Annotated in this window: 83 protein-coding genes, 3 tRNA genes, 6 rRNA genes and 2 pseudogenes (2 of these 94 cut by a window edge); 50 read left to right on the top strand and 44 right to left on the bottom strand. The window is 38.6% G+C overall.

Annotated elements, in window-relative coordinates:
- Positions 1 to 330, bottom strand: the beginning of a protein-coding gene (locus WJM97_RS10465) for a phosphoribosyltransferase family protein (protein ID WP_353932964.1). It extends 639 nt beyond the left edge of the window; 330 of the gene's 969 nt are visible here — the first part of the coding sequence; it begins with the start codon at positions 328 to 330; its stop codon lies off the left edge, out of view.
- A gap of 189 nt (positions 331 to 519) precedes the next feature.
- On the opposite strand from WJM97_RS10465, the gene leuS reads away from it, so the two are divergent.
- From leuS to WJM97_RS10440, 5 genes are all read left to right on the top strand, one after another.
- Positions 520 to 3099: a leucine--tRNA ligase gene (leuS, locus tag WJM97_RS10460; protein WP_353932963.1), complete on the top strand. Its 2580-nt coding sequence runs from the start codon at positions 520 to 522 to the stop codon at positions 3097 to 3099.
- Between the two features lie 297 nt (positions 3100 to 3396).
- Complete coding sequence (locus WJM97_RS10455; protein ID WP_353932962.1) at positions 3397 to 3867, top strand: hypothetical protein; 471 nt, start codon at positions 3397 to 3399, stop codon at positions 3865 to 3867.
- A complete protein-coding gene (locus WJM97_RS10450) occupies positions 3864 to 4625 on the top strand; it encodes a DUF1828 domain-containing protein (protein ID WP_353932961.1) in 762 nt (253 codons plus the stop codon). Before WJM97_RS10455 ends, WJM97_RS10450 begins: the two co-directional genes overlap by 4 nt.
- An 8-nt stretch (positions 4626 to 4633) precedes the next feature.
- Positions 4634 to 4936: a type II toxin-antitoxin system PrlF family antitoxin gene (locus WJM97_RS10445; protein WP_353932960.1), complete on the top strand. Its 303-nt coding sequence runs from the start codon at positions 4634 to 4636 to the stop codon at positions 4934 to 4936.
- A gap of 10 nt (positions 4937 to 4946) precedes the next feature.
- Positions 4947 to 5402 (top strand): type II toxin-antitoxin system YhaV family toxin, encoded by a 456-nt coding sequence (locus WJM97_RS10440; RefSeq protein ID WP_353932959.1) that lies wholly within the window; start codon positions 4947 to 4949, stop codon positions 5400 to 5402.
- 293 nt (positions 5403 to 5695) lie between these two features.
- Here the strand turns inward: WJM97_RS10440 and WJM97_RS10435 are convergent, their stop codons facing one another.
- The 3 genes from WJM97_RS10435 to WJM97_RS10425 form a co-directional block, all read right to left on the bottom strand.
- Entirely contained in the window at positions 5696 to 9583 is a 3888-nt protein-coding gene (locus tag WJM97_RS10435; protein ID WP_353932958.1) for a Calx-beta domain-containing protein, read from the bottom strand.
- A 434-nt stretch (positions 9584 to 10017) separates the two neighbouring features.
- Positions 10018 to 13443, bottom strand: a complete 3426-nt coding sequence (locus WJM97_RS10430) for a choice-of-anchor I family protein (RefSeq protein WP_353932957.1) — start codon at positions 13441 to 13443, stop codon at positions 10018 to 10020.
- A gap of 378 nt (positions 13444 to 13821) precedes the next feature.
- Positions 13822 to 14307 carry a hypothetical protein gene (locus WJM97_RS10425; RefSeq protein ID WP_353932956.1) on the bottom strand — a complete coding sequence of 162 codons (486 nt, stop codon included), beginning with the start codon at positions 14305 to 14307 and terminating at the stop codon, positions 13822 to 13824.
- A gap of 571 nt (positions 14308 to 14878) precedes the next feature.
- Between WJM97_RS10425 and WJM97_RS10420 the strand changes: the two genes are divergently transcribed.
- Entirely contained in the window at positions 14879 to 16006 is a 1128-nt protein-coding gene (locus WJM97_RS10420) for an alpha/beta hydrolase (RefSeq protein ID WP_353932955.1), read from the top strand.
- A gap of 74 nt (positions 16007 to 16080) precedes the next feature.
- On the opposite strand, the gene WJM97_RS10415 is transcribed toward WJM97_RS10420, so the two are convergent.
- Positions 16081 to 18732 carry a 5'-nucleotidase C-terminal domain-containing protein gene (locus tag WJM97_RS10415; protein ID WP_353932954.1) on the bottom strand — a complete coding sequence of 884 codons (2652 nt, stop codon included), beginning with the start codon at positions 18730 to 18732 and terminating at the stop codon, positions 16081 to 16083.
- A gap of 211 nt (positions 18733 to 18943) precedes the next feature.
- Positions 18944 to 21232, bottom strand: a complete 2289-nt coding sequence (locus tag WJM97_RS10410) for an alkaline phosphatase (protein WP_353932953.1) — start codon at positions 21230 to 21232, stop codon at positions 18944 to 18946.
- 162 nt (positions 21233 to 21394) lie between these two features.
- Between WJM97_RS10410 and WJM97_RS10405 the strand changes: the two are divergent.
- Positions 21395 to 21508: pseudogene (locus WJM97_RS10405) on the top strand (DUF1993 family protein); the annotation flags it as partial.
- A gap of 95 nt (positions 21509 to 21603) precedes the next feature.
- On the opposite strand, the gene WJM97_RS10400 reads toward WJM97_RS10405, so the two are convergent.
- Both WJM97_RS10400 and WJM97_RS10395 read right to left on the bottom strand, forming a co-directional pair.
- The gene (locus WJM97_RS10400) at positions 21604 to 24495 is read right to left on the bottom strand and encodes an esterase-like activity of phytase family protein (RefSeq protein ID WP_353932952.1); all 2892 of its coding nucleotides are present in this window, start codon (positions 24493 to 24495) and stop codon (positions 21604 to 21606) included.
- Between the two features lie 364 nt (positions 24496 to 24859).
- Entirely contained in the window at positions 24860 to 27034 is a 2175-nt protein-coding gene (locus WJM97_RS10395; protein WP_353932951.1) for an alkaline phosphatase PhoX, read from the bottom strand.
- A gap of 421 nt (positions 27035 to 27455) precedes the next feature.
- Between WJM97_RS10395 and WJM97_RS10390 the strand changes: the two genes are divergently transcribed.
- Positions 27456 to 28823, top strand: a complete 1368-nt coding sequence (locus tag WJM97_RS10390) for a CHAT domain-containing protein (protein ID WP_353932950.1) — start codon at positions 27456 to 27458, stop codon at positions 28821 to 28823.
- A gap of 197 nt (positions 28824 to 29020) precedes the next feature.
- Entirely contained in the window at positions 29021 to 29236 is a 216-nt protein-coding gene (locus tag WJM97_RS10385; protein WP_353932949.1) for a hypothetical protein, read from the top strand.
- Positions 29237 to 29307: 71 nt separating this feature from the next.
- Here the strand turns inward: WJM97_RS10385 and WJM97_RS10380 are convergent, their stop codons facing one another.
- Positions 29308 to 30804 (bottom strand): phenylacetate--CoA ligase family protein, encoded by a 1497-nt coding sequence (locus WJM97_RS10380; RefSeq protein ID WP_353932948.1) that lies wholly within the window; start codon positions 30802 to 30804, stop codon positions 29308 to 29310.
- Positions 30805 to 30935: 131 nt separating this feature from the next.
- Here WJM97_RS10380 and WJM97_RS10375 point away from each other — a divergent pair, with 131 nt between their 5' ends.
- The 3 genes from WJM97_RS10375 to WJM97_RS10365 all read left to right on the top strand — a co-directional run bounded on the left by WJM97_RS10375 (position 30936) and on the right by WJM97_RS10365 (position 36122).
- Positions 30936 to 32630: a serine/threonine-protein kinase gene (locus WJM97_RS10375; RefSeq protein ID WP_353932947.1), complete on the top strand. Its 1695-nt coding sequence runs from the start codon at positions 30936 to 30938 to the stop codon at positions 32628 to 32630.
- Positions 32631 to 32701: 71 nt separating this feature from the next.
- Positions 32702 to 34837: a protein kinase gene (locus WJM97_RS10370; RefSeq protein WP_353932946.1), complete on the top strand. Its 2136-nt coding sequence runs from the start codon at positions 32702 to 32704 to the stop codon at positions 34835 to 34837.
- Positions 34838 to 34895: 58 nt separating this feature from the next.
- Entirely contained in the window at positions 34896 to 36122 is a 1227-nt protein-coding gene (locus WJM97_RS10365) for a DUF4336 domain-containing protein (protein WP_353932945.1), read from the top strand.
- A gap of 60 nt (positions 36123 to 36182) precedes the next feature.
- Here WJM97_RS10365 and WJM97_RS10360 read toward each other — a convergent pair whose 3' ends face one another.
- On the bottom strand, positions 36183 to 36425 hold the full coding sequence (locus WJM97_RS10360; protein WP_353932944.1) for a hypothetical protein: 243 nt from the start codon (positions 36423 to 36425) through the stop codon (positions 36183 to 36185).
- Positions 36426 to 36437: 12 nt separating this feature from the next.
- Entirely contained in the window at positions 36438 to 39848 is a 3411-nt protein-coding gene (locus WJM97_RS10355; protein WP_353932943.1) for a hypothetical protein, read from the bottom strand.
- A 312-nt stretch (positions 39849 to 40160) separates the two neighbouring features.
- Between WJM97_RS10355 and WJM97_RS10350 the strand changes: the two genes are divergently transcribed.
- Positions 40161 to 40394 carry a hypothetical protein gene (locus WJM97_RS10350; RefSeq protein ID WP_353932942.1) on the top strand — a complete coding sequence of 78 codons (234 nt, stop codon included), beginning with the start codon at positions 40161 to 40163 and terminating at the stop codon, positions 40392 to 40394.
- Here the strand turns inward: WJM97_RS10350 and WJM97_RS10345 are convergent.
- The gene (locus WJM97_RS10345) at positions 40363 to 43959 is read right to left on the bottom strand and encodes a WD40 repeat domain-containing protein (protein WP_353932941.1); all 3597 of its coding nucleotides are present in this window, start codon (positions 43957 to 43959) and stop codon (positions 40363 to 40365) included. The genes WJM97_RS10350 and WJM97_RS10345 overlap by 32 nt on opposite strands.
- A gap of 479 nt (positions 43960 to 44438) precedes the next feature.
- On the opposite strand from WJM97_RS10345, the gene WJM97_RS10340 reads away from it, so the two are divergent.
- Positions 44439 to 47204 (top strand): hypothetical protein, encoded by a 2766-nt coding sequence (locus tag WJM97_RS10340; protein ID WP_353932940.1) that lies wholly within the window; start codon positions 44439 to 44441, stop codon positions 47202 to 47204.
- A 25-nt stretch (positions 47205 to 47229) separates the two neighbouring features.
- On the opposite strand, the gene WJM97_RS10335 is transcribed toward WJM97_RS10340, so the two are convergent.
- A complete protein-coding gene (locus WJM97_RS10335) occupies positions 47230 to 47382 on the bottom strand; it encodes a hypothetical protein (RefSeq protein ID WP_353932939.1) in 153 nt (50 codons plus the stop codon).
- Between the two features lie 28 nt (positions 47383 to 47410).
- Here WJM97_RS10335 and WJM97_RS10330 point away from each other — a divergent pair, with 28 nt between their 5' ends.
- Positions 47411 to 48331 (top strand): histone deacetylase, encoded by a 921-nt coding sequence (locus tag WJM97_RS10330; RefSeq protein WP_353932938.1) that lies wholly within the window; start codon positions 47411 to 47413, stop codon positions 48329 to 48331.
- A 55-nt stretch (positions 48332 to 48386) separates the two neighbouring features.
- On the opposite strand, the gene WJM97_RS10325 is transcribed toward WJM97_RS10330, so the two are convergent.
- The 4 genes from WJM97_RS10325 to glyQ all read right to left on the bottom strand — a co-directional run bounded on the left by WJM97_RS10325 (position 48387) and on the right by glyQ (position 52448).
- Positions 48387 to 48471, bottom strand: a tRNA-Ser gene (locus WJM97_RS10325).
- A gap of 94 nt (positions 48472 to 48565) precedes the next feature.
- Positions 48566 to 50923, bottom strand: coding sequence for a ComEC/Rec2 family competence protein (locus WJM97_RS10320; RefSeq protein ID WP_353932937.1), 2358 nt, complete (start codon positions 50921 to 50923; stop codon positions 48566 to 48568).
- 77 nt (positions 50924 to 51000) lie between these two features.
- Complete coding sequence (locus tag WJM97_RS10315; protein WP_353932936.1) at positions 51001 to 51486, bottom strand: DUF4079 domain-containing protein; 486 nt, start codon at positions 51484 to 51486, stop codon at positions 51001 to 51003.
- 71 nt (positions 51487 to 51557) lie between these two features.
- Positions 51558 to 52448 (bottom strand): glycine--tRNA ligase subunit alpha, encoded by an 891-nt coding sequence (gene glyQ / locus WJM97_RS10310; RefSeq protein WP_353932935.1) that lies wholly within the window; start codon positions 52446 to 52448, stop codon positions 51558 to 51560.
- A 305-nt stretch (positions 52449 to 52753) separates the two neighbouring features.
- On the opposite strand from glyQ, the gene WJM97_RS10305 reads away from it, so the two are divergent.
- From WJM97_RS10305 to WJM97_RS10275, 7 genes are all read left to right on the top strand, one after another.
- Positions 52754 to 54240, top strand: a 16S ribosomal RNA gene (locus WJM97_RS10305).
- A 122-nt stretch (positions 54241 to 54362) separates the two neighbouring features.
- Positions 54363 to 54436: transfer RNA gene (locus WJM97_RS10300), tRNA-Ile, on the top strand.
- A gap of 54 nt (positions 54437 to 54490) precedes the next feature.
- Positions 54491 to 54563, top strand: a tRNA-Ala gene (locus tag WJM97_RS10295).
- A 130-nt stretch (positions 54564 to 54693) separates the two neighbouring features.
- Positions 54694 to 57518: ribosomal RNA gene (locus WJM97_RS10290) — 23S ribosomal RNA — on the top strand.
- Between the two features lie 126 nt (positions 57519 to 57644).
- Positions 57645 to 57762: ribosomal RNA gene (rrf, locus tag WJM97_RS10285) — 5S ribosomal RNA — on the top strand.
- Between the two features lie 361 nt (positions 57763 to 58123).
- Positions 58124 to 59353 carry a sulfite exporter TauE/SafE family protein gene (locus tag WJM97_RS10280; RefSeq protein ID WP_353932934.1) on the top strand — a complete coding sequence of 410 codons (1230 nt, stop codon included), beginning with the start codon at positions 58124 to 58126 and terminating at the stop codon, positions 59351 to 59353.
- Positions 59354 to 59393: 40 nt separating this feature from the next.
- Positions 59394 to 59993, top strand: a complete 600-nt coding sequence (locus tag WJM97_RS10275; protein WP_353932933.1) for a hypothetical protein — start codon at positions 59394 to 59396, stop codon at positions 59991 to 59993.
- Between the two features lie 52 nt (positions 59994 to 60045).
- Here the strand turns inward: WJM97_RS10275 and galE are convergent, their stop codons facing one another.
- Positions 60046 to 61044 (bottom strand): UDP-glucose 4-epimerase GalE, encoded by a 999-nt coding sequence (gene galE, locus WJM97_RS10270; protein ID WP_353932932.1) that lies wholly within the window; start codon positions 61042 to 61044, stop codon positions 60046 to 60048.
- Between the two features lie 252 nt (positions 61045 to 61296).
- Between galE and WJM97_RS10265 the strand changes: the two genes are divergently transcribed.
- The 6 genes from WJM97_RS10265 to WJM97_RS10240 all read left to right on the top strand — a co-directional run bounded on the left by WJM97_RS10265 (position 61297) and on the right by WJM97_RS10240 (position 67873).
- Positions 61297 to 61926, top strand: a complete 630-nt coding sequence (locus WJM97_RS10265; protein WP_353932931.1) for a hypothetical protein — start codon at positions 61297 to 61299, stop codon at positions 61924 to 61926.
- Between the two features lie 198 nt (positions 61927 to 62124).
- The gene (locus WJM97_RS10260; protein ID WP_353932930.1) at positions 62125 to 63876 is read left to right on the top strand and encodes an ABC transporter ATP-binding protein; all 1752 of its coding nucleotides are present in this window, start codon (positions 62125 to 62127) and stop codon (positions 63874 to 63876) included.
- 423 nt (positions 63877 to 64299) lie between these two features.
- Entirely contained in the window at positions 64300 to 65547 is a 1248-nt protein-coding gene (locus WJM97_RS10255) for a DUF4912 domain-containing protein (protein WP_353932929.1), read from the top strand.
- A 151-nt stretch (positions 65548 to 65698) separates the two neighbouring features.
- Entirely contained in the window at positions 65699 to 66634 is a 936-nt protein-coding gene (locus WJM97_RS10250) for a phosphodiester glycosidase family protein (RefSeq protein ID WP_353932928.1), read from the top strand.
- Positions 66635 to 66711: 77 nt separating this feature from the next.
- The gene (locus WJM97_RS10245) at positions 66712 to 67275 is read left to right on the top strand and encodes a Uma2 family endonuclease (RefSeq protein WP_353932927.1); all 564 of its coding nucleotides are present in this window, start codon (positions 66712 to 66714) and stop codon (positions 67273 to 67275) included.
- 181 nt (positions 67276 to 67456) lie between these two features.
- Complete coding sequence (locus WJM97_RS10240) at positions 67457 to 67873, top strand: photosystem I reaction center subunit II PsaD (RefSeq protein ID WP_353932926.1); 417 nt, start codon at positions 67457 to 67459, stop codon at positions 67871 to 67873.
- 116 nt (positions 67874 to 67989) lie between these two features.
- Here the strand turns inward: WJM97_RS10240 and WJM97_RS10235 are convergent, their stop codons facing one another.
- On the bottom strand, positions 67990 to 68112 hold the full coding sequence (locus WJM97_RS10235) for a hypothetical protein (protein ID WP_353932925.1): 123 nt from the start codon (positions 68110 to 68112) through the stop codon (positions 67990 to 67992).
- A gap of 17 nt (positions 68113 to 68129) precedes the next feature.
- Between WJM97_RS10235 and trpE the strand changes: the two genes are divergently transcribed.
- Together trpE and WJM97_RS10225 are read left to right on the top strand one after the other, a co-directional pair.
- Entirely contained in the window at positions 68130 to 69641 is a 1512-nt protein-coding gene (gene trpE / locus WJM97_RS10230) for an anthranilate synthase component I (RefSeq protein ID WP_353932924.1), read from the top strand.
- Between the two features lie 39 nt (positions 69642 to 69680).
- Positions 69681 to 70550, top strand: coding sequence for an Rpn family recombination-promoting nuclease/putative transposase (locus WJM97_RS10225; RefSeq protein ID WP_353932923.1), 870 nt, complete (start codon positions 69681 to 69683; stop codon positions 70548 to 70550).
- 85 nt (positions 70551 to 70635) lie between these two features.
- Here the strand turns inward: WJM97_RS10225 and WJM97_RS10220 are convergent, their stop codons facing one another.
- The 7 genes from WJM97_RS10220 to WJM97_RS10190 all read right to left on the bottom strand — a co-directional run bounded on the left by WJM97_RS10220 (position 70636) and on the right by WJM97_RS10190 (position 75448).
- Positions 70636 to 70998, bottom strand: a complete 363-nt coding sequence (locus WJM97_RS10220) for a 2TM domain-containing protein (RefSeq protein WP_353932922.1) — start codon at positions 70996 to 70998, stop codon at positions 70636 to 70638.
- 273 nt (positions 70999 to 71271) lie between these two features.
- Positions 71272 to 72027, bottom strand: coding sequence for a hypothetical protein (locus WJM97_RS10215; RefSeq protein ID WP_353932921.1), 756 nt, complete (start codon positions 72025 to 72027; stop codon positions 71272 to 71274).
- Between the two features lie 123 nt (positions 72028 to 72150).
- Complete coding sequence (locus WJM97_RS10210; protein WP_353932920.1) at positions 72151 to 72618, bottom strand: DUF488 domain-containing protein; 468 nt, start codon at positions 72616 to 72618, stop codon at positions 72151 to 72153.
- Entirely contained in the window at positions 72611 to 73267 is a 657-nt protein-coding gene (locus WJM97_RS10205) for a DUF488 family protein (RefSeq protein ID WP_353932919.1), read from the bottom strand. The genes WJM97_RS10210 and WJM97_RS10205 overlap by 8 nt, the downstream gene beginning before the upstream one ends.
- A gap of 159 nt (positions 73268 to 73426) precedes the next feature.
- Positions 73427 to 74179 (bottom strand): TspO/MBR family protein, encoded by a 753-nt coding sequence (locus tag WJM97_RS10200; RefSeq protein ID WP_353932918.1) that lies wholly within the window; start codon positions 74177 to 74179, stop codon positions 73427 to 73429.
- A 77-nt stretch (positions 74180 to 74256) separates the two neighbouring features.
- The gene (locus WJM97_RS10195) at positions 74257 to 74691 is read right to left on the bottom strand and encodes a hypothetical protein (protein ID WP_353932917.1); all 435 of its coding nucleotides are present in this window, start codon (positions 74689 to 74691) and stop codon (positions 74257 to 74259) included.
- A gap of 37 nt (positions 74692 to 74728) precedes the next feature.
- Positions 74729 to 75448 (bottom strand): GDSL-type esterase/lipase family protein, encoded by a 720-nt coding sequence (locus WJM97_RS10190; RefSeq protein WP_353932916.1) that lies wholly within the window; start codon positions 75446 to 75448, stop codon positions 74729 to 74731.
- Between the two features lie 361 nt (positions 75449 to 75809).
- Between WJM97_RS10190 and WJM97_RS10185 the strand changes: the two genes are divergently transcribed.
- Positions 75810 to 76988, top strand: a complete 1179-nt coding sequence (locus WJM97_RS10185) for a glycoside hydrolase family 10 protein (protein ID WP_353932915.1) — start codon at positions 75810 to 75812, stop codon at positions 76986 to 76988.
- A gap of 60 nt (positions 76989 to 77048) precedes the next feature.
- On the opposite strand, the gene WJM97_RS10180 is transcribed toward WJM97_RS10185, so the two are convergent.
- The 3 genes from WJM97_RS10180 to nfi all read right to left on the bottom strand — a co-directional run bounded on the left by WJM97_RS10180 (position 77049) and on the right by nfi (position 80385).
- Positions 77049 to 79007, bottom strand: a complete 1959-nt coding sequence (locus WJM97_RS10180) for an FHA domain-containing protein (RefSeq protein WP_353932914.1) — start codon at positions 79005 to 79007, stop codon at positions 77049 to 77051.
- A gap of 44 nt (positions 79008 to 79051) precedes the next feature.
- Positions 79052 to 79588, bottom strand: coding sequence for an FHA domain-containing protein (locus tag WJM97_RS10175; protein WP_353932913.1), 537 nt, complete (start codon positions 79586 to 79588; stop codon positions 79052 to 79054).
- A 131-nt stretch (positions 79589 to 79719) separates the two neighbouring features.
- Entirely contained in the window at positions 79720 to 80385 is a 666-nt protein-coding gene (gene nfi, locus WJM97_RS10170) for a deoxyribonuclease V (protein WP_353932912.1), read from the bottom strand.
- Positions 80386 to 80567: 182 nt separating this feature from the next.
- On the opposite strand from nfi, the gene WJM97_RS10165 reads away from it, so the two are divergent.
- The 3 genes from WJM97_RS10165 to WJM97_RS10155 all read left to right on the top strand — a co-directional run bounded on the left by WJM97_RS10165 (position 80568) and on the right by WJM97_RS10155 (position 82282).
- Positions 80568 to 81410 carry a prohibitin family protein gene (locus WJM97_RS10165; protein ID WP_353932911.1) on the top strand — a complete coding sequence of 281 codons (843 nt, stop codon included), beginning with the start codon at positions 80568 to 80570 and terminating at the stop codon, positions 81408 to 81410.
- Positions 81411 to 81683: 273 nt separating this feature from the next.
- Positions 81684 to 81884, top strand: coding sequence for a hypothetical protein (locus WJM97_RS10160; RefSeq protein ID WP_353932910.1), 201 nt, complete (start codon positions 81684 to 81686; stop codon positions 81882 to 81884).
- Positions 81875 to 82282, top strand: a complete 408-nt coding sequence (locus WJM97_RS10155; RefSeq protein WP_353932909.1) for a type II toxin-antitoxin system VapC family toxin — start codon at positions 81875 to 81877, stop codon at positions 82280 to 82282. The genes WJM97_RS10160 and WJM97_RS10155 overlap by 10 nt, the downstream gene beginning before the upstream one ends.
- Positions 82283 to 82363: 81 nt before the next feature.
- On the opposite strand, the gene WJM97_RS10150 is transcribed toward WJM97_RS10155, so the two are convergent.
- The 7 genes from WJM97_RS10150 to WJM97_RS10120 all read right to left on the bottom strand — a co-directional run bounded on the left by WJM97_RS10150 (position 82364) and on the right by WJM97_RS10120 (position 86485).
- Positions 82364 to 82594, bottom strand: coding sequence for a type II toxin-antitoxin system HicB family antitoxin (locus WJM97_RS10150; RefSeq protein WP_353932908.1), 231 nt, complete (start codon positions 82592 to 82594; stop codon positions 82364 to 82366).
- Positions 82591 to 82830 (bottom strand): type II toxin-antitoxin system HicA family toxin, encoded by a 240-nt coding sequence (locus tag WJM97_RS10145; protein WP_353932907.1) that lies wholly within the window; start codon positions 82828 to 82830, stop codon positions 82591 to 82593. The genes WJM97_RS10150 and WJM97_RS10145 overlap by 4 nt, the downstream gene beginning before the upstream one ends.
- A gap of 57 nt (positions 82831 to 82887) precedes the next feature.
- On the bottom strand, positions 82888 to 83322 hold the full coding sequence (locus WJM97_RS10140) for a helix-turn-helix transcriptional regulator (protein ID WP_353932906.1): 435 nt from the start codon (positions 83320 to 83322) through the stop codon (positions 82888 to 82890).
- Positions 83323 to 83394: 72 nt separating this feature from the next.
- The gene (locus WJM97_RS10135) at positions 83395 to 83829 is read right to left on the bottom strand and encodes a hypothetical protein (RefSeq protein WP_353932905.1); all 435 of its coding nucleotides are present in this window, start codon (positions 83827 to 83829) and stop codon (positions 83395 to 83397) included.
- Between the two features lie 205 nt (positions 83830 to 84034).
- Positions 84035 to 84385, bottom strand: a complete 351-nt coding sequence (locus tag WJM97_RS10130; protein WP_190696683.1) for a DUF1257 domain-containing protein — start codon at positions 84383 to 84385, stop codon at positions 84035 to 84037.
- A gap of 141 nt (positions 84386 to 84526) precedes the next feature.
- A complete protein-coding gene (locus WJM97_RS10125; RefSeq protein WP_353932904.1) occupies positions 84527 to 86041 on the bottom strand; it encodes an AAA family ATPase in 1515 nt (504 codons plus the stop codon).
- A 96-nt stretch (positions 86042 to 86137) separates the two neighbouring features.
- Positions 86138 to 86485 (bottom strand): hypothetical protein, encoded by a 348-nt coding sequence (locus WJM97_RS10120; RefSeq protein ID WP_353932903.1) that lies wholly within the window; start codon positions 86483 to 86485, stop codon positions 86138 to 86140.
- A 282-nt stretch (positions 86486 to 86767) separates the two neighbouring features.
- Here WJM97_RS10120 and WJM97_RS10115 point away from each other — a divergent pair, with 282 nt between their 5' ends.
- The 4 genes from WJM97_RS10115 to WJM97_RS10100 all read left to right on the top strand — a co-directional run bounded on the left by WJM97_RS10115 (position 86768) and on the right by WJM97_RS10100 (position 92506).
- Positions 86768 to 87358: a hypothetical protein gene (locus tag WJM97_RS10115; RefSeq protein WP_353932902.1), complete on the top strand. Its 591-nt coding sequence runs from the start codon at positions 86768 to 86770 to the stop codon at positions 87356 to 87358.
- 32 nt (positions 87359 to 87390) lie between these two features.
- Positions 87391 to 88545 carry an NAD-dependent epimerase/dehydratase family protein gene (locus WJM97_RS10110; protein ID WP_353932901.1) on the top strand — a complete coding sequence of 385 codons (1155 nt, stop codon included), beginning with the start codon at positions 87391 to 87393 and terminating at the stop codon, positions 88543 to 88545.
- 179 nt (positions 88546 to 88724) lie between these two features.
- Complete coding sequence (locus WJM97_RS10105; RefSeq protein ID WP_353932900.1) at positions 88725 to 89843, top strand: glycosyltransferase family 1 protein; 1119 nt, start codon at positions 88725 to 88727, stop codon at positions 89841 to 89843.
- Between the two features lie 86 nt (positions 89844 to 89929).
- Positions 89930 to 92506 carry a GAF domain-containing protein gene (locus tag WJM97_RS10100; protein ID WP_353932899.1) on the top strand — a complete coding sequence of 859 codons (2577 nt, stop codon included), beginning with the start codon at positions 89930 to 89932 and terminating at the stop codon, positions 92504 to 92506.
- A gap of 57 nt (positions 92507 to 92563) precedes the next feature.
- Here WJM97_RS10100 and WJM97_RS10095 read toward each other — a convergent pair whose 3' ends face one another.
- A complete protein-coding gene (locus tag WJM97_RS10095; protein ID WP_353932898.1) occupies positions 92564 to 92836 on the bottom strand; it encodes a hypothetical protein in 273 nt (90 codons plus the stop codon).
- A 409-nt stretch (positions 92837 to 93245) separates the two neighbouring features.
- On the opposite strand from WJM97_RS10095, the gene WJM97_RS10090 reads away from it, so the two are divergent.
- Positions 93246 to 93563, top strand: coding sequence for a hypothetical protein (locus WJM97_RS10090; protein WP_353932897.1), 318 nt, complete (start codon positions 93246 to 93248; stop codon positions 93561 to 93563).
- Here the strand turns inward: WJM97_RS10090 and WJM97_RS10085 are convergent.
- Positions 93557 to 94657, bottom strand: a complete 1101-nt coding sequence (locus tag WJM97_RS10085; RefSeq protein ID WP_353932896.1) for an SRPBCC family protein — start codon at positions 94655 to 94657, stop codon at positions 93557 to 93559. The genes WJM97_RS10090 and WJM97_RS10085 overlap by 7 nt on opposite strands.
- Before the next feature lie 73 nt (positions 94658 to 94730).
- Positions 94731 to 95219, bottom strand: coding sequence for a GNAT family N-acetyltransferase (locus tag WJM97_RS10080; protein ID WP_353932895.1), 489 nt, complete (start codon positions 95217 to 95219; stop codon positions 94731 to 94733).
- 269 nt (positions 95220 to 95488) lie between these two features.
- On the opposite strand from WJM97_RS10080, the gene purC reads away from it, so the two are divergent.
- From purC to WJM97_RS10045, 7 genes are all read left to right on the top strand, one after another.
- Complete coding sequence (purC, locus tag WJM97_RS10075) at positions 95489 to 96220, top strand: phosphoribosylaminoimidazolesuccinocarboxamide synthase (RefSeq protein WP_353933143.1); 732 nt, start codon at positions 95489 to 95491, stop codon at positions 96218 to 96220.
- 199 nt (positions 96221 to 96419) lie between these two features.
- The gene (locus WJM97_RS10070; protein WP_353932894.1) at positions 96420 to 98774 is read left to right on the top strand and encodes a BamA/TamA family outer membrane protein; all 2355 of its coding nucleotides are present in this window, start codon (positions 96420 to 96422) and stop codon (positions 98772 to 98774) included.
- Between the two features lie 145 nt (positions 98775 to 98919).
- Positions 98920 to 99765, top strand: a complete 846-nt coding sequence (lpxC, locus tag WJM97_RS10065) for a UDP-3-O-acyl-N-acetylglucosamine deacetylase (RefSeq protein ID WP_353932893.1) — start codon at positions 98920 to 98922, stop codon at positions 99763 to 99765.
- 85 nt (positions 99766 to 99850) lie between these two features.
- Positions 99851 to 100366, top strand: a complete 516-nt coding sequence (fabZ, locus tag WJM97_RS10060; RefSeq protein ID WP_353932892.1) for a 3-hydroxyacyl-ACP dehydratase FabZ — start codon at positions 99851 to 99853, stop codon at positions 100364 to 100366.
- Positions 100367 to 100558: 192 nt separating this feature from the next.
- Positions 100559 to 101374, top strand: coding sequence for an acyl-ACP--UDP-N-acetylglucosamine O-acyltransferase (gene lpxA / locus WJM97_RS10055; protein ID WP_353932891.1), 816 nt, complete (start codon positions 100559 to 100561; stop codon positions 101372 to 101374).
- A gap of 134 nt (positions 101375 to 101508) precedes the next feature.
- Positions 101509 to 102669, top strand: coding sequence for a lipid-A-disaccharide synthase (gene lpxB / locus WJM97_RS10050; protein ID WP_353933142.1), 1161 nt, complete (start codon positions 101509 to 101511; stop codon positions 102667 to 102669).
- An 83-nt stretch (positions 102670 to 102752) separates the two neighbouring features.
- Positions 102753 to 104060, top strand: coding sequence for a DNA cytosine methyltransferase (locus WJM97_RS10045; RefSeq protein WP_353932890.1), 1308 nt, complete (start codon positions 102753 to 102755; stop codon positions 104058 to 104060).
- A 126-nt stretch (positions 104061 to 104186) separates the two neighbouring features.
- Here the strand turns inward: WJM97_RS10045 and rrf (WJM97_RS10040) are convergent.
- The 3 genes from rrf (WJM97_RS10040) to WJM97_RS10030 all read right to left on the bottom strand — a co-directional run bounded on the left by rrf (WJM97_RS10040) (position 104187) and on the right by WJM97_RS10030 (position 108976).
- A 5S ribosomal RNA gene (gene rrf / locus WJM97_RS10040) occupies positions 104187 to 104304 on the bottom strand.
- Between the two features lie 119 nt (positions 104305 to 104423).
- Positions 104424 to 107248, bottom strand: a 23S ribosomal RNA gene (locus tag WJM97_RS10035).
- Positions 107249 to 107489: 241 nt separating this feature from the next.
- A 16S ribosomal RNA gene (locus tag WJM97_RS10030) occupies positions 107490 to 108976 on the bottom strand.
- A gap of 580 nt (positions 108977 to 109556) precedes the next feature.
- Here WJM97_RS10030 and WJM97_RS10025 point away from each other — a divergent pair.
- From WJM97_RS10025 to WJM97_RS10015, 3 genes and pseudogenes are all read left to right on the top strand, one after another.
- On the top strand, positions 109557 to 109880 hold the full coding sequence (locus WJM97_RS10025) for a phasin family protein (RefSeq protein WP_353932889.1): 324 nt from the start codon (positions 109557 to 109559) through the stop codon (positions 109878 to 109880).
- 83 nt (positions 109881 to 109963) lie between these two features.
- Positions 109964 to 110491, top strand: coding sequence for an FKBP-type peptidyl-prolyl cis-trans isomerase (locus tag WJM97_RS10020; RefSeq protein ID WP_353932888.1), 528 nt, complete (start codon positions 109964 to 109966; stop codon positions 110489 to 110491).
- 224 nt (positions 110492 to 110715) lie between these two features.
- Positions 110716 to 110837: pseudogene (locus WJM97_RS10015) on the top strand (IS4 family transposase); the annotation flags it as partial.
- Between the two features lie 56 nt (positions 110838 to 110893).
- Here the strand turns inward: WJM97_RS10015 and recF are convergent.
- Positions 110894 to 112009, bottom strand: coding sequence for a DNA replication/repair protein RecF (recF, locus tag WJM97_RS10010; protein ID WP_353932887.1), 1116 nt, complete (start codon positions 112007 to 112009; stop codon positions 110894 to 110896).
- Positions 112010 to 112208: 199 nt separating this feature from the next.
- On the bottom strand, positions 112209 to 115067 hold the full coding sequence (locus WJM97_RS10005; protein WP_353932886.1) for a cation-translocating P-type ATPase: 2859 nt from the start codon (positions 115065 to 115067) through the stop codon (positions 112209 to 112211).
- A 224-nt stretch (positions 115068 to 115291) separates the two neighbouring features.
- On the opposite strand from WJM97_RS10005, the gene WJM97_RS10000 reads away from it, so the two are divergent.
- On the top strand, positions 115292 to 115343 hold the beginning of the coding sequence (locus WJM97_RS10000) for a transglutaminase domain-containing protein (protein WP_353933141.1). It continues 1619 nt past the right edge of the window; only the first 52 of its 1671 coding nucleotides appear in the window; its start codon is at positions 115292 to 115294; the stop codon falls past the right edge of the window.

Raw genomic sequence — 115343 nt, 5'->3', positions numbered from 1 at the left:
GTCTTTAAAACGTTCAAGACAGAAAACAGCATCAGAAAAGCTAGGATATAACTTGATTAATTGTTTGGCTAAGTCACGAATACCTGAAGATGGATCAGCAGATGTATGAGGTGGAACAGTAGCAATAGCAATCTTTTCATTATTTAAAAAAAGTTTAAATTTTTGAAGAAAAAAATTAATTGCATAATGTTTTCTATTTTTCAGTTCCAAGATGGTATGACTGTATTCATTAAAATGTTCATTGTCTTCATAACAGTCTTCATAGTAATTATATTGGGGATGATAAAAGCCTAAATAAAACAAATCTGGTAGCTTATTAAAAATTGTCATAGGCAACTACAATTAATTAATAAAGTTCATGTATTTATCTGCGTTTATCTGCGTTTATCTGCGTTCAATAGACTAAGTAAGGTTTTGAGTTTTGATGATATGGGGGCGATCGCCAAACTAAATGACCTCAGCATACTCTAGATTATGCCACAATAGCGAAACTAGGCAAAACATTAGGAGTTTTTAGTTGTGGAGTCCACCCAAAGAACATCATACAACCCAGCCGCAATCGAAGAGAAATGGCAACAAACATGGTTAGAATTAGGCTTAGATAAAACACCTCAAGACAAAAACAAACCTAAATTCTACGCGCTTTCCATGTTTCCCTACCCATCCGGTAGCTTGCACATGGGTCACGTCCGCAACTACACCATTACAGACGTAATCGCCCGCTTTAAAAAAATGCAAGGGTATAGAGTATTACATCCAATGGGTTGGGATGCCTTTGGATTACCCGCAGAAAACGCCGCCATTGATCGGGGTGTACCTCCTGCCCAATGGACATATAAAAATATAGACCAGATGAAACAGCAATTAAAACGTCTGGGTTTATCCTTAGATTGGGATGCAGAATTAGCTACCTGTTCCCCTGATTATTATAAGTGGACACAGTGGATTTTTCTACAATTTTTAGAAGCGGGTCTAGCTTATCAAAAAGAAGCGGCTGTAAATTGGGACCCCATTGATCAAACCGTACTAGCTAACGAACAGGTAGACAGTGAAGGACGTTCGTGGCGTAGTGGAGCAATAGTAGAACGTAAATTATTGCGGCAGTGGTTTTTAAAGATTACCGATTATGCCGAAGAATTATTAAATGATTTGGATAAATTACCCGGTTGGCCAGAACGAGTTAAAGTAATGCAAGCTAACTGGATAGGTAAATCCACTGGTGCATATTTAGAATTTCCCATAGTCGGTTTAGATGAAAAAATCGCCGTTTATACCACCCGTCCCGACACCGTTTATGGCGTGAGCTACGTTGTATTAGCCCCAGAACACCCTTTAACTCAAGTTGTCACCACTTCAGACCAAAAAGCGGCTGTAGAGGCTTTTATCAAAGAAGTTACCAACCAAAGCGAATTAGAAAGAACCGCAGAAGACAAACCAAAACGGGGTATACCCACCGGGGGGAAAGCTATCAACCCCTTCACCGGGGAAGAAGTACCCATTTGGATTGCAGATTATGTACTTTATGAATATGGTACAGGTGCGGTGATGGGTGTACCTGCTCATGATGTGCGAGATTTCAAATTTGCAAAGGAACAGAATTTAGCGGTTAAAGTTGTCATTGTTCCCGAAATTGGCGCAGATGAAAATATCAAATCTGCCTATACAGAACCGGGAATTTTAGTTAATTCTGGTGAGTTTAATGGCATAAATTCAGTAGATGGGAAAAAGGCAATTACTGAATATGCAGAAAAACAAGGTTTTGGTAAAGAAAGGGTACAATATCGCTTGCGAGATTGGCTAATTTCTCGTCAACGTTATTGGGGCGCACCTATCCCTGTAATTCATTGTCCTGAATGTGGAATTGTACCCGTACCAGAAAAAGATTTACCTGTACAATTGCCAGAAGAAATTGAATTAAGTGGACGTGGTGGTTCACCTTTAGGACAATTAGAAAGTTGGGTAAATGTTCCTTGTCCAAGTTGCGGTACTCCAGCAAAAAGAGAAACCGACACAATGGACACTTTTATTGATTCTTCTTGGTATTTCTTGCGGTTTACTGATGCCACAAATGCAGAGAAAATTTTTGATTGTGGTAGGGTAAATGATTGGATGCCGGTTGATCAATATGTGGGCGGTATTGAACACGCGATTTTACATTTGTTGTATTCTCGTTTCTTTACCAAGGTGTTAAGAGATAGAGGTTTGTTGAATTTTGATGAACCATTTCAAAAGTTATTAACGCAGGGAATGGTACAGGGGTTAACATACATGAATCCGAAAAAAAGCGGTAAGGATAAATGGATTCCTTCAAATTTAGTTGATGCAAATAATCCTGTTGATCCGCAAACTGGAGAACCTTTAGAAAAGGTTTATGCTACCATGTCTAAATCAAAAGGAAATGGTGTAGCACCGGAAGATGTGATTAATAAATATGGCATTGATACGGCGCGGATGTTCATTTTGTTTAAAGCACCTCCAGAGAAAGATTTGGAATGGGATGAAGCTGATGTTGAGGGGCAATTTAGATTTTTAAATCGGGTTTGGCGTTTGGTTACTGATTACGCTGCGGCGGGAGTTTGTAAGCAAAAAGCTGATTTGGAGAAGTTAAGTAAAGAGGAAAAGGATGTTAGGAGAGCGATTCATTTAGCGATTCAAGCAATTACGGAAGATGTGCAGGAAGAATATCAATTTAATACTGCTATTTCGGAGTTGATGAAGTTAAGTAATGCGTTGACTGATGCTAAGTGTAATAATTCGCCAATTTATGCGGAAGGTATTCAAACTTTGGTGATTATGTTAGCGCCTTTTGCGCCCCATATTGCTGATGAATTATGGCATTTGTTGGGGAATAAGGGGACGGTACATACACAAGTTTGGCCGAGTTTTGATCCTGCGGCTTTGATAGCTGATGAGATTACTTTGGTAATTCAAATTATGGGTAAAACTCGCGGTTCTATTCAAGTTCCTTCGCAGTTAGATAAGGTTGAGTTGGAGAAGTATGCGCGGGAGTCTGAGGTGGCGAAGCGTTATATTGAAGGGAAGGAAGTTAAGAAGGTAATTGTTGTTCCTGGTAAGTTGGTGAATTTCGTTTTGGGTTAGGTTTTCTCACGCAGAGACGCAGAGAGTTTTTTGGGGTGGGTTGGCGAAAGTTTAACCCACCTTTTATTTTTTTGTTGAATGTTAATTTGCATAAATTGCTTATGCTTTTGCTGCAAAATATAAAAAAATGATTGTATAGTATAAGACAAGGGGCAATAGGGAATAAGCAAGAGTAAAACTCTTGTTATTTTTAGGTTTTAAGGACTAATCATGTCCTAATGATCCTGGCTACAGCTATACTATCGCTTCTAAGTATGATATTTTTATCTATTATGCAAAAAACAGATTTGTTACGTAATGTTAAGTCAGGAAAAGTTTGAAAAACTTATATTAGACCCTAATAAATCTGTTGAGGGTGATATTATATGGGATAAAAATAAAAGAAACCCCCCTGCTTTTGAATTTCGCGTTAAAATCGTATCAGATGAATGTTATCCACTTATCATTAAGGGTTGGTATAACTCTTTTGCCAATAAGCTTAGTTACGCAATTATTCATCTTGATTTTGGTAAGAGAATATACGGGTTAGATTTGGGTGAAGACCATGAGAATCCTGATCGTGTAAAAATAGGGAGAAAGCATAAGCATCGTTGGGTTAATGACTATTTTAATGATAGATTTATTGGAGATAGAAAAGCTTACGTTCCAGATGATATTACTGCTTTAGCCAATGATCCAATAGGAGTGTGGGAGCAGTTTTGTTTGGAATCGAAAATAACACATAATGGGACCATGCAAAAACCACAAGTATTAGCATTAGATTTATGACACTCAATATTTGTGAAAAAATTAATCAATCCATTGGAGGGTTATTTGCTTGCTCACCCGTGAATGAATTTATCCAAATATCTACTCCTTTTATTCTTCCTGATGGTAGTGTGATAGATTTATTTTTAAAAGAGAAAGAAGAATCCTACGTATTAACAGATTTAGGTGAAACTTTTGGCTGGCTTTATTTACAAACTGCTGCTTATAGTCTATCAAGAAACCAAGAAATAATTATTAAAGATATAGTTATTACTCATGGAGTTGAGCAATTTAATGGGATGCTAATTACTCGTTTAAAAAAAGATGATAATTTAGCCGATGCAGTTCTTCGTTTATCTCAAGCAATAATTAGAATTGCTGATACTAATAGTAAATTAAAAGTACCAACTTTTGAGCCTATTACCGAAGAAGTAACAGAGTTTTTAAATAAGAAGAATTTAACCGTTGAAAGAGACAAAAAATTTATAGGAATGTCTGGAACTACTAGAACTGTAGATTTTTGCGTCCATCGTCCTCATGGAATTACTTTAATTAATACACTTAGTACCCCTCTTCGCCGAACGGCGAGTATAAGAGTAGATAAAGTTTTTACTACTTGGTCTGAGATTAGTTATTTAAAGGACAGTAAATATAACTTTATTTCATTAGTTGACGATAGTATAAATTTGTGGACTAAAAATAATATCACTTTGTTAAATCGCGTATCTGATGTAATAAAGTGGTCCAATAGAGATGATCTTCAAAAGTTTCTTGAATAAAAAGAATCATGAAACTGAGAGTTCGCAAAAATATACTCGCTTCTCGAACTGCGGTAAAACGTTCCCCCAAGTACATAGTTGTTTATCACAAAAAAGGAGAAACACTAGGAATGAATAGAATATTATCACCAACTATGACAAAGCATTATTTTGTTAAGGCGTTCTTAGATTTCCTTAATAGAGATATCAAGAAAAATCCCAGCAATATTGAACCACTTACAGAAGATATGTATCGTCGTGCATCTATGCTTACAGAAGGAATGGAAACTAATCTGGATGAAGAATTACCAGAGGATTTCATGTTTGTATGAATGTTAATGGGTGGACATTAAAAATTCATCCTGCCGTGAAAAATATCAAAGATTAATTATTCAGGTTGAGGAACTTAAACAAAAAGATCCTGAAGGATATCAGCAACATCCAGCTACAAAGTTTCTCAACAACATTAATGAGCTTATTTTTAGGAGAATACCTGAAGATCCTAGCGCACCAGAATTTAGGCAAGGTAAAACATTAGGAATAGATAAAAAGCATTGGTTTCGAGCTAAATTTAATAGAAGATTTCGCTTATTCTTTCGTTATAGCAGTACGGAAAAAGTAATTATTTATGCTTGGATAAATGATGAAAATTCGCTTAGGAAAGAGGGAGCAAAAACAGATCCATACAACATCTTTACTAAAATGCTTGCAAGTGGTAATTCTCCAGATAGTTGGGATGAACTTTTAAAGGCTTCAGATGATCTAGAATCTGTTTCAGAAGATTTTGATAATGGCTGATTTATAGCTTGAATTAGGAATATTTTTTATGGTTTGTAAGTTTGGTTAAATGAAATGCAACCCAACACATTTATTATTATTGGTTGATGTTGGGTTTCCTTACGTAAAACCAACCTACATAATTAATCACAAACCCACCATAAAAATCAAAATATTATAGTCGGCTGAAGCCGACTTTTGTTATGAGACTGGGAATTAATTCCCTGGCGGTTATGAAACTGAGAATTAATTCCCTGGCGGATTATTATTTCTTGATGTTGGGTTTCCTTACGTCAACCCAACCTACGAATCAATTACACAATCTCAGTGAATGTAAACTTAGTAATCACATCATTAAAATCTCTATCACCACCACCAGGTAAATCTTCAAAACCAAAGATGTTATCACCTAACATTCTAATGTGATCTGCACCATCAGAATTTAATCCCAGGAATGGGAAATAAACTCTCGGATCATTGTTGGTATTGCTATCAGTTAACTGAGATAAACTACCATTGATAATAATCATGGGAGCGATAATTGAACCACCTTCAATGATGGCACTGTCTCTAAATTCACCTTGGTTATCAACAGCAAATCTGATGAGTTCACCATCTATATCTGTGACCAACCTAGAGTTAATTACTTCTTGGATGTAAGTAGTTCGATTTGCAGATGTTGCTTCTAAAGTTCCTAATGAACCTGTGAAATCATTTACTCTGTAGAAGTAAACTTCGTTGTTAAATGCAGCTTCCCGGAATACAGAAAAATCTGCTCTGAATCTTGTACCTTCATATCCACTGAAATCAATACATTCCCCTTGGTTAGTTCCTTGGTATTGGGTAATTTCAGTGATAAATTGTTCTTCTTGGGTTAACTCAACTACTGACTCGAATCTAATTACTAAAGAATTGAATTCTGTAGTTGTGCTACTTTCTCTCCAGGAAATTCTGAAGCCACTCTCTTCTTCAATGACTTGGGTAAAAGATTCCGCAAAGATAATGCTGCTACTGGAAATACTACCAGCCCGGAAATCATCAATTGTACCGTTATTGACTAAGAAGAATTCTAAGTGTTGACCAGAATTAAATCCTAGTAATCTTGTCAGACTTTCAGTTTCAATTTCAGTTCTGAATCTATTGGGAAGATTTGTCAGCGCCGAGAAAATTCCTCTACCTTGGAATCTGGCACGTTCTAAAGCTAATTCACTATAACCAGCTTCTCCACGTCTTACACCATTAATTCTACCTTCTTCGTCATCAACTAAAAATACTCCCAATTCATTCACTACACTAGAGCTACTAGAGATAAGAGTGGCTCTGAGTGCAACAAATTCAGCTATTCCTTTGATGGTGAAGACGTTGTTATTGAAACTAAATGGTACGTCATCATCATTGATTGTTCCTTGGGTTGTACCGTTGGTAGAACTAATAGTTGCACCGTTGGTAGCACTGTTTAAGCTGACGGTGAATTTTTCATCTTGTTCTACAAAGAAATCTTCTCTGGATGCAACGGTAAAGGTTTTCTCGGTTTCTCCCTCTGCAAATGTGAGGGTTTCGGTTTTGGGTATGAAGTCGTTTTCACTAGCTGTATCTCCATCTTCTATGGATGTGGATACTTCCACTTCTTGTGCGGTGGTTGTGTCTCCTGTACGGGTGACTGTGAAAACTAGGTTATTTCCTTCTGTTGCTGTTGCTGATGCGATCGCAAATACTGACTCTATTTCTACATCATCATTAATGATAGTACCCTGAACTGTACTTTGAGTCTCATCAATAATTGCTCCACCAGTAGCTTCAGTTAAACTCACAGTAAAGGTTTCATCACCTTCAAATAAAGCATCTTCGGTAGTTTGTACAGTAAAGAGTTTGCTGGTTTCTCCCTCTGCAAATGTGAGGGTTTCAGAAATTGTAGTAAAGTCACCTTCAGTCGCTGTATCTCCATCTTCAATAGATGTGGAAACCGTTACTGTTTGGTGAGATTGAGCATCTCCGGTTCTGGTGACAGTAAAGACAATATCTTCACCTTCTAATGCTTCGGCAGCAGCAATGCTAAAGATGGGCGCTGGATCATCGTTGTTGATTGTACCCTGAACTGTACTTTGAGTCTCATCAATAATTGCTCCACCAGTAGCTTCAGTTAAACTCACAGTAAAGGTTTCATCACCTTCAAAGATGTTATCTTCTGTTGTTTCTACAGTAAAGGTTTTTTCGGTTTCTCCCTCTGCAAAGGTGAGAATTTCTGTTTTGGATGTAAAGTCATCCTCATTAGCTGTATCCCCATCTGCTATGGATGTGGAAACCGTTACTGTTTGAGCAGTCAAGTTATCTCTGGAACGAGTAACTGTAAAAATAATGTCGTTTCCTTCTTCTGCTTCTGCTGCGGCAATACTAAATACAGCAGGTGTATCATCATCAGTGATAGTTCCTTGAGATGTACCATTCGTGTCACTAATAATTGCTCCACCAGTAGCTTCAGTTAAACTGACAGTAAAGGTCTCATTGTCTTCTACGACAGCATCTTGAATAGTTTGGACAGTGAAGATTTGGGTGGTTTCTCCCTCTGCAAATGTGAGGGTTTCAGAAATTGTAGTAAAGTCACCTTCAGTCGCTGTATCTCCATCTTCAATAGATGTGGAAACCGTTACTGTTTGGTGAGATTGAGCATCTCCGGTTCTGGTGACAGTAAAGACAATATCTTCACCTTCTAATGCTTCGGCAGCAGCAATGCTAAAGATGGGTGCTGGATCATCATTAATGATAGTACCCTGAACTGTACTTTGAGTCTCATCAATAATTGCTCCACCAGTAGCTTCAGTTAAACTCACAGTAAAGGTTTCATCACCTTCAAATAAAGCATCTTCGGTAGTTTGGACAGTGAAGATTTGGGTGGTTTCTCCCTCTGCAAATGTGAGGGTTTCAGAAATTGTAGTCAAGTCACCTTCAGTCGCTGTATCTCCATCTTCAATAGATGTGGAAACCGTTACTGTTTGGTGAGATTGAGCATCTCCGGTTCTGGTGACAGTAAAGACAATATCTTCACCTTCTAATGCTTCGGCAGCCGCAATGCTAAAGATGGGCGCTGGATCATCGTTGTTGATTGTACCCTGAACTGTACTTTGAGTCTCATCAATAATTGCTCCACCAGTAGCTTCAGTTAAACTGACAGTAAAGGTTTCATCACCTTCAAATAAAGCATCTTCAGTAGTTTGTACAGTAAAGAGTTTGCTGGTTTCTCCCTGTGCAAATGTTAAGGTTTGGGAAGTTGCAGTAAAGTCACCTTCAGTCGCTGTATCTCCATCTTCAATAGATGTGGAAACCGTTACAGTTTGTTCATTTAAAAAATCACCAGTGCGGGTAACGGTGAAGGTAATGGTATTTCCTTCTTCTGCTGATGCTTGAGTGATGGAGAAAACTGGAACAAGAAAATCAAAGTCTGCTGGTGTTAGGTCTGCTGCTGTGATACCTCTTAAAATACCAAATGTGACTTCAACTTCATCTATGAGAACTTTAACGAGTGTATCGTTACCATCTTGTTCTAGGATGATGTCTTCAAAAGTTTGCACTTGGGGAATACCTGCAATGACAACTTTGTCATCACCTTGGGTAAAATCATTAACAACTGCTGGTACATCAGGAATTTCACCATTGCCAAAATAAAAGCGGTCTAAACCAGCACCGCCTCTCATTTCCGTACCTTGTTTACCAGCGTATAAATAATCATCGCCATCATCGCCAAATAACTGATCGCTGGCTAAATATCCAACCAAGGTATCATCACCTTCTCCACCTCTGAGAGTGTTGTCTCCTGTGATGCTGGATGTGCGGAGGAAATCATGATCACTTCCCCCTCTGAGGACATTAAAGCTACCTTCTATGATATAAAGCTCATCATTTCCAGTAGCACCAATCAGAGTGTTATTATCACCTTCAACAGCAAACAGGCGATCGCTATCGTCCCCACCATTAAGGGTATTATTTCCACCAATCCCTACTGCATAGAGATCATCTTCACCAGCACCACCTAATAAACTATCGTTTTGGTTAGCGAACAGTTCATCATTACCAACACCACCATTAAGGGTGTTATTACCTAAACCACCACTAGCATCTAAGGTGTCATCACCCTCAAAGCCAAAAACATCCTCATTCTCTTGGATTACAAACAAGTCATCGTTATCAGGAGTACCATTAATAGTCATGATTGTGTTTTTACCTAAGTAAGTTTTTCAATAAGTACATATGATACATTAATCAGATATTTTTTTCACAGTTGTAAATGTCTGACAATATACACTCAGTCCAGATATGTGTTTTGTTATCAACGGAATTTGATACCAAAGCCAGCAAAAATCATCAAAATGCAATTTTTATTTTATTTATACACTGATAAGCTTCCCCCTTTCCTGTAAAGAGTATAAATAATATAAATCTCATATCTGAATTAATTAATAATTATTAAAAGTTTATCAAATTGTTAAGAAAATCACTACTTTCTCCGATCAAATGACAAATGATGTATTTGATAACATCACTTTTTATGAAAATTTAATTTTCTGAGGATGAGAAAAACAAAATAGAGAAAAAGAATACAGAATGGTTATTTTCTGTACCTTTTCCTCCAAAATGCAAATTTCTAAATGAAAGCGAAATCAGCAGCAGTTAAATTGCTGGTATCTACATTATTGAGAATGGCAATAATTTGACCACCAATTGCAATAGTATTACCACTGAAACTTAGACCATTAAAGTCGAAATTATCACCTTGACCACCAATACCCAAGACATCTGTACCCATTTCAAAGTCAACAATGGTGTTAGCTTCCATTGGTAAATCACCGTTGACGATCCAGAACTGATCCATACCTGCACCACCAGCAATGATATTATTTCCACCTTCTTGAACGTAGAAAATATCATCACCCTCACCACCTAAAGCGCGGCCTTCAGTACCCAGGTATAAGGTATCATTTCCTGTACCACCGGAAATGCGATAACCCATAGCATCGGTAGCGTCTATTTCATCGTTTCCACTACCACCAAAGGAGCGATCGCCATTTCCTACATCAATCATATCTTCACCACTACCAGTAAAGACACGGTTATCACCAGCAAGACTACCACCAAAAAGAACATCTACTTCATCGTTTCCAGCACCAGTAAACACAGTATCTTGAATACCGTCGAACTTGACAACTCCGTTGACTGAGACACCTGCAATTAAAGTATCTGCATTAGGAGTACCAAAAACTAATTCTGGTGGTTCATTTATTGCAGCAATGTTATAGGGTAATTCAATAATTCCCAACTGTTCAGGAATTGGTGTTTCTGAGAAGTTAATGGTAACTGAACCATCAGCATTATTATCACTACCAATAATGTTGAAGTCATTATCATTGAGAATTGCTAAAGTGTTAGGTGCAACTAAAGCCAAGCCTTCTAATTTTTCAACTCCTGTGTAACCAATTTCCGCTGCATTTACCAGTAAAGTTTTACTAACTGGGTTAATACCAGCGGCAGCTAATTCTGCCTCAGTTAACTGTTCAATGGTTTTATTTACTGTTACATTAAAATTAACAGAATTATGGATATTAGTAGCTGCTGCTAAATCAATTTCATAGATGAGTTTATTAGAAGTAATATCACTTCTATCATCTCTTTCGATCACAGCAAATTTACCATTACCTAAAGAAACTGCATCACCGATTTTATCAGTTCTAGCACTGCCACTACCTGTAATATCATCTAACAAATAGAGATATTCACCAGTTACCTGTCCAGAAACAACATCTAATTCTACAATTCTTAAATTGCGGGAATTTCTAGAAGTAGTATCTCCCGAATTATCAGGATTATCAATCGCACTTTGAATGAAAGCATAGAGCTTATTACCTTCTAAAGCTACAGCTTCAAAACCACGATTACCACGACGTTGAGCATAAACTTCTGGTAATACTTCAGTCCCAAAAGTTCCTGCTGCTTGACCATCTGCTGTAGCAGTTCCAATGGGGATAAATCTGTTAATTAAAACCCCATCATCGTTGAAGTGATAAATAGCTGGACGGTATTCATCCACCATCCAGTAATCACCATTTGGTGCTACAACAATTCCTTCTAAATCTGCACCAAAAGGATCATTAGCAACTGCATTTCCTAAAGCATCAATGCCAAATTCATCAGTGTAACCTGTTCCTGGATCTCCTGGTTGTAAATTAGGAAGTCCAGTTAAAGGTGTTGTTCCATCTGCACGGAATAGTTCTATTCTATCAGTAATGGTAATTTCACCACTGTTTTGATTGAGTTCAAACTTAACTATTTCTGGTTGAAAATCAGGTAAAGGAAATGGTCTACCCGCATCAGAATTATCACCATTTGGACCACGATCTGGATGGGTAACAAAAGTGAGATTTCCGTTTGCTGCAACTCCGGTAAAATACAATCCTGAAAACCCACCCAAAGAAAATTCTTGACCTGTTGCACTAACTCCTAAAGATGGTAAATTATCAAATTGATAAGTTGTTAATTTTGGTCGGGGATTGATTTCATATAAACTCACAGTTTCACTAAATTCATTAGCAACTGCTAACAAGGGTTTACTATTAGGACTATCAGCAGCAGCAATGAATTTTAAACCTTCAGGACTAACATCACCTTCCGTTCTAATGTACTGAATAAATTCCGGTGCTGTGGGATTACTGAGGTCATAAACTAATACTCCACCACCAGCACGTTCTAAACCGATAAATCCATAGGTGACACCATCAATAATACCGATTTCTACACTTTCTGGTTCTGCACCTTTATTGTCAGAACGAGCATCAAATTCATCAGTAGAACCATCATTAGCGTTGAATAAATCAGGTGTAAGTAAAGAGGTAATTTGGCCTATTTGATCACCACTATCATAAACAAATTGACCTTCTTCATCCCAAATGGTGAAAGAACGAGCGCCGTAAGCATAAAGCTGATCGAAATCTCCGTCTCCGTCTGTATCTCCCAGGGTATTAGTAACAGTTAAACGACCTAAATTTTCATTAGCTTGTAATTCCTCTGCATTGGGAAAAGCGGTAGGATCTAAAATTAAATCCCTAATTCTTGATTCTTCATTGAAAATATCACCTTCGCCGTCATTCGGAGCAGGTAAAATGTTATCATCGGTGGGACGGATGCGAGCATCTCCTTCATTGGCAGTGATATAATAAGTATTGCCATCAACTTGGAAAGACTCTATTCCATCGGGTTGATACATCCCGAAAATAGGCCAATTTTGGATATTGATAGTATCGTCTCTATCACTTGCATCTAGACCATTTCCTGCTAAACTATGGTTTTTAAAACCTAAAGGTAAAACATCGGTAATAGTTCCATTCGCAATATCTAGAACTGCAACAGCGTTATTTTCTTGGAGTGTGATAAAAGCAGTTTGATTATCAGGTGAAACTGCAATATATTCTGGTTCTAAATCTTGTGCAACACTAGCATTAGGTCCAAAAATTCTCACTCCATCCGCTCTTAATTCATCTAGCTGATCATTAAAAGCCGTGAAGTCAGCGGTGGTGACGTTACTATTATTTAAACTGGCAATTTCCCCAGAAACATCAATAATACTAACTGAACCTTCTGGATCAATTGTATAATCTTCGTTGGGTTCTCCTTCGTTAGCAACAAGTAATTTACTACCATCAGGAGTGAAGGTAATCATATCAGGTAAAGCACCTACTGTCACTTCTGCAAGTTGGGTGAGAGTAGCAGCATCAAAGAAAACTACTTTACCAGGATCTGTAATATCATTGGCAGAAATAGCAACAGCAACAATACTATTTTCTGTTCCTGTTCCTGGTCTAACAGCTACACTTTGAATTCCTCCACCAAAACTAGAAAGGTTAATTGGATCAACTGCGGTGGGATTATTGGGATTAGAAACATCAACAATTTGTAAAATAGGTTGATCGTTTAATTCTCCAGTTACAAATAAGCGGTTACTTTTGGGGTCAAAGTCAGAAATTTCTGCACCATTTAAGTTTACAGTGCCAATATTTTTAAGTTGAATGGGGTACGTCATTTGTATGTTTTTAGTTAGTGGTTAAATGGTAGTTACTAAAGAATCAAACTCTAGCTACCAATAAAAACTTATAGCAATTAATTTAAGAAATAATTAATAAATGATTAAAGAATGAAAAAATACAGGGTAGTGAGGTAACAAAATAAGCCATCAGCTTTCATGTATCTTAATTCTTCACACCTAAAATTTGGGAGAATTCCAAATTGACAAAAACAGAAAATCATAATCAGAAAACCTCTTTAGACTTCTTTCTTCATGATCTTCGCATCTTCGTGGTTCATTTATTTCATACCTGATATACTTTATAAGCTCAGATAAAAATAAACTTACACATTTGGAATGCTCCCTAAGATTGAAGCTAGTTTCTATTTTAGAATCCTAAGCTTTTTCCATTTGTGCTGTACTTTGGAAAGGTTGACCTTGCTGTTTGAAATCAGCGATGAAAGTTGGGTAAAGGTTAAAACTAACGCTTTTTTCTTCTGAACCTTCAAATTCAGGAAAACGGGGTTTAACTATCCACCAATAACTTTTTTGAGTAGAACTAATTCCTGGTGCAAGATCACCAAAACTAAAACAAGGTGTATCAGTACCAGAGTCTATGATATTACCATTGGCATCACATAAGTGAACATCAAACCCCATAGAATCATCATCAAGATCAATATAGACTTTTACATCTCGGAGGAAAATATTACCTGTATTTTTGACTCTGACATTACCAACAACCCAGCCGGTGTTTTTCATAACTACTGTGCGTGACCAAAAATCATGATCAATTTGTAAATCTATTTTTTTGTCAGATATACTAAAACAATCTCTTTTCCAGCTATTTCTGTAAGCTGCAATTCCACCTGATAATGTCATAATTTTATTTTCTCTTTATTTTCTCTTTGGTTTTGAAAAAGAGGAGATTCTTTAATCTACCTACAATAACACATACATTATTATCGAAACTTTCCGTAAATACTGGTAGTGTGACAAAAATCCATATTTTTGTACATAACTTAAAATTTAAACAATTCCCGCTGCAAACATCAATTATCTTCAATCTCACACTCTGGGACTTTGCGTGAGACAAAAAATTATTATGAATTGGTACAACAATCATATACCCACAGCCACCAAGATTAGGAGGTAAAAAAATATAATTATATAATTAGCACTGCTAAAACCCTACAAATAAAGATGATCTAATATCCTAATTATTTTGGCTACAGCTATACATTTACATCTGGGAAGAGTTATGGTATATTGTTTTTGATATTGAGTATATAATATTTAATTGACTAGAATTTGTTATGTATAACCGCTGATACAGTTCAATTACTAACGGAAATTATTATGGGTCATTAACTCATTTTCATCTTCCAAGTAAGGTATTGAACTAATTTTTGGCTGGTATGACAAATTAGATAAATACTACAGGATAAATAGCATGAACATGACAAAAAATCTTTTAGTTGTTTTCGGTGGAACAACACAATCAAACCCTCAAAAGATATTCACAGATGCAGAGTTGTCGAGCAATTCGGTAGATGTCTTGCAAATCAATCTCCTAACAATCAATAGTAATATTACTTTTACTACAAACAATAATGAACATCTAAATAAGAAATGGTTAGAAGCAGAGCCTAGTGGCTTGTTACGCAAATTGAAAGTAACAATAAAATTGAAAGACTTAGATGATAATGCTAATGATTTCCTTTCTAAATTAGATGAGATGGGAAAAGTAATTGAAAAAATCAACTGGAGTCATAGCAATTATACCGAAAATTCAGATGCTAGAGGAATGACGGTAGAAGCTTTCAATGATTTTTCACAAGCTTCTCAAGGATTAATTCTGAAATTTTTAATTTATCTCAAAAAAATTAACTATGAATATGAAAATGTATTCATTTTGGCGCACAGTCGAGGTTGTAGCTTGGCAATCAATGCCTTATCAAAATTTGATCAGGGTGATGAATTAGATAATGTATTGATATCAAAAATCAAGCGTGTTGTGTTGCTTGATCCAGTGGGAAAAAATGTTAATAATACTGATGAAACAATTATTCCTAAAAATGCAGAAACTATCAAATATCTCAGTGAAATAGGAAAAGAGATACACATTGTTGTCAAGTCAGAATCTACAAACTATGACTACGAAAGTTACGCAGATATTTTAGTTGGTACGAAACAAGGTGGACATATTGACTCTAATATTCACAACTCTCCTGACATGAGAAATGTTTATGTACATATTGCTCACATGGCACATGAGGGAATGTTGGCAGAAAAATTCCGACACTGTTTCTCACATTACAATAAAATAATAGATACAGGAGCGTGGAAAATAATTTATTCCAATGAAAAAGAAGTAGATATTAATTTAATGAAAGAATCCCCAGCTTTAAAAGCTTACATTAAAGGGGATAAATCTGCCAGCGAAATAGACCCAGAACCTGAGGATGTTTTTTACGAGTTCTTTAATCAATTTCAGATTAAATCAATAACTGGTAGCCTAAAAGATCGTCGCAGAGCTTTTGTACATTGCGTAGCCAAAAAAATTATCGCAATATCATAACAAAACTACTCTGCATCTGAAAAATTTACAGATCCCCGATCTCGTTAAGAAGTAGGGGATCTAGCTTTTTGATATTACACAAATGCAAAGTTAGCAGCAGTCAAACCACTGGTATCAACACCATTCAAGGTAGCGATAGTTGTTGCACCAATCATAATGTCATTACCAGTTAGGGTCAGGTCATCAAAACCAAAACTTTGATTTGCAATACCTAAGACATCAACACCCATTTCAAAATCAACAATGGTGTTAGCTATACTAGGTGCATTATCAGTTAAAATCCAGAACTGGTCAGCACCAGCACCACCAGCAAGGATATTATTTCCACCTTCTTGGACATAGAAAATATCATCACCGTCACCACCTAAAGCGCGACCATTTGCACCCAGGTAGAAGATATCATTTCCTGCACCACCGGAAAGACGATAACCGGTAGCGTCGGTAGCGTCTATTTCGTCATTTCCACTACCACCAAAGGTTCTATCTCCATTTCCGACAAAGATAATGTCCATACCGCTACCTGTGAAGACACGGTTATCACCAGCGCGACTACCACCAAAGGGAACATCTACTTGATCATTTCCAGCACCGGTGAAGACGATATCACTGATAGCATCAAAGTTATTTGTTCCACCAATTAACATATCTGCGTCGGGAGTTCCAAACACTAGTTCTCTAGGAACATCTAAAACTGTATCTTCCCGGAAGTTGAGGTTTTGGATTCTTGTATCTTCCTCTGGAGGTGTTTCCACAATATTGAAAGCTGTATTTCCACCTATAGGGAAGTTTGCAGCTAAGAATTCAGCTAGTGTATCTTGTTCCGAACCATCTGCTGCAAAGGTAGCACTACCAGTTCTAGTAGCATCACTAGGTTGAGTTACATCAACACGGTTTTCACCAAATGCTGGGAATGGGTAGTTGTCTCCACCACCTGCAAGGAAATCTAGGGTAACTAAGCGAATTTGACGATTTGCGTCTCCTACAACTTCCCCATTTTCCACAATTACATCTAGGATTTGGTCATTCTCAGGATCTATAATAGCCAAACTTTGAATGCGATCGCCAGCTTCTAGATCAGAGTCAAAACTAAATTTAATCCCACCTACTTGGGGAAATTGTCCAGGAGTCGCACCGTCACCGCTTGCTGCTACACCATGTTCTAAAATTTGTGCTAATTCTGCCGCAGTTACAGTCAACAAAGACAAACCGTTATTGAACCGCAAAGAATTAACAATGTCTAATTGGGAAATTTCCCCGGTTTGCTTCCCAGAAAAGGGGTTATCTTGGGTAGGAAGAAGCGTTCCATCTGTGTCTAATTCACCAATAGCAGCGCGAATACCACCACCATTTTTAATGGATACTTGCACAGTCGGATCAATAGTTTTAGCAAACGCCAAATTAGCATCCGCAGATAAATTACCTAAAGTCGTTTCTTGGGTTCTTACCTGTTCCCGACGACCTTCAATAAATACCTCAGTCTGACCAAAAACACTACCATCTTCTGCTGCAACCAAATCTTCTACAGCACTGGTTAACTGTTGAACCTGATTACCTTTTGTACCTTCAGCAAATGCTGCATCTGTACTACCCCATAAAGCAACTACTTCTTCCTCTGTGGTTGCAACTGGTCCATTCAAACCTAAATCTAAATCACTAACTTCATCTAGGGGATTACCATTAGCATCTACCAAAATACCATTAGCATCAAAATCTACTACCAATCTTCCCACATAGGAATATTCGCCATCAGTGCTAACAATGACTGCGGGATCTCCATCTGCGTTGGTAGTAACGATAGGATAGGTATTTGCGGGTGCATCTCCCGAACGTAAACTATCATCACCATTAGCCAAAATGGTATCAGAACCACCAGCTACAACTACATCTACACCACTTAACTTGGTAATGAGTTCTTGTTCTAGAGCAATTTGTTGCAGGTGGGAAACTACAATGATTTTATTAACGCCTTGGGTTTGCAATTGATTGATTACAGGCTGCAAAATGGCAGCTAAGGCATCCATATCATTTGCTTTTGTTCCCACTACTGTTGTTCCAGAGGGAGAGGAAATTCTTTCTAATAATTGGGTAGTAGCACCAACTACACCTATTTGTTCTCCACCTTCTTCAATTATTGTTGCTGGGGCAATTTTGGGGGTAGTTGTTCCCGCTAGGGATGCTGTGGGATTTGTTTGAAAAGCGGTATTGGGGAGAATATCGGCAGTAAATAGACTTGATAAATTGCTATCTGCGGAAAAATCTAAGTTAGCAGATAGGTAAGGAAACTGACTTCCTACCCATCTATCATCTGCTAAACCCGCACTTCTGAATTCTGGTTCAATAATGAGTTTTAAAGTTTCTGAACCAAGGTCAAACTCATGATTTCCAATAGCGGAAGCATCAAAGCCGATGATATTCATAATCGAGATATCCACCCGACCACCACCTTCTCTTAAACCACTGTAGCTATCATTGATGGTTTCATTAGGTAGACCGAAAAGTTCATTGTAGATATCGTTGAACAAACCGCTGTTACGAAAAGTTATATCCGCTGCGGCGTTAAAAAATGGCCCAGCTAGGTAGTTATCTCCAGCGGAGAGAGTTATGGAATTTTCAACAGAATCTTCTAAGTTATCAACAATTGCTGCAAAGTTAGGTGCAGCGGAAATTGCTTCTACCCCACCTTCTAGGTCGGAGGTATGAAGAATTTGTAGTCTAAAGTCTGTCATAGTTATATCTAAAACTCTTTTAGACCTAGAATTTAATAAATTGGTTAAGATAGAATAAAGAAAATACCAATAAATAGTTAAATTTAGTAAGGCATTAAAGGCAAATATCAAACGCAGATGGCCGCAGATAAACGCAGACTGTTTGTTATCTAGATCCCCGACTTCTTCAAAGAAATCGAGGATCTGATTTAATTACAAACTGCTATGTTTTTTACACAAAAGCAAAGTCAGCAGCAGTCAAACTAGAGGTATTTACACCCATTAACATCGCCACAGTTGTACCACCAATCATAATCTCATTACCAGTTAAGGTGAGGTTTTCAAACCCAACATCAGCGCCACCAATACCTAAAACATCAACACCCATTGCAAAATCAACAATGGTGTTAGCTGCCATTGGTAAGTCACCGTTGACGATCCAGAATTGATCCATACCTGTACCACCGGAAATGATATTATTTCCACCTTCTTGGACGTAGAAAATATCATTACCATCTCCACCTAAAGCGCGGTCATTAGCACCCAGATAGAAGGTATCGTCACCAGCGCCACCGGACATCCGGTTTTCACCTAAAGCATCGGTAGCGTCAAATTCGTCATTACCTGCACTGCCAAAAACGCGATCGCGGCGATTTACGTAGATAATATCATCACCACTACCAGCATTGATGCGGTTATTACGAGCATTACTATTGAATACTAAATCTACCTCATCCTTACCTGCACCAGTAAATATAGTGTCTTGAACACCATCTATATTCACGGATGCAATTAAGGTATCTTCTCCAGTAGTTCCAAAAACTAACTCTTGTTGATTAGCTTCAGTAACTGAAGCAAACAAGGTTTGAGCGATGTTAACTTGATCAACTGCATTCACAAGACCGGGGATTTGGAAACCGTAGGATTCAAAACCTTGACCGATGGAATTTGTTAAAGTTTCTGAGTCAACACCTTGATAGTAGACAGGTACGGGACGGTTGGTATGAGTTCCCCAGTCGTACTTATTGGTAGGGTCATTTCCCCAAGAATTACCAGATTCGGCAATTGTGTCAATCGCTGTTAACTCTTCAGCGCCCAGAGTTCTCAGTAATTGGGGGAAGTCATCATTCAGGTTAAGGTAATGGTCGTGGTCTGCTGTGATAATGAGTTGGTTATCTTCCCAACCACCATTGGCTTCAATCCAATCAATAACAGAACCAACAGCTTTATCAAAGTCTAAAACTGTACCGATCAGGTTGTCAATATTGTTATCGTGGGCAGACCAGTCAATATCTCCACCTTCAACCATCAGCCAGAAACCATCTGGATCTTTACCTAAAACTTCTAACGCAGCTGTAGTTAAATCATCGAGAGTGGGGTTTTCGTTGACTTCTCTAGCAATGAAAGATTCATCGGTTTCACCGGGTAGGAGAGGTCTAACGGTATCTGGATTTTGTCCTTGTGTAGAGAAATTGGTGAACATTGCCAAGCCAGTGGTACTGTAGTCACCATCAGCAGAACTGACAGGTAAGTTACCATCTTGACCACGCGCACCATATAGACCCAGTAAGCGATCGCCTTTTTCCGGATCAAGTGCAGCAGCAGTATTTGCTAAAACTTCAGCCGCATTTGCACCACGTTCTAAAAATGTGTAGTCGTAGATATTGGAGGTAGGATTGTTACTTAACTCCTGGTAGGTTGTTTCCTTAATGTATGTATTATCTCTTGGTTCAACACCATCAGGTAAAGGGTTGCCAGTATTGGAAAGTGGATGACCACCACCAAGTAACACAGTGGGTTGGTAAACACGTAGTTCTTGCTGCAAGATGGTGTCTAATGAAGCAGTTTCACTATCAAATTTGTTACGGTTATTGACAGCAGAAGCAGCAGCCGCAGGGGTAGCATGATCAATGGGAACAGATGATACCAAACCTGTTGATTTTCCTAACTCAGCCGCTTCAGATAAAACACTCTTGACTGGTTTTTCAAAAATATCAACGCCAGTAGCACCGTTATAAGTCTTTATACCAGAATAGAGTGTGGTAGCAGTGTTGGCAGAGTCAGGATAACTGTACTTAATGTAACTAGAATCAGTACCTGCCGTCCAAGGATTGATCCCACCTCGTTCTGGGTCGTAACCCACAAGATTACCAACTGCACCTTCGCTAACTGTTGCACCACCACTAGATGTAGTACCAGGATTGAAAGTAGGATCAAATGCAAAACCTTCACGCACAGGAGCAGTTCCTGTTGGGGTGTTAATGGTTTGGTTAGAATCATTAAGAGCAGAGTTGGATACATTAAATGTACCGTTAGTACCTGCAATTGTAGTTCCGTAGGTAGTAGCGTAGGTGTAACCTGTGAGGGTTTGGAAGTTTAGCCCTAAACCTTTTCCTTCTGTATAGAAATCAGCTAAAGTTGTACCTGTATTTCCTGCTTGAATTTGTTTGTAGATAGCAGCAGCACGAGCCATTTCCCAGCCCAAACCGTCGCCGATCATGATAATCGTATTCTTAGCCATAACAGTTGATATTTTTTGTAGTTGAATTACACAAATAACAAATTTATGATCTCAATCTAAGATTAAAAAGATGTTATAAAGTAGTTGTTTTCTGATTAAAAACCAGGACATTATATAAAGTTTAACTAAAAGTTATCTAAGGTTTTTTAGAGGTTAAAATCATATCTGCTTTACTTTATTTTGCCTAACGTCTATTTTCATGTCACTACTGCTTATGACATTCTTAGACATTGTGGTGTAGAACTGGGTAAGCGAGATTTTCTTGGTAATTCTTAACTATCAATAGTTTTACAAAGTGAGAATCTCGGCAAAAATCTAAATTTGCAGATCCCCGACTTCTTGAAAAAGTTGGGGATCTAGCTTACTAAATTTTACACAATAGCAAAATCAGCAACAGTCAAACTAGAGGTATTTACACCATTTAAAATAGCGATGGTTTGACCACCAATCATAATGTCATTACCTGTGAAGATAAGGTCATCAAAACCAAAATCAGCACCTTGATTTGCAATACCTAAGACATCAGTACCCATTTGAAAGTCAACAATGGTGTTAGGAGTAGCTGGGATATTATCAGTTAAAATCCAGAATTGATCTGCACCTGCACCACCAGCAATGATATTATTTCCACCTTCTTGGACGTAGAAAATATCATCACCGTCTCCACCTAAAGCGCGACCATCCGCACCCAGGTAGAAGATATCATTTCCAGCACCACCGGAGAGACGATAACCAGTAGCATCGGTAGCGTCTATTTCATCATTACCACTACCACCAAAGGTTCTATCTCTATCTCCAACAAAAATACTATCTTCTCCACTACCAGTAAAGATTCGGTTATTACCAGCTAAAATCCCTCCAAAGGGAACATCTACTCCATCGTTTCCTGCACCAGTGAAGACAATATCATTGACAGCATCAAAGTTAACGCCACCAATTAGTATATCTGCGTCAGGTGTACCTGTAACTAGGTCTTTTGCTGGTTGACCTACTTCTGAAGCGACATCAAGTGACTCATCTAATTTGAGGATGATGATTTCGTTGTTGTCAATATCAGGGCCACGACCCACAGAGAAGGGATAGTTATTGTCATTAGCTACCAAAATTGTATTTTCGTCAATAACTAACACATCTTCAATGGTGACAAATGGGAAGGTAAAAGTAGTTTCACCATCTCCGTTAAGGTCGTTGGGGTCTTGGATATTTAGTAAGTCAACTACTTCTACTTTTTCTACAAAACCAGTAGCATCTTGTTGGGAAAAATCAATTTTGTAGATTTTTTTGAACTGAGCAGAATCACCTTGACCACCATCTCTTTCAATGACTAAAAATTCATTTTCATTGATAGGGGTAAAATCACCAATTGCATAACCAGCAACTTCAGTCCGATAATAACCAACTAAACCTTGATATTCCTGAGTAGCAATATCAAATTCATAGATTCTTAATGAATTTTCAGGATCACCATCTACTGTACCTTCTAATAAAGGATATAGGGTAGTTAGATCAGGACTGTAGGCCATTCCTTCAAACCCACGAGAAGTAGCAAGGTTAGGTAGATACTCATCTAATACCATTCTTCCTGTTTCGGGGAAGTCGGTAAAGAAACCATCTAAACCTAATTCAATTAATTGCCTAAATTCATCTTCTGGAGTTTGGGGAGTACCATCAGGGTTAAGAGTGAGGAAATTTTCTTCATTTCTTAAAGTGTAGGGGTGAACCTGCATTCCTGCATGATGGGCCCACTCTAGAAAAGGACGTATTTCCCCTGTTAATTGACTGGTAATTTGGGCATTTCCATCACCATCTGCATCTACAGGAGTTGCTAAAGATTCCCGCAGAATAAAGCTATTTTTCCATGGTCCTAAACCTTCAGCGTAGGCACTACCAATGTAATCAAAAACTGCTTCGGTAGCTAAATCTGCATAGTTTGTATCGGGGATACCATCACCAGTGATATCTGCACCAAAATCTGGAACAATATCAACTAAATCACCGTAGGTAGCACGTGCAGCAGCTTCATCAAATGCGGGATTGCTGAAATTATGAATGATATCATAGGGAACAGAAAAACCATCCCCAGAATCAGAATTAGCTGCTTCTACATCTCCAAAAAGTTGTACTAAAGGTAAATCTTCTAACCCTACAGCAGGTAAAAGATTATTTTGTAAATCAATTAAATTGGCAACTTCAAAAGATTGAATAAAAATCCGATCAGGATCTGTAAAACCAGTTGCTTGTAAAGTGGCAATCAGAGGTTCTTCTAAGGATAAACCTTGCTGATCAAAGAAGGTAGGATGTTTAGTTTCTGGGTAAATACCGATTTTTTTACCAGTTTCGGCTTCTACTTGTTGGACTAATTCAATTACTTCTTGAAAAGTGGGAATTTCAAATTGACCATTAAAACTTTGATCGCGGTAAGGACGGGGTTGAACAGCGCGTATTTGTTTAATTTCTGCGAGGGTGAAATCTTCTGCAAAATAAGCAGTAACTTCTACACCATCGAGCATTTTGGTGGATTTACGATCTTCACCAAAAACTTCAGCTACGTTGGTAGTATCATCTAGGATAGGTTCATGACGCGTAATCAAAACACCATCACTGGTAATTACTAAATCAGGTTCAACAAAATCAGCACCTTGTTCAATTGCTAAAGCATAACCTTCTAAAGTATGCTCTGGTAAAGTTCCACTTGCACCTCTATGACCAATTACTAAAGGTGCTTCACCGGTGAGAGTATTAAATGGTTTTTGTGGCGATCGCACTCCCGGAGTTTCTATTGGTGCTTCTAATAATTTACCAGTGGCATCAAAATGTAATAGATAAGGTCCAAATTCATCACCAATCCAAATACTACCATCTTTATCTACAACGATTGACTCAACATCAAAATCAGCACCAGTTAAGAATCTTTCACTAGATCCTTCATTAACGATGGTAAAAGGAACTTTATGATCAGGATCAGCAAGTTGAATAAAACCTAAGACATCAACAGAACCATCTCCATTTTCTGTTCCTGCAAAGTTAGGATCTACTTCATAAACACGCAGTAAATAATCTGCACTATTTTCCTTACTACCGTAACCATTATCTGAGAGAAAATAGAAACGATTACTATCTACAAATTGTACACCACTAAAACCTTGAATTGGTTGTCCGTTAAATGGACCAATTCTACCATTTGCAGAAATTCCTGCACCAGAATTTGGAGTAGGAGTAAAAGAGTCAGCAGGAAGAGAAGCAAACCCGATTAATTGAACCATATTCTATATCTCTCTTCTTGAATTTATTCGTTTAGAACACCAATCATGAATTTATTTACCAAATCATCATCTAACTAACCTTGTAATTTTCAGAACAAACAAGTTATAACGAAAAAGGTAAAAGATTCACTTAGCGCTCATAATTTCACGGAAAGATTAATATAAGAGTAAGTTTCATTAAACAAAAAGTTAAAAACATTTATAACTTTCAGATTTAATCACTGAGCTATAAAACCTTTATTTCTCTGCGTACTCTGCGCCTCTGCGTGAAATAAACGTGAAATAAAAAAATCCCCGAATTTCCTAAGAAATCGAGGATATAAAAATGTTTCAGGTCAAAAGTCAAAAAACAGTTTTATCGCTCTTACATGAAAGCAAAATCAGCAACAGTCAAGCTAGAGGTATCAACACCCATTAACATTGCAACGGTTGTTCCACCAATCATAATACTGTCACCTGTTAAGGTCAGGTCATCAAACCCAACACCAGCACCACCAATACCTAAGACATCCATACCCATTTCAAAGTCAATAATGGTGTTAGCTTCCATAGGTAGGTCACCGTTAACGATCCAGAATTGATCCATACCTGCACCACCGGAAATTAAGTTTTCGCCACCTTCTTGGACGAAGAACCTATCATCACCATCTCCACCCAAAGCGCGACCATCTGCACCCAGGAAGAAACTATCCATGCCAGCGCCACCGGAGAGACGATAACCAGTAGCATCGGTAGCATCTATGATGTCATTATCACTACCACCAAAGATGCGATCGCCATTTCCGACATCAATAGTATCTTCACCGCTACCAGTAGCAATGCGGTTATTACCAGCTAGGACACCACCGAAAAGAACATCTACTTCATCGTCTCCAGCACCAGTAAAGACTGTATCGTTGATAGCATCAAAGTCAATTCCACCTATTAAAGCATCTGCACCTGTAGAACCAGATACCAATTGAGAATCTTGAATCAAAGAAGCACCAGGAGCAATTAAGAACCCTAACTGACCACCTTGTACCAAGTTATCATTAGCTTCAACTGTGCCATCTCCATCAGTATCAATACCGGGTTTGTTGATAATGTCACCATCACGAAGACTGTGAGCTTGGACATCATAGATGAATTGTGTACCAGGAGCATTACCAAACAGGGTGGAAACATCAAGAATACCGGAAGATTCCCAGTTACCAATATCTGTAGGATTAGAATCAGTTTGTCCAGCAGGTACACCAGAGCGATCAATTTGTGCTACACGGGTTGCAGTGGCAGCAGGATCAGCCCCAAAGGGGTCAATTCTCCAGATAGAAGCTTCTTCTCCAGAAGTTGCACCAAAGAGGTCAGAACCGATAGCCCGGTCTTCTTGCAGATAGATTTTGCCATCATCTGCCCAATCTAAGTTATCAGGGCTACGTAGACCAAAATCTTGCTTATCTGCATCGTTGCCATCATAAAGGATGTTCAAGTCAGCAGTAATGCCAGCTTCACTAAAGTCAAGATCAACTGTGTAAGTTGTACCCCAGGTATCAGCACCATCAAAGACACTGGTACGACCGGTGGAAGCTAACACTGCTTCTGTACCATCAAAGGGGTTGGTAGCTACGTCTTCAGGACGAGAGAACAAGAAAGCACCAACATCAGCCGCTAAGGCATCCTGTTTATCTTGGTCAGCAAAACCTTGAGCGTCGTAACCATTTGTACCAGCTAGGTCAGGACGGTAGTAGTCAATTTCTATAAACTGACCAGCTGTCATGTTACCACTGCCACTAAAGTCTCTAGGGTCAGCCTCAATTGCATCCGCTGCGTCTGCTGCATCATCAGCAACCCAGACGTACAATTTACCGTTATTTAAACCGTTACGTGCTAAGAAACCAGCGTCAGCACTACTATCTTTTTCACCAACGTATAAAATTAATGGTGCAGGACCTCTATCATCACCCACTAACAGAGCTATTTGATCTGTGTTACCTGTATCAATCTCTGTAACACTTTCCCAAGCAGCACGACCTAACCAGGGTAAAGCCCATAAATCGCCAGTGGCGGTGTCTAAAGCAAACTGTGTACCACCGTCGGTTTCTTCCCCTGCAAAGTAGATGGTGTCTGCAAAACCCATCCCAGCACCAAATTGATGAGCTTCCATCAAGTTTGCAGAACAGAAACGCTGAATTCCTTCAAATTCTAAATCGGAAGCTTCGTCTACAACTTCACCAGTACGGTTATAAATTGTGTTGTAAGCTAAACCTGAATCAACTATTTTCAGAGTGCTTTTATCAATGTCAAAATAGCTAATCCGTGAGCCGGTTAAGGAAGTACCATTTTCTAAGGTATAGGCGTAACCTGTATTACTACCTATCTCTGAGTTAACCAGGACTCGAACTGTGGTTTCATTTAATTCAAATGCACCCGTACCATCAGGAATACCTGTGGGAGTGTAACCATTAACTGTTTCACCAATAGTAAGAATAGGATCAACAGTATAACCTTGCAGACCCTTCAGTTGTGCTGGTTGGTTTGTGTCAAATGGTGTATTAATGTGCATGAAATTCCTCAAATATATAATTTCAGCGATGACTGATAATTCAGATCCAAAGTAGTGATGTCAAAAACCGAACACCGTACATACCAAATCTTGTTAACCTTTATCTGGTTGATAGTTTGGGGAAATTTACTGAATAATCAGAGATCACACATAACAGGGTTTCACCTTTAGATTAAGAGGAGACTATGGCATGGCTAGTTATTGATTATTTATTAGTTATTTATTGGTTAAAATTAATATTTAGGAAAACAAGACAAAAGTTACTAAAAATACTTTCTCCTCTACGTAATTAAGGAAATATGCTTAAATTAAGTAACAAGATATTCAAATTCTGGATGGAATGCCTTAAGGAGTAGGGTATCTATCTCCTCATAGTTGAATCTGTATTTAATGTCCTACTACTAAGCCAGGAAGAAAAAGAATGTTTGACAAAATCAAATGGAAAAGAGTAATTGTTTTTGCATTATTATTTGCTTTAGTCTTTGTGAGTACAATTACATCTAGTCTTCTCCTACAAAGCCAATCTGCTTATGCTGTCACAGATAAAGATTGGGATAGATTCCTACAAAATAAAAACTTTATTGAAGCAGTCAATGAAGTTGAAAAACATTGGAAAAGAGACTATGACCAGTATTTTGGTGAAAGTCTACCGTCTCTTTCATTAATGGCGGAAGATATCGCACAATCACTTTCCAATCTTGCCCAACAAACAGATACAAAACCTGCGGTGGTTTGGATATGGCCTAGGGAGAAACAACTACAATTAGTCATTATTACTCCAGGGCAGAAACCACAAATATACAGTGTTAAAACCGCAGATCAAGAAACTTTATTAGCTGTAGTGAAACAGTTAAATGTAGCAGTTACTAGCCCCAGTAGACGTAGAACTAAAGCCTATCTAGAACCATCTCAAAGGTTATATACTTGGATGGTAAAGCCATTAGAATATACTCTGAAAAAAGAGAAAATTGACACCATACTTTTTTGTTTAGGTCAAGGTTTAAGAACTTTGCCAATAGCAGCATTACATGATGGAAATAATTTTTTGGTAGAGAAGTATAGTTTAGCGCGGATTCCTGCTTTTAATTTAATGAAACCGGGGCAGATAAAAAAAAGAAGTTTACAAGTCTTAGCAATGGGAGCATCGGAGTTTTCCCAACTAGAATCTTTACCAGCAGTACCAGTTGAATTAAGTCAAATTACTCAAGATTTTGCACCCAATCAACGGTTTATTAATCAGGAATTTACACTCAAAAATTTTCAAGCACAACGTAAAAATCAAAACTTTGAAATTATCCATCTAGCTACCCATGCAGAGTTTAATAAAGGAACTCCAGATCAGTCTTATATTCAGTTTTGGGGTAATGAAAGAATAAGTTTGGATGACATTGAAAAATTGCAATTGGACAAACCACAGGTAGATTTATTAGTATTAAGCGCTTGTCGAACTGCATTGGGAGATAATGAAGCAGAGTTAGGTTTTGCTGGCTTAACGGTTAAATCAGGAGTTAAATCTGTTTTAGCTAGTCTTTGGAATGTCAGCGACATAGGAACTTTAGGATTAATGAATGAATTCTATCAGAATTTACAAAATATACCCTTAAAAGCAAAGGCACTACAATCAGCACAAATTGCTATGTTGAAAGGAGAAGTGGGGCTAAAATCAGGTAAATTACAAGGTTCTAATAGCAGTTTACAGCTGCCATCAGAATTAGCTGAATTGAGAGATGAAAATTTTTCTCATCCCTATTATTGGTCTGCATTTACAATTATCGGTAATCCCTGGTAAATTCTCTGATTGAGTACAATTATCTCCTCAACTTTGATCATGATTTGGGGAGATTAATTGTAATAATTAGAAATATTTTGTTTACAAAATAACTTTTTGTGATAGAATTTTAATTAATAGAAAAAGTTTCATGGAATCTCAACTTCGTAAACTTCCTGCACTTGTAGAAATCATTACCAAGTCTTAAAACTATTCCCATGAAACGTATTACATCTTTTCTTCTCGCTACTGTAATAGCGTCTATTTCAGTTGTTGGTTTAACTGAAAATGCAGATGCACACACTCGTTATCGTCGCACTAGAACTACTCATGTGAGACGTTATCGAACTTGCACTGGCAGAAATCGCTATAGATATTATCGCGGTAGGTATTATAGATGTCGTTACAATAGACGTAATAGAAGACGGCATTAATCCATAATTCGTAATTCGTAATTCGTAATTCGTAATTCGTAATTAATTAGGAAACTATGAATTATGAATTATCACTTCCGTGTATATCTATGTTTCACACCCACAGGAAAATATTCTCCATCACCTGTGGGTTTTAATTCTACTTGCGGTGTTTGATATTCTCCGGGAACATAATTTGCAAACTCGCTATTTAACCGCAACAGTTGATTGACTATAGAATTAGTAATAGTTGCTGTTTTCTCAACACTTCCTTCTACCCCTGGTGCTAATTCTACAACTACTGATAAAAACCGATTTTTATCTTCATCTTCTTTTACCTGTAACACAAATTTACCTGTTACCCATTCTCTAATTATCGCTTGTTCTAATCCCACTGAGACATTTTCTGGGTAAATATTTGCCCCAAAATAAGAAACTGTAAAGTTAGAACGTCCAAAAACATAAACAAATGGTAATTGATGAATTCCTCGATTTTGCTGTAATTCTTCTACAGGATTAAAACCCCACTCAGCTAAGAATTTTAGCATCTGTTCATAACTAATTAATCCCCCATTATCTAAAATATTGTACCTAATTAAAGGAATGCCATTATTACCAGAAAATATTAGTTTCCCATCTTCAACTTCAAAAAAACGACTGCAAGGATCATACTGTACTAAAGTTGGTAAACGGGACTCTCCAAATAATGATTTTGCTGCTGCGGTATTTTCTGCTAAAAATCTCCTAATACAAATACTCAACGGTGTTTCATTTCCTAATACTCCTGCATCTGCTGTTCCATACATGGATGCAAAATCATAATAGGGATTTTTAGATTCTATTCTTTCACTAACTAAATCTCGCCATTCTTCACTAAATACTTCTCCTGCCATTACTAACTTAATTTGATATGGTTTCCAATCTAAACCATTGGCAATTCCTGTATCAATGACATCTTTTAAAAACGGCGGATATCCTAATAATACCACTTGCTCAAAATTACTACCAATTTCTTGCACAACTCGCAATATTTCGGTTTTATTATTTCCTGGTGTAATGACTGTAATGGGATATCCTTTACAAGCTAAATACCTACAACAACTGGTGGTGAACATTCCCCCTACCCATGTTCCCAAACTAAAACAAACTATTGCTAAGGTAGTTTTATTATCTGCATAAAAGCTATCATGAAAGATTTGCTCAAATCGGGTAGCTATTTCTAGTTCATCTGTGCAAAAACGGGGCCAAAATGTAGGTTTTCCGCTTGAGCCAGAGGAAGCTGCGATCATATCACAGCTTCCTAAGTTTCCATCTTTGCATAGTTCGGCTAGGGAGTAAAGAGAAATATAATTTTCTTTACAAATCAGTGGTAATTTTTGGAAGTCGGCAAAAGTCCGAATCGTTGCAGGTTTGATATGATGTGTCTCTAAAAACTGTTGATAAGCTGGTACAGTTGCTACTACATCTTGAAATAGTTGGATGGCTATTTTTTGAGGTGCAATTTTTTGATGTTGTGTTAATTTCTCTGTTAGGGGAGTAGAGAGAAATTTTTCTAATTCTTGCAGGGTTCTTTGGGTTTGTAGGTTCATAATTCAGGAGTTTAAGGAGTATGATATTATCTTCATGCTTCTTGCTCTTAGTTTACACAAGCTCAAAAAGTTCGTAAATTACCCTGGCGTTATTGTAGAACTGTATCAGTAGCTGATTTATTTTTCCTATCATGTCCGTCTATTGTAGCCACAAACACGTAAATAATAACGGTAATAGTTTTTGTACTCACTGTGGGGAGGCTTTACCCTTAATGGTGGGACAGGTGATTGATCATCGTTATGAAATTGGGCGGATTTTGGGGCAAGGTGGCTTTGGGCGGAGTTATTTGGCAATTGATAGGCAAAAAGCCCGTGAAAAGTGTGTTTTAAAAGAATTTGCGCCTCAAGTATCAAAATCTCAGGATTTACAAAAGGCTAAGGAGTTATTTGAACGGGAAGCAAGTGTACTTAAAAAAATTCACCATCCGCAAATTCCCCAGTTTCATGCTTCTTTACAAGCAAAAATTGGTACTAAGGATTTTTTCTTTTTAGTGCAAGATTATGTGGAAGGTATTAACTATTATCAGTTATTTGAGCAACTCCAAACTCAGGGAAAATCTTTGACTGAGGAGGAAGTTATTAACCTGTTGCATAATATTTTACCGATTTTGAGTTATATTCACTCTCTGGATATTGTACATCGGGATATTTCACCGGATAATTTGATTTTACGCCAAAGTGATGGTTTACCAGTGTTGATTGATTTTGGTGGTGTGAAACAGTTACCGGCTTCTCAGGGTTTTTGGCAGACTCAGTTGGTGGGTAATGGTACTCTTTTAGGGAAGAAAGGTTATGCACCAGAAGAACAGTTACTTCAGGGAAAAGTTTATAAAAGTAGTGATCTATATTCTTTAGCGGTGACAGCTTTGGTTTTGGTGACTGGGAAAGAACCCAATTTACTTTATGATAGTTATAACGGGGTTTGGTATTGGGGAAAGGAAATTAAGGTAAGTCCCAAGTTAGAGGGAATTTTAAAGAAGATGTTGGCATATAAGCCAAGCGATCGCTATCAAACCGCAGATCAAATTCTCAAAGATTTACCAACTACAAATTCTAGCCATACACTCATCAATAAAGTAAATACTATGCAACCTTCTGCTAATAGTCAAAATTCCTATATTACTAAGTTAAAAACTATGGTCGCAGCACCAGGGAAAACTGCTTACAGAAAAACTCACTTTGCTTTGCAAAAAGTACCTATGCCAGTATGGTTGCGTCCTTTTGCTGCTACCTTTATCCTCACGATGGGAGTTGGTTTCATTGGTGCGGGTATGTGGTCTGTGGGTAATTTTATGGTAAGAAGTATTACATCAATTAATTTACCTAAAGTTGAACTTCCTCAACTACCATCTATTAGTAATCCTGTTAATGTAGGAAATCAAAACCTTAGTTCGGAAGCAATTTTTAAAAGAATCCAAGAGTTAGAAATCTCTCAAGCTGTGTTTATCAAAACGGTAGATGAAAGATTTTATACCCTTAGACCTGGTTTGAGAGGGAGAATACTAACCGATAAACCAGAAGATCAGGTGTTGCGGGAACAGTGGAATAGTGCAGCAGATGAATTGTTAAAGAATATTGAAAGGGCTAATCTGAGTCAGATAGCACGGAGGAAAATTGGTAGTTTTAGTCAAGAAGATTCCCAAAGATGGGATAGACTAGCTAGGTCTGGTAGATTGGGTAAATATGGTTCTTTCCAGGAATTGAGAGAAGAGACATATCAAAAATTTAATCCCTTGTTTCCTGGACAACAACGTGGCAGACTAACTCAGCAAACCTATATGCAATTCTGGTATGCGATCGCCTCTGATAAAGTAGATAACAAGTAGGAGATGGGGAGATAGGGAGAAAGTAACTAATGACTAACGACTAATGACTAACAACTAATGACTAACAACTAATGACTAACATTTATTGTTCTCAAGGACATCAAAATCCGTCAGGTAGTAAATTTTGTCTTCAGTGTGGTGAAAGTATCCTAGAGAAAATGGGATCTAGTGGTATCCAAGCTGGACAAACTTTAGGCGATCGCTATGTAATTGTACGTCAACTCGGACAAGGTGGTTTTGGTAGAACCTATCTCGCAGAGGATCTCAACCGTTTTCGAGAACCTTGTGTTTTAAAGGAATTTTCCCCCCAAGTCCAAACCCCTTACGTGGTGCAAAAAGCTGAGGAATTATTTCAACGGGAAGCTAGTGTGCTTTATAAATTACAGCATCCCCAAATTCCCCGCTTTCGGGAACTATTGAAAATTAACTTACAAGATAAAGAATCCCTGTTTTTGGTGCAAGATCATGTAGCAGGAGAAACTTATAATTCTTTATTAAATACCCGCAAACAACAGGGTTTAAATTTTACAGAAATTGAAGTCCGTCAACTATTACAACAAATTTTACCAGTATTAACATATATCCACGCTGAGGGTGTGATTCACAGAGATATTTCTCCTGATAACCTCATGCTTCGCAATGCTGATCAATTACCAGTTTTAATTGATTTTGGAGGCGTTAAACAAGTCGCTGCTACCGTTTCTCAATATTATCAATCTGGGGTTAATTCCTCTCCTACTGGGGGAACTTTATTAGGAAAAATCGGTTTTGCACCTCCAGAACAAATGCAAACCGGCATGGTTTCTCCTCACAGTGATTTATATGCTTTAGCTGTAACATCCTTAGTTTTACTGACAGGCAAAAATCCCCAAGAGTTACTTGATACCAGTAATTTAACCTGGGAATGGCGGCGAGAAGTGAGCCTGAGTCCTGAATTGGGAGTAATTTTAGATAAAATGCTATCGCCAAAACCAAGCGATCGCTATCAATCAGCCCGTCAAGTTTTAGACATTCTCAACCCAGCCACGGTTTACAATACTCCTCCCCTTCAAACCCCTGTTAATTATTCTCCCTCCCAACCCCCAGTTACTTCCGCAGTCGGAACAGTTGCTGTATCTCCCGCACCTCCTCCTAAACAACCAGCAACCCCAAATGTAGTTACTTCTCAACCCCAAAGCACAGGTATTTGGACAACCACAAATATATTAATTGTCATAGTTTCAATTTTGGCCAGTGGTGGTTTATTGTGGTGGGGTTTCAATAACCGTTCAGGAGATATGGGAGGAGTTGATCCGGGAGTAACATTAACTCCCACACCCACCGACACTCCAACTTCAGATTCTCAAGATAACTTTTCCAAAGAAGAAAGAGAACGTAAACAAAGATTAAGCGATCGCCGTCAGCAATTAAGCATAGATAGACGTTTTTATATTAGTCTCATTAATCAAATCTTTTGGAATAGAAATCCCAGTTTAAATGGACGCATCCTCACCGATGAACCAAAAGATGAAGAATTACGGGCAGAATGGGATAAAGTAGCAGCCGAAACTTTAGAAAAACTTACTCCCATCAGTAGCAGATCCCGGAGACAAATGGGAACATATACCTCAGCAGAACGCGATCGCTGGAAAGTAGAAGTAAACCGCAGGAATGTTAGTAGTCGTGCGTTATATGATTTGGGTGATGCAGCTTTCTTACGTGTATTCCCAGAACAAAAAGGTAAAAATTTTATTGATCAGCCCATCGGTCAAGTTTGGCACGCATTTGTCAATGATAAACTAAATGCCATCCTGGCAAATAGTTCTTTTCAAAAAATAGTATTTGACCCCAACACAACAGGTAAAACCGTCAGCGGTACTCTTGAACCAGGAAACGGTAAAGTTTTTATAGCTGGACTAGCTAAAGACCAAACCTTAGAAGTTAAATTAGATGCTAGTTCCTCAGTTTTACTATCTATTTATTCTCCCTCTGGAAAAGTCACATTTTTAGAAGACTCTACCCAGCGTAATGTCTCCAAAACACTACCAGAAACAGGGTTTTATGAGTTTGTCGTAGTTTCTACAGGTTCAAAATCTGTAGATTATAGCCTCACAGTAACAGCAGAAAACCCCCCAGAACCAGAACCAGAACCAACACCGACAGAAGAACCTACTTCAGAACCAACAGCAGAACCAACACAAACACCCATACCTTCACAGACACCATAATTTGCTAAACTCCAAAATTATGAAATACTAAAATATTGGGATTGGGAGCGATCGCAAAGTGACTCAAGGTGAAGGTGCAATTAATACAGAAAATCACAACCCCCAGGACTATGAATGGAAGTTCTGGCCTATCGTCCCCCTCTATCCTTACGGTAAACGTCGTACTCTCCGTCAAGAAGTTGTTAAGGATACTATCTGGACGTTTGATCAGATCCAGGGAGTTTTCTATGTAGTTGTACCAATTCGGATGACAGTCATAAAGCTAGAAAATGGTGGTTTAGTGGTTTATGCACCCATCGCACCCACTCCCGAATGTATCCGCTTAGTAAATGAATTAGTTATAGAACATGGTGAAGTCAAGTATATTATTTTGCCCACCGTTTCAGGAATAGAACATAAAGTTTTTGCCGGACCATTTGCGCGATACTTCCCCACAGCACAGATATTTGTTGCACCAGGACAATGGAGTTTTCCCATTAATTTACCTTTGAGTTGGTTAGGTTTACCTAGAAACCGAACTCAGATATTATCCGCAGATATACAAAAAACACCTTTTGCAGATGAATTTGATTATGCCATACTCGGACCATTGGATTTAGGACTGGGTAAATTTGCAGAAGTAGCATTTTTCCACAGGCGATCGCACACCCTCCTAGTTACAGATACCATAGTTTCCATTCCCCCAGATCCACCAGCCATAGTGCAATTAGATCCCTATCCCCTGCTTTATCACGCCAAAGACAAAGCCTACGATATCATTGCCGATACCCTAGAAAATCGTCGCAAAGGATGGCAACGGATCACCCTATTTGCTTTTTATTTCCGTCCCAGTGTAGTGGATGTACCCACTTTTAAAGATGTATGGAGAGATGCACAAAAAGCCCCAGAACGTAGCAAAAAAGCATTTTTTGGGTTTTTTCCCTTTCAATGGCAATCAGGCTGGGAAAGAGCCTATGAAGCATTAAGGGGAAATGGGAGAATATTTGTAGCACCAGTTTTACAGACTTTAATTTTAAATCGCGCTCCCCAGGAAACGCTCAAATGGGCGGATCAAGTGGCAAAATGGGATATAAAATGGATCATTCCTTGTCATTTAGACGCACCCATCAAAGCCAATTCTCAACAATTTCGGCAAGCATTTTCTTTCTTAGAAAAATATCCCCAAAATGGTTTATTGAATAGTAATAGTTATCCATTACCAGAAGATGATTTTCAAGTTTTAAAAGATATTAATAATGGTTTAGATAGATTGGGAATTGTACCACCAGCAAAGGAGAAAGTGTAAAACTTCATGTCAAAGGTTTATTCTAATTTCCAAACCTTATTAGTCTTATCCTGGTTTCCACTAACTATCATCTGTTTCTAATTCTTCTGTTTTGACTATTTTTTTTGGATCAATTTGCCATTTACCATTAATTAAACTTTCAGGAAGATGATGTACTCTAAAGTTACCATGAGTTTCTAGTATTTTAGCAATCTTTTCTGCATCTTGAGCAGGAAGTTGTAAATGTTTAGCTCCGCACTGATTTTGTGTATCCTTTAAGTAGGAATAACGATTGATACCAATAACTAAAGCATCTCTATTCATAACTTATTTATATTATTTTGAGATTATATTAATTTCATATTTTGGTACTATATCAATTAAATGCCATGCTGATACTAAAAACGCCAACACAGTGATATAATTATGCTTTTTATCCTGTCGTGGTGAGAAATGTAACCTAGCAGCATTAAAGAAATATGCTGATAATGCCCATTGTAATTCTTGTCGTGTTAGTTGACATTTTAAGAAACCAAAATTGCGGATTGATTTAATTACTTTCAGGAGATTAGTAATTTGATTTAATAAAGCATCTGATATCACAGCAAATTTTTGATCACTTTTCACCTTGGTTCTAAAAAATTCAGCCTCATCTCCTGAAAATTCAGATGATTGTAAGCAACAGTAAAGTAATTTATAACAATTGTCTACTACTTGTTCAGGTGATAAAGTCGCCAGTTCTTTGATATAAGGTAACAAATGATTTATCCAAATCTCACCCTCTAATTTAGCCAAATCATAAGCTACTAAACCTTGTTCTTTAACTCGCTCAAAATCAATCAACCAACCCACAGTTTCATTAGCAGCATAGAGAATATTATTTAAGTTTAAATCTCCGTGAATAGGTGCTGCATAACCAAGAATAGAAATATAATTATCTGGATGACAAAACCCTTCTCCAAAAACATTTAGTGGTGAAGGTAAACATAATGGACTGATTTTGTTAGCATATTGAAAATTTCTAATTATTTTTAAGTCAACTTCTGAATAATCATGATTATCAAATTCATCAAACCCAGAAAGATTTTCATAAATATTGTTTAATCTTTGGGCTTTGTTATCTAGATAAACTAAAACATTTACCTGCATACCCAGACGAATCCAAGTAGCACCAAAACGCAGCTTTATATCTTCAGAACATCCACATAGATAAACCCTTATCCCTAAAATTGGATGTACTAAAATAATATTTCCCTCATCTTCATTATCTGGAACATCAACAGATATTAATTTCCAACCAGATAATAAAACTTTCTGATATGGTTGGCTAAAAATTTCTGAATTGTGAGGTGATATGTCTGGAAGATTATTTGTTTGATAATACTGATTTTGTGTATCAAGTTTAGTATTTAGTTCTTGCAGATTAGAGAATCCTGCTTGCCAAAGTTCCTCATTTTTAATATCATTAATAATCATATTGGGTACAATCAATACATCACTCTTTTTTGTATTTTCATCTAAATATTCAATCCCAGGTATTTTAATTAATGGTATTAATATTCCAGTGTAAAAACAAGGCAGAACATCACCCAACCAACACCACAAAGGTTGTTTTTTAGGTAACTTAGAAATACTAGATTGATACAGAGGAAATAATACTTTTTCTAAAGTATCTCTAACACATTTTACTAAGAAATTAGCACCATCATCACTGTCTTTATAGTTAGTAAAAACTTCATTGAGAGATTGTAGATTTTGATAATCTTCTGGAAATCCTGCCAATGTGTACATCAAAGCACCCCAAGGCATTTGATTTTGATCAACTTCTGTTAAAATCGGTCTTTGAATAATGTTAGCAGTATAACTATTTAGTCGGGGTTGAATTACTTTTTGATAAGCTAAATACTCTTTTTGAATCAAGAACCAAGCACCTATTTTAATAAAACGAGTCGCTAAACGGTGATTTCTGGAGATAGGACTAACTAAAAAATTTGCCTGTGCTTGAGATTTTCCACCAGATAAAATTTTGATTAGTTCTACCTGTTGTGCTGTTGGGAAAAGTCCAGAAATTAATTTTGTGAAAGCTTTACCTCGTTTACATTTATCGAGAGGTAGTTTCAATTTTAACTTATTAATTAGCGTTTGCCATAAAGGAGAAGTTTGATTAACATTGAACTGCTGAAATGGCACTTCTTGGTAACAACCATAAAGACGATTAACCGCTTTTGCTAAGTGTTTTTCAAGATTAATAAAGTTGAGGTATTCAAGATTTACGGAATTTTCTGTTCTCGTTTCATTGACAAGCTGAACATCTGTGAAAATCAAGCAAGGAATTTCTGGGTATCGCTCTGATAGAATATGAATAGCTTTGACTCCTATATTTTTCCATTCTTGCCACCATTGCTCATCTGTTTGTTGCTGAGTTTGCTCATCTGTCAAATTAGGAAGCCATTCTAAATCAATGATAAAAGCAGCAATTTGATCAGAATTATCATTTAATATCCTATCAAGATAACTATTAAGATTTAGAGCTTGATAAATTAAGTTATATGTGGGTCTTATTTGTTCAATATTTGGATAATGTTCCTGAAAGCAGAGGTTTAAAGGATATGTTTTTACAGTAAAACTTAAAGATAATTTATTTAAAAAATCACATAATCTTGATAATGTTTTAATAAATTTATCTCTTGCAGATGTTTGTTCATACCGATAGTATTTACCAAAATTATTTATACTAGATGCTAATACCTGAAATATTCCATCTTGTTTGCTAATGTAGTCGTTATAATCATCCAAAATATAAATTATTGGTTTGGGACTTCCTAAAAAACTATATAATTTATCATACTCCGGTATTTTCGGTTGAGTTTTTGATAAACTTGACAATAAATCATTTAAAATTTCCTGGCGATTTTGAATGCTGCAATATTCTGTAATTTCTAAAATATTTTCTCCATGAAAATAATCTATATGTTTTTGATCAGGATATTTATTATCCCATTGAGTCCCTTTGATTCCAGTTATAATAATAGGAGATTCAGTAAGATAAAAACCTGGAGTTTGATGTGTTTTCTCTTTGGCTATTTTAGCTTTAATCATATCTCTCATACTCCAGCTAGTTACTTTTCCATGATCCTGATAAATTGGATTAAGACTGGTAAGAATAGCCTGAGTTAATACACCACTTTTATTGATTTCTGCATATACAGGTTCATAATTTCTTGTAGCTGTAATCAAAAAGCGATCACAATTTCTATTAACTATGTCATTTTCCCCAAAATTCAATAACTCTCCACTATATCCACAGTCTAACCAAACTATCTGTTGTTGAACGGGGCTTTTCAGTAATAACTCACGTAACCATTGCAAAGAAACACCATATTTATCGCGTTTATTAGTATCACTTGTAGCTAAAAAACTTTCTATATTACCATCTTCATACTCTTGTAGTAAACCACGACCAGCAAAATATAAAAGTGCTGTATTGGGAATATTTTCCTGTGGGTTAAATAAATCTGTAATTTCTTGTTTTAGTTGTTCTGTAGGAATACATCCTATTGGGTCTATCTGTAATATGTTTTCTTTACTTGGTAATCGCTTTACCTGGAAGTCTCCATAGAGTTCCAGCAAACGCGCAACTGCTTCTGCATCACTATTTGACAATTTTAAATTACCATCTTTACTGGTTGGGAACTCTCTCCAAAAAGGATAACGATTTATACCCACAACTAAAGCTTGACGTTTCATTTCAGTTAACTTAATTAAGGTAGTTACAATTCAAAGCTAAGTTAATCTTAGCATACAATAGTAATACTAAATGACTATACCACCCCGTAATACAACCTTGTTAGGTCTATTAATAGCTTTGAACAAAATCGAAGAACCACAAATTCAGTCTGAACAAGACTTTTTATGAACTAGATTATTTGAAGTCGGTGAACAGCTAGAATTAGATCCTGATGATTGGGAATATATAATATGAAGGGTTTAATATATATTGTTAATAACAAATCTTTCTTAAATAAACTTCTTCATATATTAAATACTAATATACAAACCTTGAATAGTCAGACACTCAATAATCTACTACCTACAGAGAAAGAAATGTTACAAGTATTTGAACTTCCTATTGATTTTGAAGTCCGTGGTGATGATGAACAACCAAATCTAGACAATCAGAAAATTCTCCAAATAGCAATTATGATCCTAAAAAGTAGCAACCCTTCCATTGCAGCTAAACAATCTGATTGGGTAAACCGAATTACAACACTTCTACTGCTCCTAGAGCTTTAAGAGTTGCTTTCACTTCTGGAGTTAAACCTGTCACTCGTGTAATATTCATTCCCTGATAGGGTTTAGGTATTGTCAAAGTTTGCAAACAAGCACCGGTTTTTACATCCCATAACTTAATCGTTTCATCTGCACTACCACTAGCAAGTATTTTCCCACAAAGACTAAAGGTAACTGAATGTACCCAATCACTGTGTTCCTGCAAGATATTGATAGCTTCATAGGAAATCATGTCCCAAAATCTTACAGTACCGTCACCACTACCACTAGCAAGGATATCACCTTGAGGATGAAAAGCTACTGAACGTACCCAGTTAGTATGTTGATCTAAAACTGCTAGACATTCATAACTATTAGTATTCCATAGCCTGATTGTATTGTCATTACTAGCACTGGCTAAAATATTACCTTGAGGGTGAAAAGCTAATGAATTTATCCGTGTAGAATGACCTGGTAAAATTTTTATACACTTTTGAGTTTTAATATCCCATAACTTAACATCACCCTTATAAATACCATAGGCCAAAATTTCGTGATAGGGATGAAAAGCAATAGCATCTATGCTTTCAGTATCTTCTTGCAAAAGAATTTGACATTTCACAGAATCAATATCCCACAGTTTCACGCTACAGTCACGACTCCCACTAGCTAAGTGTTGACTTTGATCACTAAAAGCTACACAACGTACATGATTTTTATGTCCCCGTAAAGTTTTAATGTATTGACGAGATGCTACATCCCATAGCTTGACAGTAGAATCAGCACTACCACTTGCTAAAGTAGTACCCTGAGAATTTAAAGCAATTGAATATACTATGTCGGTATGTCCTGTCAAAGTATCTGTCATTTTAGCATTATTGACATCCTCATTGACATTCCATAGTCGCAACTTTTTATCACTGCTACCACTAATAAGAATGTTACCTTGAGGACTAAAAGCAACTGTACGAATTTCACTAGTGTGTCCCTGCCAAGACGTGGGAGAATTAATGTTATTCACATCTTTGAGATTCCATAATTTTACTATTGAGTTCACATCCCCACTAACAAAAATATTACCTTGAGGACTGAAAACCACTGCACGAATCCAATTTTCATGTTCCTGTAAGGTATTTATATGCTTAATATTCTTAACATCTTCAATATCCCAAATTTGGATATCTGTATCATAACCACCACTAGCTAAAATCTTACCATCTGAACTAAAAGCAACTGTAAGAACTTTATTGTTATGTTTCTTCAAAGTAACTAAAGATTGAGATGTTTGTTTTTCAAAATCCCATATCCTTACAGTTGAATCACCACTACCACTAACTAATATTTTACCATCATTACTAAAGGCAACGGCATAAACTGATTCTGTATGTTCTGTCAAAGTGTGGAAAGACTCCTTCTTATTAATATCCCATAGTCTGATGGTTTTGTCTCTACTCCCACTGGCAAGAATACCTTGAGAACCAAAAGCAACTGCGTGTACACAATCACTATGTCCTGATAAGATATTTAAAGATTTACCAGTAGCAACTTCCCATATTTTGATTGTAGAATCACTACTACCACTAGCTAAGATTTTACCATCTGCATTAAAAGCAATGGAATTTACCCAGTCAGTGTGCGCCGATAAATTGTTCAGAAGTTCACTTGTTTTTACATCCCATAATTGTATAGTGCCATTAGTGCTACCACCAGCTAATATTTTACCATCATTACTAAAGGCTAAGGCTCGCACTACATGACCAGATGAATCATTAATAGTCAAAATCTTTTGTCTGCTTTGGATATCCATTAATTGAATTGTACCGCGATAATCACTGATAGCTAATATCTCTCCATCAGGACTAAATGCCAGGGCAAAAATAGCAGCTATACTTTCTTGAAAGACGGAATTATAAAAATTAGTATTTTGGAAATTAACATTATGCAAGTTTACATCTTTTAGGAATGCTTGCATAATGTTAATCTGAGAAAAATCATAATTAGTTAAATCAATTTGTAAAGTTGCTAGAATGTTGATTAAATTACCTCCAGCATATCCTATATTTTGTTCTGACTTCAATTGTAATAATATTTGTTTTAAATGAAATTCAAGTCGGAATTTATTATTAAACTGATTAAGTAATTTATCTATAATCGGTTTAACAATCAGTTGATTTTGAGTTTCCCTTACATAGTCTTTGGCTGTAGCTTTCATCAACGCATGGCTTTTGAAGATTTGTAATTTCCCAGTGGTTAATTCTGCACATACTTCTGTAATTAAACGTTCAGTTATATCCTCCATAATTACAGATTGTAGCTTAAAACCCAATGCACTTTTATTGATAAGTGAGCGATCTAATAAAAGCTCAAGAGAACTGATTGATGTGGTTAAAAATGGTGATTCTTTAATATCATCTTGCAATTCTTTAAATGTTATAACTTCCCGATTAATTGCTAACCAATATATGATTTGCTTTTCTACATCTGACAATCTTTGAAAATGCCAATCTAAAATGCTGGTAATTTTATCTAAATTGGTGAATTTTAAGTCTAAAAAATCAACTATTCTCACCTGGAGTTTTTTTATCGTTTGAATAATTAGCTTGAGAATTAAAGGGTGACATTCATAGCGTTGAACTAATTGCTGAAATTCCTCATTTGTAGCAACTAACCCTTTATTTATAATCATATTTTTAGCGTCTTCTACCTCTAAGCCGTTGACAGTAAATATGCTCACAGATGAATTTTCTGCTTCTGCATAAGCTAGGGGAATTTCTCGACTAGTTAATAATAAGCAGCTTTGATGTTCTGCTGTGATTATACTGTGGAAAAGTTGACTATATTCTTGATATTTATCTTTATATTGACCTGTGCGATCGCCTGATTGTAAAATTGTTTCTAAATTATCCAAAATCAGTAAACAGCGATATTCTTTGAAATATTCAATTAGCAGGGATATTAATTTATTTACATCTTGTGGTAATTCAATTATATTCTGTTTTGATAGAATTTTAATGATATTTGTGAGGACTTTTTTTAGAGGTGGTGCTTTTTCTAGAGATAGTCCCATTGAAAAATGAAATTCACCCTTGATCTTTTTTGCTAATTCAACAGCTAAGGAAGTTTTACCAATTCCATAAATTCCTGTTAATATTAATAGTTTATATTTATCTGCTAAAATTTTATTTTCCAGGCTTTTAATATCTTGTAACCGTCCATAAAAATTTGTTGATACATCAATATCTGCCAAGTCTTGTTGGGGATTATTAATTATTATCTTTTTTCTATTTCTTGGTATATTTTTGAATAAATTAGGTTTATATTCTCTCAATAAATTTATTAGCTGATATTTTTTGCCTACCTTAACAGTTACACCAAATTTTTTATAAATATTACTCATAATAGAGTTTATATTTGTTTGGGTTATTACTTTAGTATATTTTGACTCTGCTGATAAAATATCAGCAATTTCTTTAAAAGTTTTATCATGGTGCTGAAAGAAACACCATAAGATATTCTTTTCAGTTTTAGTGAGTTTAGATTTAGTTAGTGAGGAGTAAGCCTGTTCAAATTCTTCTCTAGTAATTGCCATTTTATTCATATTTTGACACTTTATATTGACATTCTCTAGAATTTATTGACAAAAATATTTTCATTGACATTTGACACAATTCTTATTACAGCGTGCTATAAAAATTACATTCAAAACTGAATGTCTTTTCTATAACCATAAACAAAACAAAGAACCTGAAAAACAACAATCTACTGATCATTTTTTTAGCTTTAATAATGTCTAATCTGAACATTGCAATTGCATTGGCAGAAACATCACAGAAGTAAACTAGCGTCGTAAATCGGCAAATTATTTCTCCAGAATAGTACAAAACGCCTTATGTGAGTTAAAAATGCCTCAGTCATTTTAAGGTTTTCAGACTTCACTTGAGCAGCAAGTCCTAGCCTTACAAACAAGATTGCGTTCTTTCCGCCTCCAACTCACATAGGCCATATAAGGCCTTTTTAATTTCTGGAGAGGTCTAATAGTTAGAAACAAAACCCAAGAGTCAAAACAATATGAGTATTCAAAATCTATCTGGTGATTTAAGTAGTAGTGACGGTAATAATCCGACTCGTAGTGGAAGTTATTATGATGACCATCGGTTGGATGATTTGACTGTTGGTCAAACTGTACAGATTAACCTGGATGGTAGCTTTGATACCTATCTTCAGTTAGTTAATGCTGCTACAGGACAGGTCATTTCTTTCGATGATGATGGTGGACCTGGTCTTAATTCAGAATTAAGCTTTACTGTTCAGAGTGGAGTTAATTATCTGGTCAGAGCAACTTCTTTTGGCTCTGGAGCAACAGGTACTTATAGTTTAACTACCACACAAGGTGATTTAGAAGCGATTGCTGATCAAGTTTCTGGTGATTTAAGTAGTAGTGACGGTAATAATCCGACTCGTAGTGGAAGTTATTATGATGACCATCGGTTGGATGATTTGACTGTTGGTCAAACTGTACAGATTAACCTGGATGGTAGCTTTGATACCTATCTTCAGTTAGTTAATGCTGCTACAGGACAGGTCATTTCTTTCGATGATGATGGTGGACCTGGTCTTAATTCAGAATTAAGCTTTACTGTTCAGAGTGGAGTTAATTATCTGGTCAGAGCAACTTCTTTTGGCTCTGGAGCAACAGGTACTTATAGTTTAACTACCACACAAGGTGATTTAGAAGCGATTGCTGATCAAGTTTCTGGTGATTTAAGTAGTAGTGACGGTAATAATCCGACTCGTAGTGGAAGTTATTATGATGACCATCGGTTGGATGATTTGACTGTTGGTCAAACTGTACAGATTAACCTGGATGGTAGCTTTGATACCTATCTTCAGTTAGTTAATGCTGCTACAGGACAGGTCATTTCTTTCGATGATGATGGTGGACCTGGTCTTAATTCAGAATTAAGCTTTACTGTTCAGAGTGGAGTTAATTATCTGGTCAGAGCAACTTCTTTTGGCTCTGGAGCAACAGGTACTTATAGTTTAACTACCACACAAGGTGATTTAGAAGCGATTGCTGATCAAGTTTCTGGTGATTTAAGTAGTAGTGACGGTAATAATCCGACTCGTAGTGGAAGTTATTATGATGACCATCGGTTGGATGATTTGACTGTTGGTCAAACTGTACAGATTAACCTGGATGGTAGCTTTGATACCTATCTTCAGTTAGTTAATGCTGCTACAGGACAGGTCATTTCTTTCGATGATGATGGTGGACCTGGTCTTAATTCAGAATTAAGCTTTACTGTTCAGAGTGGAGTTAATTATCTGGTCAGAGCAACTTCTTTTGGCTCTGGAGCAACAGGTACTTATAGTTTAACTACCACACAAGGTGATTTAGAAGCGATTGCTGATCAAGTTTCTGGTGATTTAAGTAGTAGTGACGGTAATAATCCGACTCGTAGTGGAAGTTATTATGATGACTATCGGTTGGATGATTTGACTGTTGGTCAAACTGTACAGATTAACCTGGATGGTAGCTTTGATACCTATCTTCAGTTAGTTAATGCTGCTACAGGACAGGTCATTTCTTTCGATGATGATGGTGGACCTGGTCTTAATTCAGAATTAAGCTTTACTGTTCAGAGTGGAGTTAATTATCTGGTCAGAGCAACTTCTTTTGGCTCTGGAGCAACAGGTACTTATAGTTTAACTACCACACAAGGTGATTTAGAAGCGATTGCTGATGTATCCGTACCTAATACATATCTCCCCTTTGACTCTACCCAAGTCTTTAATTTGAATAGCAATTCAGATGCAGACCATATCATCTATCTCGATTTTGATGGACATACTACCAACGGAACTTTATGGAATAACAGCTATGGAAATAATATTGTCACAGCAGCCTATGATACGGATGGTAATACCGCTAGTTTCTCTAATGCCGAACTAGAAACAATTTGGCGAATTTGGCAGCGAGTTTCCGAAGATTTTAGCCCTTTTGATGTCAATGTTACTACCGCAGCCCCATCAACTGATCAGTTAATTAACAGCGGTGGTAGTGATACTCAATGGGGTGTTCGTGTTTCTATTGGTGGAGATGGTTCTTGGTATGGGAGTGCAGGTGGTGTAGCTTATCTTGATTCTTTCAACTGGTATAGTGATACTCCCACCTTTGTCTTTGAAGATAATCTTGGGAATGGTAATGAGAAATTTACGGCTGAAGCCATTAGCCATGAAGTGGGTCATACACTAGGACTTTCCCATGATGGAACTTCTACTGTTGAATATTATCAAGGTCATGGTAGTGGAGAAACAGGATGGGCTCCCATTCTGGGCGTTGGCTATTATAGTGAATTGACTCAATGGAGTCAAGGTGAATATAGCGATGCTGAAAATCAAGAAGATGATTTAGCCATTATTACGAGTCAGAATGGATTTGGTTATCGAGTGGATGACTATGGTGATAATTCCTCTAGTGCTGCTGCTTTATCGAGTATAGGAGGAGTGGTAGAAAACTATGGCATCATCGAAACCAATAACGACTCTGACTGGTTTAGCTTTACCACAACAACAGGCAACATTGATTTAGATATTAATGCCTTTGAGCGTGGTGCTAACCTAGACATTTTAGCTGAGTTGTATAATTCTGCTGGTCAATTTATTCTGGGTTCTAATCCAGTTGGAAATTTGTCTGCTAGTATTAGCACTACTCTAGGTGCAGGGCAGTATTTCCTAAGCGTTACTGGTACTGGAGAAGGAAATCCACTAGGGACAGGATACAGTGATTACGGAAGTTTAGGGCAATATTCCATTAGTGGAACTATTGTTTAAGGTTCATACCAACTAATTAAATACTTCAATATTGCGATCGCCCTCTAGCCACTTTTACTTCATCAAAGCGATCGCATTTCTTAATAATATAAGATAACAAACTACAAATCCATTCGCATACATCTGCGTTTAGTTCTGACTTCTGATCTTCCTGAAAATTGATGTTTGGTATAATCACCGACAAATCAACCCAACATCACCCCACCATGCTACCAATTATTTATTCAGACGAATTTTTAGATCACGACACAGGAAACTATCATCCTGAAAAACCAGAACGGTTAACAGCCATTGTAGAAGCCTTAAAAAATGCTGAATTTGCCGAAAAAATTACATGGGTAAACCCCACCCCAGTCACCAAAGACCTCATACAGTGGGTAGAAAAAGTCCACACCACCGAACATATCAGACTCATCAAAGCCATAGCTGAAAACGGTGGAGGTTACTTAGATGGAGACACCCCAATTTCTCCCCGCAGCTATGATGTAGCATTATTAGCAGTCAGTGCTTGGTTAGATGGAGTTCAGGAAGTTTTGAGCAGACATAAACCTGCATTCGTATTAGCAAGGCCACCAGGACATCACGCCGAAAGAGATAGAGGAATGGGCTTTTGCCTATTTTCCAACGTCGCAATTGCCGCTGAATATGCTTTACAACAACCAGAAATTAACCGTGTCGCTATCCTCGACTGGGACGTTCATCACGGTAACGGTACTCAATCCATAGTAGAAAAAAACCCCCAAATAATCTATTGTTCCTTACATCAATCTCCCGCATACCCTGGTACTGGCCAAGAATCAGAACAAGGTTTCCACAACAACGTTTTAAACATACCCATACTTCCAGGTAGCGACATTAACACCTACAACCCACTCTGGGAAAAAAAGATCATCCCCTTTTTAACCAACTTTCAACCAGACATACTCATAGTTAGCGCCGGATATGATGCCTTAGCAGACGATCCCTTAGCAAGTATAAACTTACAACCCGAAGATTTTGGCTTATTCACTCAATACTGTTTAAGCATCACCCCAAACATCCTCTTTGGCTTAGAAGGAGGCTATGATTTACCAACCCTATCAAAATCAGTAACTTACACAATCGAATCTTGTTTAAATATCACGTAAAATCTTCTCTCTGCGACTCTGCGCCTCTGCGTGAGAAAAACTCCTCAAAAATCAACGGAGAGGGGGGGATTCGAACCCCCGTTGGGTTTCCCCAAAACGCATTTCGAGTGCGTCACCATCAACCACTCGGACACCTCTCCAAATTATTCATTTATATAATTCACTGAACCTTAGTGAACAAGGATATCTTTATCATACCCCATTAAACATAATAGCATTCTATTTGATAACTGACTACAAATTAGAAGATTTGTTTTCTGTCACCTGAATAAAAGCCTCAAAATCACCATTAGGTGTCCATTGAATTGCCCCATCTCTACCAGTAAAAAACAATTTAGTATTTCCTTTACTGATAGCAGATAAAGTTTTACTATTCAGATTATTTGTAGTTGCGATCGCCACAGATGGTTTTAGCACCTCCACCAAATCCTGTAAAGATTCCGGTGGACACCAAAGCACTTGGGGAGAAGATAAATCACCATTTTTAACTAATTGTTCTATTTGTTGAGATTTAACAGTACCAACCAATAACCAATTTTGTCCAAAAATTTGTAGCTTTAAAATCGGTAAAGTATCATTTACAAATTGGGCAATACCAGCACTAATATTGACAACCTGACCTAATGCTAAAGGTTGATAAATTCCTTGATGCTTTTGTAGTTTTTGTTGAATAGCTTGAATCTCCAGATTATTTTCTAATTTAGAAGCGTAAGCATAAAAATTTTTAATTGGTAAACTGTGCAGAATTTCTAGCCAAGCATCATTTTCATTAACCAGAAATTTACTAGCAATTGCTAAATCAATTTTATTAATTCCCTGTTGTTGTAGAAACGGCAAAATTGTAAACCGTCCCGTACCTTCATCACTACTATTAATTAAAGTTATTTTGCCCTTATCTTGAATTACCAAAACCGGTTCTTTATCAGTCGCTAATAATGTAATTCTTAACAAATTATTCGTCGAATGCCAAACAGGAACAACAATCAAAACTACAGCCATTAAACCCGCAAGCCACCATCTTTTTTGCCACCAGCGCATCAACAAAGTCAGAATAATTAACCCGTAAATTATCAGCATCTGCCAAGTAGAAATACTCCCAACAGCAACCGAACTTCCTGGCAAAATAGCAAAAAATTCAGCAATTTTAATTAGCCAATGACTGGGATAATATAAAAAACTAGCTAAAGTGCTACCTAAATCCGGCAAAATTAAACTTGCCAAACCACTAATCATCCCACCAATACTAATCACAGAAATTAACGGCGTAGTAATAATATTTAACGGCACACTATAAACAGCAACCACACTAAAAATATTTAAAAGTAAAGGTAAAGTCCAAATCGTAGCTGCCAAAGGAACAGCAATTAAAGAAGCAATAATGGGAGGTAACCAATCCAAACGTTTAGTTATCGGCGTAGCTGTAACAATCAACCCCAAAGTTGCTAAAAAACTCAGTTGAAAACCTAAATCCCAAATCCAAACAGGATTAAATACTAATAATAAAGTAGCAGCTAATAATAAAGATCCTAATTGTCGAACTTTTCTCTCCAAAGCCAACCCAATTAAAGCAGCAAAACCCATAATTACTGCCCTAAGTACCGAAGCTTGAAAACCCGCCAAACATAAGAAAGAAATTAAGCCCAACCCACCACAAAAAATTTGAATTCCTTTATTGGCCTTTCTAGTTAACTGTAAAATTATCCCCAAAATTAACGAAGTTTGAAAACCAGAAGCAGCCAAAGCATGAGCTAAACCAACCTTTACAAATAAATCCCGCACATCATAAGGTAAATCAACAGCCTTACCCCCCAAAACCATCGCACTCACTAAAGGCCCTTCAGGAACACCTAAAAAACGAACTTGCGATTTTACAATTTGTTCCCGAACCTGCCACCATCCCCATTTTCTTTCCTCATCAATAATATTGATTTGTTTACCAACCAAACCCGCAAAAGTACCCTCCTGTTTCAGATACTTTTGAAAATCAAAAGCCCCAGGATTTGCCGCAGCTTTTGGTTTATACAACATCCCTGTCACCGCAATTTCTTGACTAGGATATAAACCAGTCGCCTGCAATATCGGCACAGTCACATATAACTTACCTGTCACTCCTTGTGGCACATCAGAAGCACCTTGATCATTTTTCACCTCATCCAACTGCGTCGCTTCTAGCCAAAATTGCCCCCTTTGACTACGAGTTAAACGAGGATTACTCGCAACATTACCACGTACAATTACTAACTGTTCTTGGTTACTATTATTTTCATCAGAAATAAACTGACTAATATCCTTTGTACCTGGCTGTGGTACTCGCAATTGAAAATAAAAAGTAGCCAACAAACCCACAAAACCAGCTATCAACCAGACATTAGGATGGGGAGTAGCCAGAGGAAGATTATTTCCTGACCTACCTTTTGTAAGAGATTTATCCCTTTTTTGAGTTAATTTTTGGAAATTAATATAAATCGCACGAAAAAAAACTGCGGCTAATATCCCCAGTCCAAAAACCCACACACCACCCCAAGGAAATACCGTAAACAGCAACCCTAAAATATAGGCAAGACAAATAATTACACTATTACTTGGCATCATAAAATATAAATAAAAATGTAGGTTGGGTTCAGCAACAGCGCAACCCAACAAAAATCAAAATCTGGAAAATATCAATCCTACAAAGATATACCCAAATTGAATCCTAATACAGCATGAACAAATAAAATCAAAAGTGCTGTACTCCCTAAATAGGCATGAAAAGCCCGCAAACCGGCTTTATCTCCAAAAAACCCACTTAGAGAAATTGCACCATTAACCAACAACAGTAAAAGCACAATTGAACCAGTCCAAAAATGAGGACTCTCAAAAAGCGGTTTCTGCTGCATTACCAAAGACAACACACCACCTGTATAACCACCAGCCAAAAATATAAATAACCAAGGTGCTAACAGACGATGGGCATTCTTACTTTTGACAGCAGCATCCTTATCTGTATTTTGTAGTAATTTACCTCGCCAACCAGACACACCTACAAAAGTACCCACCACAAAAATCACAATCCCCATCATTACTGGATGTCCCCAATGCACAACAGGTTCAGGAACACCCAAAGAACGAAACCAAGCCGCAATAGGTTCTAAAGCTTCACTGATATTAACCATTTCACACACACCATCATTGTTGGATTTAAAAAAGACTCCCCCACAATCGGAGGAGTTACAAAATTTAACACTTAGCCTACTGTTAAACTTACGCCATTTTTAAGTAACGGGAAACCCAATTTTTCTCTTTGTTCAACATATAAATGAGCAACCTTCCTAGCCAAATGACGAATCCTAGCAATATAGCGAGTCCGTTCCGTCACCGAAATTACACCTCTGGCATCCAGCAAATTAAAAGTATGGGAACACTTCATCACATAATCCAAACTAGGTAAAACCAAACCCCGTTCAGTCAATTGGGATGCTTCCTGCTCATACATATTAAATAGATTCAGCAGCATCTCAGGATTCGAGGCTTCAAAATTATAAGTACACTGCTCAATCTCAGCCTGAAGAAAAACATCCCCGTAGGTAATATCATCTGTCCATTGAATCTTAGTAATAGACTCCACCTGCTGAAGATACATCACCAATCTCTCTAAACCATAGGTAATCTCAATAGACACCGGACGGCAATCAATACCCCCACATTGTTGGAAGTAAGTAAACTGGGTAATTTCCATCCCATCCAGCCACACTTCCCAACCAGTACCCCAAGCCCCTACAGTTGCATCCTCCCAATTATCCTCCACAAACCGCACATCATGATCCTCTGGACGAATACCCAAAGCTCTCAAAGAATCAAGATAAATGTCTTGAATGTTATCTGGCGAAGGCTTAATCAAAACTTGGTACTGATAATAATGTTGAAACCGATTCGGATTTTCCCCGTAACGTCCATCCGTCGGACGACGACAAGGTTCAATATAAGCCACAGCCCACGGCTCTGGCCCCAAAGCCCTTAAAAAAGTTTGTGGGTTCTTAGTTCCCGCTCCCTTCTCCATGTCATAGGGTTGAGCAATCAGACAACCACGCTCACCCCAAAATTGATGTAAAACCGCTATTACTGACTGAAAATTCACTATCTACTCTTCCTTAAGTCAACAATTCCTAAACCATTGTTTCCTAAAACTACCATTCTGAGCAGCTTTCAGCCGTTAAAAAAATTTTTCCCAAAAAACTTTGAAAAAAGAGTTGACAAACCAAAGGAGGTTCGTTATATTAATTAAGTGCCGGACAGAGAGCCGCCAAAGAGCGGACTCGGAAGGACACCGAACCTTGAAAATAATATAGTTTGAAAGACAGTATATAACAAGTCCTGCGTCAAGTAAAGATAATTACTACCTGACTGAGGTATTAAATCAGTCGAAAGAGCTACAAACAAACCAAAACGGAGAGTTTGATCCTGGCTCAGGATGAACGCTGGCGGTATGCTTAACACATGCAAGTCGAACGGTCTCTTCGGAGATAGTGGCGGACGGGTGAGTAACGCGTGAGAATTTGGCTTTAGGTCGGGGACAACAGTTGGAAACGACTGCTAATACCGGATATGCCGGAAGGTGAAAGATTTATTGCCTGAAGATAAGCTCGCGTCTGATTAGCTAGTTGGTAGTGTAAGGGACTACCAAGGCGACGATCAGTAGCTGGTCTGAGAGGATGATCAGCCACACTGGGACTGAGACACGGCCCAGACTCCTACGGGAGGCAGCAGTGGGGAATTTTCCGCAATGGGCGAAAGCCTGACGGAGCAATACCGCGTGAGGGAGGAAGGCTCTTGGGTCGTAAACCTCTTTTCTCAAGGAAGAAAAAAATGACGGTACTTGAGGAATAAGCATCGGCTAACTCCGTGCCAGCAGCCGCGGTAATACGGAGGATGCAAGCGTTATCCGGAATGATTGGGCGTAAAGGGTCCGCAGGTGGAACTGAAAGTCTGCTGTTAAAGAATTTGGCTCAACCAGATAAAAGCAGTGGAAACTACAGAACTAGAGTACGTTCGGGGCAGAAGGAATTCCTAGTGTAGCGGTGAAATGCGTAGATATTAGGAAGAACACCGGTGGCGAAAGCGTTCTGCTAGGCCGTAACTGACACTGAGGGACGAAAGCTAGGGGAGCGAATGGGATTAGATACCCCAGTAGTCCTAGCCGTAAACGATGGATACTAGGCGTGGCTTGTATCGACCCGAGCCGTGCCGTAGCTAACGCGTTAAGTATCCCGCCTGGGGAGTACGCACGCAAGTGTGAAACTCAAAGGAATTGACGGGGGCCCGCACAAGCGGTGGAGTATGTGGTTTAATTCGATGCAACGCGAAGAACCTTACCAAGGCTTGACATCCTGCGAATCTCGGTGAAAGCTGAGAGTGCCTTCGGGAGCGCAGAGACAGGTGGTGCATGGCTGTCGTCAGCTCGTGTCGTGAGATGTTGGGTTAAGTCCCGCAACGAGCGCAACCCTCGTTTTTAGTTGCCAGCATTAAGTTGGGCACTCTAGAGAGACTGCCGGTGACAAACCGGAGGAAGGTGAGGATGACGTCAAGTCAGCATGCCCCTTACGCCTTGGGCTACACACGTACTACAATGCTACGGACAAAGGGCAGCTACACAGCGATGTGATGCAAATCTCATAAACCGTAGCTCAGTTCAGATCGAAGGCTGCAACTCGCCTTCGTGAAGGAGGAATCGCTAGTAATTGCAGGTCAGCATACTGCAGTGAATTCGTTCCCGGGCCTTGTACACACCGCCCGTCACACCATGGAAGTTGGTCACGCCCGAAGTCATTACCCCAACCGCAAGGAGGGGGATGCCGAAGGTAGGACTGGTGACTGGGGTGAAGTCGTAACAAGGTAGCCGTACCGGAAGGTGTGGCTGGATCACCTCCTTTTTAGGGAGACCTAATCCATTTAGAAATCGAAAGCAATCAGCAATTAGAGACTAAATTGGTCTACTCTAGGTCGGTCGTAGATTGTTTTATATTCTTTCAAACTATATATTTGGTTCGATTAAGGGCTATTAGCTCAGGTGGTTAGAGCGCACCCCTGATAAGGGTGAGGTCCCTGGTTCGAGTCCAGGATGGCCCACCTGAAGGAATTCAAAAATCAAAAATAATTACTTTTGACTTTTGAATTGTTCTTGGGGGTTTAGCTCAGTTGGTAGAGCGCCTGCTTTGCAAGCAGGATGTCAGCGGTTCGAGTCCGCTAATCTCCACATTTGGAAAAAATCAGCAACTAGTGAAAAGCTAGACTGCTGGTGAAAGCCAGTCAGAACCTTGAAAACTGCATAGTAACGCGAAGCAGGCAGTCGAAAGACTGTCAGATGGAAGAAACCAATGGATTGTGGTCAAGCTAATAAGGGCTAATGGTGGATACCTAGGCACACAGAGGCGAAGAAGGACGTGGTTACCTACGAAAAGTTCCGGGGAGTTGGAAGCAAACTGAGAGCCGGAAGTGTCCGAATGGGGCAACCCTATATACTGCCTGTTGAATATATAGACAGGAAAGAGCCAACCCAGCGAATTGAAACATCTTAGTAGCTGGAGGAAGAGAAATCAAAAGAGATTCCCTGAGTAGTGGTGAGCGAAAGGGGAAGAGCCTAAACCAACAGGTTTACTTGTTGGGGTAGTGGGACAGCGATATCGAATCTAGAGACTAGACGAAGCAGCTAAATACTGCACCAGAGGGGGTGAAAGTCCTGTAGTCGAAAGTTGAAGGATAGTAGCTGAATCCCGAGTAGCACGGAGCACGAGAAATTCCGTGTGAATCAGCGAGGACCATCTCGTAAGGCTAAATACTACTGTGTGACCGATAGTGAACAAGTACCGCGAGGGAAAGGTGAAAAGAACCCCGGAAGGGGAGTGAAATAGAACATGAAACCGTTAGCCTACAAGCAGTGGGAGTCCGATTTAACGGATGACCGCGTGCCTGTTGAAGAATGAGCCGGCGACTTATAGGTACTGGTAGGTTAAAGCGAGAATGCTGGAGCCAAAGGGAAACCGAGTCTGAAGAGGGCGATAATCAGTATTTATAGACCCGAACCCTGGTGATCTAACCATGGCCAGGATGAAGCTTGGGTAACACCAAGTGGAGGTCCGAACCGACCGATGTTGAAAAATCGGCGGATGAGTTGTGGTTAGGGGTGAAATGCCAATCGAACCAGGAGCTAGCTGGTTCTCCCCGAAATGTGTTGAGGCGCAGCGGTAATGATTAAAACTGGGGGGTAAAGCACTGTTTCGGTGCGGGCTGGGAGACCGGTACCAAATCGAGACAAACTCAGAATACCCAGTGAACACATTGCCAGTGAGACGGTGGGGGATAAGCTTCATCGTCAAGAGGGAAACAGCCCAGACCACCAGCTAAGGTCCCCAAATCATCACTAAGTGATAAAGGAGGTGGGATTGCACAGACAACTAGGAGGTTTGCCTAGAAGCAGCCACCCTTGAAAGAGTGCGTAATAGCTCACTAGTCAAGCGATCCTGCGCCGAAAATGAACGGGGCTAAGTGATGTACCGAAGCTGTGGGATTAACTAAACATTAATCGGTAGGGGAGCGTTCCGTAGTAGGGAGAAGCAGTAGCGGCGAGCAGCTGTGGACGAAACGGAAGTGAGAATGTCGGCTTGAGTAGCGCAAACATTGGTGAGAATCCAATGCCCCGAAACCCTAAGGGTTCCAGAGCCAGGTTCGTCCACTCTGGGTTAGTCGGGACCTAAGGCGAGGTCGAAAGGCGTAGTCGATGGACACAGGGTCAACAATCCCTGACTAAGATATGGGAGCATTGCTAGGGACGCATGAAAGATAGCCATACCCTGATTGGTTTGGGAGGGGTTTACGAACTCCGTTTGGTGAAGGATAGTGTCAAGAAAAGCTAGTAATGTGATGAAGATATCTTACCCGTACCCGAAACCGACACAGGTAGGGAGGTTGAGAATACCAAGGGGCGCGAGATAACTCTCTCTAAGGAACTCGGCAAAATGGCCCCGTAACTTCGGAAGAAGGGGTGCCCACGAGAGTGGGTCGCAGTGAAGAGATCCAGGCGACTGTTTACCAAAAACACAGGTCTCCGCAAACTCGAAAGAGGACGTATGGGGGCTGACGCCTGCCCAGTGCCGGAAGGTTAAGGAAGTTGGTCAGTGGCAACATGAAGCTAGCGACTGAAGCCCCGGTGAACGGCGGCCGTAACTATAACGGTCCTAAGGTAGCGAAATTCCTTGTCGGGTAAGTTCCGACCCGCACGAAAGGCGTAACGATCTGGATGGTGTCTCAGAGAGAGACTCGGCGAAATAGGAATGTCTGTGAAGATACGGACTGCCTGCACCTGGACAGAAAGACCCTATGAAGCTTTACTGTAGCCTGGAATTGTGTTCGGGCTTGGCTTGCGCAGGATAGGTGGGAAGCGATGAACTTCTCCTTGTGGGGAGAAGGGAGCTAACGGTGAGATACCACTCTGGCGAAGCTAGAATTCTAACTCATCTCCGTCAGCCGGAGAGAGGACAGTTTCAGGTGGGCAGTTTGACTGGGGCGGTCGCCTCCTAAAAGGTAACGGAGGCGCGCAAAGGTTCTCTCAGCACGCTTGGAAACCGTGCGGCGAGTGTAAAGGCAATAAGAGAGCTTGACTGTAAGACCGACAAGTCGAACAGGTACGAAAGTAGGCCTTAGTGATCCGACGGTTCAGCATGGAATGGCCGTCGCTCAACGGATAAAAGTTACTCTAGGGATAACAGGCTGATCTCCCCCAAGAGTTCACATCGACGGGGAGGTTTGGCACCTCGATGTCGGCTCATCGCAGCCTGGGGCGGAAGTACGTCCCAAGGGTTGGGCTGTTCGCCCATTAAAGCGGTACGTGAGCTGGGTTCAGAACGTCGTGAGACAGTTCGGTCCATATCCGGTGCAGGCGTAAGAACATTGAGAGGAGTCCTCCTTAGTACGAGAGGACCGGGAGGAACGAACCGCTGGTGTACCAGTTATTGTACCAACAGTAGACGCTGGGTAGCCACGTTCGGAGCGGATAACCGCTGAAAGCATCTAAGTGGGAAGCCCACCTCAAGATGAGTGTTCTCACTACTTTAAGTAGGTAAGGTCACGGGCAGAACACCCGTTCATAGGCTTTAAGTGGAAGTACAGTAATGTATGTAGCTGAGAAGTCCTAACAGACCGAGGGCTTGACCTCTCATCTCATTGGTCAATCATATTTCGCGTTACTTGCAGTCTTCAGGGTTGCTGTTTGATTTGTTATTTTTAATTCTTTAATCACGAATTACGAATTACGAATTACAAATTAGCAATTAAAAGTTTTCCTGGTGTCTATTGCGCGGTGGAACCACTCTGACCCCTTCCCGAACTCAGAGGTGAAACGCTGTTGCGGCCACGATAGTCTGGGGGTTGCCCCACGCCAAAATAGCTCGATGCCAGGGCAATAATTCACACAAAACCCTCCTCTCTATTAATAGAGGGGTTTTTGTTTTTTGGTTTTTATACTATTACAATGGGTGACTACTGATTGAAAATAAGTTACGCATTCATTGTTTAACATGTGTTCGGGATAACCATCTTCTGTCACTCTCCAAATTATCCTATTAATAAAGATTTTTGAAAAGACGCAACATCAATTGATTCAGGTGTTGGTCATGAAAATTTCGTGGTTTGGTCATCTTATTGAATTTGGGTTTGACAGATTGTCTTTTGACACAATTGCAAATTTAAAGTAAAGTTTCCATCTATAAAAGTTCTGACTTCTACCTCAGAACTCACAACCCAGGAATCAGAACTTCAATTATGTTAGATTTACTGTTAATTACCATCCTTGGCTTTTTAGGAAGTTTTGGACACTGCTTTGGGATGTGCGGACCTTTAACAGTAGCTTTTTCTCTTTCTCATCAACAAGAAACCCAAAGTTGGCAACAGCAATTCAAATTTCATGCCCTGTTAAACATAGGTAGAATTATTAGTTATGCTTTCGTTGGTGCGGGTATTGGTGCTATTGGTTCAGTATTAGTTGAAGGTGGCTATTTAGCAGGTGTTGGTAGTGATTTTCGTCGCTGGATAGCAATAATTACAGGTGTAATGCTCATCTGGTTTGGTTTAGAACAAGTTAAGCCAGATTTACTACCCCGTATTCCTTTATTACATCCTTTTTTAAAAGGTAATCTACATAACCAACTTAGTGCAGGGATGGTGAAGTTATCCTTACATACAAAATGGTGGACACCTGCTCTGTTAGGTATGACTTGGGGTTTAATGCCTTGCGGTTTTTTATATGCTGCTCAAATTAAAGCCGCAGCTACAGGTAATTTATGGCAAGGCACTATCACCATGTTAGCTTTTGGTTTAGGAACTCTACCTACTATGTTAGGCGTAGGAATTTCTACTTTTTTGATTAGTAAGGATAAACGTAGCAAGTTGTTTCGTCTAGGTGGTTGGGTAACGCTAATAATTGGCATACTTACCTTATTAAGAACTGGTGACACAATGGTAGACTATAGTGGACACGCTGCCTTAATTTGCTTATTTTTTTCCCTTATTGCTCGTCCTATTAGCAGTTTATGGGCATCGCCTATGCGTTATCGTCGTGCTTTGGGAGTGGGAGCTTTTGTAATGTCGCTGGCACATTCTATTCACAGTGTGGAACATTCTTTAGAGTGGAATTTTGAATCTTTTTGGTTTTTAACGCCAGAATTTCAATGGGGAATGAGTTTTGGCATTTTGGCTTTGATTTTCATGAGTCCTGCTGCTTTCACAAGTTTTGATTTTCTGCAAAAGTCGTTGGGGAAACTTTGGCGTAGAATACATCTTATGAGTGTTCCAGCTTTGTTATTAAGTTCTATTCATGCAGTTTTGATTGGTTCTCATTACTTGGGTGCTTTAAGATTGAATTGGGGAAATAAATTAGCTGCTTTACTTTTATTATTCTTGACGCTGACTGTTTTTCTGGTGCGCTCTCCCTTCTTTTGGTCAATTTTAAATCTTGAAAAATTTTATATTAGTCCAAAGACAGGTGAAAGATAATAGGCTTGATCCGCCAATTAATAATTATTAACCTTGTATCATGAAATCAAAATTATTAATATTTTTATCACTTATACTATTTAATTTAGCTCCTACAGTTTCTGCTCATACAGTAAAAATATCCGGTGATGTCGGTGGTACGATTCATATTGAACCTAATGATAACCCTCGCGCTGGTGAACCTGCGGATACTTGGTTTGCTCTCACTCGCAGAGGTGGTAAGGTACTTCCGCTGAAAGAGTGTGACTGTCAGTTGGCTGTTTATGCCGAACCTCATGCACCAGGAGAACCTGCTCTGCTTGAACCTGCTTTAAAGGCTATCCAAGTTGAACGTTATGAAGGCATACCAGGAGCGGTAATTACTTTTCCTAAACCAGGAATTTATGAATTACAACTCAGTGGCAGGCCAAATACAGCGGGAAGTTTTCAACCTTTTGAGTTAAAGTTTCAGGTCACTGTGGCAGCAGGTAAGGCTTTAACAACTCCATCAACTGTTAATACCGTTAATACTGTTACAAATACTAATCAAAATAAAAATTTACAAAATTCGTTGCAACCTGTAATTATCGGTATGATTCTGATTTTATCAATAGGTATGATAGGTTTCTTGGTTCAAACCCTGAGAAGAGGCAATTCATAGATAGGTAAATAAGCAAAATTTTATTATTTGACTTACTCCCATTACTGATCACCTACTTATGTCTTTTTTGATGCCACTGCCAGGCGTGTGCAACTATTTCTTTTATACCTGGATACTTGGGTTGCCAATTTAGTGTATTTTTAGCTTTCTCACTACTACCAATCAGAATAGGAGAGTCTCCAGGACGGCGATTGCACTCTTTTACAGGTATATTTATTCCCGTTACTTCTTGGGCGGCTGCAATCACTTCCTTGACAGAGAAGCCATTACCATTACCTAAATTGAAAACTTCACTGTTACCACCTTGAAGTAAATATTTTAAACCCAAAACATGGGCATCTGCTAAATCACAGACATGGATATAATCACGAATGCAAGTACCATCAGGAGTAGAGTAATCTGTACCGAAAACTGAAATAGATTCTCTCTTACCCAAAGCTGTCTGTAACACCAAAGGTATCAAATGAGATTCTGGATTGTGATCCTCTCCTAATAACCCATTAGGATCAGCCCCAGCCGCATTAAAATAGCGGAAACGTACGGATTTTAAACCATAAGCAAGATCAAAATCAGCCAGAATCTGCTCTACCATTAACTTTGTCATCCCATAGGGATTAATTGGATTTTGAGGATGATCTTCTGTTAGGGGGATGAATTTTGGTACTCCATAAGTGGCACAGGTGGAGGAAAAAACAAACTTATTAATGGACGCTGCCAACATCGCTTCTAACAATGTGAGAGTACCTAAAACATTATTGCGGTAGTATTTATCAGGATTATTTACTGACTCGCCTACATAGGTATAAGCTGAAAAGTGCATAACAGCGTCTATTTTGCGGGTTTTGAAAATATGATCCAGCAGAAGACGATCTTCTATATCACCTTCTATTAGCTCTACCTGCAAAACCTTTTCTACTAAATCTCGATGCCCATAAACGAGGTTATCAAGGATTACAACCTGATAGCCAGTTTGGACTAGAGCTAGTACAGCATGAGAACCAATATATCCAGCTCCTCCTGTCACCAAAATAGTAGGCTTTGGCAGTGACATAGTTTTTCCTTTTTACAAATTGACGACTACTCAACTAATTTAGTTTACTGGTGCTAGGTTAGTCTTTTGAAAAATTCCAAATATTACACTCAGTGTCAAAAAATTGCACTAAAATCACTACGACGCTAGTTTGTGTCCGTGAGGGTTAAGTTATTTTTAAGTCACCGAGAAATGACAGTTTGACGATAAAATAAACCCATTTCCCGTATCTTCTAGACTAGCCGCACGAGAAAATTAGAGAGTGAATTATTTATGTTTCAATTACTAAGCCGAGTCTTACTGTGGCTGCTAATTGCTGTTGTTGCCTATTCTTTGTTCCAACGATTTTATCCAGCAGTAAACTTTTTTGGCCGATTTGTTTTAGGGATTGTAGTTGTGATCCTAGCTTTGGCCTTTTTGACTCCTAGTGAACCAGCGGTTGCCTCTTTGTGGCGATTTATATCTTTCCCTCTCAAACCTTTGGGGGCTGCTTCTTTAATGTTGATAATTGCTGCCCAGAAAATTAAAGGCGGGGGAATAGAAAAACCAGGAGGATATCTGCTAGGTTGGGCGCTGACAATTTTGTTATTGTCCAGTACACCTGCTATTGCTTATTTTTTAGTCAGATCACCTATTGCTGCTATAGTTCCCTCTCCCTCGTTGGTGGCTTTTGAACCACAGATAAATAATGCCAATAGCATATCTGATGTTATGTCTGGTGGCATCTTACCTGGGGCAAATGTGCAAATACCATCTTATCTGTTACAAAATCCTCAAGCTATTACCGCCAGGGGTTTGCGTGTAGAAGATTTTGTACCTAATGCAGAAACTCTACAACTAACTACCCAAGTATGGGAAAGTTACCTTAACCAAATTTACATTTTCTTGCGTGGGCGTGCTTAGTAGGATTTAAGATTTTGGACGTTGAATTGAACAATGTCAGGATTTTCTGTAACTGGAGTGTTAATTGCACTTCCTCTCAGAATAATTATCCACAGACAAAAGGTAATTAATTTACTAATTACCGACCTAAACTAGAAACTATATGACTTAAACTAAAGGCTTCAAGGTTTAGGATGATCAATTTGTAAAATGGCTTAAATGGCACAATCTCGACGGCTTGCTAAACTCGGTAGTTATCTACGTCCCCATTGGCAGGAAACAGCTTTAGGTATTATTGCCTTGTTGTCTGTCAATGGGCTGGGTGTTTATATCCCTTTGCTGATTCGCTCTGGGGTAGATACACTATCAACAACTTTTAGCTTGGATCAGGTACTACGCTATGTAATCATAATTATTTCACTGAGTTCCGCAATGTGGATGATGCGGATGGCTTCCCGAATCTGGATTTTTGGTGTGGGTCGTCAAGTGGAATTTGAACTCAAGCAGCGCATTTTTCAGCATTTACTGAAACTCGAACCAGCATATTTTGCTAGTAATACTCCTGGAGACTTAATTAGTCGTGCTACCAGTGATGTGGAAAATGTCAGAAGGCTTGTGGGTTTTGCGGTCTTGAGTTTAGCAAACACTTTCTTTGCTTACACTCTGACTCTGCCGGTGATGCTATCTATTAGTGCGGATCTGACTTTAGCGTCTCTAGCAGTTTATCCGTTTATGTTTTTGTTGGTACATCTGTTTAGCAATCGTTTACGTCAACAACAAGCTGCTGTACAAGAACAACTCTCGGATATGAGTCAGCTGATTCAAGAAGATATTAGCGGTATTTCTTTGATTAAAATTTACGCTCAGGAAGAAAATGAGCGTCGTGCTTTTCAGAAGAAAAATCAGGCTCTATTAACGGCTAACCTCACGTTAGCTCAAACTCGTAATACTCTATTTCCGCTGATCGGTGGTTTGGCTAATATTAGTTCTTTGATCATTATCTGGTTGGGAACGATGCGAATCTCTGCGGGAACTCTAGCAGTGGGAGATTTTTTGGCACTTTTAATCTATGTTGAGCGCTTGGTTTTCCCGACTGCTTTACTAGGATTCACAATTACTGCTTATCAAAGAGGTGAAGTCAGTATTGACCGTTTGGAATCAATTTTTAGTGTGACACCAAAAATCCAAGACCCACATGATGCGATTAATTTACCAATTAGTACGGTGAAAGGGGAAATAACAGCAAAAAATCTCTGTTATACATACCCTGGTGCTAATACTCCGGCTTTGGATAATCTCAATTTTAGTATCTCTCCTGGGGAAGTTGTAGCTATTGTTGGGGCTATCGGTTCGGGAAAATCAACTTTAGCTAATGCTTTACCTCGGTTGTTGGATATTGCACCGGGACAATTATTTTTAGATGGTTTGGATATTACTAAAATAGTTTTAAATGATTTACGTGGTGCGATCGCCTATGTACCTCAAGATAGTTTCTTGTTCAGCACTACTATCAAAAATAATATCCGCTATGGCGATCCCGTCAGTGATCAAGAAAATGTAGAAACGGCGGCTCGTCTTGCTCAAATAGAGTCAGAAGTAGACAATTTCCCCCAAAAATATGAAACAATTGTCGGTGAAAGAGGAATAACTCTTTCTGGAGGTCAAAGACAACGTACTGCTTTAGCTAGGGCAATGTTAATTGATGCCCCAGTTTTAATTTTGGATGATGCTCTTTCCAGTGTAGATAATCAAACAGCCACTCAAATCCTGAATAATCTCTCCGGTGGTACTCAACAAAAAACAGTGCTTTTTATTACTCATCAACTTTCCGCCGCTGCCACTGCTGACAAAATTATCGTGTTGAACCAGGGCAAAATAGTTCAAATTGGTAAGCACACAGAACTAATTGAACAGCAAGGACTATATAGAAAGTTATGGAGTCAACATCAGGTCGAAGAACTACTAAGTTAATTTACTCCCAGCCAGAACCAGATCATCGAATTGGAAATTCTGTGCAAAAATTGTAGTTTTAATATTTATGTTATGAATTGATGACAATTTGATCAGGTGAAAGATCAATATGTCAAAGTTTCATAACATATTGATCCCCAAAGAGCTAATAAATACGTGAAATAGTTAAAAAACCGTCTTCATACCCCTTGATCACTAGGCATGAATACCTGTTAGTATTTCCATAACAAAAGTAAATCCCTGATCCCAAAGAAATGCTAATCATGGCATAACCAAGAATCAGATGGTTGTAAAGCTCAATTTAAAAACAAATTAAAACACTTATCAACTGGGCAAACCAGGAGTCAGTAATAAGAAATTAATCTGGGACAGGCACAATTTTAAACCCGGATAAATAATTTAAAACTACTGGAGGCCAAAAAAATGGCAAAAGAACGCCCACCGCTAGAGGAAATGACATTAAGACAACTCCGCAAAGTTGCTAGTGAATATGGCATTTCTCGCTATAGCCGGATGCGTAAATCTCAATTGTTAGCATCAATTCAAGAAGTTCAAAGTAACAAACTTTCCCTTAGTCCATCTCGCTCACCGGAGGCACAAGAAACCGTGGAAGCAGCTAAATTTGAATTAGGTCAAGAAGATCGGACTGGTGGTTCTCTCGCTGACGTAGATGAGGGACTAGCAGACTTACCAGGTGGTTATGGTGACAGCCGCATTGTTTTGTTACCACGTGATCCTCAGTGGGCTTACACATATTGGGATATCCCTAACGAACATAAAGAAGAATTGCGTCGTCAAGGTGGTCAGCAATTAGCATTGCGGATTTATGATGTTACTGACATTGATATTGATAATCAAAGTCCTCACAGCATCCAGGAATATCCAGCGGACGAACTAGCCAGAGAATGGTATTTACCTATTCCTGTCAGCGATCGGGATTATGTGATTGACATTGGTTATCGTACTCCCGATGGTGGTTGGTTGATCTTAGCTCGTTCCGCTAGAGTTCACATTCCCCCCGTTTATCCTTCTGACTGGATTGAAGATGTCTTCATCACTGTAGACTTTGAAGAAGATTTACGTGGTCAGACCAAGTACGAACTTGTTCCCCCAGCTAAGAAAATTGCTACTACTCCTGTTGGTGCAAATGGCAACCCCATTTATGACCAAATCTTTGGGATGGCAGAATCTGCTGAAGCGCAACGGGTGGCTGGTTCTCTGTTCGGTTCTATGCAGCACGTACCTGGTTCTGTAACTCCAGAACAAGCAATTAGTTCTTACATCTTCCCATCTGGTGTGGGTATGTGGGCAGTTCCCACTGCATCTGGAATCAATATGTCTGGTGTAGGTATGTCTGGGGTTGGTTTCTCCGCTTCTGCTGTTCCAGTCCGTCCTCGCAAATTCTGGTTAATTGCTGATGCAGAATTGATTGTATATGGTGCAACTGAACCAGATGCAAATGTAACTATTGGTGGTCGTCCCATTAAACTCAATCCAGATGGTACATTCCGCTTCCAAATGTCCTTCCAAGATGGTTTAATTGATTACCCAATTTTGGCTGTAGCTGCTGATGGTGAACAAAGTCGTTCTATTCACATGAAGTTTGAGAGGGAAACACCTTCTCGCAATACCAATACTAAGGAAGAAGCTGTTTTGGAATGGCGTAAATAAAATTTGCAAGTCTGAATTTTACATTACCCATAACTGCAATTTTTCATATTTCCCGCTATAGTTTTTCTGTGGCGGGTTTTTTATTTAGATGACAGGTGATAGTCTAGAAAATAAAAGTTATTGAATTATCAATGAATTGGAAATTTTATCCATGAAAAAATTGTTTTTATTATCTATTTTAATTAGTAGCGCAGGGTTAATATTAGGTTGTGATGATATGGTAGCTAATTCTGTACCAAAATCAGCCGCACCAAAAAAATCTCAAAAATGCGCTGGTAATAATCCTGGTTTTAGTATTGAATTTTTTAAGACTAATAATCAAGGGGAAAGATATTCTAGGGGAATTAATCATGTAATTCTGTTTAATCCTAAATCACCAAAGTTGGATTTTAAGGTGAATGTGGGTTTAGCTCATCAAATCTATGCTAAAGATAGTAGAGGAAATTTTAAAAGACAATATATACCTAAATTTTTTAGTCAATTGGTAGCTGATGAAAATTCTCAATTGAATAGTAGAAAACCAATTGCAGCTATTAACGCTGATTATATAGATACGGTGAATAAACCCCAAGGTTTAAATATTTCCCGTGGGGTGGAATATTCTGGTGCTTTTAAAAGTCGGCGTTCTTCATTTGCTATTTCTGGGGGTAGTCCTAGTCAACGTGTTGCTACTATTGGGATTGGGAAAAGAGGATCTAATTTACTTAATTATAATGTTGTGGGAGGTAATGGCAGATTTTATAGTCAAGGTCAATTTAAAGATATTTGTAAAGCTTTGGGTGAATTTGCTTGTAAAGGTGCAATTAATCGTTCTATGGTAGCAATTACCAGTAAAGGTTATGTGATATTTTTAGTTAATGATATGAAAGCTAATTCTAGTATTGCTATTTCTGCAAATAATAAAGAGTTGTTACCTAGTCAGTTTGATGATGTGTTAACAGGAATTGCTAGAAATAATTGTTTAGGGAGAATTCAAGAAGGGATGTTATTTGATGGGGGAATGTCTCCGGGTTTATTTTATAATAATAAGGTTTATGTGGAAAATTTTGGGCCGATTGGTTCGGTGTTTTTGATTTATAAAAAGTAAACTAGCAATTTTGAAGTAATTTACAGTATATTTTGTACGAGTTGGTTAAAATAGTGATACAGTGGAGAAGAGATATCATGTTACAAATACCAACTAAACCTTTAACCTTAGAAGAGTTTTTACAGCTACCAGAAACTAAACCTGCTAGTGAATATATTGATGGTAAAATTATCCAAAAGCCCATGCCTCAAGGTGAACATAGTGTAATTCAAACTGAAATTTGCCCCGCTATCAATGGAGTTCTTAAAACCAGGAAAATTGCTAGAGCATTTTCAGAATTACGGTGTACTTTTGGCAGTCGTTCCATCGTTCCTGATGTGTCTGTATTTGTTTGGGATCGGATTCCTCGTAAAGAGAATGGCGGTGTGGCAAATGCGTTTAATTTAGCACCTGATTGGACAATTGAAATCCTATCACCGGATCAAAGTCAAACTAAGGTAACAAAAAATATTCTTCACTGTCTCCATCATGGTACTCAATTAGGTTGGTTGATAGATCCCAAGGATCAAACAGTGTTAATTTTTATTCCTGATCAACTTCCGCAAGTCTTTGATGAATCACAACAACAATTAATTGTACCAAACTTCGCTGTGGAGCTACAATTGACTGTTGGAGAGTTATTTGGTTGGCTGTTGGAGTGATTACAAATTCTAGGCTGAGTTTAACAGACTGGCGAACTGAGAAGAGAACCGCTACAGCATGAAGATTGGCCTATTTCCAGAATAATCACTAAAAACTGTTACAGTCTATAACGCGATCGCAATATAAGGTAGGTTACGGTGTTAGTATGCCCTAAAAACGTTGAGAGAAAACCTTAACCCTATGGCAACTCTAACTGGACAAACCCCGATATTCGGCGGTAGCACTGGCGGTCTACTTACCAAAGCTAAAGTAGAAGAAAAGTATGCTATCACCTGGACTAGCCCCAAAGAGCAAGTTTTTGAAATGCCCACTGGTGGCGCTGCTACAATGGTCAAAGGCGAAAACTTGCTTTACATCGCTCGCAAGGAGTATGGAATCGCTTTAGGCGCTCAACTCCGCAAGTTCAAAATCACTGACTACAAAGTTTACCGGATTCTCCCCAATGGCGAAACCACCGCTATCCACCCCGCTGATGGTGTGTTCCCTGAAAAGGTAAACGAAGGTCGTGAAATGGTTCGCCACGTACCCCGCAGAATTGGTCAAAATCCTAGCCCTGCACAACTCAAGTTCAGTGGTAAGGCTACCCATGACGCATAATGTCTAGGTAATTTAATTGGTAATGGGTAATTGGTGAGTCAGCGTGGTCTTGGGGGTTTCCCCCATGAGCGACTGACGAACCCGAAGGGTAATTGGTAATCAAAAACCTTTACTAATTACCCATTATTCACGTCTATAATTCCTGTATTCTCAATCTCTATATTCTTAATTCCCGTATTCTGATAACATAGCTTGGCGATCGCCATACTCATAAACTTATATCTTCTTCTTACTGTCACCTGTCACCTGTTCACTTATGATGTTCCCCGATTTCCAGCAATTTACAAAACTCGCTCAACAAGGTAATTTTGTCCCTGTCTATCAAGAATGGGTAGCTGATTTAGATACTCCTGTTTCTGCTTGGTACAAGGTTTGTGCAGAACGACCTTACAGTTTTTTACTAGAGTCAGTGGAAGGTGGAGAAAAGGTAGGACGTTATAGTTTATTAGGTTGTGATCCGCTGTGGATTTTAGAAGCAAGGGGAGATCAGACTACCCAAAAACATCGTCATGGTTCTGAACAAGTTTTTACCGGTGATCCGTTTACGGTTTTGGCAGATTGTTTAGCACCTTATCAGCCAGTAAAATTACCACAGTTACCTTCGGGAATTGGTGGTTTATTTGGGTTTTGGGGCTATGAGTTAATTAATTGGATTGAACCCCGTGTACCAATTCATGCTCAAGATGAGCGGAATATCCCTGATGGTTTATGGATGCAGGTGGATCATTTATTAATTTTTGATCAGGTAAAACGCAAAATTTGGGCGATCGCCTATGCAGATTTAAGGAACAATGAAAACTTAGAAATTGCCTATCAAAAAGCGTGCGATCGCATTCAAGAAATGGTAAGTAAATTATCCTTAACCATATCACCAGAAAATACTAAATTACCTTGGAAATCACCCCAAAATAAACCCAAAGCGGGAATAGAAGAATACACCAGCAATTTTACTAAACCAGAGTTTTGTGCCAGTGTGGAAAAAGCCAAGGAATACATTAAAGCTGGTGATATTTTCCAAGTTGTAATTTCTCAACGTTTATCAACAGAATATACAGGCGATCCTTTTGCCTTATATCGTTCTTTACGCCAAATTAACCCCTCACCTTACATGGCGTTTTTTAACTTCCAAGACTGGCAAATTATTGGTTCTAGTCCTGAAGTGATGGTGAAAGCAGAACGAGACGAAGAAGGTGGAATTATCGCTACAGTTAGACCAATTGCCGGCACAAGACCGAGAGGAAAAACAACTAAAGAAGATGATGCTTTAGCAACGGATTTATTACAAGATCCGAAGGAAGTTGCCGAACATATCATGTTAGTTGATTTAGGACGCAATGATTTAGGAAGAGTTTGTAAAAATGGCAGTGTAAAAGTTGATGAATTAATGATAATTGAACGTTACTCTCATGTCATGCACATTGTTAGTAACGTAGTTGGTGAATTAGCAGATGATAAGACTGCATGGGATTTATTAAAAGCTTCTTTTCCTGCGGGAACTGTTAGCGGTGCGCCAAAAATTCGGGCCATGGAAATCATTAATGAATTAGAACCAACCAGGAGAGGTGTGTATTCTGGGGTGTATGGATATTATGATTTTGAAGGACAATTAAATACTGCGATCGCTATTAGAACAATGGTATTAAATAATAATATTGTTACAGTCCAAGCAGGTGCAGGATTAGTAGCAGATTCCGAACCAGAAAAAGAATACGAAGAAACATTAAATAAAGCTAGAGGTTTATTAGAAGCAATTCGTTGTTTACGATGATTTTTACTGGTTAAAAAGAGGGAATAATTAAAATAAATAATGCACACAGACACGGTATTCTACCAAATATTCCTGACATTTCACACCCTATTATTTGAAATTTTGGGTGAACCGACAGAAAATGCCAAAGATTATCAATTCACCTCTGTAGAAGTGAAAGAAAAAGCATTTCGATTTGATGGAATTTTTATGACAGATAATGTAGAAAAACCCATCTATTTTGTGGAAGTGCAATTTCAACCAAAACCAGACTTTTACTGGGAATTAATAGCAGAAATAAACATTTATCTAAATCAATTTAAACCCGTACAAGATTGGCAAGCAATAGCTTTATTTGCAAAACGCAGTTTAGATGTAGGAAAACTGACTGCTTATCAACAAGAATTGATTGATAGTGAGAGAATTAAAAGAATTTATTTAGATGAATTACCACCAGGTTCAATTGGGATGGGGTTAATTGAGTTAATTGTGAGTCAAGAAACACAAGCACCGTCATTAGTGAAAAACCTCATGGAAAGAACCAAAACAGAAATTGACAATGACAGAGAAAAACAAGGTATTATAGAATTGTTAGAGACTGTTTTATTGTCAAAATTTTCACAATTAAGCCGTCAGGAGATAGAAGCAATGTTTTTAGTGAGTGATATTAAGCAAACCAGAGTATATCAAGAAGCAAAGCAAGAAGGTAAACAGGAAGGTAGACAGGAAGGTAGACAAGAAGGTAGACAAGATGAAGCAATAAATTTACTATTAAGGATATTATCTAAACGGTTTGGAAAGTTGGGTGATAGTTATATTCAAAATATAAATAGTTTGAACATAGAACAATTGGAAAAGCTAGGAGAATCATTATTAGATTTTACAGATATTAATGATTTGGAAACATGGTTAAAGTCTGAGATAGATTAGTAACAAATTTTAGGCAAAAAAAGCTGACTCGCTGACATTAATATCCATAACCCCAACTTCTTCAAGAAGTCGGGGATCTAAATCCTTACATTTTAGAAACATTCACCCAATGTAACAGCAAACCTAAACCCCACCCTAAAAGCGGAAAAATTGCCCAAAAATATCCAGGACTTGTGAATAAATTCAATAAAATCAAAAACCCATTAACTGCAATAAAAGTAATTAAATGAGACTTGAATTCTTGGCGTTTTTGATTATTGGACATCCGATCTTTTTTCACTTCCACTTGTTTTGTTAACCATTCTTGTTCCGCAGCTTTTAACGATTCTGAAGAAACACCTAATTCTGATGCAATTTCTATTATCTGTTCCCGTGTAAATTCTCCCTGCTGCTGACGTTTAAAAGCAACTTCGAGGATTTGTTGCATTTCCTCTGAATTGTAAGTCATTATCAATACCTAAAATGGTAAAATATAGTTTTGAGATTTACTTTTGAAGCGGTAGAAATACAACCGTAAAAAATATATGAACCTGTTTTTAAAAACAGATTAGAAACATATTTTATATCTTAAATATTAATAAATGCCGTATTTAACAACACAAATTGGTTAATATTTTTAGATATTCTTAAATCCCAGATTTATTGAAGAAGTCGGGGATCTGTTACTTAGAAAATTTAAGAATAACGAACCGCAGAGAACGCAGAGAAATACTATCACCTATTACCTATACCATCCCAAATGTTTACTAATATCAGCAACATTAATGACGGAAGCGACTAATTTATAACAATATTCTAACTGACTAGGATAATAAGGTTGAAATGGTTCACTTAAACTAATGGTTAATCTAAATTTATCTGCTTCAAAGTTTTCTAAGTTCAGTTTTTTTATTACGTCTTTACAAGAGAATATTCCCTCTTCTAAATAATTCATTTTCTCTATCCACACCGGATCAGTAATAGGTAAATCATAAAAATTATCACACAAAGAAAATAAACATCTAACAGTTTTATTATTTTGCTTATTATATCGAACTTCCCATTCTAAATTGTCTGGATTAATCATAGCTAATGAGGATTTCAAAGGAGTTACCTGTAAATCTTCATAACATATCTGTTTATCAAAATTACCTAATAAATTCGGTTTAGTAGAACTACGTTTAATTTCCGGTTTTAGTAAATTCTTGACCTGTTCTAAACTTGCTTTTCCTAAAATCTGCCATTTATAACTATAATGAATTAGATAATTTTCAGGATGATGACATTCTGGTTGATGTCTGATCAAAGGAATTCTAATAATATCAAATAATTGCGGTTCTCTACCATCTCTAGTAGTGTAATGTTCTGCATATAAAGTACCATTTCTGCGATTAGAAATTGGCCGCAACCATCCAGAACCATCGGTTTTTATACCAGCAATACAAAGTCCACCATGTTTTGTAGATTTCGCAAGACAAATAATATCAAACGTCAACATCTTTTATTCTCATCAGCACCTTACTTATTCCAGTAATAGTAAAATGAGATGATTTTTAAAGTGAACAGTAAAACTACTTAACGCTTAAACAAGAGAAGTAGAGATATAAATCCAAGAATATACTTAAAGATGATGAATTTTGATATGTTTATCTAATTTACCTTGCAAGTATTCAGCAACTAACCGACGATGACAGTTATGGGGTTTCAGTTCACTACATAACAAACAACTTTTATCTATCATATCTATAGATACTTTCTTTTCAATTTGTCGTTGTGAAATCAGCAGATTGAATCTTTCCTCATAAACATCCCAAGTTATTTCTTTCTTTTTATAAGCATCCAGAATATCTTTAGTCGGTGCTAAATCAAGAATATGGATATATTCAATACCTGCAATTTTCTGGAGAAAATATTGTAAATCCTGCTTTTTTGCAAATCCTGCAAGTTGAGAAACGTTATTTAATCGGGTATCAATCACCCTTTTCACACCGGATTTAATTAAGGTTTCAAAAAACTGTTCTGCTTTTTTTTGAGTAAAACCAATCGTAAATAAATCAAGTTCTTGATTTTTATCATTATCCTTATTCATGGTCATCCTTATTTTCAGTATAAGCGACTTTTTCAGCTTGTAATTGATATGCTTTTTCAACCAACTCCGCACGGGTAAACTGTTTTTCTATAGTTGGAACAGACTGCATATCAAACAGAGAAAGCTGTTTAACATGACTTTGATTTTCGGGTAATAATTCATATAAATTATGCTGTTTTAAAACCCGGTTTTCTAAATCTTCATTAGATTCTAAATTCCCATTTTTAAGAATATGATAAATATCCAAACCTGAAATTTTAAGATGTGGAGAAATCAAAATTGCCCGATGACAAACAATGGGGTCTTGTTCTGCACACATTAAACTAAGTTGGAATTTATGTGAACCTTGAATTAAACGATTTAAGCCAACTTTAAATGCTTCCGTCGTAGCAATTAAATCATATCTGGCCATCCCATCTACATAACAACTTCTATCACTAGGACGCGCACCCAAATTATCACCCAAGGGAACATAAGCAATATTGACAGTTTTCAATGCTGCTTTTAAACTAGATTGATTAAACTGGGGAAATCTGCGACTATAGGGACTAGAACGCACATCAGCTAAAGCTGTAATATCGTGTTTTTGTAACAGTTCAAGAAAAGATTCAATGGTATGATTTGAATGTCCAATAGTAAAAGTTTTCATAGAATATTTCCAATTAAGATCGGAATGTGTAGGATTAATTTTCTTGTAAAATTCGGCTATCAAAAAAATTGATCAAATCATACTAATACTACAAGTTGTGCGATCGCTCTTAATTTAATGATATAAAATAGTGCGATCGCAAATTATAAATTTACCTGCTTATTCCTCCAAAGATACTAATTTTAAAGGATATAAAGGTTCAGATCCATTTAACTGCCAAATTCTAAATACCAACGCAGAAGCAACAGTTAACCACACACAGGAAAAAGATAAAATCATTCCCGCTAAAGGTACAGTTTGCCAATAAATTGCCGTTACCACTATCGCAGATAACCAAGGTCCTAAAATTACTACAGGAACAGCAGCACCTAATCTGCGTTCTACTGTAAAAATCGTATTCCAAGTATCACCTACAGCTAGATGGATCACAAATAAAATTAAAGGTAATACTAAAAATTGGTGATTCATATTTTGCCAAATTAACACCGAAGAAATCACCCTTAAAACAGCAATTAGCATCCAAACAATAGGAAATACTAAAGGAGGAGGAGACCATCTTGGTCTAATTACCTGATCATAAGTTGTCCGAGAACGGGTATTATCTAACAACGAAAAAATGCGGGAACGGATACTTAATAAAGCAAAAAACAATGCAGTTACTAAAGTGCTAAACCAACTGGGAAAAGCTGAGTTATTATCAATTAAACTGACTAACTTTTCCATTCCTAGTAACACAACAACCATCACACCTATTTGTAAGATAGTCCCTAATTTATAAATTATAACTGCTTTGATATCTATTTCTTTTGTTGTTGCTGATGTACTTAGGGAATGTGTTTGATTTCCTGGTTTTACACCGATCACTGTGTTGACAAACTTTTCCACTATGCCAATATTATTGGATTGATTCATAATTACAAAATGCTAGATAGTTTTATCATTCACAATATTACTATTTATTTGTTTTGATTGGCTTTTGTTTTATATTTTTATAACCACTGACCACCACGAAAACGCCATCTTGGAAAAATAATTCTCATCAAACTTTGAGAAGTGACAAAAACTGCTAACCAAACTATAGAATAATGTAAAAAAAATGTGCCTATGGGTAATTCATCTTTTGGCATGGGTATGGGTAAAAATCCAAATATTTTAATACCACATAATACAAAAACCATTTCCCAAATACCCGCAAAAAGCTGATAAGCTGCTGGCCAGTCTCTATCCCAGCGAGATTTTTGGATGAAGTTATACACAATATCCCAACCTAAACCAAAAATAGCTACATAACCCAGTATCCAAAAATAAACACTATTAGCACCAGCACCTATTAACCCTAAAACAAAAGGTATAGATACTAATACACCAAAAGTTGCTAATAGTAATAATCGAGTTTGCCAACGACCAAATAAAGTTGGAGTCATGATAATTCAAGAGTTTAGAAAGTTATAGCTTTTGTTTTTACAGTTTAAGTTGATAATCCAATTGACAATGATATCTAGATAATTCATCCCAATTGAGAACGGCTTCTAATAAATCTTGATAACCAAGAGTATTAGGGTGAATTCCATCATTAGTGATGCGTTCATTGCGCCAATTTTCACTATGAGACATCCATTGATCAAATATGTCTAAATAGGGAATTTTTCTTTGTTGACAAGCTGTACGCGTCGCTTCTTTATAACGATATTGATCTTCATGATTGAAATATAAACAATCTAAAAAAGGCATTTTGCTTTCATTCACAGGAATCATCCCGACAAACAGAACAGGACATAATTTTTGTGCTTTGTCTAATAATGTATAAATTTCCGTTTCAAATTGGTTGAAATCTGTACAATTTTTGCCGTTAGGACGACCTAAACGGGGTGAGTCATTGACACCAACAGAGAGGATAATTAGATCCGGTACACAGTTTCTAATTTCTCCCCGGTGACGAAATTCTGCTTCTAAGCGTTGGGAAACTTGCTGAGTGCGATCGCCCCTTACCCCCAAATTATAAAGCACATGACCCACACTATCCGGTAACATCCACCACCGGCGCAGTTGTTCCACCCAACCACCTTTTTCTGGATCACCGTATCCATATACTAAGCTATCTCCCAAAGCGACTATTTTTAAAGGCTGGCATAGTTTTGGGGCTACAGATAGCATTGACGACGAAGGCTTTACAGTTTGCATTTTAAATAGTAATGTGGTTTATATCTTTACAAAATTATACACGTTGTCACACTATTATATAGTATGTTTTTTATCTTTTTAACTGAAGAATTTATTTTTTTCGTAAAGTTAGGCACAAATTTCAACTAGCTGCGTCAACAATTTGAAATGCTATTAGATAATTGAGATTTATGTCATCAAATAAATACAAGATTCCGTATTGAATATATTGCTACCAAACCATAATCTCTGATTATTTAATATCATATTATTCCTAAATAATAGAACTGGATTATGTAATCAGATTGCATCTGTTTTAAATAAACACTATCCCATGATACGATTATTTAGGGTTTCTTCAAACAATTACTATCAAAAAATTATGACTTGGCAGCAAAGATTTTTTAAAAACCTATTTATATGGTTGTGTTTAATCTCCTTCAGTACAGTTTTATTAACCAATTATTTCATTCCTGCTAATGCGCAAATACCGCGTCAAGAAATTCGTGGTGTATGGATTACCAATAATGACTTAAACGTCTTTAAAAATCGTGAAAAGGTGACAGAAGCAGTCACAAAATTAAGGCAATTAAACTTCAATACTATTTATCCTGTAGTTTGGAATTCTGGTTATGTTATGTATCCTAGTCATGTAGCTAAACAAATTGATATTCAACCATTTGTATTTCGTGGTTCAGATGGTCATGATATTCTTGCAGATATAATTAATCAAGCCCATCGTCAAAATTTACTTGTAGTTCCTTGGTTTGAATTTGGGTTTATGACTCCTCCCACTTCAGAACTAGCACTAAATAAACCAGAATGGTTAACACAAAAACGTAATGGTGGAGAAACTTCTGTTAGTGCTGCGGGTGAGGTTGCATGGTTAAATCCTTTCCACCCAGAAGTACAGCAATTTATTACTAATTTGCTAGTAGAACTTGCTTATAAATATGATATTGATGGCATCCAATTTGATGATCATACCAGCTTACCCCATGAATTTGGCTACGATAAATATACAGTTTCTTTATATCGTCAAGAGATGCAGAAAAACCCACCAGCTAATTCCCAAGACCCAGAATGGGTAAAATGGAGAGCAGATAAAATTACAGATTTCATGGTGAGACTTAATCAAAGAATTAAGCAAATCAAACCAAAAGTAATCTTTTCTGTATCCCCTAATTATTACGATTTTGCTTATAAACTACAATTACAAGATTGGTTAAGTTGGGTGAGATTAAACATAGTAGATGAACTAATTGTTCAAGTTTATCGTGATAATTTAGCCAGTTTTACTTCTAAACTTGAACGTCCCGAAATGCAAGAAGTACAGCAGAAAATTCCTACCGGTGTGGGAATAATGGCAGGTTTAAGAACTAACCCAGTATCAATTCAACAAATTAAAACCCAGGTGAGAACTTCTCAAAGACGGGGATTAGGTGTAGTTTTCTTCTACTATGAAACTTTATGGAATCACGCCTCAGAATCATTTCAAGAACGTCTAGCCGGATTTAAAACTCTTTTCCCTTATCCCGCTGTCAGATTAGCCGCCGAATAGATTAGTAATTGGTAATGGGTAATTGGTAAAAATATTGATGTTCCCATTTCCAATTTCCTATTAAGGTTTTTGATTCAAAACCCATTTTATCCACTGCTGTAAAGAACTAAAAGTATTAAAACGTTTCACACCAGGCGCACGGGCAGTGTACATCCCATCAACAGTAACTAGGGCTGAATATTGCAAACCTAAAAAACTATCAACAGCCGCATAGGGTCCACCTAAAGTTATTGCCCCTGCTGCATACATTTGACCTTTAGTATTACGCATTTCTATTAATTCAAAATTGTTTCCTACTACTAATCTTTCTAAATGATTTAAAGGTAAATTATAATGTTTTACCAAATCTTCTAAAAGGGGATTAACATTAACTTTGGCATCAAGTCCAGTAGCGTCAACAATAAATTTTGCAGTCAGTTTCATTTCGCCAAAACCCTTTTCTTGAATATGGGTAATAGTATTATTTTCGGCATCTCTTTCTACTGCAACAACTTGACCAAATGTGATTTGATACCAACCTTCTTTAATACCTTCTGCAACTATGTTTTGCCAGTCTGAACGATCTGCTGTCGTAGTTCCTCCCCAGTCAGTTAATAGACGTTGACGTTCCTCTGGAGTCGCTTTTTCTAACATCACTCTTAGTTCACCACCCCAACAAGCTTTTGGCCAATTAAAAGGTTGAAACTCGTAGTGATTTTTAACTGCACGTTGGGCTTTTTGAAATTTATTACCTTGGGGTTTAGGCGATCGCATTAAATGTAAAACTGTAATATTCCGATTTTGTTTTCTCACCTCATAAATACGCTGAATAATACGAGAAGCTACAATACCCCGTCCGCGAATTAAAACTGTACCACCATGTTTTTCTAACTCTTCATATACATGATTATGGTCTTCATAGGCATTGACTACAGACTTAAAATCTTGATATTTTTCCCGATAAGCTTGTAAATCTGGTAAAAATTGAATAGCTGGATATCCCGTAGCTAAATGTAAATAACGACAAACTAAAAAAGCATAATCTCCCGGACTACGAGAGTAAGCAATGCAATATCTACCATCTTCAGTTTTTCTAATTGATCTCACCCTTCCATAGCGATAGATTTGTTCCCAACCAATGCGTTTAATTTCCCTATCTATAGAATCAAAAACATTACTAGCACGGGGAGTATAAGTTTCTGCAAAAGTTGGTTCATTAAAAACTTGCCATAAATATCTCAATGCAGATTTAACATCACCTTTAATTAAATCATGCCAAGATTCTCTTAACGCATAACTAGGCCAACCCCAAATATTATCAGGACAAGAATCAGAATTAGAACGCAACCTTTCATGTAAAGGAATTTGGGAATTTAAACACAATCTTTTATAACGTGCATAGGGTTCTGGTTCTAATCCCAAAGCAACAATATTTTCAGCTTTAACACCACTAATTCTTAATAAATCAACCCAAATAAAACTACCTAAACCAGCACCAACCGCTAAATAATCACATTCATCCACAGGTAAACCCGTCGCATGAATAGCCTGTAAATCAACTTTATGATTATTAAATTCTGGTGGTGGAAAATTACTAGATACAGGTGTAACAGGAGATATATTTGGATCGGGAATATTAGTATTAGGATTAAATTGAATAGTTGAAGAATGATTAGGAGTTACAGTAGTAGCATTAAGACCAAATGTGATAGTAATAATATATGGCCCAATTTGCAAAGTATCGCCATTAGCTAACTGACAGCGTGTTTGTTTTTGACCATTAACTAACACACCATTAGAACTATTTTGGTCAATGACAATAAAATTATTTTGTTCCCAATCTTGCTCCCAATCAATTAAAGCATGATAGCGAGATACTTCATTACTATTTAATAGTATCCGTGAGACACGTTGACCACCAATTTCTGCCGGTAACTTACCAAATTCTCTACCAAAAGCAATGGGAGCATTTAACTGAGGTTGGATTCTTTCTCCCGTAGTTGGATCTTCCCAACTTAATTGAATTTGTAAATTAGTCATTAGTTGTTACTTATTAGTTATTAATTATTAGTTATTATTCTCAATCACCTAATCAGTACACTTACCGCTGCTGCTAAAGATGTACCACACCAAGGACAACCTATTTGTAACTTTTCTGGAGGTGAAATTTTATGACAGTTGGGACATTCTAAACCAAACTCTGGATTTGGTTGTGTTGGTAGCGAATGCCGATAATTTTGAGGGATTTGCTGTTGTGATACCGGAGCTATAATTGTATCAGGAATATTTGCAATAGAAATTGCAGTCACTTGAATTTGCTGCTGCCCTAAATAAATAATGCTATTTTGATGTAATAACATTTCTCCTTTTAATAATGGTTTTCCATCTATTTGTGGAGGGTTTGGTTCTCGTAAGTTTCTCATATAAAAACCTTGCTGTTGAGAATTGAAAAATATTTCAATGTGCAACCCAGAAACAGTTGGATGAGTTAAAACAATATCACAGCGTAGTGGATCACGTCCTAGACGACAAGTACCTGGATTTTTACTAGGTTGCTTTTCATAAATGTGTTGAGTTCGATTTTGACCTGCTTCCTGCCACTGTAAAGTTAATTTATTCATTTTTCTTATACCAATTTAATATTTAATGGATTCAATCTGATAATGTGAAATTCCTAACACGATTGGTAGTTATATAGCAAGTTGGAAAAATTGAAATAAATGAATAATTTACTTGCAAATTTTGCTCTTATTTATCTATCCGATGCTAGTTTATCAGCAATGCGCGTAGTTTCTGGCAACCGATATTTAGGCGTACAACGTAATACATAGTCAATAGCAGTTGTTAAACTAATACGATGACCACTAGAAATATACAAAGGTTTTACCCCCGTGCGTGTCCGTAAAACTGCCCCAATGGTTTCATTTTTATGTATTAAAGGTTGCCAACTTCCCTTAGATTCTGGTAATTCTGCATGGTTGCCAATTAACCAAGATTTTGCTACTCCTATCGTGGGAATATCTATAATAATACCTAAATGACAAGCTATTCCGAATCTGCGCGGGTGAGCAGTTCCTTGACCATCGCATAATATAATATTAGGTATAGTTTGGATTTTTTCTAAAGCATCAAGAATAGCAGGAATTTCTCGAAAAGATAAAAATCCAGGTATATAAGGAAAGGATGTCGGACGATATGCTAGGCTGGTTTCTACCACTTTTAAATCAGGAAAACTCAGCACCGCTACCGCTGCACGGCACATTTTCCCATCTTCCAAAAAACCCATATCTACACCTGCTACATATTGAATCGGTTCATCAAGTTGATCTGTAATAATAACTTGATTGCGTAAAGTTTCTTGAATAGTTGTGGCTTCTTCAACGGTGGATGGCCAAGGATGAGATTGATAAATCTTCATAATTTTAAGTTTAATAAGATATCTACAATTCTGAAATCATTATGATATATCTTGTATCTATAAATGTCTTAAATCCTCAAGAGAGTGTAAATCTTTGTTAAATTCCGAGTAACAGCTTTGATTTTGATTGATGTTCTCATATCAGCCATAACATCAATATATTTAACTTACGAGATAAACCCATGAGAAATAACACCTTAAATTTTAGTAATAATTATCGCCTCTTCTTTTACTTAGGTGGTGGTTTATTCTTATTAATTTTAGCTATGATGATTCGTCCGTTTGCCATTATTAATGCTGGTGAGCGCGGTGTTGTCATGCAGTTTGGCAAAGTCCAAGACGAAGTTTTAGATGAAGGTATTCACCCTATTATTCCCATTGTCACATCAGTCAAAAGGCTGAATGTGCGAGTTCAACAGAATACTTTTAAAGCTGGTGCAGCTTCTAAGGATTTACAAACTATTACCACTGAATTAGCTGTAAACTGGCACATTGACCCCTTAAAAGTTAATAAAGTCTTTCAACAAATTGGGGATGAAGATTTAATTATTTCGGGAATTATGACACCTGGTGTTTCCGAAGTTTTGAAAGCAGCTACAGCTAAAAAAACTGCTGAGGAAATAATTACTAAAAGAACTGAACTCAAACAAGAAATTGATTCTCATTTAAGAGAAAGATTAGCATCCTATGGTGTAATTGTAGATGATGTCTCTTTAGTTAATTTCTCTTTTTCGCCAGAGTTTAGTCGAGCAATTGAAGCGAAACAAATAGCAGAACAAGAAGCAAAACAAGCCAGTTTTATCGCACAGAAAGCAACCCAAGAAGCACAAGCAGAAGTTAACCGTGCTAAAGGTCAAGCGGAAGCGCAGAGATTACAAAGACTGACCTTAACACCGGAACTATTGCAAAAGCAAGCCATAGAAAAATGGGATGGTCGTTTTCCCATGGTGATGGGTGGTGATGGTGCTGTTCCTCTGATTAATATTAATCCTAATGATTTGTCAACAGGACAAAAGAAAAACTAGAGTTTTAGTAAACTACAACAATACCCGATTGCTTTTTTGAAACCGTCGGGTATTTGAACGGTAAAATTTGAGAATTCTTTATCCTTAACAACACCTTCTCCATTTTTTGTAGGTTGGGTTAAGAAACAGCGTAACCCAACGCATTTGTTGGGTTTCATAATCAATATTCATAAACCAGCATCTTTTTTACTCAGCATCATCATAAATAACCTGAGCAAACATTAAAAAAATCCTGCTATACTAACAAGCAGAAATCACCCTAATAATTAAATTATGATCATTCAAAAAATAGTTCAAGAATTAGAACAAATTCCCGAAGAAAAACTAGCAGAAATTTATGACTTAATCCACTATTTCCGCGTAGGATTAAATCAAACAAAACCTGAACCTAGAAAACCAGGAATACTAACAGGAAAACTCAGCGACACATTTTTTGATCCTCTACCTGAAGAAGAATTGCAACAATGGGAATAAATTATCTGATTGATACCCATATTTTATTATGGTGGTTTTTTGATGATCCTAAACTTGATAAATTATGCAGAGAAATCATTAAAAATCCCGATCATCATATTTTAGTTAGTAGCGTATCCCCTTGGGAAATAGCCACTAAATACCGTATTGGTAAACTACCTGAAGCAAAAGACATATTACCAATTTATTCACAACTATTAATTCAATCACAATTTATTGAACTAACTATTAATTCCAATCATGCTATTAGAGCAGGTACTTTACCTATAGATCATCGAGATCCTTTTGATCGTATGATTATGGCTCAAGCGGAAATCGAAAAAATGCCAGTTATCACCTATGATCAAGCATTTTATACAGGATTGATTGAAGTAATTCCTAATCCTGAAAATCCTTAAATCCTGTGCATCCTGTTCGCGTATCTTGGTGTAAGCCATTTCAGACAATCATCTCATTCAAAAGATCAAAAACTGTATTATTTAAGCAACCTGTAATGGTTTTTTAGGCAGCATTCTCGGTTCTGGTAATACTTTATTTTCTTCCTTCAACATTTCCACAAAAGTCTCAATTACTTCCTGTCCATTTCTAGCAGCTTCCTCATAAGTTCTACCATGTGTATGAAACTCTTGCCAGGGAAACTCAGGTAAGTGGACTAAAAAAAGTTTATCTTCCTCTGACCATTGAATTACCATACTGTAGTGATAGTTCATTCTTCACCTTTCTTATTTTCTGAGTTTTTCAATTCTTTAAGCTTTTTCAGCACCCGTTGAATATTTCTCTCTAAATATAGCGGAGCATCATCCCCATCTTTCCCTGGTATGGTTAAAGGTTCTTCTGGTAGTAAAGGATGTTTCCAATAAGTATGACTTCCTTTACCTCTACCTGGTTGAAGGACATACCCAACTTTTACAACCATTGCTTTCAATTCTCTGATCTTCTTCGGCATTTCCCCCACCCTGCTAGTTTATATTTTATTATATTTTCATCTCCTCTAAATTAAGGTTTATCTAAAAATTACTTCCTCCCTAATTTCAATATTTAAAGCACGTTGAACTTTCAAAATTTTTGTGAAACTAGAATTAGCATATTGATTAGCTTCATCACGTTGCACTTGTTGTTCTTTCACATTTAAAAGTTCTGCTAATTGTGCCTGAGTTAAACCTCGAAAAATCCGCGCTTTAATTAATGCTTCTGGTAATTCTTCCAAAGATTTACATTCTAATTTGTGTATTTTTCTGTCCTTGAGATTTTCATATTCTTCTACTTGTTCTAACAGTTCTTCTAGTTCACCATTGAGTGACGCTAGATGTGATTTATATCGTAACTGTTCGTTTTTATTATCTTCTGGAGGTACTTTTTTTTTCAGATTTTCTATAGCTGATTGAAATTTGTTAATCTGAGCTTTAGTAATTATATATTGACGTTCATTTAAAATCATAGCTAACTTCCTTATTTATTAATTTGGGCAAGAATATTACCCAAGTTAGAGTAATATTCTTTGGTTCATGTTCTACAAATCTATCGCAATAATCCCTCTAATATTACCATTCCTATCTTTTTGAAAATATTCTAAAAAAGTATCATAATCATTAGCGTAAGCTGAGGCTGGAAAAATTTCACCCCTATAAATTCTTTTTTGCAACAACCTTTTACTCCTACCTGCATCTAATAAGTTTATATCTAAATTACTTAGAATCTCAAAATCTACCTTTTCATCCTCCCAACATATATCAAAATCTTTTGGTTCAGCTTTTCTACTCACAAAACTACCACCAATATAAATTCGACTACATCCTGCTTTTTTTAATATTTCACTAACTCTTTTCATACCGGCCAAAAGCTGCTGACGACATTCATTAAAAGCTAGAATATCCTCGATTTCTTCCCAGGTGGAAAGATGAATACCAGCAGGTAAATTTCCATTTTGCTCGAATTTTGGGATCATTTTTAGTTATCCTTGTTTTCTTAACTACAGTGTACATAGGCATTCCTTGTCCTTGTGTTGAAGATGATAATGATAATAGTTTAATTGTAACACAACTTTTTTGTTGTGTTTACCCTGATAGAAAATTTACCCACAAAAAAAGCGGGCTAACCGCTAATGTTTGGTTAACCCGTTGAGCTTTGGGAACGCGCAGATAAATTGTTAATTATTGCAATACCAACTTAACGTTAGCGTTTTGCAAGCCGCGCTGTTTTACTTCTGCTAAGGTCTTGTTAACGGCGTATTTTTGGTTAATAGAGTTGATCAACTCGGTTTGGTTGTGCTTTTTAGCAACGCCCCACAAGTCAGCGATTAGGTCAAAAGAACCATCGCTATTGCGAGACCAACCTAAATCGTACTCGCCTTCCAATACAGCAACGATGTCGGAACGTAGGCGCTGACCGTTATAACCACGAACATCAGCTTCTGTCTTGACGCTGATACCCAAGTCGCGCAAAGACGCTTTGAGGATTTCGGCATCGGTGATCTTGGTACGCAGAGTGCTAAAGTGAGACATTTGGGTTTCCTCCAATAAGAAGATTGATGAGAAAAACGACAACGGTTTCTTGATTCAGGCCGCATAATTTGGGAGGCGGCTTTTTTCGTAACTGTTAGCCTTGTGGCTAACCTTTCCCCTCTGGAATACAGAGGAAAGCTTTTAGAACTCCATCCGCTGGTATTCAGCGACAGAGGACGCTGCTGGTCTAGCACGCTGTCTGGCCCAGTCTCTTAAAGCTGTGACCTGTTCTTGCATCGTTCTTGACAGCGGCAAAGTAGCCTTGAGTGCAGCAATAATATCTAATTGGGTGAACTCCCGATCTTGGGCAAAAGCTTCATACATCGCCGCCACGACCGCCTGTTCAATTTCTGCCCCAGAAAAACCATCAGACATCTTTGCTAGTTGTTCTAGATCAAATCTAGCAATATCTTCCCGGCGTTTGGTCAGGTGAATGTTGAAGATATCCTGACGTTCTTCTGGTGTGGGCAGATCCACAAAGAAAATTTCATCAAAGCGACCTTTTCTTAAAAACTCCCCTGGTAGTCGTTCTACCCGGTTAGCTGTCGCCATTACGAATACTGGTGATTTCTTTTCCTGCATCCAGGTCAGAAATGAGCCAAAAATTCTACTTGATGTCCCCCCATCAGAATCGCCAGAACCAGAGCTACCCGCAAAGGATTTGTCCAACTCGTCAATAAACAGAATCGTTGGGGAAATAGATTCTGCCGTCTTCAGGGCGTTCCGCAGATTTGCTTCACTCCGACCCACCATTGAGCCGTCGTAAACCCGCCCCATATCTAATCTTAAAATTGGTAAACCCCACAAACGGGAAGTAGTTTTGGCAATTAGTGACTTACCACAACCAGGAACACCTAAAATTAACATCCCTTTAGGTTGGGGCAAACCATACTCTCTGGCTCTTTCTGTAAAGGCGTTGGAGCGTTGTTTTAGCCACTTTTTTAACTCTTCCAGACCGCCAACAGCTTCAATAGTTTCGTCTTCTTCGATGTACTCTAATATACCATTACGGCGTATGAGTTGTTTCTTTTCTGATAAAACTATATCAACTTCATCTTCCGTCAACCGCCCTGCTGTTACCTGAGCCTTACGGTACACTTTCTCAGCTTCGTCTTTAGTTAGACCTAAAGCGGCTCTAAGAAGTTTTTCCCGTGCCTCGGTTGTTAATCGTCTGCCACGATTTTGTTCTTGGTGCTGAGTTAATACTTTATTTAACTCTGGCATATCCGGCAGTTGAAAGTCGAGAACTACAACTTCTTTTTCTAATTCTATGGGTACTTGCTGCATCGGAGACATCAAGATGATGTTCTTTTGCATTCCCTTAAAACTAGCGATCGCATCCCGTAGTGATCTAGTTGTAGCTGGCGCATCAATAAAAGGATGTAAATCTTTAAGAATAAATATACCGGGTTCTTTCTGCCGAATTATCCATTCAATAGCCGCCTCTGGTGAAACGGTATTGTGTTGAGTTGTACTACGGGGTTGACCATATTCCACAATGCCATGAGTTACTGTCCAAACATAAACTCGGCGTTGAGGTTTTACATCAGTAGTAGCGACTTTAAAAATTGCTTGCTCTGCCCGTTCTTCCTCGGAGGTCACAAGGTAGATTAAAGGGTATTGAGCTTGAATTAAGATATTGAGCTCTTCTTTCATATCTATCGACCTACTTGGGACCTTATAGAGACAGTACAATCATCGCCTTTGCTTAGGGCAATAGAAACCATGAATTTATCCATTCATAATTCCTACCTAGCAGGGAACTAATTCTTCCTCACCCTTAGGATGGGTTTCATCATCTTCCATTTCCTCAATGACAAGATGATCTTTTCCGATTAGTCCTGGCTGATTCCCCAAAGCTACTAATTCCCCATTTCTTAAAACAAGTGAACTTTCACAAGTGGGACATGAATAAACCCTATGGGTTTTGCCGTAAGAAGACTCTTCCAATTCTTCTACCATTTCTGAGTTTGTCAGGTAGAAATCTAGCGCCCGTTCTGCAAGGTCAGACATCGTTTCTACGTCTACTGCGGAACGAATTTTGAGCTTTCTGTGTAATTCCGGCGATAAATACAGTGTTACCTTTTGCTTAGTTTGCATATGACTATTCAACGGTCTTACCCGGGTATGTAACTAACGTTATCGGTTCTTTGATTTCTTGTCAAGCCAGTAAGACAGTTTAACGGCAGTTTTGTTACATTTCTTAATACAAGAGAGCAGAAGTAGAATTTGGAAAATGCCCGATTTCCCAGAATTAGTGATTGATGTCACAATAGACCTAAGAAATAAAACGGGGTAAAAAGAGAGTCTATTTATCTGCATCCATTAGGATAAAAGTCTTTCAGGCTATAGCAAAAGTCAATTGGGTAAAAGGGTGTGATCATGTCTACTGCTGCTGTAAAAATATATAATTTGAGACAAGTCATTAATTTACTAGTCTCCAGTATTGGTACAGCCATAATTCTCTCCGGTTGTAGTGCCAATGGTTTTCATTCTTCCACAGACAAATGGAAGACATATAAAAATCCTCGTTATGGCTTTGAATTTACCTATCCCAGTCACTGGACTGCCATCAAATCAGACAATAACGATGGAGTAACAATTGTTTCCCCAGAAAATCCAGATACAGAAATTAGGGCTTGGGCAAGTAGAGAAATGCCAGAATTACAAAATCAACAAACAAACACACAGATAGACAATAACTTTGAAACTATTCAAGGAATATCTGGGGTACTAACAGTGCAAACAGATCAAAAAATCAGTTCCATGCAGCTGACCATCACTCACAAACAAGTGCAATATCACTGGCAAGCACACACCAATCATCAAGACTTTCCCACCCACTACCCTCTATTTTCCTACATTGCCAAAGAGTACAAGATTCAGCGATCAGAGACAGAGACTAGAAAAAAGACTAATCATCTCATGACTAATGACAGAATTAATGAACAACAGGGTACAGAAACCTGGTAGATTTAGCTATCAGCGAGTAAAAACTGTTAAAGATGAAAGTCCTGGTTATTGGTGGCGATGGGTATTGCGGTTGGGCAACTGCACTCTACCTTTCTAATCGAGGTTATGAAGTTGGAATTTTAGACAGTTTGGTGCGTCGGCACTGGGATAATGAACTCGGTGTTGAGACTCTAACCCCAATAGCACCAATTCAGCAACGTCTCCAACGATGGAAAGATTTAACTGGTAAGGCGATTGACCTGTTTATAGGCGATATCAACAATTACAGTTTTCTGCATAAAGCTTTGCATCAATTTCAACCTGATGCCATAGTACATTTTGGTGAACAGCGTTCAGCCCCATTTTCAATGATTGACCGTGAACACGCAGTTCTCACACAGGTCAATAACGTAGTGGGTACATTGAACTTGCTGTACATCATGCGGGAAGACTTCCCCGATTGTCATTTGGTGAAATTGGGAACAATGGGTGAATATGGTACACCCAACATTGATATTGAAGAAGGCTATATCACCATTGAACATAACGGCCGGAAGGATACATTGCCCTATCCTAAACAGCCCGGTTCAATGTATCACTTGAGCAAAGTTCATGATAGCCATAATATTCACTTTGCTTGCCGGGTTTGGGGCTTACGCGCAACAGACCTGAATCAAGGTATTGTTTATGGCGTTCTCACCGAAGAAACCGGTATGGACGAACTACTAATTAACCGCCTTGATTATGATGGTGTATTTGGTACAGCGTTAAACCGTTTCTGTATTCAATCAGCTGTGGGACATCCCCTGACTGTCTATGGTAAAGGTGGACAGACTCGTGGTTTCTTGGATATTCGGGACACTGTACGCTGTGTTGAAATAGCGATCGCCAATCCTGCCCAACCTGGAGAATTCCGTGTATTTAACCAATTCACAGAATTATTCGGTATTGGTGACTTGGCCTTGATGGTGAAAAAAGCAGGTAACACAATGGGTCTAAAGATAGAAATCAATAACATTGATAACCCCAGGGTGGAACTAGAAGAACATTACTTCAACGCCAAAAACACCAAGTTGTTAGATTTAGGCCTACAACCTCACTATCTCTCAGATTCTCTACTTGATTCACTGTTAAACTTTGCAGTCAAGTATCAGACGCGAGTGGATCATAACCAAATTCTGCCCAAAGTTTCTTGGCACAGAAAATAGGTGACAGGTGACAGGTGACAGGTGACAGAAAGAAAGCAAGAAGGAAAGAGCAAAAGCTTTTGAATTTTGAATTTATTTCTCCCCTGACTCCTGACTCCTGTACGGGCGAACAACCACTGTCTGCACCTACTCCTTGAACTCCTGAATCCTGACTCCTGACTTCTGATTTCTAATTTTTTATGAGAATTGCCCTATTCACTGAAACTTTTTTACCCAAGGTTGATGGTATTGTCACCCGTCTCCGCCATACTGTTGATCATCTGCAACGAGACGGAAATCAAGTCTTGGTCGTTGCCCCAGAAGGCGGCATTACAGAACACAAAGGAGCGAAAGTTTACGGAATCACAGGATTTCCTCTACCTTTGTATCCAGAGTTAAAATTAGCACTACCCCGCCCTGCTATTGGTCACGCTTTAGAACAGTTTAAACCAGATGTTATTCATGTTGTTAATCCGGCAGTATTAGGATTATCAGGTATTTTTTATAGTAAAGTTCTGAAAATTCCCTTGGTGGCTTCCTACCATACCCATTTACCTCAATATCTGGAACATTACGGTCTAGGGATGTTAGAAGGTTTACTTTGGGAACTACTCAAAGGGGCTCACAACCAAGCTGAGTTGAATTTGTGTACCTCCACAGTCATGGTAGAGGAATTGGCCGCCCACGGAATTGAAAGATTGGATTTGTGGCAGAGGGGAGTAGATACAGAATTATTTCATCCTGATTTAGCCAGTGCAGAAATGCGATCGCACTTATCCCAAGGACATCCAGAAAGCCCCTTATTACTTTATGTAGGTCGTCTTTCGGCTGAAAAGGAAATTGAACGGATTAAACCAATTTTAGAAGCTATTCCCGATGCACGTTTAGCCTTGGTTGGAGATGGTCCCAATCGTCAGAATCTAGAAAAGCACTTTGCTGGTACAAATACCCATTTCGTTGGTTATCTAATGGGTAAAGAATTAGGTTCTGCTTTTGCCAGTGCTGATACCTTTATTTTTCCTTCCCGTACAGAAACATTAGGTTTAGTCCTCCTAGAAGCCATGGCCGCAGGATGTCCAGTAGTGGCAGCCCGTTCTGGTGGTATTCCCGATATTGTCACAGATGGAGTTAATGGTTATCTTTTTGACCCGAAAGCAGACATTCAAGAGGCGATTGATGTTACCATAAAGTTGTTAAAACAGAGACAAGAAATAGCAATTATCCGTAAAAATGCCCGTGCAGAAGCAGAGAAATGGGGATGGTCTGCTGCTACACAACAATTACAAGACTACTATCAAAGAGTGATAGGTCACAGCTGAATAGGTAACAAGAAGTAGGAGAAGAACATTGATATTTATCTTTTGCCTTCTTGCACTGACAACTGAAAACTGACTATTGTAAATTTATGACACTACCTAATGCCGGCAGCGTCTTGGCTACATTAACTGAACTAACTCAAGTTAATCGCACCCAGTCCCTACTTAGTCGGGTTAAAGACCTTTCTGTTAACGAATTTGTTTGTCTACTGGACTTTATCACGGCAGAGTTTCAGCAGTTTCTCAGAGCTATTGATTTGATTAATAATGAAGCTCTAGAAGGGATGTTGGAAAAGGTCTTAGAAGCCATCACTTTAAAAATTGGTCAAATTCTCCAAGCTGAACATACAGCAATTTTTTTGGTTGACTACGATAAAGCTCAGTTGTGGTCAAAAGTTCCCCAAGATAAAAATCAAAAATTCTTAGAAATTCGTACCCCTTTAAATGTAGGTATTCCCGGTCATGTGGCTACCACAGGCAAATATTTGAATATTGCGGAAACTGCAAACCATCCTCTTTTTAGTCGAGAGTTGGAAAAGCAAATGGGTTATAAAATCCGCAATCTTTTGTGTATGCCTGTGGTCAGTAGTAAAAAGCAAACTGTAGCGGTTGTACAACTGGCAAATAAAGCCGGTAGTATTCCTTTTTCTGAAGATGACGAAAAGTCATTTTTGGATTTTGCCGCCTCCATTGGCATTATTTTAGAAAGTTGTCAGTCTTTTTATGTAGCGGCTAGAAATCAACGTGGTGCAACGGCTTTGTTACGTGCTACCCAGACTTTAGGGCAAAGTTTAGATTTAGAAGCAACTTTGCAGATAGTCATGGAACAAGCCCGGATTTTGATGCAAGCAGACCGCAGCACACTGTTTTTGTATCGCAAGGAAATGGGGGAATTGTGGACAAAGGTAGCAACAGTTAATGAGAAAAAACTCATAGAAATTCAGATTCCTTCTAATCGCGGTATTGCTGGTTATGTCGCTTCTACAGGTAAAGCCTTAAATATACCCGATGCTTACCAAGATCCCCGTTTTGATCCGACTACAGATAATAAAACTGGCTATGTCACTCGCAATATTTTATGTTTACCTGTTTTTAATTCTGCCAATGAGTTAATTGGTGTTACTCAATTAATTAATAAAGATCAAGGTAGTTTTACTTCTTCAGATGAAGAGTTTATGAGGGCTTTTAATATCCAGGCGGGAATAGCTTTGGAAAATGCCCGTTTATTTGAAAATGTATTGTTAGAAAGACAGTATCAAAAAGATATTCTGCAAAGTTTGTCTGATGCGGTGATTTCTACAGATATGCAAGGTCAGATAGTTACTATTAATGATGCAGCTTTAGAGTTACTGGGTTGTCCTTTGCGCGCAGCTAATAGAACTGTTAACAAAGTTCTGTGGAAAGAAAATCTAGTAGGGCGTAAAGTTTGGGAAGTTGTACCAATTGAAAATTTACAAATGCGTTTGGAAGATAGTTTAAAATATGCTTCTAGACATTATGTCCCAGAACAAGACCTATCAGTGGGATTATATGAAGTTAAAAAAGATGCTACTAAACTAGGGAATCCCAGACATCAAAAGTTAATTTTGGCCATGAGCGATCGCCAAAATCCTCATGTTTTTATTCCTTGGAATCAACCGCTAACTCCACAATCTGAATTACTGAGTGCGGATGTAGTGAAAGAATTAGAAAGGAGTATCAATTTAACTATTAATCCTCTCACTAACCCAGAAGGGGGAGTTAGGGGTGGTTTGGTGGTTCTGGAAGATATTAGCCGAGAAAAACGCCTTAAAAGCACTATGTACCGTTATCTGACACCCCATGTTGCCGAGCAGGTCATGGCTTTGGGTGATGATAGTTTGATGGTGGGTGAAAGAAAAGAAGTCACAATTTTATTTTCTGATATTCGCGGTTATACAACTCTGACGGAAAATTTGGGTGCGGCTGAGGTGGTATCACTATTGAATCAATACTTTGAAACGATGGTGGAATCGGTTTTTCAGTACGAAGGAACTTTAGATAAGTTTATTGGTGATGCGTTAATGGCCGTGTTTGGTGCGCCCTTACCACTACCAGAAAATCACGCTTGGCGAGCAGTACAATCAGCTTTAGATATGCGTCGGCGGTTGCAAGAATTTAATCACAGACGAATTGTTCAATCTCAACCACAGATTCATTTTGGCATTGGGATTAGTTCGGGGGAAGTGGTTTCGGGGAATATCGGTTCTCGGAAACGGATGGATTATACAGTTATTGGTGATGGTGTGAATTTAAGTTCTCGCTTGGAAGGTGTAACCAAAGAATACGGCTGTGATATTGTTATTAGCGAATTTACTTATAATTTATGTCGTGATTGCGTGTGGGTGCGCCAACTAGACAAGATTCGTGTGAAGGGTAAACACCAAGCTGTAGATATCTATGAGTTAATTGGCGATCGCTCAACTCCCCTAGATGATCAAACCCAAGAGTTTTTATACAATTATGATGCTGGACGCGCTGCGTATAAATCACAAAATTTCACCCAGGCGGTCGCTTATTTTAAAACTGCTAAACGTATTCGTCCCCAGGATCAAGCTACAGATATACACTTAGAACGTGCCTATAATTACCAAAAAATGCCACCACCAACATCTTGGGATGGTACTTGGACAATGGTAACAAAGTAGTGAGTGAATAGAAGACAACAACGCAGTTACAAAACTTCTCAATTATCAATCATAGGTCTAATCGTCAGATTGAGAATCATCTTGAAAGGGTTCTTCACCTATCCTGAGTTCTTTTTTTGAGCGCTTTAATTGCTTCCACAAAGCCTTGATTTGTTCATAAGCTTCCTCTGGTGGAAGTTTACCACCTGTTTCCAGGTTACAAATATAGCTTATCCGTTGGGCAAATTCTTGTAAATTTGCATTAAAAACCAAGTTTTCGGGTTGTACGTGACCATAGTAACGGCCACGAGGATAGAGAAAATCGTCTTTATTAACCATTTTTCTCTCCATATATTTAATTCTCCTGCTGATGTTATTTTGTACAGCAAAATCACTAGCTACGTTTATTTTGATTTTATTAATTCAGAAGACAGCAAAAGATTAAAACGTGATTAATGATACAGTTTTGAAGCGATTAGTCAATTTCAAATTTGGCAAGATAATAAAGTTATAAGTCATTATTCAGCAGGTTTCTAGTAAAGGTATATGGGAAAATGTTTTTTCTTGACAAAAATTTATAAGGCTACATCTGGTGATACGAACCTTCTCTTTCGACCTGGTAACAGGATATATTATTATGATTATATTTGTTATTTGTGTTATTTGTGTAATTAATTTTGTGTACCTACTTATTTAATTCATCTCCAGAAATGTTCTCAAATTATAAGGTTATTTTTTGTAGAGGATGCATAATATACCGATGGATAATATTCTGAGTGCTGTCACTGACTGCATTCTCAAGGCCGAGACGATTCTTTTCATCGCTGGAGCAGGGTTATCTGCGGACTCTGGCCTACCCACATATCGTGGTGTTGGTGGACTTTTTGAAGGGGTTCTCACTCAAGAAGGTATACCCATCGAAGAAGCAATCAGTAGAAATATGTTACAAACTTGTCCCGAAGTAACTTGGAAATATCTGTGGCAAAATGACAGATCGTTAATCCTATTTTCAAACATTTTGTATAGATGTAGATTGTGTACTGCTCAATTTGACAAAGAAACTAGGGTTATTCAGTAAGATAAAACTTTTGTTTTCACAGGGTGAAAGTTATTGGAACTTCCAGAAATTATCCTACGAATATAATCATGAAACTGTTCTTGACCTGCTTCTTTAGTAGGGTGATAGGGACCATAATGTTTGTTACCTTGTTGGTATAGGACTTTCCTTCCTTGATGGATTTTGGTCATCAAATCGTGGTCTTCATATTCTATTTCGTACATATACTTTTCAAAGGCTTTCAGAAAGTCTTGATGTTGAGTAAATTGCTCTTCTACAAGGCGATATTCGTAAATTGAGCAGGAGTCAATGCTTTCTGGTACAACAATGGCAACTAGAGCAAAACACTGGGAAATTTCGATGATGATATTAGGATAAATACAAAGCCAGACAGCACCGTAGTCTTCTGGAAATTTACCAATATACTTGTTGTAACAATCTAAATATGCTTGTAGAGCGGGGGTTTTGATTTGAGGTTTTTCTCTCAGATGGATGGCTTGAACGCTAAAATCATCTTTAAAAATTGATTCAATATATCTAGAATCGAGAAAGGTTCTGAAATTAGGATGATATGCTTCTAGATGGTAGTTATCTAGAAATGTATCCATGTAACTTTTCCAATTTACCTTGACAAAGAAGCGTTCGTGGGCAAAGAAATTGAGCTTTTCAAAATCAATATCTGTAAACTTTTTGGCTGCTTTGAGAGCGTTTTTTAATGCAGATGAATTTTCTGGAAAAATAAAACCATCATAAATATCAATGGATTCTTTTTCTAGAGAATGTGTGCTAGATTCACATTCTATCCCAGTTGGATTGACAATATTTCCATTGAGATCATATGACCATGAATGTATTGGACAAACAATTTTATGACAACTTCCCTTGCCTTTGAGCATGGTTGCATAACGATGTTTACAAATGTTGGGTAAAACCTCAATGTTTTGTCCATCATGGATCAGAAATTTTGTGTCATTGGTATGTGGTAACACAAAATAATTTTGGGATTTGTTGACGAAGCTACTGTGTCCTAGAAAAACATTCTGAAATTGAAAATGCTTTTGTTCTGAAGTTAAAATTTCTTCAGAAAAATAAAATTCGTGAGCTAGAGAAGTCATATTGATTGTTGTAGTTAAGTAGATTTGATTAAGTCGAAAATTGAAAATGCTGAAAAGTTTGTAAAAACCCTATTTAATTTGCAGAAAATGCAGCTAAGGCTTCACCAGCTAGGCGACAAGTTCGCCAGTCGTGGAGAAAGGTTGCCCCTTGTTTTTTGTAAAATGCGATCGCACTTTCGTTACCATTGAGAACACTCAACTCCAATCGTCCACAACCTTGATCATTTGCCATCTTTGCCAAATAGCAAAACATTTTACTGGCCACACCCTGACGACGATATTCAGGTTTGACAAAGAGAGCTTCTAAATATAAACCTGGTTTCATCAAATAAACAGAAAAATTAAAGCAGTAAAGAGCAAATCCAGTCGGGACACCATTTATACAAGCAATAATTGCCTGAGCATCGGGATGAGAACTAAATAAACTTTTATGAAGTTGTTCGTATGTGCCAGTAACTTTGTGTGAAAGTTTTTCATGTTCAGCTAGAGCAATGATTAGCTCAAAAAGAATTGGTATATCATCAGGTATCACCGGACGAATTTCAATTGAGTGAGAAATCATAATTTACTATTAAACTATTAAGAATATTGTGTTTCATAAAGACAACAACTGGCTGATAATTTCAGTACCTTTACAAAATACCATATCAGTGAATCAAGATGGAAAAATATCTAATTTCATTCAAAACCTGAAACCAAATCGTATAGGTTATGTAGCCAAGTTTACCAGTTTCCGATCCCAAGTAGAAGCATAAGATATGGGGAATAGAGGAAATGGCTGATAAAATAGTTAAGCTGGAAACCATTGCTCTGATAAATGTATCTACCACTATGACTGCTAATCAAAAGCTCTATGAAGGTAAAGCCAAAATTATTTACACAACCGATGATCCAGAAATTTTATTAGCTGATTTCAAAGATGATGCGACTGCTTTCAATGCCCAAAAGCGAGGTACAATCCAGGGAAAAGGGAGTATAAACTGTACTATCTCCAGTAAGTTATTTCAACAGTTAGCTATTCATGGGATTAAGAATCATTTTCTTAATTCTCCAGCACCTAATCAAATGCTAGTGAGAGCAGTTAAAATTGTGCCATTAGAAGTAGTCGTGAGAAATATTGCAGCTGGTAGTCTTTGTCAGCAAACAGGATTACAACTGGGTACAATTTTAGAAAATCCTTTGGTAGAGTTTTATTACAAAGATGATAATTTAGGAGATCCCTTATTAACACGCGATCGCTTACGATTACTAAAACTAGCAACAGAGGAACAAGTCGAAAGTATTATCAATCTGGCTTTACAGATCAACAATTTTTTACAGGACTTCTGGAAAAAGTGCGGTATTACCCTAGTAGACTTTAAACTGGAGTTTGGTGTGGACTCACAACAACAGTTATTACTAGCGGATGAAATCAGCCCTGATACCTGTCGTTTGTGGGATATGGCAGAAAGTGATCCTAACCAGCGAGTAATGGACAAAGATCGCTTTCGTCGGGACTTAGGAAATGTAGAAAATGCTTATCAAGCAGTTTTACAAAGAGTCTTGGAGGTACTAGAAAGCTGAACTTAATCAGGTTTGAAGTCAGTATTTAGCTATTAGCAGTCAGCTTTTTCATGCTTTAGCTCAAAACATCTATTTGATAATTGACAAATTTATCAAACATTCTGACTCCTGAATTCTGACAGTAAATATAGTCCTTTGTCTTATATAACTAATGATTAATGACTAAATTTGTAATTGTGTGTGGTAGTGAACGGTAAATATGAATAAAAAACATTTATCACCTGTATTTTTGGCAGTTGTGGCGATCGCCACCCCATTAGAAACTTCATTCGGAGTCAATGCACAAACTCTGGATCATAGCCAGCAAATAACCAATAATTCGACGGTAGCAACCAAATCGTCCCTATCACAGGAAACAAGTCAAGATGATGTTCTAGCTCATCAAGAAACTGCTATTAACCAACAACCAGTAGTTATTGAAACTGAACAAAGCCTATCAGCCTCTGGAATACAAATTTCCACACCAGAAGTAATTATTTCAACAGAGACAAATCCATCTCAAACAGCAGAAACTCTCAGATCAGCATCCTCTGGTCATTCAGAAGCAAAACCAAAATCAGCAGTAATCATATCAACAACAGTAACAACAGAAACGACACCAATCCAAACAGCACAAGCTCTAGAACCTGAACTGGAAACAAGCCAAGAAAACCCCCAACCTTCAACGGGACAACCTCTATTCCCATCTGAGACAGAAAATACTGAACCTCGTGTACTAGTGTCAGAAGTAGCGGTAACATCACCAACTGGAGCAATTTCACCGGAACTGGAAAACCAAGTTTACCGAGCAATTCGTACTCAACCAGGACAAACAACCACCCGTTCCCAACTGCAAGAAGACATTAACGCCATCTTTGCTACAGGCTTTTTCTCCAATGTGCGAGCAGTACCAGAAGATACACCATTGGGTGTAAGAGTAAGTTTTATCGTTAATCCTAATCCTGTCCTGAGTAAAGTTGAAGTAGAAGCAAATCCTGGGACAGACATTAATTCCGTACTACCAGTTAACACTGTCAATAGTATTTTCAGTGAACAGTACGGCAAAATTCTCAATCTGCGAGACCTCCAAGAAGGTATCAAACAGTTAACAAAAGCTTATCAAGATCAAGGCTATGTCCTAGCTAACGTCATTGCAGCACCCAGAGTTGCGGAAAATGGAGTTGTCACCCTCCAGGTAGCAGAAGGAGTGGTAGAAAATGTCAAAGTCCGTTTTCGTAACAAAGATGGAGAGGAAGTAGACGATCAAGGAAATGCCATCAAAGGCAGAACCAAAGAATATATTATCACGCGGGAACTAGAACTCAAACCCGGTCAAGTATTTAACCGCAACACAGCCCAAAAAGATCTGCAAAGAGTGTTTGGTCTAGGATTATTTGAAGATGTGAATTTCTCCTTTGATACAGGAAGAGATCCCAATCAAGTAAATGTAGTAGTCAATGTAGCAGAACGTAGTAGTGGATCAATAGGTGCTGGTGCGGGTATTAGTTCTGCCAGTGGATTATTTGGTACAGTCAGTTATCAACAACAAAACCTGGGTGGTAGGAATCAGAAACTGGGAGCAGAAGTCCAGTTAGGGGAAAGAGAACTATTATTTGACCTGCGATTTACAGACCCTTGGATTGGTGGTGATCCTTACAGAACTTCCTACACAGCGAATATCTTCCGCAGACGTTCAATTTCCTTGATTTATGAAGGAAAAGAGAATAATATTGAAACCTTTGATCCAGGTAATATTACAGATACAGATAAACAAGACCGCCCCAGAATTACTCGTTTAGGCGGTGGTGTATCTTTCACCCGTCCTCTTTCTGCTAACCCTTATGAAAGGTCAGAATGGGTAGCTTCCGCAGGTTTACAATATCAAAGGGTTTCTAGCCGAGATGCAGATGGTGATGTGAGACCAGTGGGTGCGATTTTTGATGATAATGGTAGTATTATCAGTCCTACCGTACCTTTGACACAATCAGAAAGTGGGGAAGACGATTTACTTTTATTACAACTAGGAGCAAGACGCGATCGCCGTAATAATCCCTTACAACCTACCAGCGGTTCTTTTCTCCGCGTTGGAGTTGATCAATCTGTACCCATTGGAGAAGGTAATATTCTGCTCACCAGGGTGAGAGGTAACTACAGTCAATATTTCCCCGTCAACTTTTTAAGTTTGAGTAAAGGGCCACAAACTTTGGCGTTTAATCTCCAAGGTGGTACTATTCTGGGTGACTTACCACCCTATGAAGCTTTTACCCTTGGTGGTAGTAATTCAGTCCGTGGTTATGAAGAAGGTAGATTGGCTACAGGACGTAGTTATGTACAAGCATCTGTAGAATATCGCTTTCCTGTTTTCTCCGTAGTTAGTGGCGCGTTATTCTTTGACTATGGTAGTGACTTAGGAACAAGTACCAGAACCGCAGAAATTTTAAATAAAAATGGTAGCGGTTACGGTTACGGTTTAGGTGTGCGTGTACAGTCTCCACTAGGACCAATTCGCATAGACTACGGTTTAAGTGATGACGGTGATACCCGTATTAACTTTGGGATTGGGGAAAGGTTCTAATAGGAGTCAGGTGACAGAGGAAAATTCCTGAACTCTGGGATTTTACCTCTTGCCTTCTTAACTAATGATTTTTATATCAGGGTGTTTGCGATAATACAGGGAACATGAGAAAAAAAAACGACAAAAAAATACTGGTTTTTAGGCAATGCACCAACATACATTAGCTGGGGAAATTACCCAAACAGGTGTGGGATTGCATAGTGGCGTGAGTACCAGTGTGAGAATATTACCAGCAGAATCAGGGAGAAATCGCTATTTTGTGCGAGTGGATTTGCCTAATTCGCCCATAATTCCTGCTGAAATTGCTACCGTTAATCAAACTCTACTTTCAACTCAGTTGGGTACAGATGAGGTTTATGTCCGTACGGTAGAACACTTATTAGCGGCTTTATCTGCGATGGGTGTGGATAATGCCAGAATTGAAATTGATGGTCTAGAAGTACCGCTTTTAGATGGTTCAGCGCAGATATGGACTGAAAGTATTATGTCCGTAGGATTGGCATCACAATCAGTCAGTGAGGAACAAATCCCAGTAGTTAAAGAACCTATCTGGGTACGTCAAGATGATGCTTTTGTCTGTGCCTTACCATCTTCAGAAACTCGGTTTAGCTATGGAATTGATTTTGATTTACCTGCAATTGGTAATCAGTGGTACAGTTTTTCATTATCCAATCCTTTGGCAACAACCGAAAATACCTTTGTGACAGAAATTGCACCGGCTAGGACATTTGGGTTATTACATCAAATTGAATATCTGCAAAAGTCAGGGTTAATCAAGGGTGGCAGCTTGGATAATGCCCTAGTTTGTGGTAAAGATGGTTGGGTAAATGGACCATTAAGATTTGCAAATGAACCAGTACGTCATAAGATATTGGACTTAGTAGGAGATATCAGCTTACTGGGTAAATTTCCTGTTGCTCACTTTTTAGCTTATAAAGCTAGTCACAATCTACATATTCAACTGGCACAAAAAATTTTACAATTACTTTAGAATCTGGTTTTGTCCGCTAGTTTTCACCCAAGTTACTAATTCCTAGAGGTATTAGTGGTTACAAATTACGAATTACAAATTACCCATGTCAACTCTTACCCAAGTTAATTCTACTAACGTGGTTACATCTGAAGAAGAAAATCAGGATAACAGTACAACGGAAATCAAAACTACCTTCTCAGTAGAAGAGATTCAGCAACTATTACCTCATCGTTATCCCTTTTTGTTAGTAGATAAAATTATTGACTATGTTCCTGGCAAATTGGCTGTAGGCGTGAAAAACGTCACTTTCAATGAGCCGCATTTTCAAGGTCATTTTCCCGGACGTTCACTGATGCCTGGTGTCCTGATTGTGGAAGCAATGGCACAAGTGGGTGGGGTTGTCATGACCCAAATGCCAGATATACCAAAAGGATTATTTGTATTTGTTGGTATTGATAAAGTTCGTTTCCGTCGTCAAGTAGTTCCTGGTGATCAATTGATTCTCACAGTGGAACTGTTATCAATTAAGCAGCGTCGTTTTGGTAAAATGCAGGGTCGAGCCGAAGTTGACGGAAAATTGGCTGCTGAAGGGGAACTAATGTTTTCTTTAGTGAGTTAAAATTGTGCTTTGCTGATGTTGGCATAGCCGTGAAATGCCCATCAGCCAATCATAAGCAAGGATAACAGTAACAACTAAAAACTACAAGTCTATCTAGCTTATTTACTTAATTTTTAGACTTTCGTCATCCTCACACATCACTTATTTTGCCCGACACGTTTTTTTACTGAACTCGGTTTTGGAGAGTCACCCTTGAAGACACTTATTCATCCAACTGCTGTAATACATCCTGATGCGGAACTCCACTCAACGGTGCAAGTCGGTGCTTATGCTGTGATTGGAGCGAATGTCAAAGTAGGAGCAGAAACTGTAATTGGCGCTCATGCAGTGATAGAAGGCCCTTGTGACATTGGTAAAGGAAATCATATTTTTCCTGGGGCTGTGATTGGTATGGAACCCCAGGATCTCAAGTATGTGGGAGAACCTACCTGGGTAAAAATTGGTGATAATAACGCCATTCGTGAGTATGTAACTATTAACCGTGCTACCGGTAGAGGTGAGGCCACGGTGATTGGTAATGGTAATCTACTGATGGCTTATGTTCATGTTGGTCATAACTGTATAATTGAGGATTCCGTGGTTATTGCCAACTCCGTCGCTTTGGCAGGTCATGTGTATATTGAGTCTCGCGCTAGGTTAAGCGGAGTTTTAGGTGTTCATCAGTTTGTACACATCGGTGGTATGGCGATGGTAGGCGGGATGACTCGTATTGACCGTGATGTGCCTCCTTATACGTTAGTTGAGGGAAATCCTTCACGGGTGCGATCGCTTAATTTAGTGGGTCTAAAACGCTCAGGAATGCCATCTAGTGAGTTCCAACTACTGAAAAAAGCTTTTCGCATTCTCTACCGGTCTGATTTACTGTTTAAAGATGCTCTGGCAGAGTTGGAACTTTTGGGAGATACGGCACAGTTGGAACATTTGCGTCGTTTCTTGCTACTTTCACGAATGCCAGGAAGACGGGGTTTAATTCCTGGTAAGGGGAGAATTAGCTCAAGTGATGATTAACCTGGCGGTTTTTTTGTCGCTGATTGGGAAACTACGGCAGTTCCTATCTTAGCAAGCTGCTTAACGGACTGCCTTCCCAAAATTGTGCTGACTTATAACTGAAAACTGACAACTGAAAAGTGACAACTGAGCAAATGCGAATATTTATCAGCACTGGGGAAGTTTCTGGCGATTTGCAAGGGGCGCTGTTAATTCAGGCGCTTCAGAAGCAAGCTGGGGCTATGGGTTTAGAATTAGATATTGTAGCCTTGGGTGGTGAGCAAATGTCCGCCGCTGGTGCAAAAATTATAGGTGACACTAGCGGTATTGGTTCAATGGGTATTATTGAAGCTTTGCCGTATTTTATACCCACTATTCAATTACAAAGACGGGCGATCGCCTATCTCAAAAATAACCCACCAGATATCATTGTCTTAATTGACTACATGACCCCTAATATTGCCATTGGTGGTTACATGGAAAAATATTTTCCTGATGTTCCTGTGGTGTATTACATTGCTCCCCAAGAATGGGTGTGGTCAATGAGTTTAGAAAGAACTAAAAAAATTGTTAGTTTTACAGATAAGTTATTAGCAATTTTCCCAGAAGAAGCTCGTTATTATCAACAAAAAGGAGCTAATGTTAATTGGGTTGGTCATCCTTTAGTTGATAAAATGGCTAAAGCACCAAGTCGAGAAACTGCACGGAAGGTGTTAGGAATTAAAGAAGAGGAAATTGCGATCGCTCTTTTACCAGCTTCCCGTGGACAAGAATTAAAATATTTATTACCTGCAATTTTCCAAGCTGCTAAAAATATTCAATCAAAGTTACCAAACGTCAGGTTTTTAATTCCTCTATCTTTGGAAAAATTTAGAAATAAGATTCAAAAATCTATTCAAGATTACGGATTAAAAGCAACAATACTATCAGGTCAACAACAAGAAATTTTTGCATCAGTTGATTTTGCAATTACTAAATCAGGAACTGCAAATTTAGAATTAGCTTTATTAAATGTTCCCCAAGTTGTAGTTTATCGTCTTCATGCTTTTACTGCTTGGATAGGAAGAAAAATTCTTAAAGGTTCAATTCCCTTTGCTTCCCCGGTAAATTTAGTTATCATGCGGGAAATTGTTCCAGAATTTTTACAAGAAGAAGCAACAGCAGAGAATATTACTCAAGCAGCAATGGAAATATTATTAAATCCTGAAAAGCGAGAAAAAACCTTATTAGATTATCAAGAAATGCGCCAATGTTTGGGAGAATTGGGAGTATGCGATCGCACTGCAAAAGAAATTTTAGAAATGAAAATTAGGTAACAGGTGATAGAGTATATGGGAAAATAAATCACCCTATTCCCTATTTATAAGAATTTTGGGAAAAGGGAAAGTACAGAGACAAAATGATGAAAAAACGACCTATAGCAGTTGATTTATTTGCAGGTGCAGGAGGAATGACTCTTGGTTTTGAACAAGCTGGTTTTGATGTCCTTGTTGCTGTGGAATTAGATCCTATTCATTGTGCAATTCATCAATTTAATTTTCCCTTTTGGAAAGTCTTATGTAGAAGTGTAGAAGATATCACAGGTTCAGAAATTAGAAATAGTAGCGCAATTAATAATCAAGAAATTGATGTAGTTTTTGGTGGTCCACCCTGTCAAGGATTTTCATTAATTGGTAAACGTTCTTTTGACGATCCTAGAAATTCTTTAGTTTTTCATTTTATTAGGTTAGTAATAGACTTACAACCTAAATTTTTTGTCATGGAAAATGTTAAAGGAATGACCGTAGGTAAACACAAAGATTTTATTGGAGAAATCATTGATAAATTTGAAAATAATAGTTATAAAGTTAATCATAATTATCAAGTTTTAAATGCAGCTAATTATGGAGTTCCTCAAAATCGGGAAAGATTGTTTTTATTAGGTTGTCGTCAAGATTTAGAATTACCAAGCTATCCAGATAAAATTACCCATCAAGCTAAATTAAATACTAAATTTAAAAAATCCTTAAAACTACCACCAACACCTACAGTTTTAGAAGCATTACAAGATTTGCCAACAATTGAAAATTACCCAGAATTATATCAACAAGATTGGGTTTTAGCTGATTTTGGTAAACCCAGTCAATACGCAATAAAAATGCGTAGTCCGCGCATTGCGAAAAATAACTATTCCTATTCACGTAAATTTGATCATCGCATTCTCACATCTAGTTTACGAACAAAACATAGTCCTGAATCTATTGAAAGATTTGCATCAACACCTCATGGAAAAAACGAACCAATTAGCCGTTTTTATAAACTAGATCCTCATGGTTTATGTAATACCCTTAGAGCAGGAACAGCTAGTAATAAAGGTGCTTTTACTTCTCCTCGTCCTATACATCCTTTCGTTCCTAGATGTATTACCGTGCGAGAAGCAGCACGTCTACATTCTTACCCTGACTGGTTTAGATTTCATCCCACAAAATGGCATGGTTTTAGACAAATTGGTAATTCCGTTCCTCCATTTTTAGCGCAAGCTGTAGCAGCGGAAATTATAAAGGTTTTAAATGTGGAAATTGAGCAATCTAAAAGAGTTAAAATTTTAGATAATATAAATTTGCTAACTTTGGATATGTCAGAAGCAGCTAAATATTTTGGAGTTGACCCTAATGTAATAAAGCCTAGAGTTAGAAAAAATAAATGTTTAGATGTATCCGCTCAATAAATGGGGTTGGACTACCTATTTGGGAAGGATTTTAGGCCATTCGAAGCTTGAATTATGAAATTTTTAAAAAACCAAAAAACAAAAGCCCCTCTATTAATAGAGAGGAGGCTTTTGTGTGAATTATTGCCCTGGCATCGAGCTATTTTGGCGTGGGGCAACCCCCAGACTATCGTGGCCGCAACAGCGTTTCACCTCTGAGTTCGGGAAGGGGTCAGAGTGGTTCCACCGCGCAATAGACACCAGGAAAACTTTTAATTGCTAATTTGTAATTCGTAATTCGTGATTAAAGAATTAAAAATAACAAATCAAACAGCAACCCTGAAGACTGCAAGTAACGCGAAATATGATTGACCAATGAGATGAGAGGTCAAGCCCTCGGTCTGTTAGGACTCCTCAGCTACATACATTACTGTACTTCCACTTAAAGCCTATGAACGGGTGTTCTGCCCGTGACCTTACCTACTTAAAGTAGTGAGAACACTCATCTTGAGGTGGGCTTCCCACTTAGATGCTTTCAGCGGTTATCCGCTCCGAACGTGGCTACCCAGCGTCTACTGTTGGTACAATAACTGGTACACCAGCGGTTCGTTCCTCCCGGTCCTCTCGTACTAAGGAGGACTCCTCTCAATGTTCTTACGCCTGCACCGGATATGGACCGAACTGTCTCACGACGTTCTGAACCCAGCTCACGTACCGCTTTAATGGGCGAACAGCCCAACCCTTGGGACGTACTTCCGCCCCAGGCTGCGATGAGCCGACATCGAGGTGCCAAACCTCCCCGTCGATGTGAACTCTTGGGGGAGATCAGCCTGTTATCCCTAGAGTAACTTTTATCCGTTGAGCGACGGCCATTCCATGCTGAACCGTCGGATCACTAAGGCCTACTTTCGTACCTGTTCGACTTGTCGGTCTTACAGTCAAGCTCTCTTATTGCCTTTACACTCGCCGCACGGTTTCCAAGCGTGCTGAGAGAACCTTTGCGCGCCTCCGTTACCTTTTAGGAGGCGACCGCCCCAGTCAAACTGCCCACCTGAAACTGTCCTCTCTCCGGCTGACGGAGATGAGTTAGAATTCTAGCTTCGCCAGAGTGGTATCTCACCGTTAGCTCCCTTCTCCCCACAAGGAGAAGTTCATCGCTTCCCACCTATCCTGCGCAAGCCAAGCCCGAACACAATTCCAGGCTACAGTAAAGCTTCATAGGGTCTTTCTGTCCAGGTGCAGGCAGTCCGTATCTTCACAGACATTCCTATTTCGCCGAGTCTCTCTCTGAGACACCATCCAGATCGTTACGCCTTTCGTGCGGGTCGGAACTTACCCGACAAGGAATTTCGCTACCTTAGGACCGTTATAGTTACGGCCGCCGTTCACCGGGGCTTCAGTCGCTAGCTTCATGTTGCCACTGACCAACTTCCTTAACCTTCCGGCACTGGGCAGGCGTCAGCCCCCATACGTCCTCTTTCGAGTTTGCGGAGACCTGTGTTTTTGGTAAACAGTCGCCTGGATCTCTTCACTGCGACCCACTCTCGTGGGCACCCCTTCTTCCGAAGTTACGGGGCCATTTTGCCGAGTTCCTTAGAGAGAGTTATCTCGCGCCCCTTGGTATTCTCAACCTCCCTACCTGTGTCGGTTTCGGGTACGGGTAAGATATCTTCATCACATTACTAGCTTTTCTTGACACTATCCTTCACCAAACGGAGTTCGTAAACCCCTCCCAAACCAATCAGGGTATGGCTATCTTTCATGCGTCCCTAGCAATGCTCCCATATCTTAGTCAGGGATTGTTGACCCTGTGTCCATCGACTACGCCTTTCGACCTCGCCTTAGGTCCCGACTAACCCAGAGTGGACGAACCTGGCTCTGGAACCCTTAGGGTTTCGGGGCATTGGATTCTCACCAATGTTTGCGCTACTCAAGCCGACATTCTCACTTCCGTTTCGTCCACAGCTGCTCGCCGCTACTGCTTCTCCCTACTACGGAACGCTCCCCTACCGATTAATGTTTAGTTAATCCCACAGCTTCGGTACATCACTTAGCCCCGTTCATTTTCGGCGCAGGATCGCTTGACTAGTGAGCTATTACGCACTCTTTCAAGGGTGGCTGCTTCTAGGCAAACCTCCTAGTTGTCTGTGCAATCCCACCTCCTTTATCACTTAGTGATGATTTGGGGACCTTAGCTGGTGGTCTGGGCTGTTTCCCTCTTGACGATGAAGCTTATCCCCCACCGTCTCACTGGCAATGTGTTCACTGGGTATTCTGAGTTTGTCTCGATTTGGTACCGGTCTCCCAGCCCGCACCGAAACAGTGCTTTACCCCCCAGTTTTAATCATTACCGCTGCGCCTCAACACATTTCGGGGAGAACCAGCTAGCTCCTGGTTCGATTGGCATTTCACCCCTAACCACAACTCATCCGCCGATTTTTCAACATCGGTCGGTTCGGACCTCCACTTGGTGTTACCCAAGCTTCATCCTGGCCATGGTTAGATCACCAGGGTTCGGGTCTATAAATACTGATTATCGCCCTCTTCAGACTCGGTTTCCCTTTGGCTCCAGCATTCTCGCTTTAACCTACCAGTACCTATAAGTCGCCGGCTCATTCTTCAACAGGCACGCGGTCATCCGTTAAATCGGACTCCCACTGCTTGTAGGCTAACGGTTTCATGTTCTATTTCACTCCCCTTCCGGGGTTCTTTTCACCTTTCCCTCGCGGTACTTGTTCACTATCGGTCACACAGTAGTATTTAGCCTTACGAGATGGTCCTCGCTGATTCACACGGAATTTCTCGTGCTCCGTGCTACTCGGGATTCAGCTACTATCCTTCAACTTTCGACTACAGGACTTTCACCCCCTCTGGTGCAGTATTTAGCTGCTTCGTCTAGTCTCTAGATTCGATATCGCTGTCCCACTACCCCAACAAGTAAACCTGTTGGTTTAGGCTCTTCCCCTTTCGCTCACCACTACTCAGGGAATCTCTTTTGATTTCTCTTCCTCCAGCTACTAAGATGTTTCAATTCGCTGGGTTGGCTCTTTCCTGTCTATATATTCAACAGGCAGTATATAGGGTTGCCCCATTCGGACACTTCCGGCTCTCAGTTTGCTTCCAACTCCCCGGAACTTTTCGTAGGTAACCACGTCCTTCTTCGCCTCTGTGTGCCTAGGTATCCACCATTAGCCCTTATTAGCTTGACCACAATCCATTGGTTTCTTCCATCTGACAGTCTTTCGACTGCCTGCTTCGCGTTACTATGCAGTTTTCAAGGTTCTGACTGGCTTTCACCAGCAGTCTAGCTTTTCACTAGTTGCTGATTTTGACCAGAGCAATAATAATACTTTGAAAGAGAACTTACCAATCTCGACCGACCTAGAGTAGACCAATTTAGTCTCTAATTGCTGATTGCTTTCGATTTCTAAATGGATTAGGTCTCCCTAAAAAGGAGGTGATCCAGCCACACCTTCCGGTACGGCTACCTTGTTACGACTTCACCCCAGTCACCAGTCCTACCTTCGGCATCCCCCTCCTTGCGGTTGGGGTAATGACTTCGGGCGTGACCAACTTCCATGGTGTGACGGGCGGTGTGTACAAGGCCCGGGAACGAATTCACTGCAGTATGCTGACCTGCAATTACTAGCGATTCCTCCTTCACGAAGGCGAGTTGCAGCCTTCGATCTGAACTGAGCTACGGTTTATGAGATTTGCATCACATCGCTGTGTAGCTGCCCTTTGTCCGTAGCATTGTAGTACGTGTGTAGCCCAAGGCGTAAGGGGCATGCTGACTTGACGTCATCCTCACCTTCCTCCGGTTTGTCACCGGCAGTCTCTCTAGAGTGCCCAACTTAATGCTGGCAACTAAAAACGAGGGTTGCGCTCGTTGCGGGACTTAACCCAACATCTCACGACACGAGCTGACGACAGCCATGCACCACCTGTCTCTGCGCTCCCGAAGGCACTCTCAGCTTTCACCGAGATTCGCAGGATGTCAAGCCTTGGTAAGGTTCTTCGCGTTGCATCGAATTAAACCACATACTCCACCGCTTGTGCGGGCCCCCGTCAATTCCTTTGAGTTTCACACTTGCGTGCGTACTCCCCAGGCGGGATACTTAACGCGTTAGCTACGGCACGGCTCGGGTCGATACAAGCCACGCCTAGTATCCATCGTTTACGGCTAGGACTACTGGGGTATCTAATCCCATTCGCTCCCCTAGCTTTCGTCCCTCAGTGTCAGTTACGGCCTAGCAGAACGCTTTCGCCACCGGTGTTCTTCCTAATATCTACGCATTTCACCGCTACACTAGGAATTCCTTCTGCCCCGAACGTACTCTAGTTCTGTAGTTTCCACTGCTTTTATCTGGTTGAGCCAAATTCTTTAACAGCAGACTTTCAGTTCCACCTGCGGACCCTTTACGCCCAATCATTCCGGATAACGCTTGCATCCTCCGTATTACCGCGGCTGCTGGCACGGAGTTAGCCGATGCTTATTCCTCAAGTACCGTCATTTTTTTCTTCCTTGAGAAAAGAGGTTTACGACCCAAGAGCCTTCCTCCCTCACGCGGTATTGCTCCGTCAGGCTTTCGCCCATTGCGGAAAATTCCCCACTGCTGCCTCCCGTAGGAGTCTGGGCCGTGTCTCAGTCCCAGTGTGGCTGATCATCCTCTCAGACCAGCTACTGATCGTCGCCTTGGTAGTCCCTTACACTACCAACTAGCTAATCAGACGCGAGCTTATCTTCAGGCAATAAATCTTTCACCTTCCGGCATATCCGGTATTAGCAGTCGTTTCCAACTGTTGTCCCCGACCTAAAGCCAAATTCTCACGCGTTACTCACCCGTCCGCCACTATCTCCGAAGAGACCGTTCGACTTGCATGTGTTAAGCATACCGCCAGCGTTCATCCTGAGCCAGGATCAAACTCTCCGTTTTGGTTTGTTTGTTTAGCTCTTACTATTATTTTTCTCTACTCCGAAATCCTCTTTTCTTCCTTACAAGGATTTCTTTGTTGAAATTTCTTTGACGAGGAATGGTCGTCTTTTTTCTTTCAAAGTATTATTTTGTCTCGGTTCAGTTGTGGGCTTCGTTTGCCTCACCTAAATAAATATAGCAACTCTCTCTTTCTGTGTCAACTACTTTTTCTATCTTTTTTGGGATTCTTTGGGAAAATAACCTGTAACTGCTTCTGGATAAGGGTTTTGTTGATTTGTGTTGTCTGCTGTTTAATTCAAGTACAAGGAAAATATCAGAAATGAGACATCTTGTCTCTGATATCTCTATCCTAATTTTATGCAACCTGGAATGTGGGTGAGACAGTTTGTGTGTATTGAATGGGAAACGAATATATGTAGTGTATCTCTACTGTAGTTAGTTGAGGTGGTGAGGTTGCTGTTGCTGCCAAATTTGTCAAAATATATCTGTAGGCTAGAATTACTAAGCTTATGACTTAATTTTGGTGCGGTAGATTTATAAGCCAAGCTTGACTGTTTATAGAAAATAACAGGAAATAAATATGGACAACAACAATTGGTTGGAACAAATAATGATGCTGGGTATTGGTACAACCTCTCTGGTAGCAGACAAACTCAAGGAGGTTAGTGATGAATTAGTGAAGGATGGGAAGCTCAATCCTGAACAAGCTAAGGTGGTTATGGATGATATTGTGGAGCAATTGAGGTCGGAGCAGGGTAACTGGGAAGTACAAATGCAACGACAGATGCGGAATATGATGCAGGATTTGGGGGTTGCGCGTCAGTCTGAGGTAGATGAGTTGCGGGGTAGGATTGATCGCTTGGAACGTCAGGTGCGGGACTTGGAAAATAAGCTTTGGCGTTAGTATACCTATTGTGATTTAAACTAATTCTTGTCCTGTTGGTAATCTGATTACCAAACTACCTGTGTATATAAGGAGGGCTAATTTTGAAGGGAATTTTTCTCAGCGTGGGTTTCATGCTGGTGTGTGTTTTGGTTTTAGTGTTAGCACAAATGGGTGGTAAACAAGATGCTGCTGTTGCTGCTAAGTTATCTGAGACTCAACCAGTTACCACTGCTGTAATTGAAAAAAAAGATACTGTGATAGCGAGCGATAATATGTCTGAAGAAAACATTATAACTACTGACTCTGGTTTGAAGTATATTGAACTAGAAAAAGGTGCTGGTGAAGTGACTCCTGAACGGGGACAAACGGTTGTAGTTCACTACACTGGTACTTTGGATGATGGGACTAAGTTTGATAGTTCACGCGATCGGGGTCAACCTTTTAGTTTTAAGATTGGGGTTGGACAGGTAATCAAAGGTTGGGATGAAGGACTAAGTACGATGAAAGTGGGAGATCGCCGCAAGTTGATTATTCCTTCTGAGTTGGGTTATGGTGCGCGCGGTGCTGGTGGTGTGATTCCACCTTACTCAACTTTGATTTTTGATGTGGAATTGTTGAAGATTAAATAAGATTCGGTAATGGGTAATAGGAAGAAAAATTACTAATTACCCATTACTATTAGTCAATAATATCCCTGTTTTATCACTTTCCGGATGAAGCAAATAGTAAATAAACCTTTTTACCCAGAAGCATAAAAGGGTTTAAATCCATTCATTGCATCAATAAGATGATTGAATCCAAGCAATAAATTGGAATTGGAAAAATATCAAGCCAAGGATAAATCAACTAACAGAAACAGTTCTTCAAGGATTGTAAAACTGGTGGCTATAATTTAGAGGATTAGAGGACAGTAAAGTGAATGAGACTCGTTTTTTAGCCTTAGTTTTATTGATTGTGATTGCTTATAGTTTAGCAAACTAGGAAAAAGGAAAAAGTAAATAATTATTTATTTAATTTAATTTAATTACAAATTACTGTAATATTTCTCCTGCTTTTACAAAGAGAACCTGTGAGGAATTTAACCATTGAGATTCAAAAGCACCCAAATGAGTAGTAGTAATTAAGGTCTGAAAACGGTTTTGGACAGCATCAAGCAGTTGATTCTGACGAGATGGATCTAATTCTGCTAAAACATCATCTAATAAAAGTAAAGGGGGTTCATTGATGACTTCTTCAATTAATTGTAATTCTGCTAATTTTAAAGCCAGGACTAAGGTTCTTTGTTGTCCTTGAGAACCATATTGGCGGGCTGGTGTTTCATTAATATCTAATTTTACTTCATCTCGGTGTGGTCCTACTAAAGTAATACCCCGATGTAATTCAATAGCAGAACGCTGTTTAATTTTATCGAAAAAAGCCTGTTGTACTTCTTCTGCTTGATCTTTACCTATGGGAACATTAGGATCGTAATTAATGTGCAAAACTTCTTGACTATTACTAATAGTAGCGTGCCAAGCAGCAGCTATGGGTGCTAATCTTTGAATTGCTCTTTCCCGTCTTCTAATCACTCTTGTTCCTGCGGTAACTAATTGTGCATCCCAGATAGCAAGTTCTGACTCTATATCTTTAAAAGTAGATTGTTGACTGCGTTTTAGAAAAGCATTGCGTTGGCGTAATATTTGATTATATTGATGTAATATGTGAGCATAAACTGGTTCAAGTTGAATCAAGAGTGTATCCAACCAACTACGACGAACTTCAGGACTACCCCGAACTAATTCTAAATCTAAACTCGAAAACTCTACGGCGTTAAAAATGCCAAGAAAATCCATTTGTCGGCGGACTTTTTCACTGTTAACAGCTACACTACGGCGGCTATTTCGTCTAAGAGTTAATGTTAAATCACTTGTGCCGGCAACTCTTTCTAAAGAGGCATTAATTTGGGCAATATCTTCTCCATCTTTGATTAATTCTCGATCTTTTGCCATCCGATGCGATCGCAATGTAGCTAACAACTCTACAGCTTCTAATAAGTTTGATTTCCCCTGAGCATTATTACCAACTAAAATTGTTTTAGCAGCATGAAAATCAATTTTTTGTTCTTGGTAGTTGCGAAAATTACGAAGATGTAGAGTTCTTAGGTACATACAGCATATTAGGAAGTAAATAAGGTACAAATCTAAATCACATGGACTTGATTCTAAAGGGTTTTAGGGCTGACTGTAATTCTAATTAATAAGTGATAGGTAATAACTAATAAAGTTAGTTAATAGTTATTATTTAGGTAGAGGTGGTAATAGGTAATATTTATTTTTTAATCACCAATCACCAATCACCAATCACCAATTAAACAGTCTTTTTGCCCATAAAACGGAAGAATAACTTTTCACACTCAACCCAGACAAACATTAAAGAACTAAAACCAATACAAATTCCTAATTCAGAGAGACTGAGTGCATGAGTACCAAAAAAAGCTCTTAAAGGTGGAACATATACTAACATTAATTGCAGTATTGTGGTAACAACCACAGAACCTAATACAAAGAGATTAGAAAAAGGATTCATTTCGATAGTGAGTTGATTATTAGAACGAATGGCGATCGCATGACCCATTTGGGCAATACACAGAGTAGTAAACACCATTGTTTTCCAAGCATCGGGATCACCTTCATAACCCTGGGCATGAGTATGATTAAAAGCCCACCACATTAAAGTAATAGTAATAATGGCAAACACAATCCCAATCCGCACCATGTAAGCACCTAAACCTCTGGCAAAAATACTTTCACGAGGACTAAAAGGAGGGCGCTGCATCACATCTGGTTCTGGGGGTTCAACAGCTAAAGCTAAAGCTGGTAAACCATCCGTTACCAAATTCATCCAGAGTATTTGTAGGGGAGAGAGAGGAACAGCGCCTAAACCAATTAATGGTGCAGAAGCGATAGTGATAACTTCGCCGATATTACTACCCAAAATGTATTTAATAAAACGACGGATGTTAGTATAAACAACTCTACCTTCCTTAGTCGCGGCGACAATAGTAGCAAAGTTATCGTCTAACAGCACCATATCACTGGCTTCCTTACTGACATCTGTACCAGTAATACCCATAGCGATACCAATATCTGCCTGTTTCAGAGCAGGTGCATCATTAACACCATCTCCGGTCATAGCTACAAATCTACCGCGACGTTGTAGAGCCTGAACAATTCGCAGTTTGTGTTCTGGGGAGACTCTGGCGTAAATACTGACTAAATCAACCTGTGCTTCTATTTCTTGGTCACTCATTCTTTGCAATTCTTGACCAGTGAGAACTCTGGCATCAGCATCAGCTATACCTAAGTCTACAGCGATCGCCTTAGCAGTTAATTGATGATCACCGGTAATCATCACCGGACGAATACCAGCTTGGCGACATTCTGCTACCGCTGTTCTGACTTCTGGACGGGGAGCATCTAACATTCCCACCAAACCCAACCAGATTAAATCTTGTTCTGAAGTATCTTCTGAAGCTTCAGGAGGTACTTCTGTCAGGGGTTTATAGGCAAAACCTAACACCCGTAAACCTTGGGAAGCCATTTGTTCATTAGCTGCCAAAATTTGAGTGCGTCGTTCTTCATCCAAAGGAAATGAGCGATCGCCCAGATAAATTTGAGTACAACGCTCTAAAGTTAATTCTGGAGAACCCTTGGTAAACATTAGATATGGTTCAGATGTCAAAAATCCAGCAATAACCGGATCAACACCACTCATACCCGGATCACTAGTAGCCACTTCCTCAACTTGGGAAATCACACTCATGCGTTTGCGTTCCGAAGAGAAGGGAAACTCAGACACACGGGGTAATTTACTATGCCATTGATCTTTTTCAATCCCAGCCTTACCTGCTAAAGTCATCAAAGCGCCTTCCGTGGGGTCGCCTAAAATTACCCATTCACCAGCTTCTTTTTGCAGCACCGAGTCATTACAAACAGCACAAGCAACCAACAAAGCGGATATTTCTGGAGATGTTTCTAAATCTATATTTTCTCCATCCAACTGAAAATCACCTTTAGGGGCATAACCATCACCAGTGACACGGAAATTTTGTTGATTAGTGTAGACTGACTGCACCACCATTTTATTTTGAGTCAGCGTTCCGGTTTTATCAGAACAGATAGTAGTTACAGAACCGAGAGTTTCTACCGCTGGGAGTTTTCTAATTAAAGCATGATGGCGCACCATGCGCTGAGTTCCCAGAGCCAAAGTCACAGTAATTACAGCTGGTAAACCTTCTGGAACTACAGCTACCGCCATACTCAGGGAAACTTCTACTAACTCTTGTAAGTTACTAAAACCCCTAGCTTGGATCACACCAGCCACGATCACAAATACTACTAGAACTAAAGAACCATACACCAACACATTACCCAACTGAGTCATGCGCTGTTGTAGAGGCGTAGGTTCACTTTCCACCGACTGCAACATGGTGGCGATTTTGCCTATTTCTGTTTGCATTCCGGTATTTGTCACCAGAACCTTAGCACGTCCTTGGACGACTTCCGTGCCTTGGAAAACTGAATTTAGGCGATCGCCTAGTGACGTATCTTCTGGTAATGTAAGTATGGCTTGCTTATTTACAGCCTCAGCCTCACCAGTCAGTGCTGACTCCCGCACTTGCAAGTTTGACTCTTCGATCAAACGTCCATCAGCAGCCACCTGTACACCAGCTTCCAGTAGCATAATATCCCCAGGGACAAGGTCTTTACCTGCCACCTCCGCCAATTTCCCATTACGAATGATCCGGACTAGGGGAGAGGACAATTTTTTTAAAGCAGCTAAAGCCTTTTCTGCACGGCTTTCTTGGACATAGCCAAGGATGCCATTGAGAATCACAATTGCCAAAATTGCAATAGTATCTTTGAATGGCACTTCACCGCTTTTTAATGTACCTTGTTGTAATGATAAAAAATCTAACAACCCAGAGATGATAGCTACACCAATTAGCATCAATAACATAATGTTAGTGAACTGATCTAGTAGAATCTCCCAAGGCTTGCGACCATTAGTTTCTTCTAATTCATTAGTTCCGTACTTTTGTAAACGTGCTTCAACTTCTGGGGATGTTAAGCCGCTGTCTGCATTACTATCTAGCAGGTTTAAGGCTTTATCAATTTCTAAACTATGCCACACTGCGGCACTTTCAGGTAAAGAATGAGCAGACATCGTGTATGTTACAGGAAAGGGTTACAAAATTCGATCATAATTGAGTGATGGCAGGAATTCCATCAGCTATGTATTAAGGATCGGAGGCTGGGGAGGTGGGGAGATGGGGAGCAGGGGAGGCAGAGGAAGAAAAGATTTTTACCAATTCCCCATGCCCAATGCCCAATTCAATTCCCCATATCCAATGAATAATCACTAATGACTAATGACTAATGACTAATAATATGAGTTTGACACTCCCTAGTTTGACTGTTAGCCAGATGTTTGGGCAAAAAA

The organism is Okeanomitos corallinicola TIOX110 (assembly GCF_038050375.1).
Classification (GTDB): domain Bacteria; phylum Cyanobacteriota; class Cyanobacteriia; order Cyanobacteriales; family Nostocaceae; genus Okeanomitos; species Okeanomitos corallinicola.
Note: the sequence above shows the minus strand (reverse complement) of the source record. Positions and strands in the feature narration are given on the sequence as shown.

Bases quoted from the DNA above. Each gene is read 5' to 3' on its own strand.
- WJM97_RS10455 (WP_353932962.1), top strand. From the start codon at position 3,397: ATGTTAAGTCAGGAAAAGTTTGAAAAACTTATATTAGACCCTAATAAA.
- WJM97_RS10450 (WP_353932961.1), top strand. From the start codon at position 3,864: ATGACACTCAATATTTGTGAAAAAATTAATCAATCCATTGGAGGGTTA.
- WJM97_RS10445 (WP_353932960.1), top strand. From the start codon at position 4,634: ATGAAACTGAGAGTTCGCAAAAATATACTCGCTTCTCGAACTGCGGTA.
- WJM97_RS10435 (WP_353932958.1), bottom strand. From the start codon at position 9,583: ATGACTATTAATGGTACTCCTGATAACGATGACTTGTTTGTAATCCAA.
- WJM97_RS10430 (WP_353932957.1), bottom strand. From the start codon at position 13,443: ATGACGTACCCCATTCAACTTAAAAATATTGGCACTGTAAACTTAAAT.
- WJM97_RS10425 (WP_353932956.1), bottom strand. From the start codon at position 14,307: ATGACATTATCAGGTGGAATTGCAGCTTACAGAAATAGCTGGAAAAGA.
- WJM97_RS10420 (WP_353932955.1), top strand. From the start codon at position 14,879: ATGAACATGACAAAAAATCTTTTAGTTGTTTTCGGTGGAACAACACAA.
- WJM97_RS10415 (WP_353932954.1), bottom strand. From the start codon at position 18,732: ATGACAGACTTTAGACTACAAATTCTTCATACCTCCGACCTAGAAGGT.
- WJM97_RS10410 (WP_353932953.1), bottom strand. From the start codon at position 21,232: ATGGCTAAGAATACGATTATCATGATCGGCGACGGTTTGGGCTGGGAA.
- WJM97_RS10400 (WP_353932952.1), bottom strand. From the start codon at position 24,495: ATGGTTCAATTAATCGGGTTTGCTTCTCTTCCTGCTGACTCTTTTACT.
- WJM97_RS10395 (WP_353932951.1), bottom strand. From the start codon at position 27,034: ATGCACATTAATACACCATTTGACACAAACCAACCAGCACAACTGAAG.
- WJM97_RS10390 (WP_353932950.1), top strand. From the start codon at position 27,456: ATGTTTGACAAAATCAAATGGAAAAGAGTAATTGTTTTTGCATTATTA.
- WJM97_RS10385 (WP_353932949.1), top strand. From the start codon at position 29,021: ATGAAACGTATTACATCTTTTCTTCTCGCTACTGTAATAGCGTCTATT.
- WJM97_RS10380 (WP_353932948.1), bottom strand. From the start codon at position 30,804: ATGAACCTACAAACCCAAAGAACCCTGCAAGAATTAGAAAAATTTCTC.
- WJM97_RS10375 (WP_353932947.1), top strand. From the start codon at position 30,936: ATGTCCGTCTATTGTAGCCACAAACACGTAAATAATAACGGTAATAGT.
- WJM97_RS10370 (WP_353932946.1), top strand. From the start codon at position 32,702: ATGACTAACATTTATTGTTCTCAAGGACATCAAAATCCGTCAGGTAGT.
- WJM97_RS10360 (WP_353932944.1), bottom strand. From the start codon at position 36,425: ATGAATAGAGATGCTTTAGTTATTGGTATCAATCGTTATTCCTACTTA.
- WJM97_RS10355 (WP_353932943.1), bottom strand. From the start codon at position 39,848: ATGAAACGTCAAGCTTTAGTTGTGGGTATAAATCGTTATCCTTTTTGG.
- WJM97_RS10345 (WP_353932941.1), bottom strand. From the start codon at position 43,959: ATGGCAATTACTAGAGAAGAATTTGAACAGGCTTACTCCTCACTAACT.
- WJM97_RS10340 (WP_353932940.1), top strand. From the start codon at position 44,439: ATGAGTATTCAAAATCTATCTGGTGATTTAAGTAGTAGTGACGGTAAT.
- WJM97_RS10330 (WP_353932938.1), top strand. From the start codon at position 47,411: ATGCTACCAATTATTTATTCAGACGAATTTTTAGATCACGACACAGGA.
- WJM97_RS10320 (WP_353932937.1), bottom strand. From the start codon at position 50,923: ATGATGCCAAGTAATAGTGTAATTATTTGTCTTGCCTATATTTTAGGG.
- WJM97_RS10315 (WP_353932936.1), bottom strand. From the start codon at position 51,486: ATGGTTAATATCAGTGAAGCTTTAGAACCTATTGCGGCTTGGTTTCGT.
- WJM97_RS10280 (WP_353932934.1), top strand. From the start codon at position 58,124: ATGTTAGATTTACTGTTAATTACCATCCTTGGCTTTTTAGGAAGTTTT.
- WJM97_RS10275 (WP_353932933.1), top strand. From the start codon at position 59,394: ATGAAATCAAAATTATTAATATTTTTATCACTTATACTATTTAATTTA.
- galE (WP_353932932.1), bottom strand. From the start codon at position 61,044: ATGTCACTGCCAAAGCCTACTATTTTGGTGACAGGAGGAGCTGGATAT.
- WJM97_RS10265 (WP_353932931.1), top strand. From the start codon at position 61,297: ATGTTTCAATTACTAAGCCGAGTCTTACTGTGGCTGCTAATTGCTGTT.
- WJM97_RS10260 (WP_353932930.1), top strand. From the start codon at position 62,125: ATGGCACAATCTCGACGGCTTGCTAAACTCGGTAGTTATCTACGTCCC.
- WJM97_RS10255 (WP_353932929.1), top strand. From the start codon at position 64,300: ATGGCAAAAGAACGCCCACCGCTAGAGGAAATGACATTAAGACAACTC.
- WJM97_RS10250 (WP_353932928.1), top strand. From the start codon at position 65,699: ATGAAAAAATTGTTTTTATTATCTATTTTAATTAGTAGCGCAGGGTTA.
- WJM97_RS10245 (WP_353932927.1), top strand. From the start codon at position 66,712: ATGTTACAAATACCAACTAAACCTTTAACCTTAGAAGAGTTTTTACAG.
- WJM97_RS10240 (WP_353932926.1), top strand. From the start codon at position 67,457: ATGGCAACTCTAACTGGACAAACCCCGATATTCGGCGGTAGCACTGGC.
- trpE (WP_353932924.1), top strand. From the start codon at position 68,130: ATGATGTTCCCCGATTTCCAGCAATTTACAAAACTCGCTCAACAAGGT.
- WJM97_RS10225 (WP_353932923.1), top strand. From the start codon at position 69,681: ATGCACACAGACACGGTATTCTACCAAATATTCCTGACATTTCACACC.
- WJM97_RS10220 (WP_353932922.1), bottom strand. From the start codon at position 70,998: ATGACTTACAATTCAGAGGAAATGCAACAAATCCTCGAAGTTGCTTTT.
- WJM97_RS10215 (WP_353932921.1), bottom strand. From the start codon at position 72,027: ATGTTGACGTTTGATATTATTTGTCTTGCGAAATCTACAAAACATGGT.
- WJM97_RS10210 (WP_353932920.1), bottom strand. From the start codon at position 72,618: ATGAATAAGGATAATGATAAAAATCAAGAACTTGATTTATTTACGATT.
- WJM97_RS10205 (WP_353932919.1), bottom strand. From the start codon at position 73,267: ATGAAAACTTTTACTATTGGACATTCAAATCATACCATTGAATCTTTT.
- WJM97_RS10200 (WP_353932918.1), bottom strand. From the start codon at position 74,179: ATGAATCAATCCAATAATATTGGCATAGTGGAAAAGTTTGTCAACACA.
- WJM97_RS10195 (WP_353932917.1), bottom strand. From the start codon at position 74,691: ATGACTCCAACTTTATTTGGTCGTTGGCAAACTCGATTATTACTATTA.
- WJM97_RS10190 (WP_353932916.1), bottom strand. From the start codon at position 75,448: ATGCAAACTGTAAAGCCTTCGTCGTCAATGCTATCTGTAGCCCCAAAA.
- WJM97_RS10185 (WP_353932915.1), top strand. From the start codon at position 75,810: ATGACTTGGCAGCAAAGATTTTTTAAAAACCTATTTATATGGTTGTGT.
- WJM97_RS10180 (WP_353932914.1), bottom strand. From the start codon at position 79,007: ATGACTAATTTACAAATTCAATTAAGTTGGGAAGATCCAACTACGGGA.
- WJM97_RS10175 (WP_353932913.1), bottom strand. From the start codon at position 79,588: ATGAATAAATTAACTTTACAGTGGCAGGAAGCAGGTCAAAATCGAACT.
- nfi (WP_353932912.1), bottom strand. From the start codon at position 80,385: ATGAAGATTTATCAATCTCATCCTTGGCCATCCACCGTTGAAGAAGCC.
- WJM97_RS10165 (WP_353932911.1), top strand. From the start codon at position 80,568: ATGAGAAATAACACCTTAAATTTTAGTAATAATTATCGCCTCTTCTTT.
- WJM97_RS10160 (WP_353932910.1), top strand. From the start codon at position 81,684: ATGATCATTCAAAAAATAGTTCAAGAATTAGAACAAATTCCCGAAGAA.
- WJM97_RS10155 (WP_353932909.1), top strand. From the start codon at position 81,875: ATGGGAATAAATTATCTGATTGATACCCATATTTTATTATGGTGGTTT.
- WJM97_RS10150 (WP_353932908.1), bottom strand. From the start codon at position 82,594: ATGAACTATCACTACAGTATGGTAATTCAATGGTCAGAGGAAGATAAA.
- WJM97_RS10145 (WP_353932907.1), bottom strand. From the start codon at position 82,830: ATGCCGAAGAAGATCAGAGAATTGAAAGCAATGGTTGTAAAAGTTGGG.
- WJM97_RS10140 (WP_353932906.1), bottom strand. From the start codon at position 83,322: ATGATTTTAAATGAACGTCAATATATAATTACTAAAGCTCAGATTAAC.
- WJM97_RS10135 (WP_353932905.1), bottom strand. From the start codon at position 83,829: ATGATCCCAAAATTCGAGCAAAATGGAAATTTACCTGCTGGTATTCAT.
- WJM97_RS10130 (WP_190696683.1), bottom strand. From the start codon at position 84,385: ATGTCTCACTTTAGCACTCTGCGTACCAAGATCACCGATGCCGAAATC.
- WJM97_RS10125 (WP_353932904.1), bottom strand. From the start codon at position 86,041: ATGAAAGAAGAGCTCAATATCTTAATTCAAGCTCAATACCCTTTAATC.
- WJM97_RS10120 (WP_353932903.1), bottom strand. From the start codon at position 86,485: ATGCAAACTAAGCAAAAGGTAACACTGTATTTATCGCCGGAATTACAC.
- WJM97_RS10115 (WP_353932902.1), top strand. From the start codon at position 86,768: ATGTCTACTGCTGCTGTAAAAATATATAATTTGAGACAAGTCATTAAT.
- WJM97_RS10110 (WP_353932901.1), top strand. From the start codon at position 87,391: ATGAAAGTCCTGGTTATTGGTGGCGATGGGTATTGCGGTTGGGCAACT.
- WJM97_RS10105 (WP_353932900.1), top strand. From the start codon at position 88,725: ATGAGAATTGCCCTATTCACTGAAACTTTTTTACCCAAGGTTGATGGT.
- WJM97_RS10100 (WP_353932899.1), top strand. From the start codon at position 89,930: ATGACACTACCTAATGCCGGCAGCGTCTTGGCTACATTAACTGAACTA.
- WJM97_RS10095 (WP_353932898.1), bottom strand. From the start codon at position 92,836: ATGGAGAGAAAAATGGTTAATAAAGACGATTTTCTCTATCCTCGTGGC.
- WJM97_RS10090 (WP_353932897.1), top strand. From the start codon at position 93,246: ATGGATAATATTCTGAGTGCTGTCACTGACTGCATTCTCAAGGCCGAG.
- WJM97_RS10085 (WP_353932896.1), bottom strand. From the start codon at position 94,657: ATGACTTCTCTAGCTCACGAATTTTATTTTTCTGAAGAAATTTTAACT.
- WJM97_RS10080 (WP_353932895.1), bottom strand. From the start codon at position 95,219: ATGATTTCTCACTCAATTGAAATTCGTCCGGTGATACCTGATGATATA.
- purC (WP_353933143.1), top strand. From the start codon at position 95,489: ATGACTGCTAATCAAAAGCTCTATGAAGGTAAAGCCAAAATTATTTAC.
- WJM97_RS10070 (WP_353932894.1), top strand. From the start codon at position 96,420: ATGAATAAAAAACATTTATCACCTGTATTTTTGGCAGTTGTGGCGATC.
- lpxC (WP_353932893.1), top strand. From the start codon at position 98,920: ATGCACCAACATACATTAGCTGGGGAAATTACCCAAACAGGTGTGGGA.
- fabZ (WP_353932892.1), top strand. From the start codon at position 99,851: ATGTCAACTCTTACCCAAGTTAATTCTACTAACGTGGTTACATCTGAA.
- lpxB (WP_353933142.1), top strand. From the start codon at position 101,509: ATGCGAATATTTATCAGCACTGGGGAAGTTTCTGGCGATTTGCAAGGG.
- WJM97_RS10045 (WP_353932890.1), top strand. From the start codon at position 102,753: ATGATGAAAAAACGACCTATAGCAGTTGATTTATTTGCAGGTGCAGGA.
- WJM97_RS10025 (WP_353932889.1), top strand. From the start codon at position 109,557: ATGGACAACAACAATTGGTTGGAACAAATAATGATGCTGGGTATTGGT.
- recF (WP_353932887.1), bottom strand. From the start codon at position 112,009: ATGTACCTAAGAACTCTACATCTTCGTAATTTTCGCAACTACCAAGAA.
- WJM97_RS10005 (WP_353932886.1), bottom strand. From the start codon at position 115,067: ATGTCTGCTCATTCTTTACCTGAAAGTGCCGCAGTGTGGCATAGTTTA.